This window comes from Vibrio sp. Vb339 (assembly GCF_902751245.1).
GTDB classification, from domain to species: domain Bacteria; phylum Pseudomonadota; class Gammaproteobacteria; order Enterobacterales; family Vibrionaceae; genus Vibrio; species Vibrio coralliirubri.
Window position 1 is genome coordinate 1 of the sequence record NZ_CADDIS010000004.1, and the last position, 114,935, is coordinate 114,935.

A 114,935-nucleotide genomic window follows, 5' to 3' on the forward strand; every position below is an offset into this window, starting at 1 on the left:
CTATAAGCGTCCTAAAGGGTTGTCGTAGACTACGACGTTGATAGGCAGGGTGTGTAAGTGCTGCGAGGCATTGAGCTAACCTGTACTAATTGCCCGTGAGGCTTAACCATACAACACCCAAGGGGTTTTGTGGACTCAAAGACAGACCTTGAATGAGTTTGAAGAGACTTTTAAATACAGTTTTCCAGATTATTTTGCCTTCAGTTTTTAAAAAACTGAAAGTAAAAGCAAAATTTGCTTGGCGACCATAGCATTGTGGACCCACCTGATTCCATGCCGAACTCAGAAGTGAAACACAATAGCGCCGATGGTAGTGTGGGGCTTCCCCATGTGAGAGTAGGACATCGCCAGGCTTTAAATTTTTAGAGTCGTTTATAAACGGTTCTGAATTGCTGATATAGCTCAGCCCGGTAGAGCGCACCCTTGGTAAGGGTGAGGTCCCCAGTTCGAGTCTGGGTATCAGCACCACTATTTAGTTGATTTGATTCATCAAGTTAACAACAGAATTTGTTTGACGACCATAGCATTGTGGACCCACCTGATTCCATGCCGAACTCAGAAGTGAAACACAATAGCGCCGATGGTAGTGTGGGGCTTCCCCATGTGAGAGTAGGACATCGTCAGGCTCAAATTGCTTTAAGCTGAATAGACACTGCGGAGTGGTAGTTCAGTTGGTTAGAATACCGGCCTGTCACGCCGGGGGTCGCGGGTTCGAGTCCCGTCCACTCCGCCACTTATTAGAAAGCCTAGTCTTATGACTAGGCTTTCGTCATTTCTGGGTATCGATAATTTGGTCTCCGATCAACGAGTCCCGGTCGCCTGAGATCCCAGTTGCTCAGCTACTATAAGAAGCCTCGCTAGAAGTAGTGGGGCTTTGTTACATCTAAATCATAGTGTTTCGCACGTCAGTCGAATAACTTACACAAAAGATTTTCCCGTAGCCCACAGCTCTTAGCCTAGGTGTTCCCCAAACCAACTCATGATTAGGGCTACATCATTTCTGATTCCAGCTGTGAGGTGACTCGAGCATGATTTCAAGCGTATATAGCTTTAATTTAGCATTCAGATACTCGAGCCATACGCGCTGTAAGTTAGATTTATGAGACAGAACTGACTCAACATATCCCCTTCTCAACACCTGAAACTAATACAGGCCCTACAACCCATCTTGTTGCTCTGTACTTGTAGGTTGCTTCTCTATTTAGCGAGTGTTCTTCAAGTATCAGCTAACAGCCCTTCGCCTAGGAAACCTGACTTCTGTCCGGTCTGTGAATCTAGAGGATAGTTCTGATGTGTAATTAGGGCTCTATCATGGAGGCTTCTCTTAAGAACGCTAGAGCCCCTAATGAGTCGACTTAATAGCTATTGTTATGCATTTAGCTTAAACCACTCTCGATGGTATTGAGCGCCTCGTTCTAAGTATTTCAAAGGGTGAAAGTAGGCTATATTCAGCTTAAAGGTGAGCGTCGCTAAGTGTGTTCCCAAGTGGTGCCAGAGGGGTATATAAGCTAAGAAATAGAGCATCCCTCGTATTCGTGAAGTGACGTTTATCACCCTGCGGATTTAGATTCTTTGGTTCTAGGTGCTGTTATATTAGGGGTTACCAGCCCCTCTTTGATTCTGATGTTAGTTGTTTGACCGCTTTGCTCTGAGCATATTGATTTCTTGCTGGTTAGTTCAAGCTATGTTTTAGTTATTGCGACTAAGATGAAGCTAGAAGATCACTACTCTTTGCTTAGTAAGAGTAGAAAATCCCCGAAATCATCGGCGTATAGTTTGGTGATTATTTTCAGAATTAGATAAAGCCTTAAACCTAATGGATCTAACTATGAAATTGAGTTTTAACTTTGAAGATGCGAGCCAGATCTTTGTGGGATCTTTTGCTTTGGCCGTGCCGATTTCTTTTTCTGAAGAGGCTTGGAAGTTAGGGGAGACTTTACCTACCGCTAATCTATTGCTGCTATTTTTGCTGTCTGCGGTGTTCTTAGGCTTTTATACGTATGAGAGTGTCTTTCAAAAAGATGTTGTTGCTCGGTTGCCGGTGTTTATTTTCAGAATAGTGATTGCTTATGTTATGACGGCATTGGTCGTTGCTTTGGTACTGACTTGCCTGGACAAATTACCTCTATTGAGTGATCCCGTCGTATCGATCAAAAGAGTGATTGTTATTTCAATGCCAGCCTCTATGGGCGCTATTGTAGTGGATAGTTTTGACAAAGAGTGACCTGTTGTCAATTTGGATTGAAGTGTCTTACAGAGCTTTTCTAGCGCTTATTTGATTCGTTATTTAGCTTTCTCACCTCCAAACTTAGCATTGATTTTTTCAACCGATCTCCTCATCAATAAAATGAGTAGCAACGTACTGTGACTTACTTTTACGTGAATGTGTCGTTTGTTGTTGGGAGATTTTGAAGAGCATTAAGTAGCAAAGATTTGTAGCTTTGGAAGGATATAAAAACGGTTGGTTTCTGAATTGAATATGGTATTTGAAAGGTGAGGGTAGTTGTATTAATAAGTTAGGATCTTTAGATGCAAAAAAGCCGCATCAATGATGCGGCTTCTTTTAATTGGCTCCCCTTGCAAGACTTGAACTTGCGACATACGGATTAACAGTCCGCCGTTCTACCAACTGAACTAAAGGGGAATTGATTGTTTAGTCTCTAATCAAGAGAATGGTGCCGACTACCGGAATCGAACTGGTGACCTACTGATTACAAGTCAGTTGCTCTACCTACTGAGCTAAGTCGGCATCATGAATCAAAAAGCTTATGCTTGATGATTAACTTGGCTCCCCTTGCAAGACTTGAACTTGCGACATACGGATTAACAGTCCGCCGTTCTACCAACTGAACTAAAGGGGAATTATTCTTAAAGCTTTAAAGAAATGGTGCCGACTACCGGAGTCGAACTGGTGACCTACTGATTACAAGTCAGTTGCTCTACCTACTGAGCTAAGTCGGCACATAATATTTCTTTGTGCTTTACTGTTGTTGTCTAAGACACCAACAAATAAATTGTGGTGCCCGGAGGCGGAATCGAACCACCGACACGAGGATTTTCAATCCTCTGCTCTACCGACTGAGCTATCCGGGCGACGAGGTGTATTAAACGTGTTTTCGCGTTCTGGGTCAACATTAAATTGCAAAAAAAGTATCGTTTGATGTTTTTCTATACTTAGTGGGTTGTTTTTGCTCGTTTGGGGTGAAAAACCTAGGTCTAGCATGCCCTAAAAGATAGTAAAACTACGGTTAACTACACTGAATGGGCGCCGAAATAAAAAAAGCACGTATGAAAACGTGCTTTTTTATTTAAAAATTTTCTAGAGAGTTTAGTGTTTTACTTCAAACCTATTAACCCAAGCTTCTAATTCGTTCGAAAGAGAGGCAAGAGTTTGGGTGCTGTTATGACTTTCTGTTACGACATTGCTCAGTTGGTTACCGCTCTCTTCGATCATATTGATACGCTTCGATATATCATCGCTCACCTGAGTCTGTTCAGCGGCCGCTGTTGCGATTTGATGACTCATTGATGAAATGGACTCTAATGCGACAACAATCTGTTGTAGTGCTTCAGAGGCGTTTTGAGACTCTGTTACGGTGCTTTCACTAGTCGCGGCACAAACTTCCATGGTTTGAATTGCGTTGCGAGATCCTTCTTGAAGGTTATTAATCATTAATTGGATCTCTTTGGTGCTCGATTGTGTTCGGCCTGCAAGGTTACGAACCTCATCTGCTACAACAGCAAATCCACGACCTTGTTCGCCAGCTCGAGCTGCTTCAATGGCTGCATTTAGTGCCAACAGGTTAGTTTGCTCCGCTATATCACCAATCACATCCAATACTTTTGCAATGTTGTTTACATCGTTATCTAGGTTAGCGACAGCTTCGCTGGCTGTGCCTAGTTGGCCTGCTAGGCCTTGAATGTTATCTACTGTGTTGTGAATGAGTTGTTGGGTATGCTGGCTCTGTTTGTCGGCCTCATCTGTGTTGCGCGCGGTATCGCTAGCTGAATCAGCTACGTTATTGGCTGAAGAGGCCATCTCGGTCATTGCTGTCGCGATCATCTCTGTTGATTGCTGTTGGGTCTCTGTCAGTTGAGCAATTGACCCAGCGCGATCTTCTACGCGCTGCAGCTCGCCTCTTAATGCCAGCATTGAAGCGTCAAGGTTTGATACTAGCTCAGCCAATGACTTACTCATTTGTTGCACTGCGTGATAGATACTGCCGTCAGTTGCCTGAGTTTCGAAAGAGGTTTGAATTCGACCTTGTGCTACGGCTTGTACTGCTTCTCGTACGTCTTTAGGTTCGCCGCCAAGAAGCGCTAGCATGCGTTTAATGGATACAATTAGGCTCGATAGAATAAGACCAGCAATCACCACACAAAGGAATAGCTGCCATTGAGCGGTAGACCAAAAACGAGCGTTAACTTCATTGAACCCGATACCGGTGCCGACAACCCAGCCCCAATGTGGCGTTTTCTCTGCAATAGACAGTTTTTCTTCAATCGTTCCATCTGGCAGTTTTTGTGTCCAGGTGTACTCAATGATCTGGCCAGTACGATTACCAAGTACTCTTTGGATCAGCTGGCCAACACTATTACCGTCGCCATCTTTAAAGTCGTTAAAGCTGGTTCCGTGTAGTTGAGGATCTAATGGTGTCGCGACAAACGTCATGTTCTCATCGGCTACGTAAACATATTCATTATCTTTATAGATGTTGTTGCGTAGAAGGCGAGTAGCCAGTTGCTTAGCTTGCTCTTCTTCTAGTGTGCCATCAATCGCCATCTTCTCCACTTCAGTAAGGATGCTGTATGCACTCTTAAATAGCTCTGTCACGCGAGCCTTGTTGTCCATGTTGCTAGCGACTCTCAATGTCCATAAACCAGTAGCCGTTAGTGCTAGCAGGGCGATCAAGATGATGCCCGATAATAAGTAAGCTTGCGTTTTTAGTTTCATATTTCCCCGCGCAGCGATTCAATAATTAGTATTAGGTATAATTTATCGAATCTTAATCTAAGTGGTGTATGACAGATATTAGAAAGACATCAAAACATGATAGAGATTAAATTTTCGAAGAAAAAAAAGTAATAGAACTTAATTCTGTTTATTTTAATGTGAAGATTAGTGGGTCATGAACTTTGGGAGGGGGCAGTCTTTTGGAGTGGTGAACTTTATAGAACTTAGAATCTGTTGCTGTAATAAGAGTACTAAAGGAGATAACTCATTTATCGAGACTGATGAAGGGTTAGTGTTGAGGTGGTGTGTCTATTGAATAGAATTTGCTTTGTTCAAACGAAAAAAAGCCAAGTCTTTCGACTTGGCTTTCTTGAATGTGGCTCCCCTTGCAAGACTTGAACTTGCGACATACGGATTAACAGTCCGCCGTTCTACCAACTGAACTAAAGGGGAATTATTTGTGTCAACATCAGGTCTATAAAGACCATTATTTGTTAAGCACCAAATAATGGTGCCTCGAGGCGGAATCGAACCACCGACACGCGGATTTTCAATCCGCTGCTCTACCGACTGAGCTATCGAGGCAAAAGAATGGTGCCGACTACCGGAGTCGAACTGGTGACCTACTGATTACAAGTCAGTTGCTCTACCTACTGAGCTAAGTCGGCACACTAAATTCTTTGCTTAAAGAGTTAAACTCTTCAATTAAAACCTCATATAAAATGAAGTCCTTTAAAAATGGCTCCCCTTGCAAGACTTGAACTTGCGACATACGGATTAACAGTCCGCCGTTCTACCAACTGAACTAAAGGGGAATTACTTGTCTCAACATCAGGTCTATAAAGACCATTATTTGTTAAGTACCAAATAATGGTGCCTCGAGGCGGAATCGAACCACCGACACGCGGATTTTCAATCCGCTGCTCTACCGACTGAGCTATCGAGGCAAAAGAATGGTGCCGACTACCGGAGTCGAACTGGTGACCTACTGATTACAAGTCAGTTGCTCTACCTACTGAGCTAAGTCGGCACACTAAATTCTTTATGCTTTTGTTCGTGTTGCTACTCCCTGTTAAAGAGTGTTGACACCAACAAATCAAATTGTGGTGCCCGGAGGCGGAATCGAACCACCGACACGAGGATTTTCAATCCTCTGCTCTACCGACTGAGCTATCCGGGCAACGGAGCGCTATTAAACGGATTTTCTTCATAACCGTCAACACCTTTTTTGAAAATAATTAAAAAAAACGTTCGTTAGTTGTTTTTTTATTCAAAAGTGAGGCTTACGTTTTACCTTGGTTAAAATCTTTCTTGAATTTTGTTACTTTTTCTAAGTATCGGCGCGACTCTTTGTTTGGGTGCTTTTTAGTAAGTGCCCAGTACGCTTGGCTAGGTTGCAGCGAGTTTAGGTCTCGCATTGCTCGTTTTCTGTCCTTGCTGAAGGTGTTGAGTACGCCACCCGTGCCACCGTTGTATGCTGAAATCATGCTGTACTCGAGCGTTGTCGGGTGTTTTACATCTTTCAAATAACGATTTTTGAGTATGTAAAAGTATGCAGTGCCAGCATCAATGTTGTTTTCTGGATTGAATAAATACTCAGGACTTGGCTCTCCAGGCTTGTTCTTTACTAACTTAAACACATCTCGACCAGCAGTTTTTGGCACCACCTGCATCAGACCGTATGCATTCGCCCAACTCACCGCGTAGGGGTTGAAACTACTCTCTGTTTTGATAATCGCGTAGATCAAGTCTTCAGGGATGTCGTAACGCTGAGATGCTCGTCGAACGATATCGGCGTATTGATAACTACGCTGACTGGCGTGATCGGCCACCATTGGGATTTCAACGTAATACGCTTTTTTAAAGTCGACTTCTTTGGTTTTTAGGTTATTGGCGATCAGGTAATCCGCGAACTGGTTAGCACGCCAAGTCCATTGAATCGGCTTTTTCTCTTGGTCTACAACTTGATTGTAGAGGAAAGGCTTGCCTTCTAACTTGATGCTTTTGGAAGAAAATAGGTCGACATGCGCCGGATCATCTGGCGTCAAAAGCGTCGTCATGATCGCATTTTTGAGGTGTTTTTTAGGTTCAGTCGAGGAAACGGTTTCTACCGTTATGAGGCCTTCGCTAAAGTTTACTTCGGAACGGCTCAGGTAATTATCTATGTATTTCACATAGTTACTCTTACCTGCCATTTTTACTTCACTACTGCCCCAGCGTTTTTGGATATTGCCAGAAAAGCTATTAATCAAAGCATCTAATGCTCCGGTGTCTTTTTCAAACTGACCAGGTAGCTCCGCTAAGTTGCTTACAAATCGGTTGGTCGGTTCGTAATTAACATCATAAATGCTTTCGACAAATTCACGGCTGCAACCAGTTAATAACATGGCTGTTAGGAAGTAACTTAGCTTTTTCATAGTTCCTCATACAAAAATGACATCGCAGCGTTAACTATGATGTCATTAAAAATTGCTTAAATAAATGTCTTATTCGCTTGGTGGAGTATAGCCATCAATTACGACATCTTTACCTTCGAAAAGGAAGTTAACCATCTCAGTTTCAAGAAGTTTACGATGCTCAGGATCCATCATGTTTAACTTCTTTTCATTGATAAGCATAGTTTGCTTACTTTGCCATTGTCCCCAAGCTTCTTTAGACACGTTGTCAAAGATACGCTTACCTAAGTCACCTGGGTAAAGTTGAAAATCTAGGCCTTCAGCATCTTTTTGAAGGCGAGCACAAAATACAGTGCGGCTCATAGTGGTTCCTCTTATCGCGTTCGTTGATTCAAACTTCGTCGTTCAGTTCAAAGGGTAGGCTCTCAATAAGCTGCTTTACAGGAGCGGCTAGGCCAATTTCTTCCGGTTTTGATAAGTTATACCAGAGACCTTTAGTCCCTTCCATTATCAAATCTGGTTGTTTATCTAATTTCACTAATACTGGCGTGATATCTAAGTGGTAGTGACTGAAAGTGTGTCTAAACGCAATCATGGTCTTGATCGAATTGGTTTGAGTGTCTTTGATCGAGCGAAGATCTAGTTGATGTTCTATCTCTGCGTTTTCATTTTGAGGGAAACAAAACAATCCGCCCCAGATACCAGATTGAGGGCGCTGTTCGAGCCACACTTGGTTGTTGTGGTACAGAATCACAAACCATGTTTCTTTTACTGGCTTTTCTTTTTTAGGCTTTTTGCCTGGGAAGTCGAGCTGTCTATCGAGCTTCTTGGCCCCACACATGCTTTCAATCGGGCACAAGGTGCACTTAGGCTTGCTACGGGTACAAACCATCGCACCCATGTCCATCATTGCTTGGTTGTACTTATCGACATCTTTCTTCGGAGTATGTGCTTCGGCGTGTTCCCAAAGCTGGTTTTCGACTTTCTTTTGCCCCGGCCAACCTTCAACGGCAAAACTTCTCGCAAGCGTTCGTTTTACATTGCCATCAAGAATCGCATGAGGAAGCTTATGAACTGAAGACAGCACTGCTGCTGCAGTCGAGCGACCAATCCCCGGTAGCGCGTTCATCTCTTCGATAGAAAGCGGAAATTCACCACCATATTGTTCAGCAACGATCTTGGCTGCTTTATGTAGATTGCGAGCTCGTGCGTAATAACCAAGCCCTGTCCATAAGTGGAGTACCTCATCTTGTTCGGCGTTCGCTAGGTCGATAACCGTAGGAAAGCGTTCCAAGAAGCGCTGGTAGTATGGAATCACCGTAGCAACCTGAGTCTGCTGAAGCATGATTTCAGATAGCCAAACGGTGTAGGCGGTTTTGTTTTGTTGCCAAGGCAATTCTTTACGCCCGTAGGCGTCATACCACTTTAATATGGCGGTTGCGAAAGGAGTCACGACATGCTCTATGCTTTGCTATTATTAGAAGCGAAATTGCACCACACTTAACGTTGGATGTAAAACAGACAAATTGTGTGGGAATTTATCCACGGAAAGACTTGCACCGGAGGCAATTCTTTGGATAATCCCCGCTTTGATTAATCAATGTGCAGGCAAAAATCAATGAGTGAAGTGACCACTAACGAATATACTGAAGACGGCAAACTGGTTCGTAAGATCCGTAGTTTTGTTCGCCGCGAAGGCCGCTTAACAAAAGGCCAAGAGAACGCGATGAATGAATGTTGGCCAACAATGGGTATCGACTACAACCCAGAGCTTCTTAACTGGAAAGAAGTATTTGGCAACGATAACCCTGTTGTACTAGAGATTGGCTTCGGTATGGGTGCATCACTGGTTGAAATGGCAAAGAACGCACCTGAGAAAAACTTCTTAGGTATTGAAGTTCATAGCCCGGGTGTGGGTGCGTGTTTAGGTACAGCTCGCGATGCTGGCGTAACTAACCTGCGTGTAATGTGTCACGATGCTGTAGAAGTATTTGAACACATGATTCCAGATAGCAGCCTGCATACTCTGCAACTGTTCTTCCCTGACCCATGGCACAAAGCTCGTCACCATAAACGTCGTATCGTTAAGGCTGAGTTTGCAGAGATGGTTCGCGGCAAGCTTCAACTTGATACTGGTATTTTCCACATGGCAACAGACTGGGAAAACTACGCAGAACATATGATTGAAGTGATGAACGTAGCTCCAGGCTTCGAAAACATCGCTGAAGATGGTGATTACATCCCTCGTCCGGATGAGCGCCCGCTAACTAAGTTTGAAGCTCGTGGTCACCGTTTAGGTCATGGTGTTTGGGACATTAAGTTCAAGCGTACTAAGTAACTTCGAATCAAATTAAGTGAAGGGTAATCCGACTTAGGGTTTAACCCCTACACTTTATGGGATTGATTAAAGCCAACATTATTGTAATGTTGGCTTTTTTGTCCTTAGGCTTTTATTTCAGTAAAGGCTTAAGGATAGAAAGTAATACCAATCACAGTAAGTAAGTGATCAGAAAGAGCGTAGGAAAAAGGCTTGAGAGCAAGGCAGCATTTTTCGATAAGTAGTTACTCTACAATCAAAAATTCTAACGCAGTTATCGAGTATTTTAACAAGCTAGAGTGAGCAGTTATTTACTACGATTGGTATATGTTACACCCCTACAAAAATAACAATATAGAAGTAAGCACACATGAAACCAACTCAAGCTATTTTGGCCGAGATCTTAGACGAAGTTCGTCCTTTAATTGGACAGGGAAAGGTTGCTGATTATATCCCTGCATTGGCTCGCGTATCGAACCAGAAACTGGCGATTGCGGTATACACAAACGAAGGTGAGGTGATTCAAGCCGGCGATGCTGAAGAAGCCTTTTCTGTGCAATCCATCTCTAAAGCCTTGAGCCTGACGTTAGCTATGGTGTTATACAAGCCTGAAGAAATTTGGCAACGCGTAGGCAAAGAACCTTCTGGCCAAGCCTTTAACTCGATGATTCAGCTTGAGATGGAGCAGGGGATCCCCCGAAACCCGTTTATCAACGCGGGTGCTATTGTCGTAGCAGACCTATTACAAAGTCGCCTGTCAGCGCCGAGACATCGCTTGTTAGAGTTTGTGCGCCAGTTGTCGGGCGACACTCATATCGTGTATGACAAGATAGTAGCGGCTTCAGAAATGATGCACAGCGATCGTAATGCGGCTATCGCGTACTTGATGCGTTCATTTGGTAACTTTGAAAATGATGTTATCCCTGTCCTGAATAACTACTTTCATGCCTGTGCGCTTAAAATGACGTGTGTTGATTTGGCCAAAACCTTTAGTTATTTAGCAAACAAAGGTGTCTCGGTTCAAACCAAGAAGGAAATCATCACGCCAGTCCAAACCAAGCAGTTGAATGCTTTGCTTGCGACGTGTGGTTTGTACGATGGGGCAGGTGAGTTTGCCTACCGTGTTGGTATGCCAGGAAAATCGGGCGTCGGTGGCGGTATTATTGCCATCGTTCCGGGTGAGATGACAATCGCTGTGTGGTCCCCAGAGTTAGATCCTTCTGGTAACTCTTTAGCAGGTACTAAAGCACTAGAGCTGCTTTCGGAGCGTATCGGTCGTTCTATTTTCTAAGAGAAAGATGCGAGATTCGAGCACGGACGTTGTCCTATAGAACGCTTCGCTCCGAGAGAGGGCTATAAAACAAAAAGGGTTGACCCTAAAGCCAACCCTTACGCAATGCTTCTCGAATCTCTAACTATTCGTCTTCTTCTGCCATAAAGGCTTCCAGCAAATCGTTGAGGAACAGTTTTCCTTTTTCAGTGATCTGCCAATGAGTGTCGGTTTCATTCAAGTAGCCTAGCTCTTTTGCCCATTCAATCGTTTCTTGAATCGAGCCAAAACCAAGCCCAGTCGTATCGATGAAGTCTTGCTTTGGACATGCTTCCATTAACCTAAAGCGGTTCATGAAGAACTCAAAAGGGCGGTCTTCATTCGGCACTTCAAATTCATCGGATAGATAAGGCTTTACCATGTTCTGGTATGCCGCTAGGTAGCCTCTAGGATGCTTAACCTTAGTGGTGCGAACAATGCGTCCATCTGCAAAGCTCAGCTTGCCATGAGAGCCACAGCCAATACCTAGATAGTCACCAAAGCGCCAGTAGTTGAGGTTATGTTGGCACTGATATCCCGGCTTGCTATAGCCTGAAATTTCATATTGTACATACCCTGCGTCCGCGAGCTTTTTATGGCCTAGGTCGAAGATATCCCAAAGGTCATCATCATCAGGCAGCTGTGGCGTTTTGTAATAGAACATGGTGTTAGGTTCTATTGTTAGCTGATACCAAGACAAATGTGGAGGGTCGAGCTCGATCGCTTTGTCTAAATCAGCCAACGCTTGATCAATACTCTGATCAGGTAAGCCGTGCATTAAGTCTAGATTGAAGCTATTCAATCCAATCTTATGCGCTAAATGAGCTGCGTTGACCGCTTCATCTTGACCATGAATACGCCCAAGTCTTTCCAGTTTCTCTTGCTCAAAACTTTGCACACCCACCGAGATTCGAGTAATACCTGCCTTTTGGTAACCGGCAAAACGCTCAGCTTCGATAGTCCCCGGGTTGGCTTCCATGGTGATTTCTATTTCAGGTTTGAACGGGATGCGCTGTTCAATGCCTTGCAACAATCGGCCAATTCCTTCAGGAGAAAACAGGCTTGGGGTACCGCCACCAATAAAGATCGAATGCAGTGGGCGAGGTGCGCCATTGAGCTGATATTTTTCGATATCTGTATCGAGATCCTCAAGCAGTGCATCGATGTACTCTTTTTCAGGGATCTCGGCTTTCAGAGCGTGAGAGTTAAAATCACAATACGGACACTTTTGTACACACCATGGGATGTGTACATAGAGGCTAAGTGCGGGTGGTATTAGCGCTGCGTCGTGCATTACAGAGCTTGCTCCTTGAGAGTCTTGAATAGTGACGCAAGCGCTTTACCACGGTGTGATAGTTGCTTCTTACGCGAAGATTCAAGCTCTGCTGATGCGCAGTTATCTTCTGGGACAAAGAATACAGGATCGTAGCCAAAGCCATTCTCGCCATGTTCTTCAGTAAGGATGCGACCTTCCCATTTGCCGTGACACACCAATGGTGTTGGATCGTTTTCGTGACGCATTAGCACCAACACACAGTGGAAACGTGCAGTACGCTTTTCAGTTTCGACACCTTGCATCGCGTTTAGCAATTTTTCGATGTTCTGCTTATCGGTTGCCCCTTCACCTGAGTAACGCGCTGAGTAGATGCCCGGAGCACCATTTAAGTAATCAACTTCTAAACCTGAGTCGTCAGCAATGACTGGCAGCCCTGTTTCTTTCGCTGCATGGCGAGCTTTGATGATGGCATTTTCAATGAAAGTCGTTCCTGTTTCAGCGACTTCTGAAACGTTAAATTCACTTTGCGCGACAACGTCAAAACCAAACTCAGACAGAATATCTGCCATCTCGCGAACTTTACCTTGGTTGCCTGTTGCTAAAACAATCTTACTCATGGGAATGTAGCTCTAAATAAGTGAATAAATGAAAAGTAAGGTTTGAGCTTACTCTTCTATATAGAATTTCTGTGTGAAACGCAGTGGACCAGTGCCTTTTAGGCCTGCGTTCACATCGATGTCGAAGGTGATGTTTTCTTCGTGAGTTACGGGGAACTCAGCAAGGTAATAAATCGCATCGCCTTCTTTGATTTCTCGAAACTTCAAAGTACGGGTGTTTCCAACGAGGTTCTTCGCTGTTCCGGTAATTTTAGCTGTTGTCGCAGGCTTGCCTAGAGAAGCCTTGTCTAACACGCTGATGTTGAGGATTGCTGAGTATCCATTTCGCTTAAGTTTGTACTGCTTAGCGACTTGCGCAGTTAAGAACGTGGAATTAAAAGCCGAGTAATGAACCTCGACATCCTTAATGTTCTTAAATTGTCCTGCTGAGCTTGGTAAGGCAACAAGAGCGGTGAGTAGTGCTGTTATCCATAAACGCATAATGACTCCAATAAATAGCAAAAAGCCATCATAGGATGGCTTTGACTTCAGTTGGTATTTGGCTTGGCGAGCATATTCGAACTTGCTTGTGCCTACCGAGCTCTCCCTTTTCTATCTTAATTTGCCCTTTTGCGACCTTAAACTGTTTCGCAAGGTATTTCGCTAAATGGGCATTAGCTTTGCCATCAACCGGTGGTGCAGTAATGGCAATTTTCAGTTCCTCACCGTGCAAGCCGACAATTTTGTCTCGGCTTGCTTTGGGTTGGATATAGAGCCTAAGAAGAATATCGTCTTCCTCGGCCCAAGCCGCTTTTGGCATCGTCAAAGTACCTGATGTTCGTACTTGAATTATAGCTGATACCAAATAGGACCAATCATGTCGCCCATTAGGAAGTTCGCAAATTGCAGAACAATGAACAGAACCAGTACGCTTAGATCGAAACCACCCATGTCCGGAAGGATACGGCGGATAGGCACTAGCATTGGTTCAGTCAGTTGATGGAATACGTACTCGATTGGACTACGACCTTGGCTTACCCAGCTTAGGATTGCACGGATAAGTAGAACCCAGAAGATCAAGCCACCAGCCGCTTTGAGCAGAGACAGTGCACCAAAGATAAGGAAGCTAATATCGAAAACGGCAGCGCCGCCAGAAATAATCAGGTTTAGAGCAACGAACTTAAGTACACACAGCACGTAAGCAAAAACAACCGTCGCCAGATCAAGGCTGCCGATTGATGGGATAACTCGGCGTAGCGGGGCAACAACTGGTTGTGTCGCTTTTACGATGAATTGTGAGAATGGATTGTAGAAATCTGCACGTGATGCTTGTAGCCAGATACGCAAGATCACAACCATGATGTAAAGATCAAAAACGGTCGAGATCAGAAAGCTCATCGAGTTCATATTGTTTCCTTTTTCGGATTTACTTGCCGCTTAGATATAACCTGAGCGGCAAAATGCTTAAAACAGTTTTTCCATCTCTTCAGCTCTAGCAACCGCTGCTTGCATGGCTTTTGCTACGATGTCTGATAGTTGATGTTCGTTAAACGTGCGTAGTGCTTCTGCGGTCGTGCCGCCTTTTGATGTCACTTGTTCACGCAGTGTTGATAATTCAGTATCTTGGTTTGCTACCACCATCTCTGCCGCGCCTAATGCAGACTGCTGCACTAGCTTGCGAGCGGTTTCTTGGTCAAAACCTTGGTTGATTGCTTCAGCTTGCATCGCTTCCATAAACAGGAAGAAGTAAGCCGGAGCACTGCCCGCCGCCGCAATGATGTTGTTGATTCCAGACTCTTGCTCAACCCAGCTTACTTCACCAACAGCTTGCATCAGCTGAGAAGCAAAGTCTTTATCACCTTGGATGACAGTTGCATCGGCATAAAGACCACTCATCCCTTTACCAAGCAGTGATGGCGTGTTTGGCATCACACGAACAAGGTTCAGTTGGCAGTTTAACATCTCATTGAGTCGATTCGCATTAATACCCGCGGCAATTGAGATAACCAGTTTGTTGCTGAAGTCGATGCTTTGTAAGGGTTTACATACATCGGCCATCATTTGTGGTTTCACCGATAATACAACAACGTCTGCTTGCTCAGCTGCGGCAATATTATCGCTGGTGGTATTGATGCCGTATTCTTGTTCTAACGGCAGCCTTCTGGTTTCTGAAGGTGCTGTCGCAGTAATCTTTTGCGCTGGGTAACCACTCGCAACTAAGCCCGCTACAATTGAGCGAACCATGTTTCCCGCCCCAATAAAGGCGATGTTCTTATGTTCCATATATAAAATCCTGAGCGTGTCGCTGCGCGGATAAGGCGAAGCGGTATCAATACTTGTACTTGTCGTTACTTACTACGGCTATTTCGCGTAATCACGAGCGCCGAAAATAGCCGTTCCAATACGAACCATTGTGCTACCAGCCTCAACTGCTGCATCCATATCACCACTCATCCCCATCGAAAGGGTATCAATGTCTGAATACTTCGCTGCTAACTTGTTTTTAAGCTCTGCCAGTTGAGAAAATGCATTAAGCTGAGATTGATAGTCAGATACGTTTGCAGGAATCGACATCAATCCTCTTAAGGTGAGGTTGGGTAGCGATGAAATCAACTCCGCGAGTGCAAAAACTGTCTCTTCTGAGGTTCCAGACTTGGACTCTTCACCACTGGTGTTTACCTGAATCAACACTTGCAAAGGTGGAAGTTCGCTTGGTCGTTGATCATTAAGCCTTTGTGCGATCTTATCGCGATCGACGGAATGCACCCATTGGAAGCTTTCTGCGATTGGGCGGGTTTTATTGGATTGAATTGGACCAATAAAATGCCACTCTAAATTTAGGTTAGAATGTTGTTCTGAAAAGTGTTTTACTTTATCTACACCTTCTTGAACATAGTTTTCACCAAAGGCAACTTGTCCTCCGAGTGCGGCTTCTAGAATCGCATCAATAGGTTTAGTTTTGCTGACGGCTAAAAGTTGCACGGACTCTGGAGCTCGTCCGCACTTTTGCTCAGCACTACGAATCTGTGAGGTGATTTGTTCGATATTTTGTTGAATACTACTCATAGCTGACTTTACTTAAGGGAAAATAAATGGATATCACTGAGTTACTAGATTTTAGTGTAAAGCATAACGCGTCAGATCTACATCTTTCTGCGGGTGTATCTCCAATGGTACGTATAGATGGTGAAGTAAGGAAGCTTGGAATCCCAGCTTTGAGTCATGCTGATGTGCATCGTTTGGTTTTTGAGATCATGAGCGATTCACAACGCGGTGAGTTTGAAGAAAAATTGGAAGTCGACTTCTCTTTTGAATTACCCAATGTTGGTCGCTTCCGTGTTAATGCGTTTAACCAAGCCCGTGGCTGCTCAGCGGTCTTTCGAACTATCCCTGTCGAAATCCCAACGTTAGAGCAGTTAGGCGCACCTGAAATCTTCGAAAGGATTGCTAACTACGAAAAAGGGTTAGTGCTCGTCACTGGTCCAACTGGCTCTGGTAAATCAACGACTCTTGCGGCGATGGTTGATTACGTAAATCGCAACCACAATAAGCATATTCTGACGATTGAAGACCCGATTGAATTCGTTCACACCAATAATAAATGCCTAGTCAACCAGCGTGAAGTTCACCGTGATACTCACAGTTTTAAAGCGGCACTGCGCAGTGCGCTACGTGAAGACCCAGACGTGATTCTGGTTGGTGAGCTTCGTGACCAAGAGACGATTAGCTTAGCGTTAACGGCTGCAGAAACGGGTCATTTAGTGTTTGGTACTCTGCACACCAGTTCTGCGGCAAAAACTATCGACCGTATTATCGATGTGTTCCCAGGTAGCGATAAAGATATGGTTCGTTCGATGTTGTCTGAATCACTGCGCTCGGTGATAGCCCAGAAGCTGCTAAAGCGTGTTGGTGGTGGTCGTGTGGCGTGTCATGAAATCATGATGGCAACACCTGCGATCAGAAACTTGATTCGTGAAGACAAGGTTGCGCAGATGTACTCGATTATTCAAACGGGCGCAGCGCACGGCATGCAGACCATGGAACAAAATGCGAAGCAGCTGATGGCGCAGGGCTTGGTTGATTCGGAAGAGGTCGAGAAAAAGATCGAAATTGAAACCTCAATGTTTTAATTAAGGTGTACATAATGGAATTGAATCAAATCCTTGAGGGAATGCTTTCTCAAAAGGCATCGGATCTTTATATCACGGTCGATGCGCCAATCCTGTTTCGTGTGGATGGCGAATTACGCCCCCAAGGAGAGAAGCTGAATGCGGCTCAGGTTGCTCAATTACTTGATGCGATGATGGAACAAGACCGACGTGATGAATATCAGCAAACGCGTGAGGCTAATTTTGCGATTGTGCGAGACTTTGGTCGTTTTCGTGTCAGTGCATTCTTTCAGCGAGAGCTACCTGGAGCGGTCATTCGACGTATCGAGACTAACATCCCAACCTTTGAGCAATTAAAACTTCCTGATGTACTACAGGACCTTTCAATTGCTAAGCGCGGACTTGTGCTGGTGGTTGGTGCGACTGGCTCTGGTAAATCAACCTCGATGGCCGCGATGACCGGCTATCGCAACACCAATCGCTCGGGACATATCTTGACGGTTGAAGATCCGATTGAGTTCGTCCACGAACATAAAAAGTGCATCGTAACGCAACGTGAGGTTGGACTCGACACCGAGAGCTATGAAGCTGCGCTTAAGAACTCGCTACGCCAAGCACCAGATATGATTCTGATTGGTGAAATCCGTAGCCGTGAGACCATGGAATACGCGATGACTTTTGCTGAAACTGGTCACTTGTGTATGGCAACCTTGCACGCCAATAACGCTAACCAAGCGTTAGAACGTATTCTCCACTTGGTGCCTAAAGAGCAGAAAGAGCAGTTCTTGTTTGACCTATCGATGAATCTACGTGGTGTCGTCGCTCAGCAACTCATTCGCGATAAGAATGGCAGCGGGCGTCATGGTGTATTCGAGATTCTGCTGAATAGCCCTCGTGTGTCTGACTTGATTCGTCGTGGTGAACTACACGAACTGAAAGCAACCATGGCAAAATCGAAAGAAATTGGTATGCAGACTTTTGACCAAGCTTTGTATGATTTAGTGATAGCAGGCAAGATCAGTGAAGAGGATGCGTTCCACAGTGCGGATTCTGCTAATGACTTACGCTTAATGCTCAAAACCAGACGTGGTGATGACGATTACGGAACTGGGGCGTTGGCTGGTGTTAAAATTGATATGAACTAGACTAGTGCTCGGTATTAGACGTTAATAAAAAACCCGCTCTAAAGCGGGTTTTTTGAGCACAATAAATCAGTGATTGCCAAAGCTGTTGTTGTCGTTCGAGTAGCCACGCTCTTTCTCTAATTTAATTTTAGTTGGGTATTGTTCGCCAGTATAACCCGCTGAACCACCCATTGAACTGCATGCTGAAATGGTTAGAGCGGCGAAGATTGCTAGAAAAATTTTCATGTGAACTCCCACTTACCTAATAATGAATTGCTTCGACATTACGTCGTAATATCATTATAGGATCACAAAGGAGTTTAATCTTTGAGCTCTTAATTTTCGTCAAGAATATTGTGCTTCAAACCAGCTCTCTAAAATGACGACCGCAGACTGGTTATCAACATTGCCTTTGCTTAGCGCTTTATAGCCGCCCATTTCAAAAAGGTCGGCCCTTGCTTCTGTGGTCGATAGTCTTTCATCATGTAGCTCAACATCGACACCAAAACGTCCTTTAAGACGGTTAGCGAACTTCTTCGCTCTTGGTGTGATGGTTGCTAAGTCTTTACCATGAAGGTCGGTAGGAAGGCCGACTACAATCAGGTTCGGCTGCCACTCCTTAATTTGTTTTTCGATATCGTCCCAATTTGGGATGCCATCTTTGGCTTTAAAAGCTTTTAGAGGGCTCGCGGTGCCTGTGATTTCTTGTCCTATCGCACTGCCGATACTTTTTGTACCGTAGTCAAAGGCCATAATTGTTCGTGACATGGGGTTTCCAAATTTATCTGTGTTTGAGAGCGTCTGTATATTTTATTTAGCTGATTTGAGCTAAGCATGACCAGCGTCTGCTGAAAGCTGAGCTGCATTAATGCCTAACATCTGCACGGCGACTTTCCAGCGGTCAGAAATCGGTGTATCGAAGATGACCTTCGGATCGGCTTCAACGGTTAACCATGAGTTCTCGGTCAGTTCGGTTTCCAGTTGTCCTGGTTCCCATCCTGCATACCCAAGTGCGACTAAATAATTCATCGGCTCATCTTCTGTGCCCAATACCATCAAGATATCTTTTGAAGTTGTCACCGAGATTTGATCTGTCATGTTGATGCTGGATTGATAGCTGCCTTTAGGTTTGTGCAAAATAAACCCACGGTCTTCTGCGACCGGTCCACCGTTTAATACTGGCTTATCAAGACTTGCTTGGTTGGATTTCGGCTGCTCAGAATCAACCTCAACTTGTTTAAGCATGCTGCCGACAGTGACATCGATAGGGGCGTTGATCATTAAGCCCATCGCACCTTCGTCGTTGTGCTCACAAAGGTAAATTACCGAATTTTGAAAGTAGGGGTCTTTCATTCCGGGCATAGCAACCAGAAAGTGGTTCGTTAAATTCATAGAGCCTCCTGCCAGTGTGTTCCCAGTAAAGGAAAAAGAGCGGCGTGAAGCCGCTCATTGATTCTGTGCCGTTTGCGAATAGCTAAGGCTTTCTTTAGTTTAGGCTATTTAGCGTTAACGCGACGCTCGATTGCGTCCATTAATTTACCTGTTACCGAAATATCAAAAGCAGCTTCAATTTCACGGATACAAGTGGGGCTAGTCACGTTGATTTCTGTCAGCTTGTCACCGATAACATCAAGTCCGACAAAGATTAAGCCTTTTTCTTTTAGTGAAGGAGCTACTGCACGTGCGATAGCCCAATCTGTTTCACTTAACGGACGAGCCTCACCCGTACCGCCGGCTGCTAGGTTGCCGCGTGTTTCCCCTTTAGCGGGAATACGAGCTAGGCAGTAAGGCATTGGCTCACCGTCAACGACAAGAATACGCTTATCACCATTGCTGATGTCAGGAACAAAAGTCTGTGCCATTGCGTAGTTTTGACCGTGGTTCGTCAGCGTTTCAATGATCACCGATACGTTTGGATCGCCTTCCTTCACGCGGAAGATTGACGCACCACCCATACCATCAAGTGGTTTAAGGATCACATCACCGTGCTTCTCGCGAAATTCTTTAATCTTTTCCGCTTTACGAGTCACGATGGTTGTCGGTGTTAGCTCTGGGAACCAAGCTGTGAACAACTTCTCGTTACAATCACGTAGGCTTTGTGGTTTGTTTACGATCAGGGCGCCGTTCTCTTCAGCACGCTCAAGAATGTAAGTCGCGTAAATGTACTCAGTGTCAAATGGAGGATCTTTACGCATTAATACTGCATCTAAATCAGATAGCGCGATTGTCTGTTCTGACTTGAATTCGTACCAACCGTTTGGATCTTCTTTTAATTCTACAACCTTAGTGTCAGCAATGGCTGCGCCTTGATCTAAGTGTAGATCATCCATTTCCATGTAATGGATTTCGTAACCACGACGTTGAGCTTCAAGCATCATGGCAAAGCTAGAGTCTTTTTTGATGTTAATGGATGAAATTGGATCCATTACGATGCCAAGTTTGATCATTTTTTTCTCCTAGCCTAGATCGCCAAAACGGACTTGTAAGGCAGTAATTGCGGTTAGAGCTGCTGTCTCAGTACGAAGTACACGTGGGCCGAGTAGCGTCTCTTCAAATTTGTATTGTTCTGTCATGCCGATTTCTTCAGCTGACAAGCCACCTTCAGGACCAATCAATAGGCGCACCTTGCTGATAGGTTCTGGAAGGGTGTTAATTGAGTACTTTGCACGAGGGTGTAGGTTTAGTTTTAGTGCTTCGCTTGGTTCGCTGCACCACTCTTCAAGCTGCATAATTGGGCGAATGACTGGAACCGTATTGCGGCCACACTGTTCACACGCCGCGATAGCAATCTTTTGCCACTGTGCGAGTTTTTTCTCGAAGCGTTTTGTATCAAGCTTAACGCCACAGCGCTCTGAAATTAGAGGGGTAATGGTGTTCACACCAAGCTCAACCGATTTCTGAATCGTGAACTCCATTTTGTCGCCACGTGAAATCACTTGGCCTAAATGTAAGTCTAACGGAGATTCGCTGCTGCGCTCGATGCGTTCAGAAACATTAACGGTGACATTTTTCTTTGATACTTCGGCTATCGTCGCAGGGAATTCAGCGCCACTGCCATCAAATAGAAGAACATCTTGGCCTTCTTTCATGCGAAGGACACGACCAACATGACCCGCGGCATCTTCGCCTAAAGCGAGTGAACCTAACTGATTAATGCGTTCTGGGTGATGGATACGAGGGATTCTCATGCTGGTAAACCTATAAATATGTTCATTTGGGTGTTTTGTCTCTGCCTAACATGGATGCTTTTAGTTGAAAAAACAAGGGTAGAGCAAGAGTTTCAGGGGCAATTCTGAAACTCTTGTTTGAGATAGTAAGGAATGTTGATTGTGCGAGCGAGCTTATTTACAAGCAGGGTAAACAAATGGGTTGTGATTACCTTGGATGGCATAGATTCGCTCATCACGAGTACATTCCCACTTGTCGACAGGAAATTGCTTGTTCCACGCCATCATCAGGTTGGTTTGTTGTTTAGATAGCTTGAAACCATATTCTTGGCTCATGTAAAGATAGGTACGCGCGATAGAGCCTTTTGCTCTGTCTGGCGGCATAACTTTACGCTGCTTGAAGTTGACCTGCATTTCACACTGGCCATAGCTCACGCCATCCATGCCATTCCACTGACTGAAATTGTAGTTGGAGCGATCACCGTTTACTTCACCAATGGCAGGTGTCAGGTTGTGAAGATCGGCTTCCATGGACTTGAATACTTTGTCATTACGAGTGCAATTCTTGCGCCCGCCATCTTGCCAGCACTGACGCTGGTGGCCAAATTGCCAAGCTGGAACCACGTGTTCCCACTCAATTCGACTCGCCCGCTTTTGTTGTTTTCGGACTTGATAACCACAGCCATCAAGGTCAGGAATGCCTTTCTTTTTGTCCTTCCATGTAATGTCACAGCCACAATAAAATGAAGTCGGGTGGTCGAGATAAATCTTCACCGCTTCTCTTTTTGCTTTGGAAAATGAGCTCGGTGGTGCGGCGAGAACGCTTTGGGTTACCAGTAGGCCAAATACTATTGTTAAGTAAAAAGACACAGGTAGGCCAAATGCTTTGAAGGTGAGTTTTTGCATAGAAAAAGACTGATAAAAGTATGATAAACATCAGTCTAGCACTCAAATGTTAGATCTCTCTATTAGATTTGTTCTACCTAGTAAATCAACCTGTCACTAGCTTAGTTGAGTTCCCGTGAAAGCTAAGGTTTGCTGGCACAATTGGCAGCGGTAGGTCGATTGATTCCGAAGTACTTTGTTGTGTCGTCTGATTGATAATGGATAAGTGGTGCACTCACATCGATATTCAAAGGTTTTCCCTTGAACTGACGCGATTTCAAAGCTGTGAGTTGTTCTTGCTGTCACGTTGAATACTTTTTCCATCACGTATTTCCACTCGTTTCCGTGAGGCCTAACACGTCCGAAAACCTGATGCGTGATCAGGTGTGCGAGTTCATGCGGCACAACCTCGTTGATGAATGCGTCTTCATTTTCAGAGAATAGTACGTGGTTGAGCTTAATTTCGTTGAGCTGAAGGTAGGCCTTTCCTGCCGCTTTACCTCTTAACTTGAAGGTGATAATTGGGTGTGGAAATTCACGAGAGAAATGTTGATTTGCGATAGCTAGGCACTCGGCCAATTTCTTATTTGCTCGATGTTGTTGCGGGGTGTAAGACAAACGTTGTTAACTCCAAATAAAAGGCCTCAGCGTTTAAGCTAAGGCCTCATCATAACATTGCTCGTTAATATGGCGATTATTTATAGATGGTGATTCTTCTTAATTATCTCGTGATAAGCATGCCATGTACCATAGCCAAGCAGCGGCATGGTGACGATCATACCAATGCCGTAGGTAGCAAACCCCACCAGAATACCGGCACAAATAATACTCGCCCATACCACCATCGCAGGGATGTTCGATTTAACGGCATTAAAGCTAGTGAAAATCGCACTCATCACATCAACGCGTCTCTCCATCATCAGTGGAATTGAAAATGCTGAGATGCTAAATATAAGGCTTGCGATAACAAAACCAATCACAGAGCCTGTGATTAAGAAGGGCGCAAATTCAGCCAGTGGTGCGCCTTGCACCGAAGGGTAGAGTGCGTGCAATAACGCAGCGATACGCATCCAGAATATCATCGCAACCATCAATACTATCGCAAAGGCCCACTGGTGTGTGGAGTTGCGAGTGATGGCTTTCATCGAGTGCAGTAGGCTTGCGTTGTGTCCTTTTTCTCTTTCCCAAGCCGCGTCATACAAGCCCAGAGCAAGAAACGGCCCTATTAGCATATACACGATCAGGCTTGGCATCACGACCAAGTGTGTTCCTTGCCATTGGACAAGTTGAACAATGGCGATTGCCGCTCCCATAAAGCACAAACCGTAGAATGCGCTGATTAATGGCATTCTTACTAAGTCATGCAGAGCAAGCGACAACCAATGAAAGGGTGCGGAAATACTGATTTGGTTGCAAGGAATGGTGCGAGCGTAATCCTTATCGCTGACCTTGTGTTTTTTATCGTTCAGTTCGGATGGGTGCGCGGTACGAGGCATAGATCCCCCTAGTTAAATAACGTCCTAGTTATAATTCCATAAGGCTCATCGGTGTGGCTTGTGTGAGAGTTATGGTGTTGAGCTAAATTGCTCTTTGTCATCCCAGTTTTTGTTCTAGCGTGCATTTAACGAGCGTTATCAGACTGAATTAATTTAAGTTAAATGTGAGCTTGATCGCTTAGGAGTTACCTTAACTATTGTCAGTAGTGTTAGAAAACACAAATTATCAGTGGTTTTTTATACTAAGTGGTTAACGGTAAAGAAGGGTATTAGAGAAGGGGATGGCGAGTGAAAGTTCGGTAAGTACATAAAAATAAAGCCCTTACTAAGAAGTAAGGGCTTTAAAGAAACGAATCGCAGTGGCTAAATTATTTTAGGCCAGCGAAGTCCGCAAGGATTGCTGCTTTGTCAGTCGCTTCCCAAGGGAACTCTTCACGACCGAAGTGGCCGTATGCAGCAGTCTGCTTGTAGATAGGCTGAAGAAGGTTCAGCATCTCTTGAAGACCGTATGGACGTAGGTCGAAGTTTTGACGAACTGCTTCGATGATGATTTCGTGAGCTACTTTTTCAGTACCAAACGTTTCAACCATGATAGATGTTGGATCAGCAACACCGATAGCGTAAGACAGTTGAATCTCACAACGGTCAGCCATGCCAGCAGCAACGATGTTTTTCGCAACGTAACGAGCCGCGTAAGCTGCAGAACGGTCAACTTTTGATGGATCTTTACCTGAGAATGCGCCGCCACCGTGACGAGCTGCGCCGCCGTAGGTATCAACGATGATCTTACGACCTGTTAGACCACAGTCACCCATTGGGCCACCGATTACGAAACGGCCTGTTGGGTTGATGAAGAAGTTAGTGTCTTTGTTGATCCACTCAGCAGGAAGTACTGGCTTGATGATCTCTTCCATTACTGCTTCACGTAGGTCAGGTGTTGTTACTGAATCGCAGTGTTGAGTCGAAAGAACAACAGCGTCGATACCAACGATCTTACCTTGGTCGTATTGGAACGTAACTTGAGATTTCGCATCTGGGCGAAGGAAGTCAAGTTTACCGCTCTTACGTACTTCAGCTTGCTTCTTAACAAGAAGGTGAGAGTAAGTAATTGGAGCTGGCATTAGGATAGGAGTTTCGTTAGTCGCGTAACCAAACATGATGCCTTGGTCGCCTGCGCCTTGCTCTTTAGGGTCTTCTTTATCAACACCTTGGTTGATGTCTGGAGACTGCTTACCAATTGTGTTTAGAACAGCACAAGAGTCAGCGTCAAAGCCCATATCAGAATGAACGTAACCAATTTCACGTACTGTTTCACGAGTGATTTCTTCGATATCAACCCATGCAGACGTTGTTACTTCACCGCCAACCATAACCATGCCGGTTTTAACGTAAGTCTCACAAGCAACACGTGCTTTTGGATCTTGTTCCAAGATGGCATCAAGAACAGCATCAGAGATTTGGTCTGCAATTTTATCTGGATGGCCTTCTGAAACAGATTCAGAAGTGAATAGGTGCTTAGCCATGAGAGCTCCACTTTTAGTTTTTGGTGTAAATAGTTTATGGCGTCGCAAGCTAGGAAGCGCCGCCATTAAATACAGTATATTTTGTAGGTGTTTCTACATCTAGACGGCTATTCTAAATTCCAGCGGTCGAATTACAAGCTCTTTTTTATGATATGTCATAACTAATCGTTTGCGTATTGATTGGGATAAGCCACTGCCAAGTGATGTAAATGTTCGAAAATTGCGAAAAATGACCGTTAAAATGCCAGTAAAACGTTTGCAGTCGCAATAGTCGTTTGAGAGAATACCCGCGCTAATAAAAATGAAAACTTTAGCAATTATCTCTTTTTAAATCGCTTATGTACTCAGGAGCAGACATGCCTTCTCGTAAAGATCTAGCCAATGCAATCCGCGCACTTAGCATGGACGGTGTTCAACAAGCAAATTCAGGCCACCCAGGCGCACCTATGGGTATGGCTGACATCGCTGAAGTTCTTTGGCGTGGCCACTTGAACCACAACCCAGCAAACCCAGAGTGGGCTGACCGCGACCGTTTTATCTTGTCTAACGGCCATGGTTCAATGTTGATTTACTCTCTGCTTCACCTTGCAGGTTACGAGCTTTCAATTGAAGACCTGAAAAACTTCCGTCAACTGCACTCTAAGACTCCAGGTCACCCAGAGTACGGTTACGCTCCTGGTATCGAGACAACGACTGGTCCTCTAGGTCAAGGCATCACGAACGCTGTTGGTATGGCAATGGCTGAGAAAGCGCTTGCTGCTCAGTTCAACAAAGAAGGCCACGACATCGTAGACCACTACACTTATGCATTCATGGGTGATGGCTGTCTGATGGAAGGTATCTCTCACGAAGCATGTTCGCTAGCAGGTACGCTTGGTCTTGGTAAGCTGGTTGCTTTCTGGGATGACAACGGTATCTCTATCGATGGTGAAGTTGAAGGTTGGTTCTCTGACGATACACCTAAGCGTTTTGAAGCTTACGGCTGGCATGTAATCCCAGCGGTAGATGGTCACGACTCTGACGCTATCAACGCAGCAATTGAAGCGGCTAAAGCGGACCCTCGCCCTACACTTATCTGTACTAAAACTATCATCGGTTTTGGTTCTCCAAACAAAGCAGGTACGCACGACTGTCACGGTGCTCCACTAGGTGCTGATGAAATCACAGCAACTAAAGCGGCACTGGGTTGGGAACACGGTCCTTTTGAAATCCCTGCGGATATTGCAGCTGAGTGGAATGCAAAAGAAGCAGGCGCAGCGAAAGAAGCAGCGTGGAATGCTAAGTTTGACGCATACGCAGCGGCTTACCCTGAGCTAGCAGCAGAATTCAAACGTCGTACTAACGGCGAACTTCCAGCTGAGTGGGAAGAGAAAGCAAACGCAATCATTGCTGATCTTCAAGCTAACCCAGCAAACATCGCATCACGTAAAGCATCTCAAAACGCACTAGAAGCGTTTGGTCAAATGCTTCCAGAATTCATGGGCGGCTCTGCTGACCTTGCGCCTTCTAACCTAACTATGTGGTCTGGTTCTAAGTCTCTTGAAGCAACTGACTTCTCTGGTAACTACATCCACTACGGTGTACGTGAATTCGGTATGACGGCTATCATGAACGGTATCGCTCTGCACGGTGGTTTCGTACCATACGGCGCAACGTTCCTAATGTTCATGGAATACGCTCGTAATGCAATGCGTATGGCTGCTCTGATGAAAGTTCAGAACATCCAAGTTTACACGCATGACTCTATCGGCCTAGGCGAAGATGGTCCTACTCACCAACCGGTTGAGCAGATCGCTTCTCTACGTCTGACTCCAAACATGAGCACATGGCGCCCATGTGACCAAGTTGAATCAGCAGTTGCTTGGAAACTGGCTATTGAGCGTAAAGATGGTCCTTCATCTTTAATCTTCTCTCGTCAAAACCTTGCACAACAAGATCGTGACGCTGAGCAAGTAGCTAACATCGCTAAGGGTGGTTACATCCTGAAAGATTGTGCTGGTAAGCCAGAGCTAATCATCATTGCAACGGGTTCTGAAGTTGAGCTTGCAGTTGAAGCTGCTGCACAACTAACCGCTGAAGGTAAAGCAGTACGCGTAGTATCTATGCCTGCAACTGACGCGTTCGACAAGCAAGATGCTGAATACCGTGAGTCTGTACTTCCATCTGATGTAACTGCACGTATCGCAGTAGAAGCTGGCATCGCTGACTTCTGGTACAAGTACGTTGGTTTCGGTGGCAAGATTATCGGTATGACAACGTTCGGCGAATCTGCACCAGCAGGCGAACTATTCAAGATGTTCGGTTTCACTACTGAAAACGTAGTAAACACAGCGAAAGAGCTTCTTGCTTAATCATTGATTGCTAGCTTAGTGCTAACAATGAAATGAATAAAAAAACCGAGCACTGAGCTCGGTTTTTTGTCTCTGGGATTTGTTTCTCCTAGACTCATCTCTATAAGCAACAGATCAATCTGTCATGAACAAGCTGAGTTATTCAAGTAATGCCTTTTGGGTAGGATTCAGTTATCATCTGTTGCACGAAATTTTGGTTAGATGTACGGAACTATGCTAAAAGTCGCGATAAATGGATTTGGACGAATAGGGCGTAATGTATTGCGCGCTGTCTATGAAAGTGGCAAAAGCCAACAAATCAAAGTAGTAGCTGTCAATGAGCTTGCTCAGCCTGACGCTATGGCTCACCTATTGCAGTACGACACCAGTCACGGCCGCTTCGGTAAGAAAATCTCTAACGATCAAGAGCATATCTATGTCCATCATGGCATTGGTGCTGAAGACAAGGGTGAGTTTGATACCATTCGTATCTTACATCTTGCTGATATTGATCTGTTGCCTTGGCGTGACCTTGAGGTGGATATTGTTCTCGACTGTACCGGTGTTTATGGTTGCCGAGATGACGGCCTCGCGCACATTGCTGCAGGGGCAAAAAAGGTACTGTTTTCTCATCCAGGTGCCAATGACCTCGATAACACCATTATCTATGGTGTGAATCACGATACCATCGAAGCGGACCACCGAATCGTTTCCAATGGTTCATGCACCACCAACTGTATTGTCCCTATCATTAAGGTTCTTGATGACGCCTTTGGCATTGAGTCCGGTACGATTACGACTATTCACTCTTCAATGAATGATCAACAAGTTATCGATGCGTATCACAGCGACTTGCGTCGTACTCGAGCAGCAAGCCAATCGATCATTCCTGTCGATACCAAGTTGCATAAAGGTATTGAAAGAATCTTCCCGAAATTTTCCAACAAATTTGAAGCTATATCTGTGCGTGTGCCGACGGTAAACGTAACAGCGATGGATTTAAGTGTCACAATTAATGCAAATGTGAAAGTTAATGACGTAAATCAAACCATTGTTAATGCATCCCAGTGTACATTACACAATATAGTTGACTATACTGAAGCGCCGCTCGTTTCCATCGACTTTAATCACGATCCCCATAGCGCAATCGTTGATGGTTCACAAACGCGAGTGAGCAACGGCCACTTAGTTAAAATGCTAGTGTGGTGTGATAATGAATGGGGCTTTGCGAACCGAATGCTGGATACGGTTCTTGCAATGCAAGCTTCTGAAGGCAAGAAGTAAGACCTAGAAGCAAATGTGCGGATTATTTATTTTTTAGCTTGAAATAAATACTAAGAGTCCACATATTATTAGTAGTGAAAGAATTACCAGTTGAATAATTTATAGGCTTAGCAGGGTTGCTGAGTTTCCAAAACTTTATATTTATTTAAATTTGAGAGGACAAATCATGTCTGTGATCAAGATGACTGACCTGGAACTTGCAGGTAAACGCGTATTTATCCGTGCTGACCTAAACGTACCAGTAAAAGACGGTAAAGTAACTTCAGATGCACGTATCCTTGCATCTCTACCAACTATCAAACTTTGCCTAGAAGCTGGCGCAAAGGTAATGGTTACTTCTCACCTTGGTCGTCCTACTGAAGGCGAATACAACGAAGAGTTCTCTCTAGCCCCTGTAGTTAACTACCTAAACGACGCACTAGACTGCGAAGTTAAACTAGCTAAAGATTACGTAAACGGCCTAGAGCTAAACGCTGGTGAACTTGTTGTTCTTGAAAACGTTCGCTTTAACAAAGGCGAGAAGAAGAACGAAGAAGCACTTTCTAAGCAATACGCTGCACTATGTGACATCTTCGTAATGGATGCATTCGGTACAGCTCACCGTGCTCAAGCTTCTACACACGGCGTTGGTACTTACGCTCCTGTAGCTTGTGCTGGCCCTCTTCTAGCTGCTGAGCTTGAAGCGCTTGGTAAAGCAATGGACAACCCAGCTCGCCCACTAGTGGCTATCGTTGGTGGTTCTAAGGTTTCTACTAAACTAACCGTTCTAGAATCTCTTTCTAAAATTGCTGACCAGCTTGTTGTTGGTGGTGGTATCGCGAACACATTCATCGCTGCTGAAGGTCACAACGTAGGTAAGTCTCTATACGAAGCTGACCTAGTTGAAACGGCTCAAAAGCTAATGAAAGAGTGTGCTATCCCAGTAGCAACTGACGTTGCATGTGCTAAAGCATTCGACGAAAACGCAGAAGCTGAAATCAAGCACGTTTCTGAAGTTCAAGACGACGACATGATCTTCGACCTTGGTCCAGATTCAACTGCGGCACTAGCTGAAATCATCGGCAACGCGAAAACTATCCTTTGGAACGGCCCTGTAGGCGTATTCGAATTTAAGAACTTCGAAGCGGGTACAGCGGGTATCTCTAAAGCAATCGCTGAGTCTGCAGGTTTCTCTGTAGCAGGTGGCGGTGACACGCTAGCAGCTATCGACAAGTTCGGTATCAAAGCTGACGTTTCTTACATCTCTACTGGCGGTGGCGCTTTCCTTGAATTCGTTGAAGGTAAAGTACTTCCTGCAGTAGCAATGCTTGAAGAGCGTGCTAAAGCATAATTGATTTAGAAAGGCGAGATGTGAATCTCGCCTTTTAACGTTTGCTGCATATCACACTTTTTTGCTAGAATGGCATAAGTTGTGAGCAAACGATTGCAAGTTTTTAAACTTAAGTTTTTTAATCTTAAAACGATAGAATAAATAGGACTATTTCCATGTCTAAGATCTTCGATTTTGTAAAACCTGGTGTGATTTCTGGCGATGACGTACAGAAAGTATTTGAAGTAGCAAAAGAAAACAAATTTGCTCTTCCTGCTGTAAACGTTGTTGGTACTGACTCTGTAAACGCAGTACTAGAAGCAGCTGCTAAAGTTAAAGCTCCAGTAGTTGTTCAGTTCTCTAACGGCGGCGCTGCATTCTTCGCAGGTAAAGGCGTTAAACTTGAAGGTCAAGGCGCACAAGTTCTTGGCGCTGTAGCTGGTGCAAAATACGTACACGCTGTAGCTGAAGCTTACGGTGTTCCAGTTATCCTGCACACTGACCACGCTGCTAAGAAACTTCTTCCATGGATCGACGGTCTACTAGACGCTGGTGAAGAGTTCTTCGCACAAACTGGTAAGCCTCTATTCTCTTCTCACATGCTAGACCTTTCTGAAGAGTCTCTAGAAGAGAACATCGAAACATGTGCTAAGTACCTAGAGCGCATGGCTAAAATGAACATGACAATCGAGATCGAACTTGGTTGTACTGGTGGTGAAGAAGACGGCGTTGATAACTCTGATATGGACGCATCTGAGCTTTACACTTCTCCAGAAGACGTAGCATACGCTTACGAGAAACTAATGGCTGTTAGCCCACGTTTCACTATCGCTGCATCTTTCGGTAACGTACACGGTGTTTACCAAGCTGGTAACGTTGTACTTACTCCAACTATCCTACGTGATTCTCAAGCATACTGTGCAGAGAAGTTCGGTATCGCACCTAACGCTCTAAACTTCGTATTCCACGGTGGTTCTGGTTCTTCTGAAGCAGAAATCCAAGAGTCTATCGGCTACGGTGTTATCAAAATGAACATCGATACTGATACACAGTGGGCAACTTGGGACGGTATCCGTCAGTACTCTGCTGACAACTTCGATTTCCTACAAGGTCAAATCGGCAACCCAACTGGCGAAGCTGCTCCAAACAAGAAGTACTACGATCCACGCGTATGGCTACGTGCTGGTCAAGCTTCAATGGTTGCTCGTCTAGAGAAAGCATTTGCTGACCTTAACGCTGTAGACGTACTATAATTCTTTGAATTAAGTACTCTTTAAGTTTTAAAAACCCGCTCATCGAGCGGGTTTTTTTATGTCTGATAAAAACTTGTATTAAATATGTGAAAAACCTAGCCTACGGTGAATAAATTTCGTAGTCTTTTAGTTATCGGTATTTGTGTTTATCGGTAAGTTTTAATAATTCAAAAGCTTACATAAATATGACTTTGCAATCTGTCAAAGATAGGATATCGTGCCGAAAAACTGAACTTGGTTCAGTTTATAAAAAGGACTTGGCTTTAATTTACTTTTAACACAATGACTTAACGGTAATTAAACTGTTTATTATATAGCAGAGTAAATTAGGCTTAAGGCAGTTTAGCCCATAGCATATTATATAGAGGATGCACATTATGGCTGATAGTTCGACAGCGATTGAGACTCCACTTGTGGATGGTTTGTCTCAAGCAGAGCAGTGGTTAACAAATAATTCAGATTTATTTATCCAATATGGCGTAAATATCATTTCAGCACTGATAATTCTATTTATTGGTAACCTTATTGTTAAAGCAGTAGCGAATAGCGTGTCTAAGGTTCTTCAGAAGAAGAAAATGGACCGAGCTGTTGTGGAATTTATTCACGGCTTAGTTCGCTACCTATTGTTTGTTATTGTTTTAATTGCTGCACTTGGTCGTTTAGGTGTTCAAACGGCATCTGTAGTTGCTGTTATTGGTGCGGCTGGTTTAGCCGTTGGTCTTGCACTACAAGGCTCACTCTCTAACTTTGCTGCTGGTGTACTTATCGTTGCATTCCGTCCATTCAAGTCTGGTGACTATGTGGAAATTGGTGGTGTAGCAGGTTCAGTTGATTCAATTCAGATCTTCCAAACGGTTCTAACAACGCCAGACAACAAAATGGTTGTGGTACCAAACGGTAGTGTTATTGGTAGTCCAATCACAAACTATTCTCGTCATGCGACGCGCCGTATTGATCTAATGATTGGTGTTTCTTACAACGCTGATCTTCAAAAGACAAAAGCGCTACTGACTAAGATCTGTGAATCTGATGAGCGTGTCCTGAAAGAGCCTGGTGTTCAAGTTGGTGTTCACACGCTAGCGGACTCTTCAGTAAACTTTGTTGTTCGCCCATGGGTTAACACAGCAGAGTACTGGGATGTGTATTTTGACCTTATGCAAGCAATCAAAGAAGGCTTGGATAACGAAGGTATCGAAATTCCATTCCCGCAAATGGATGTACACATGAATAAAGTAGAAGCTTAATTTTTAGTTAGTTTTTATAGCTATAAGCTTTTATAAGGAAAGGCGGATAACTTAGGTTATCCGCCTTTTTTGTTGGTTTCATGAAGCAAAATAGATTTACCAATATTGCTCAATCAGTCCATTGGTAAGCACAGCAGCAATTGCGAACATCATAGTCGCGACTGCGATATCAATGCCTTTCTTAACATTCGGTTTAGATAGCGTTGGGCCTAGCTTTGCTGCGCCCAGTGACAAAGAGTAAAACCAAACAAATGAAGCCAAGATGGTTCCCATAGCAAAAGCAATTCTGTCGTTACCTTCAAATTGCCCACCAATGGATCCAAGAATTACCACGGTATCTAAATAGAGGTGTGGGTTTAATACTGTTACTGCCAATGCTCCCAAAATAACAGTGCGCTTACCACGCGCCAATATCTCACCTTTCGATTCATCACTGGTGCGCACTTTGAATGCACTGCGTAGTGATAGCAAACCATACACAGTCAGAAAAGCGATGCCACCTAATGTCACTGAGGTAAGCAGTAATTCATTTTGCGACAATATTGCTCCGCCGCCAAAAATACCCAATGAGATAAACAGAGTATCGAGCAGGCTACAAATCGTTGCTGTCGTTAAATGATGATTGCGTTTTATCCCTTGATTTAGGACGTACGCATTTTGAGCGCCAATAGGGATAATCATACTCGCCCCTAGACCAAAACCTTGTAATAAAACCCAAAAACTCATTTTAACCTCCACTTATTTAACGATATTTACGTGCTATATGGCGAAGATACTCCGACCCTTTAAATAAGTATAATTAATGATTTTAATCCATTATTAGAGTTGCTAATGTGTTGGTGGGTTAGCTTAAAAAGGAAGCAAATTGATGCGTGGATTGGATTATAAATGGATAGAAGCATTGGATGCCGTAGTAAAACAACGTAGCTTCGAAAGGGCTGCTGAGCAGTTATATATCTCCCAGTCGGCGGTATCTCAGCGCATCAAACAGTTGGAAAAGTGGTTGGCTCAGCCTGCCTTAGTGAGAGAAAGCCCACCTAGGCCAACGCCTGCGGGTAAAAAATTACTGGGCTTATATCGCCGTGTTCGTTTGTTAGAGCACGAGCTTGTGCCTGAGTTAATGAATGAAGAGGGCTCTCAGCCACTATCGATATCTATAGCCACCAACGCTGATAGTTTGGCGACATGGCTGCTACCAGCTTTGTCGGATGTGATGAAGTCTCGCCAAGTGGAACTGAACCTCGCGATTCATGGTGAGTCGAGAACCATCGAAAAGATTAAAAGTGGCGAGGTGGCCGGTGCAATCAGTTTGGAGTCTCAAGCGATTCCTGGCTGCAGTGCCGACTATCTCGGTAGGATGGATTATGTGTGTGTGGCTAGCCCTGACTTTCATCAGCGTTACTTCGCAGAGGGCGTAAACTACGCCACCTTAAGCAAAGCGCCTGCGGTTTCCTATGATCAATACGATGATCTGCATAAGAAGTTTCTGCATGATCATTTTAACGTCCCGAGAGACAGTGTGATCAACCATACGGTCGGCAGTTCAGAAGCGTTTGTGCGCTTGGCATTATCGGGTGTCGCCTATTGCTTGATTCCTCGATTACAGATTATCGATGAGCTAGAGTCTGGTGCTCTGATTGATATTACCCCTGGCTTTCTGCTCTCTTATCGCATCTATTGGCACCATTGGCAGCTTGAGAGTGGGGTATTAAAAGAGGTATCCCAAGCGATATTAAGTTTTGCTCACAATCACTTACCTCAGTAAACTGTTGGTTTTTTCAGCGTCAAAGTTCTGTTAGAAGTGCGTGCTCTGGATTGGCTAAACGATAAATTGCTCTATGATGAAAGTACATTTGTTTAGCATAGGTCATACCTAATGAAGCTTGTACCAAAGATGTTAGCAACGTCTCTTACTGCGGCGTTGAGTGCTGTGAGTTTTCCATCATTGGCTGACTCTCCATCCTTTCCTCATATTTCAACGACAGGCTATGGTGAAGTGATCGCGACACCTGATATGGCGACATTCTCTGTGAGAGTCGTGGAATCGACGATGACTGCTGAACAGGCTAAAAATACGGTTGATAAAGTCGTGACAGGCTTTCTAAATAAGCTGCATCAAGCAGGAGTTGATGAGGCGAGTGTTCATAGCTCGAATCTGTATCTATCTCCTCAATATCATTACCCGAAAGATGGCAAACCGGAACTGGTTGGCTACCGCGCCTCACGTAATGTGACCGTTCAGGTCAATGAACTCGCTAATCTGAACGAGTACATGGATATTGCTATCGGGCAGGGCATTAATCAGATCGACAACATCCAGCTGCAAGTTCGTGACCAAGCTAAGTATCAAGAACAAGCGCGCTTAGAAGCCATTAAAGATGCGACATCAAAAGCTAAATCATTGGCGAGTGGTTTTGAGCGCGAGTTAGGTGATGTATGGCGCGTGGATTACAACGCCCAATCTTCTCAGCCAGTACTCATGCGTTCAATGGCAATGGATGCAAGAACAGAATCGAACTCTTATGAAGACTCAACGATCACCATTCGTGATCGCGTGAATGTGATCTACCAGATCGAAGAGTAATGACAGTGCTATAGAAGGTTTTGGATCATGATGATCTAATTACCTACGATAGGCCAAATACTAAAAAGGCTCTCATTATGAGAGCCTTTTTTATGCATTTTGAGTGCGATGATTAGTGAAGAAGACGAGCACGGATTGTGCCTTCAATCTCTTTCAGTTTAAGCAGCGCTTCTTCAGAGCGATCGGCTTCTACATCGATAACGACATAACCCATATCAGCCGCAGTCTGTAGGTACTGACCCGCGATGTTGATCCCTTCTTCAGCGAAGATGGTGTTGATCTGAGTTAGGATGCCTGGACGGTTTTCGTGAATGTGTAATAAACGAGACGTGCCAGTATGCAGTGGTAGTGATACCTCTGGGAAGTTAACACTTGATAGCGTAGAGCCGTTATCAGAGTATTTCGCTAGCTTACCAGCCACTTCAACACCAATGTTCTCTTGTGCTTCTTGAGTTGAACCACCCACGTGAGGCGTTAGGATCACGTTATCGAACTGCATTAATGGAGACTCAAACGGGTCTGCATTGGTTTTTGGTTCTGTTGGGAAAACATCAATAGCCGCACCTGCAAGGTGACCAGATTCCAGAGCGCCACACAGAGCAGGAATATCGACTACCGTGCCACGAGCTGCGTTGATAAAGATAGAACCAGGCTTCATGCGCTCGAACTCTTCTTTACCCATCATGTCTTTTGTTTCGTTGGTTTCAGGTACATGCAAAGAGATTACGTCACACTTGTTCAGTAATTCCGTCATGGTATGAACTTGCGTTGCGTTACCCAGAGACAGTTTGTTTTCAATGTCGTAGAAGTAAACACGCATGCCAAGGTTTTCAGCAATAATACCCAGCTGAGTACCGATGTGACCGTAGCCAATAATACCTAAACGTTTACCACGAGCTTCGTAAGAGTTGTCGGCACTCTTCTTCCAGATGCCACGGTGTGCAAGAGCGTTCTTTTCTGGAATGCCACGTAGTAGCAATAGAACCTGACCAAGAACGAGCTCAGCAACGCTTCGAGTGTTTGAGAACGGTGCGTTGAACACAGGGATACCGCGTTTTGCTGCTGCTTGAAGGTTGACTTGGTTAGTACCAATACAGAAACAACCGACGGCAACCAGCTTTTCAGCTGCATCAATAACTTCTTGGGAGATGTTAGTGCGAGAACGAATACCAATGAAGTGGGCATCTTTAACTGCTTCAAGAAGTTCATCTTCCGGTAGCGAGCCTTTGTGGTACTCAATGTTTGTGTAACCAGCGGCTTGCAGTACTTCTACAGAAGAAGGGTGAAGACCTTCTAGAAGTAGAATTTTTATTTTTTCTTTTTCCAGTGAAACTTTGGCCATTGTTCTCGTCCTTAAAGTGGAAAGGTTGGGCAAATGCGGCGCACGTGCTACAAAATGGCTGAAAGGGGAACAAATTCACCACTTTGTTAGGAGACAAACGTTTTCCCTGTGCGTCTTCTGAACAATAAAGTAACAAAAAAAAAATGTTTTGGGTAAGAAAATTACGGAATAAGACATAATTTTACAGCAATAAAGCAAAAAAAACGGCGCCCTAGGGCACCGTATGTAATGAAGTAACAGAAAAACTCAATCTTCTATTATTTATTCTTCGATTTTTGCACCTTCAGGCGTGCCGGTGATAACCACATCGGCACCACGGTGAGCGAACAGACCAACCGTCACAACACCAGCGATACCATTGATGATATCTTCTAGTTGTTTCGGGTTTTCGATCGCCATGCCGTACACATCTAGGATCACGTTGCCGTTATCGGTTGTGCAGCCTTCGCGGTAAACTGGGTCACCACCAAGCTTAACCAGCTCACGTGCCACGTATGAACGTGCCATTGGGATTACCTCAACAGGCAGTGGGAATTTACCCAGCACATCAACTGCTTTAGTGCCGTCAACAATACACACAAACTTGTCAGAGATAGCTGCTACGATTTTTTCACGAGTCAAAGCAGCGCCGCCGCCTTTGATCATATCGCGTGAAGCGTTAATCTCGTCTGCGCCATCAACATAGATGTCTAGTTTGAATACGTCGTTGCACTCAAATACTTTGATTTCTAGTGCTTCTAGTTTTTCAGTAGAGGCTACAGAGCTTGAAACCGCACCTTTGATTTTGTCTTTCATTGTGCCAAGTGCGTCGATGAAGTGATTTACTGTAGAGCCAGTACCTACACCTACAATGCTGCCTTCTTCAACATATTGAAGTGCTGCCCAGCCCGCTGCTTTTTTCATTTCATCTTGAGTCATGCCATTCTCCTGAATAAGGTCTTGCGCTTTGAATTAATCGTTCGCGTATTGAAGTTAACGTTTATATATCGAGGTTAACGTTTGCGGCGCGATTATAGCGCTTTAATGGTTGTTTTCCCATTGCCAAGTTTTACTCGGAGTCACGATTTTAGGTAACGGAATGTCCCACTCTTCAATCGGTAGGGTACCAACATGTTGGCAATCATGAGCCAAACCAATAGGAGTTGCGCCTTCGCCCGTCTCGAACCACTTCGCTAAGGTGCGATCGTAATATCCGCCGCCCATACCTAAACGATGGCCATGAGAGTCAAATCCGACAAGGGGCGTAAGAATAAGGTCGAGTTGCTGACAAGGTTTAACCAGCATCTGATTGAGCTGAGGTTCGACAATACCGTACTTATTCAAGACCGTCGGTGTGGTTGGTGAGTAGTGCAGAAACAGCAGGTGCCCGGCAGAGAAGGGGTGCAATACTGGTAAATAAGTTTGCTTACCTTGCGCCCATAACCATTCGATTAAAGGCTGGGTATCGAGTTCGCCATCGATAGAGATATAGAGGGCAATATGTTGGGCAGACTGAATCTCATCAAGTTGCATGCATTGCTTAACTAAGTCGATACCTGATTGAGTTTGTTGTTCGCCAGATAAGGCATTGCGCTTGATACGGATCTGTTTGCGAAATTCGCTGCGTGTGAGCGTCTTCATAAGAAGGGATACCCCAAAGTGCCGTTGAGAATAGATGGCCCTTGAACCAGCGAGTTCAAGGCGGATCAGCAATGATTACCGTAGGCTTCTCGGTCGGGCCGAGCATGCTCAATAGCACTCAAGTACTAACCCTTAGGGATTGCTTATCGGCTCGGGGACGTGAATCCTCTGACAAACACTCCAGGGTAAATTTTGTGTACGCTATTGCTGTCCGTGCTTAACTTTACTGAGGACATCTGAAAGTGATGTCGTGAGCTGTTCCATTCGCTCGGTCAGTGCGTTTTGTTCATCATTTGCTTCAAACTTCTTGGTTTGTAATTCGTAGCAAATATTCAGAGCTGCGATAGTCAGCAGCTTCACTTCATTGGTTACCTTAGTACGTTCAGCCATCTCTTTCAATCGATTATCAAGATCGGCCGCCGCTGCAATCAATGACTCTTCTTGCCCTGGTGGACAATTCACTCGAGTCAGTTTTCCTAATATTTCAACGTCTACCGCTTGATTACTCATGATGGATGAACTCTTTAACGCGCTATTTTAAGGCTGTTGCCCTTCGCCATTTTTTGAGAAAGAAAAAGTGCAAGTACCGATGAGGAAGCAATCTCCTCTGAGGGAGAAACTATAGGTAAACCGCTATTAAGATTCAAGCTTTTCAGAGTGACTGTTTGTAAATGAGAGCTTGAGCACACAGTAATTCAGCAAATTGAACAATTGGTAGTCAGTCATCCTTCAATTGCTGGGGATCGATGCTTACCAGAATTGGGGTGAAGTGGTACGATTATACTATCGATATAAAGAATAACTGAGCGAGCTATCTGATGAGCGAAACTACTTTACCTGACTACCTAACGGTTGCGACTGAACTTCAATCGGCAAGTCTAGCCGTAACCCCTGCTGAGATGCACGGTTTATTAACGGGTATGTTAAGCGGAGGCTTAAGCCTTGCAGATAAAAGCTGGCAACCACTGATCTTCGATTACACCAATGAAGGCATGGGTTGGCCAGATCGCGCATTAACGCTAGCGGAAGCGACACTGAAAGTAACGACCAGTGAAATCACAGGTTCAGGCATGGAACTGTCTATGTTGCTGCCTGACGAAGACGCAAGCGCAAGCCTGTTTGACTTGGCTGACGGTGTGTCTGATTGGATTAACCATTTCATTTCTGGCTTAGGCTTGGTTGGCGCTCAATTGAACAAAGCGTCTGACAGCACCAAAGAAGCATTAGCTGATCTTGAAGAGATGGCAAAGCTTGGCATTGACGAAGAAGATGATATGGAAGAGCAAGCGCAGCTTCTAGAACACGTTATTGAGCACGTAAAAGCGTGTGCACTAACGATTCATGCTGAATTTGGTGCTCGCCCATCTGAAGATGCGGCGCCTACCATTCATTAATTCGTTGGCCGGTTTGAGGTTATGATGGCTCAGTATGATGTTGTAATTGCTGGTGGCGCAATGGCAGGGGCAACCTTAGCCCTTGCTTTGAATCACCTAAGCCAAGGCTCACTGTCGATTGCGGTAGTGGAGCCTTATCAGGTTGATCATCAAGCTCACCCAGGGTTTGATTCTCGTTCGATCGCTTTGTCCTATGGCACGGTGCAGATCCTGGATTCTTTGCAGTTGTGGCAATCTATCGCTCCGGTCGCGACCCCGATTAAAGATATCCATGTTTCGGATCGCGGGCATGCCGGAATGACAGACATCTACAGTGAAGAGCTTGCTGTAGATGCGCTTGGCTACGTGGTCGAGTTAGCAGATGTGGGTCGAATCTATCAACAGAAACTTGAATCAGAAGCGGCCATTACCATGCTTTGTCCTGAGTCTGTCAGTAAAGTTGAACGTGAAGATGCGTTGACGACGATTGAACTGACAAGTGGGCAAACAGTAACCACCAAGTTATTGGTTGCTGCTGACGGTGCAATCTCAACCTGTTGCCAACAGCTCAATATCTCATTGAGTGAGCACGACTTTGAGCAAGTCGCTGTGATTGCCAATATCGTTTCGAGTGAGCCCCACCAAGGTCGCGCATTTGAGCGTTTTACTCATCATGGGCCAGTTGCTCTATTACCGATGAGTGACAACCGTTTATCGCTGGTTTGGTGTTTAACACCAGAGCAAGCACAAAAAGTGATGACGCTAAACGACAATGAATTTCTTGATCAGCTGCAGAATGACTTTGGCTGGCGACTTGGCCGATTAGAGAAAGTCGGCAAGCGTGCGAGCTACCCTCTGATTCTTCGTCACCGACAGCAAAATATATCTCATCGATTTGCCATTGTTGGTAATGCTGCTCAAACGCTTCACCCAATTGCGGGGCAAGGCTTTAACCTAGGTATCCGAGATGTGGCTTCCTTGGCAGAAGAGTTGTGTACCCAGTTAGATGATGTGGGTCGTTACCGTGGTCTTGTTAACTTTAGAAAGCGTAGAGAACAAGACAGAGACGCAACGATTACGTTGACTTCAAGCCTAGTTCACCTGTTCTCAAACGATTATATGACCGCTCGTATTGGGCGTAATCTTGGGTTAGCCGTAATAGATAACCTTCCACCACTTAAAGGTCCACTTTTGCGTCATACGCTTGGCCTAGTAGAAAGATAAGGTAATAAATAATGATGCAAAGTGTTGATATCGCGATTGTTGGTGGTGGCATGGTTGGCCTAGCGCTTGCTGCTGCCCTGAAAGATAGTGACCTAAGAATTGCTGTCATTGAAGGCAGGGCTCCCAGCGAAGGGCTGAGTGAGCTGCCTGATGTACGTGTATCCGCGTTGAGTCGTTCTAGTGAAGTGATTCTTCGTAACTTAGGCGCATGGCAAGGTATCGAACAAAGACGCGCTGCACCTTATCAAGCGATGGAAGTGTGGGAGCAAGACAGCTTTGCTCGTATTGAGTTTGACTCGACACGCTTGGCTCAGCCTAACCTTGGCCATATCGTTGAAAACCGTGTGATTCAATTAGCGCTGCTTGATCAGGTTAAGAAGCAGGACAACGTCAGCCTGTATATGCCCGCAACGTGCAAAACGATGGCGATTGGTGAAAGCGAAGCATGGTTAACGCTAGATAATGGTCAAGCATTGACAGCTAAGTTAGTTGTTGGAGCAGACGGCGCAAACTCTTGGGTTCGTAAGCAGCAAGATATCCCATTAACACATTGGGATTACGGACACAGTGCGATTGTCGCGAACATCAAAACCACAGAGCCGCACCACAGCGTTGCTCGTCAAATATTCACGCCTCAAGGTCCATTGGCATTCCTACCAATGCAACCAAGCAACATGAGCTCGATTGTTTGGTCTACCGAACCAAACCGTGCCGAGAAGCTGGTATCCATGTCGGATGCTGATTTTAATAAGCAGCTAACGGCAGAGTTCGACTCAAAGCTTGGATTGTGCGAAGTGGTTGGTGACCGTTTTGCCTTCCCACTGCGCATGCGTTATGCCCGTGACTTTGCGGTAGAGCGTGTGGCTTTGGTTGGTGATGCTGCTCATACCATTCACCCATTAGCAGGGCAGGGCGTGAACCTTGGCTTATTAGACGCAGCAAGCTTAGCGCAAGAGCTGTTAAAGCTATGGGCTGCGGGTGAGGACATTGGTACTAAGCGTAATCTTCGGGGTTACGAGCGCTGGAGAAAAGCAGAGGCGGCGAAAATGATTGCTTCAATGCAGGGCTTTAAAGATCTGTTTGAAGGCGATAACCCAGCTAAGAAGCTAATTCGTGGTATCGGTATGAAGTTAGCAGGCCAATTACCGGGTGCGAAAGATGAGATCATGAAGCGCGCTCTGGGTTTGTCAGGCAATCTTCCTGACTTAGCTAAGCGTCCAGTGACTCATCGATAGTGAAATAGTGTTCTGGTGATTTATCGAATCATCATTGATACGAAAATTGGTACGAAAAAGGGTTGGCATAATGCCAACCCTTTTTGTTTATAATTCTGTAGACAGTCAGGTCATGCGTACGCGCAGCGCAGTTTCATGATTTCACTATTTATTTCTTTCACTGTTTGAAAGTGACGTTTTTCTGCTCGGTCTGGTAGCACTAGCTTACCGTTATCAAACTCAAATTTTCCTACGCCGTAAATGTAGATTCGTCCTTTGAAAAGTCGACTTACATGTTTAGCAATCATACTCGGTGTATAGCGCTTAAACAGTCTCATTCTTAATTATCCTTATATTTACCTAGCCTGCATATTATAGAAAAACTCCGAGATAATAATTGTGATAAGCATGGAGTAATATGCAGTAGAGTTGACGTTAATTAGATATTTGTGCTGTTCTAAGCACTTTCTTCAGTAAATATCTATTTTTACGTGAGCTCCTCCCCAAAATAATACTGAGTAGTGAACTGCCGTGAACTTTCCTGTTCGGTATTAAGCAGTGATAATGTTACAAGTATAAGAATAGGCGGGATTTTTTGGTTTGTGTAATCAAATTGTAAATTTTGGACAAAAAAAAGCCCGTCTAAAACGGGCGAATAGTCACAGATGCATTACACAAAAGTGGATACTGATGTTACTCAGTGGATTCACTTGCACTGATTTGCTTAATAGCTAGTCAGTAAATTTACAATAACGCAAATTTAACTTTGTGACTACTTATGCTTTTATTTTGAGTAACTATTTATTAATGGCGTGTTCTTCTTATGACGAAGTTCACACTAAAAATGTACTCAATGAAATATTCAAATGAAGTTTGCGAAGCATGATCTGATCGAAACGATCATCGACTGATGTCCGCGACGGTCGGTGCACATAGCGCCATAAGATCATTGAGATCCAACGCAACGCCAGCCATTCGATCACCCGAGCTAATGGTTACGGTCGAGTTGTTTTGAATGGAAGGATCAAAAATGATCGGCATGTGTCTCTTGAGAGCGAGCGGACCAACACAACCCACTTTAAATCCGGTGATTGTTTCAACATCAGCGAGCGACACGCAGGTCATTCGACGGCAATTCAGTACCGAGCGTACTTTCTTGGGGTCGACAGAGCGATCGCCAGCAGTACAGGCTAACGCATACTGGTTGCCCATATCCTTGAGCAGGATACACTTCACCATTTGAGAGGCGTCGATGCCTCGCTCTTGTGCGGTTTCTTCAATGCTGGTGGTTGGCTTGCTTTGCATCAGCAGGCGATAGTTCACCTGCTGTTGATCCAGCCATTGTGTAATCAGTGTTTCCACGTGGTTACTCGTCGTCAAGGCTGTACGGCAGTGGCAGGATATTCCATGTTTGCTCAGGCTGCGCGGTCAGTCGAAGCTGAACATCGTCATCAAGGTTGTTTGGCAGTACCATCAAACCAATCGCTCGGTTATCAGCAAATTGATAGACGTTTAATAGTCGGCCTGCGCCACGCCAGTTCTCACCCACGCTACGCTCTAGTTCAATTGGGTTCTCTAGAGACAATACTTCTGCTGTCGTTCCTGAAACAATACGCATTTCACGCTTGTTCATGCCACGGTACTTGGCACGAGCTACCGTTTCTTGACCTGTGTAGCAGCCTTTTGAAAAGCTGATACCGCCAATCGCTTGCAGGTTAAGCGCTTGAGGGATGTGCTCGTTTTGCTCTGCTTTCGATAGGTTAGGCTGAGCATCAAGAATTTCATAATATTGCCAAAGTGCTTCTGATACTTTTTCTGCTGAGCTACTCGACGTTAGGGTCGCAGCAACTTCTTCCGTAATAAGCAGCGCCCAACGATTGCCAAAGACTTTAACCGCTGTGCCACCAGAGATAGCACGCACGTTACCTTGGCTTTCTGAAATTGAATCAATGTATTGATCCGCAGACGCGCCCATCACACCGATAACAACATTTGTCGTTTGCTCGATATCAACCTTAGAGAACACGGCGTATTTTTTGATTTCGACCAGCTCTACTTCAATCGCAGATTTAGGCTGCATGAGCGCGTAACCGCCATTGTGATGAAACAGGCGGAAGATGCTCCATACCTTTCCTTTTGCATCACAGTGCGCGCCTAACGTGGATTCATCATTAGGAAGAGTCACCACGTCGCACGTTACTTGACCTTGCAGGTACGACTTTTTGTCATCGCCTATCATGGTGATTGCACTCCAGTCTGACACGTGTGTCATCATCAGGTCTGGAAGCGATTCATTTTGTGTATGAGCGAGTGGCTGAAATGTGTTTTTCCAATCCATTTTATCTTTCCTAAGAATTTTATTTGGCTCTATGTTAATCCGGTTCTGTTTCTTTGTCAGCTTAGGTTTTTTTGTGAGCTGAGATAGGGACTGTGACTCACATAGTAGTTGCAGGGCGTATGACTTGTTACACTCCGAGAAAGAAAAATTATAGGTGAGGATAGCCAATGTACACTGCAGAGCAGAAAGCACGAATTAAATGGGGTTGCCGTCGCGGCATGTTAGAACTTGATGTAGTCATCATGCCATTTTTTGAAGAGTGTTTTGATTCATTGCAAGAGCAGGAACAGCGCGAGTTTGTTTCTCTACTAGAGTGTGATGACCCAGATTTGTTTACTTGGGTGATGGGACACGGACGCAGTGAAAACCTAGGTCATGCATCAATGGTTGATAAAATTGTCGCACACAACCTCAGCAAGGTTCGTTAAGCTCCAGCTTAACCCTTCATATTCCGCATTATTCGCAAAAGGCACTGTTTTCGGGTGCCTTTTGTTTTTCATCGTCCTATCTTCTATTCCACTTGCCGCTAGCCTTTATTGTTTAGCACTGCTGATCCATCTGTTTAAAACTAACCATCTGATTTTGAATAGTGCTCATGGTCGTTTTGATTATAAAGAAGATGGTGAGATCCGATTGAATGACCGACGTTATATTCTAAAGTCCGTGGATAAGATCTGGGCGCAGTTCTTTGTTAAATTGCAGTTTGAGTGTGGGTACTCGGTATTGCTTTGGCGCGACAGCTGTTGCGAGAATGAATATCGTCACTTTCTGGCAAACTTACAACGAGCGTGTTAGGTCAGCCAAAGTATTAGATAAAAGAAAGTATTAGACAAAAGAAAAGGGAGCACTCGGCTCCCTTTCGTTTAATTACTTTTCGCTGACGACTAATTAGCTAAGCACGCTTAACCCATAATTATGATTGGCGCTTTTCTGGCGTCAGAATCGTTGGGCCGCTGTCTTCTGCAAGTTCTGGATAGTCCAACGTGTAGTGTAGGCCGCGGCTCTCTTTACGTTGCATTGCACAGCGAACCATTAGCTCAGCCACTTGTAGCAAGTTACGCAGTTCTAATAGGTTATTCGAAACTTTGAAGTAGCTGTAGTACTCATGAGTCTCTTGCTGCAACATCTGAATACGGCGCAGTGCACGTTCAAGGCGCTTATCCGTTCGAACAATGCCCATGTAATCCCACATGAATAGACGTAGCTCGTGCCAGTTGTGCTGAATGATAACTTCTTCATCACTGTTGGTTACTTGGCTTTCATCCCATGCAGGCAGTTCAGCACACAATTGAGATTGGTCGATGTTCTCAACGATATCTTTTGCTGCTGCCCATGCGTAAACCACACACTCAAGCAGTGAGTTAGAAGCCATACGGTTTGCACCGTGTAAGCCGGTATAGCTCACTTCGCCAATCGCATACAAGTTAGTCAGGTCGGTTTGACCTTGCTTATTAACCATGACACCACCACAAGTGTAGTGAGCGGCAGGTACGATAGGGATTGGCTCTTTGGTCATATCGATGCCCAAGTCCATCAAGCGAGTATGGATCATTGGGAAGTGCGTTGTGATGAATTCTTCAGGCTTGTGGCTGATATCAACATACATGCAGTCGGCACCCAAGCGCTTCATTTCGAAGTCAATTGCCCGAGCAACCACATCACGTGGAGCCAGCTCACCGCGCTCATCGAAGTCCTTCATAAAGCGAGAACCATCTGGACGACGCAAGTAAGCACCTTCACCACGCAGTGCTTCCGTTAGCAGGAAGTTACGAGCTTCTGGGTGGAATAAGCAAGTTGGGTGGAACTGATTGAACTCAAGATTTGCCACACGACAACCTGCACGCCAAGCGATAGCAATACCATCACCTGAGGAGACATCTGGGTTAGAGGTGTATTGGTAAACCTTTGAAGCGCCGCCTGTTGCTAATACAACAAATTTAGCGCGCACGGTTTCAACGTGTTCTTGGTTACGGTTCCAAATGTAGGCACCGATCACCTTGTCTTTTGAACCACCAATCTTATCTTCAGTGATCAAATCCAGCGCATTGTGGCGCTCGAAGATCTCGATGTTTGGGTGGTTGTTGACGTTATCTTGTAGTGAGGTTTGCATCGCCATGCCAGTTGCATCGGCAGCGTGCAGAATTCTGCGGTGACTGTGGCCACCCTCACGAGTGAGGTGATATTTTGGTTGGCCTTCGGTGCTGTTTTCATCTTTATCAAATGGAACACCACCATCAATCAGCCATTGCACACACTCTTTCGCATTTTCAGCAATGAATTGAACTGTATCTTCTTCGCATAACCCAGCCCCAGCAATTTGAGTATCCTCTACATGAGACTCAATACTGTCCGACTCATCGAACACCGCGGCGATACCACCTTGTGCGTAATACGTCGATCCTTCGCTGCGTGGTCCTTTGCTTAATACAATTACTTTTGCATGTTCTGCTACGCGTAAGGCTAATGACAAGCCTGCCGCACCACTTCCTACCACTAATACATCACACTGATGTTCACGGTTTGCGTTCATAAAACTTATTAAATCCCGGGCTATAGTCGAGTTGTCCACTCTCAATTGACTTTGTCTTGTTTTAGGAGTTTGGGTAAGACTGTTATAATCTCTCCAGAGTCATCCTTAAACGCTATGCAAAATCAATATATAGACAGCTATCTAGAAATATTTAATTGCTCAATACCATTGCTTTTGCTCAAGTTTCCCCAAATTGATAGGGATAGCTATTTTTATTACATCACATTGTGAAACAATAATGGCAAATAATTTTAAGAAAGTTGGAACTTTCGGTATTTGGCTTAGTCACAATAGTGCTCTTGTAGACGGTGGTGTCAATACTACATTTCGCATAATTAGTACCCATATCTGCGAAGGTAAGGGTTATAACAATAGGAGTACCCGCTCGAATGAACGAGCAGCTAACCGATCAAGTGTTGATTGAGCGAGTTCAGAGTGGAGATAAGCAGGCATTTAACTTACTAGTGGTTAAGTATCAAAACAAAGTTTGTAATCTTATCTCTCGATACGTGAATAATTCCGGTGATGTACCTGATGTAGCACAAGAAGCTTTTATTAAAGCTTACCGCGCGATACCTAACTTTCGTGGCGAGAGTGCCTTCTATACATGGTTGTACCGAATTGCCGTGAACACCGCTAAAAATCATATCGTTGCCCAAAGCCGTAGGCCGCCAGCAACCGATGTAGATGCAGAAGATGCAGAATATTACGAAACAGGCAGCGCGTTAAAAGAAATATCGAACCCTGAGAACTTAACGCTGTCAAAAGAATTGAAACAAGTCGTTTTTGGAGCGATTGAAGCGTTACCAGAAGACTTAAAAACTGCAATGACGTTGCGTGAGCTCGAAGGTTTGAGCTACGAAGAGATTGCAGAAGTAATGGATTGCCCTGTAGGAACCGTACGTTCGCGTATTTTCCGAGCTCGTGAAGCAGTGGAAAAGAAAATCAAACCTCTTTTGCAACGCTAGAACTTGTAATAATTATGGTGAAAATAATGGCTGATAAAGAAAAGCTTTCGGCACTCATGGATGGTGAAACGATCGATAAAGCTCTCATTGTAGATCTTGAATCTGATCAAGAAAGCATGGATACCTGGCAGAGTTACCATTTAATTGGTGATGTTATGCGTGGGGATGCGCCAGAAACTCAAGATTGGAACATTGCTAACAATGTGGCAGCAGCGCTTGAAGCTGAGCCTGCACATAGTGCAATGCCGAACCTGCACCAAGTGAATGTTGAACCTACTGTTGCTCCAATTGAAGAGCAGCCTAAACCTCAGCAAGCGAAGCGTCAGCTTCCGGCTTGGTTACAACAGTTTGGACAAGTTGCCGTAGCAGCGTGTGTTTCATTGGCGGTTGTATTAGGTGTTCAACAATATGGTGGCAGCGACCCTGCAGCTCCAGAGCAGTTGCCTGTACTCCAGACGATTCCATTTGCGGGTTCTGCGGAACCAGTAAGTTTAACGCGTGACTCTGTTGAGAAGCCGGCATCGGAAGCTAACTTGCAAGAGCAGCGTAAACGCGTTCATGCAATGCTAGAAGATTATGAGCTTCAGCTAAGACTAAACAGTGATGCATCGCCAATGCAAGATGCACATCTAGAATCGGACATTGAATGAAGAAAATCCTGGTCAGTGCACTGACACTGTTCAGCTTGATGTCTCCAACAGCCTTTGCAGAGGAAACCACTGCAAAGGCCTTGTTGCATCAAATGAACGAGGCCAGTCAGCATCTAAATTACGAACTCTCCTACATATTGATAAAGAAGAGCAGTATTGAACCTCTTGTTTATCGCCATGCAGTTAACGACGACCAACAACTTGCACACCTTGTTTACCTAAGCGGCCCTGTTCGTGAAGTCATTCGACGTGGCAATGAAGTTAGCTACATCGAACCGGGTACAGAGCCATTTACGATTCAGTCTGGCAGTATGGTTGCACCTGTTATTCCGATGATTAATAGAGATATCGAATCACTGAATCAGTACTACGACTTCGTAAAAGTTGGGCGCTCTCGTGAAGCGGGCAGCACCACTCAAGTGCTGCGCGTCGTGCCGAAAGATGGCCTTCGCTACTCTTACGTGGTTTGGGTCGACGAAAAAACGAGTCTTCCTTTGCGTGCCGACCTTTTGGACCGTGATGGCGAAGTGCTTGAACAGTACCGTACTATCTCTTACGTGGTGAACGATAAGATTGCTGAAGCTATGGGGGGCTTGAACCAAGCTCAATTGCCGAAAGTTTTATCCTTGCCGGAAGGCTTAGTGAGTGATACTAACTGGCAAGCGTCGTGGATTCCTGAAGGGTTTAAGTCAAAAGAGCTTAGCCGCTATCAAATGGCAGCGACCGATAAAATGGTTGAAAGCCAGCTTTTCAGTGATGGACTGTTTAGTTTTTCGGTTTATATCGCTGAAAAAGACGAGCACTCATTGAAAGGGCAGCTGGTACGTCAAGGGCGTAGAACCTTGCACAGCTTAGTGATTGGCGACAAAGAGATCTCAGTGGTTGGTGACATTCCGCCAGCAACTGCAAAACGTATCGCTCAGTCAGTTACATTCAATAAATCGGTACAAGCGCAATGATGACCGCGTTGGCGACCGTTAGCTCGGTTGAACAAAAAGGTAAGCAATACTTTGTTCAACTGAGCTGCGAACAACAAACCAGTTGTAGTAGCTGTTCTTCTCAAAAAAGCTGTGGCACCGGTATTGTGACCAAGGCTGTTGGCAATAAATCTTTGTTTTGGCAGCTTAAAACCAAAAGCTTAGTCAAAGCAGGACAAATCGTAGAAATTGGCTTTCCAGAAAAAAGCCTACTTCAATCGGCAGCCATTGTTTATCTCATCCCACTTTTCATGTTGATGATTGGTGCTGGTTTTGGACAGCTCTTGTTACAACCCTTACTCCAAGGGGGCGAGGGCATTGTTATCTTAAGTGCAGCACTGTTTACTGCTGGTGGAATTGCCTTAGCGAAGCGGTTAGCCAAACCCATGGAAGACAAATCCAAGCAAGAAGTCGTCTTGATTCGAATCCTAGGTGAGTCTCTCGTCTAATTTATGATGCTTCTTGCCCTTAAATTGGGTAGAATCTGCCAACTTGATTGAAATGCCGCCACCAATGCTGACTGTAGATTGGACGCGTCGCGGCTTTCTTATTATCCCTATTCAAAGAGTTTAGTCACACCAAGCCTATGAAGCACATTCGTAATTTTTCGATTATCGCCCACATCGACCACGGTAAGTCGACCCTTTCTGACCGCTTAATCCAAGTTTGTGGAGGATTAAGTGAACGTGAGATGGCAGCTCAAGTCCTCGATTCTATGGATATAGAACGCGAGCGTGGTATTACAATTAAAGCGCAGAGTGTGACTTTAGATTACAAAGCTAAAGATGGTGAAACTTACCAACTTAACTTTATCGACACTCCTGGACACGTAGACTTCTCTTACGAAGTATCTCGTTCTCTAGCTGCTTGTGAAGGCGCACTACTTGTAGTGGATGCTGGCCAAGGTGTTGAAGCACAAACTCTAGCAAACTGTTACACAGCAATCGAAATGGAACTGGAAGTAGTACCAATCTTGAATAAGATTGACTTACCTGCAGCTGAACCAGAACGTGTTGCTGAAGAAATCGAAGAGATCGTTGGCATCGATGCGATGGAAGCGACTCGCTGTTCTGCGAAAACAGGTTTGGGTGTTGATGATGTTCTAGAAAACATCGTGACGGCAATCCCGCCACCGGAAGGTGATCCTGAAGCGCCTCTACAAGCGTTGATCATTGACTCTTGGTTCGATAACTACCTTGGCGTAGTTTCTTTGGTTCGTATCAAAAACGGTAAGCTGAAGAAGAACGATAAGATCAAAGTAATGTCGACAGACCAAGTATGGGGTGTTGACCGTCTAGGTATCTTCACGCCTAAGCAAATCGATACTACAGAGCTAAATACTGGCGAAGTAGGTTGGGTTGTTTGTGGTATTAAAGACATCCTAGGTGCACCAGTTGGTGATACGTTGACGCTTGCAAAAGGCGGCAGCACTGAACGTCTACCTGGTTTCCAAAAAGTGAAGCCTCAGGTATACGCAGGTCTATTCCCTGTATCATCTGATGACTACGAAAACTTCCGTGACGCGTTAGGCAAATTAAGCCTGAACGATGCATCACTGTTCTTTGAACCAGAAAGTTCAGCAGCACTTGGTTTTGGTTTCCGTTGTGGCTTCTTAGGAATGCTTCACATGGAGATCATCCAAGAGCGTCTAGAGCGTGAATACGACCTAGACCTAATCACAACTGCTCCAACAGTAGTGTATGAAGTTGTAAAAACAGATAAAACGGTTCTTTACGTTGATAGCCCGGCTAAACTGCCAGCGGTTAATGACCTAGAAGAAATTCGTGAGCCAATTGCACGCTGTAATATTCTGGTACCTTCGGATTACCTAGGTAACGTAATCACACTGTGTGTTGAGAAGCGTGGCGTACAAGTAGACATGGTTTACCACGGTAACCAAGTTGCTGTGACATACGATCTTCCTATGGCAGAAGTAGTTCTAGACTTCTTTGACCGTCTGAAATCAACGTCTCGTGGTTACGCATCATTGGATTACAACTTCCAACGTTACGAGCCATCAAACATGGTACGTGTAGACGTATTGTTGAATGGCGAAACGGTTGATGCATTGGCTATCATCACGCACAAAGACATTGCTCAGTCTCGTGGTCGTCTACTGGTTGAGAAGATGAAAGAATTCATCCCTCGTCAGATGTTCGATATCGCGATTCAAGCCGCGATTGGTAACCACATTATTGCCCGTTCTACAGTGAAACAACTGCGTAAGAACGTAATCGCAAAATGTTACGGTGGTGATATCAGTCGTAAGAAGAAACTTCTTAAGAAACAAAAAGAAGGTAAGAAGCGTATGAAGCAGATCGGTAACGTTGAACTGCCTCAAGAAGCTTTCCTTGCAATCCTTCACGTTGGAAAAGATTAACTTTATCCAGCGATAAACGAATAATTGAAAGTGGAAGAGTAGCTCGCTATTCTTTCACTTTCGTTATTTTTAAAGAAATGAAATTTAAGGGATATCAATGGCTAATACATTTTCGCTTATCTTAGTGATCGTAACTCTAGTGACTGGCATTGTATGGGCGTTGGAAAAGTTTGTGTGGGCGAAGAAGCGCCAACAAAAACTGGCTGACGTTGAAGCACAATCGAATGGCCTAGACGCTGAAACCAGCGCAAAAGTTACGGCTCAGCCTTGGTGGGTTGAGAACAGTGTTTCCATTTTCCCGGTAATTGCATTTGTTTTGGTTCTGCGTTCATTTATTTATGAACCGTTTCAAATCCCTTCTGGCTCGATGATGCCAACGCTTTTGGTTGGTGACTTCATCTTGGTAGAGAAGTACGCGTACGGTCTAAAAGACCCAGTATGGCGCACTCAACTGGTAGAAACGGGCAAGCCAGAGCGTGGTGATTCAATCGTATTTAAGTACCCACCTCAGCCTAACATCGACTACATCAAGCGTGTTGTTGGTATGCCAGGTGACACAATTCGCTACAGCAGTCGTAAAGAGATCTGCATTCAAGCGAAGGGTACAAGTAGCTGTGAACCAGTGAAGCTAAGTAACGTTGAAGAGAGCCAATTTGTTCAAGATGGTGTGCCTCTGATTCAGCTGAATGAACAGCTTGGAGACGTAGAGCATCAAATTTTAGTTAACCCATTACGCCGCGACCGTGTGCAAGCATATCAACCTCGCAATGGTGTTAACGAGTGGGTCGTTCCAGAAGGCCAGTACTTTGTGATGGGTGATAACCGTGACAACAGTGCCGATAGCCGTTACTGGGGCTTTGTCCCTGAAGCAAACCTTGTTGGTAAGGCCGTTGCTATTTGGATCAGTTTCGAGTTCGAACGTGGTTCAGACAGTGTACTTCCAACCTGGATTCCTACTGGTGTGCGTTTTAATCGCATCGGTGGGATTCATTAATCGATCAATTAACACATCGAGAGAGCATGAATTCTCCAATTGATAAACTAGAGAGAAAGATTGGCTATCAGTTTAATGATGCCGATCTTATCCACTTGGCGCTGACTCACCGCAGCGCCGCTGGTAAACATAACGAACGTCTTGAGTTTCTGGGCGATTCAATTTTAAGTTTTGTTATCGCTGATGATCTTTACCACCGTTTTCCTAAGGTAAACGAAGGTGATATGAGCCGCATGCGTGCAACATTAGTACGTGGTCATACATTGGCAGAACTAGGTCGTGAATTCGAACTAGGAGATTACTTAAAATTAGGTCCAGGTGAGTTGAAGAGTGGCGGTTTCCGTCGTGATTCTATTCTAGCGGATGCTGTTGAAGCGATCATCGGCGCTGTCTATTTAGATAGTGATACCGAGACGGTTCGCGGCATTATTTTAAGCTGGTACCAATCTCGCCTAGAAGCAATTCAGCCTGGAGTATCTCAAAAAGATCCGAAAACTCGCCTACAAGAGTTTTTGCAAGGTCGAAGAAATCCTCTACCTGTCTACACAGTGACTAATATTAAAGGTGAAGCACACAACCAAGAATTTACGGTTGAGTGTGAAGTGGCAGGTGTGGATAAACCTGTTATCGGTAAAGGCACTAGCCGCCGCAAGGCAGAACAAGCGGCTGCTGAAACAGCATTAGAGCAACTAAGCAATGTCTGATAACAACCAAGATTTCGATATCGATGCATTCTTTTCATCTGATAGCAAACAAACAGGCCTACCGGAAAACCAACACTGTGGCTTCATCGCTATTGTCGGTCGCCCAAATGTAGGTAAGTCGACGCTTCTGAACCATATTCTGGGTCAGAAGATCTCTATTACATCACGTAAACCACAGACGACACGTCACCGTATTATGGGCGTGGAAACTGAGGGTGATTACCAAGCGATTTTTGTTGATACTCCTGGACTTCATATTGAAGAAAAGCGTGCAATCAACCGCTTGATGAACCGTGCGGCGAACAGCTCACTGAGTGATGTGAACCTAGTATTCTTCCTTGTCGATGGTACTCACTGGACTGACGACGATGAGATGGTTCTGAACAAACTGAAGAAGACTGACTTCCCAGTTGTACTTTGCATCAACAAAGTCGATAACGTTCAAGACCGTACTAACGTGATGCAGCACATGATGGAAGTCTCTAAGAAGATGGACTTCATTGACGTTGTGCCAATTTCAGCGAAGCAAGGTAAAAACATTGATGTACTGCGTAAGCACGTACGTGAACATTTACCTAAAGCGACACACCACTTCCCTGAAGAATACGTGACTGATCGCTCGCAACGTTTTATGGCCTCTGAAATTATCCGTGAAAAGCTGATGCGCTTTACGGGTGACGAGCTACCTTACTCAGTAACGGTTGAAATCGAACGTTTCGATTACAACCCAGATAACGACGGCTTCCACATCAATGCACTGATTCTTGTTGAGCGTACAGGTCAGAAGAAAATGGTGATTGGTAAAGCGGGCGAGAAGATCAAAACGATTGGTCGTGAAGCGCGTATCGATATGGAAGAGCTATTCGGCCGTAAGGTTTACCTAGAGACTTGGGTCAAGGTTAAATCTGGCTGGGCTGATGATGAGCGTGCACTTCGCTCGTTAGGTTACATCGACGATCTATAATATATTGAACGTCACTTTCTGAGATTAAGAAAGTTGAACTGAAGATAAATCCAAGAGAGAGTGCGAACTCTCTCTTTTTGTATCTGTAATAAGGGTAAGTGATTGAGCGAAGGGTTACAGCGATGCTTTGTGTTGCACCGTCGACCATACAGTGAGTCGAGCCTGATCTTGGACGTCTTCAGCGAAGAGTTCGGTCGGGTGACGTTGATGTCTAAAGGCGCTCGCAGCAAGCGTTCCAATTTGAAAGGTGCATTACAACCTTTTACGCCGCTACTACTTAAGTGGTCTGGTAATGGTTCGATGAAAACCTTACGCCAAGCTGAACCCATCAGCTTGGGGCTTCCTCTCGCCGGTATTAATCTGTATTCAGGCATGTACGTGAACGAGCTTATCGGTCGGGTATTGATGGCGGAAGTACCGATGCCTGCACTTTTTCACGACTATCTTCATGCTTTAACAGAGCTGGCGCATAATGATAATCCTGAGCCAGCACTGCGTCGCTTTGAGCTGGCTCTATTATCCGCTATGGGTTATGGCGTCGACTTTTTACACTGCGCGGGCACTGGCGAAGCGATCGATCTGGGCATGACTTATCGCTATCGAGAGCAGAAAGGTTTCATCGCTTCGGTGCGTCGAGACAACCTGACTTTTATGGGCGATGAACTTATCGCAATCAGTGAACGTAGGTTTATCACTAAAGAGCAGTTAAAAGCGGCAAAACGCTTTACACGCATAGCCTTAAAGCCGTATCTTGGCGGCAAACCATTAAAAAGTAGAGAGCTATTTATGCCAACAATAGCCCTCTCTAGAGCACGGAGTATTGGAAAATGAGCTCAATCCTTTTAGGCGTTAATATCGACCATATTGCAACACTACGTAATGCACGTGGTACTAAATACCCAGATCCAGTACACGCAGCTGAAATTGCTGAACGTGCGGGTGCTGACGGCATTACTGTTCACCTGCGTGAAGACCGTCGTCATATCGTTGACCGCGATGTACGTATTCTGGCTGAAACACTTCAAACTCGTATGAATTTGGAGATGGCAGTAACGGATGAGATGGTTCAAATTGCCCTCGATACTAATCCTGAGTTTGTTTGTCTGGTTCCAGAGAAGCGTGAAGAGCTGACCACTGAAGGTGGCTTGGACGTGGTTGGTCAACTTGAAAAGATCAAAGCGGCGACGGAAAAACTGTCTGCTGCTGGCATTAAGGTGTCTCTGTTTATCGATGCTGACCGTGAGCAAATCGACGCAGCAAAAGCGTGTGGCGCACCGTTCATTGAACTGCACACTGGTCATTACGCCGATGCTAAAACAGAAGAAGACCAACAAGACGAGCTGAAAAAGATTGCTGCAGGCGCAAGCTACGCGGACGATCTTGGTATCACAGTCAATGCGGGTCATGGTCTGACTTACCACAACGTCGCACCGATTGCGGCTCTTCCTGAGATCTACGAGCTGAACATCGGTCACTCGATCATGGGACGAGCAGTGTTTGATGGTTTGAATAAAGCCGTTGCAGACATGAAAGCCGTGATGGAAACAGCACGCAACAACGCTTAATTTTTTAAACCGTAAGCGTTAAGTCGTAAGCGACGAATTAGTAGAATTAATAGATAGAAGTTTAGTAGTAGGGTAAGCATGGCTGTTGTTGGGTTAGGTACAGATATCGCAGAAATTGAACGTGTTGAAAAGGCATTGTCACGAAGTGGTGACGCTTTTGCTCAGCGTATTTTGACCGATTCTGAATTTGAAGTATTCCAGCAGCTGAAGCAAAAAGGGCGTTACCTTGCAAAACGTTTTGCAGCCAAAGAAGCGGCATCTAAGGCGTTAGGCACGGGGATCGCGCTGGGTGTGACCTTTCACGACTTTGAGATTTCAAACGATGAGCACGGCAAGCCAGTCCTGAGCCTGCATAAAAAAGCGCGTGAAATCGCAGAGGCGAATGGCACAACATCGATTCATCTGACTATCTCGGATGAGCGTCACTACGCTGTGGCAACGGTGTTACTCGAATCGTAAACAGATTATCGCTACTTTATGTCTAGTGCTCTTGGCACTAGACAGAAAAAAGCAGAGCTCATGAGCTCTGCTTTTTTATTAGCGGGTAAACCCTCTAACGAATACTGGTGAGTAACAAGTGCCCGCTAGGTCTTCGCCGGTTTCAAGTAATGAATCGCGGTTGCTTGAACCTTATCTAATTCATCCTGAAGCTCGAAAAGCTCCGGTTCAATGTCTTCAACAGAAGTGCCTGAACGCAGCTCCTTCTCTATCGTCGCACATACCGATTTTAGTCTTGGTACGCCGCTGTACGAGCTGCTGCCATGCATCTTGTGGATGATGTGTATCAGCTCTTCAATTGGGTAGTCACTGTCTTCTATCGCTTTGTCTGCCGCCTCATACACCTCTGGAATAAAGTCTACGAGCATTTGCAGCATATCGCGTGCGAGGTCTTCTTTATTAGCAGCTTGTTTCATCGCAGCTTGCCAATCAATGATGATGTTTGTGTGCACGCTGGCTTCAGTTTCTGACACTGGACCGCTGTCGACTTCAGCAGAGACCGCTGGGTGGTCTGGATCTATTTTTTCGATGTGCTCAACCTCAGAGGTCGAGCTCCAATGAATCAGAACCTGCTGTAAAACATGCTCTTCAATAGGTTTGGTTAGGTAGTCATCCATGCCCGCTTCAAGCAGTCGGTCACGTTCGCCAATCATTGCATGCGCGGTAACGGCAATCACAGGCGTATTTGCATTGTTCGCCAGCTTCTTGATGTTCTGACAAGCGGTCACACCGTCCATCTGTGGCATTTGAATATCCATGAAGACGATATCAAATGGCGTCTCTGTCGCTTTGTCTATCGCCTGCTGACCACTGGTACAACTGATGACGGTTTCTACACGCTCTTTGAGCAGCGCGGTGATCAGTTTTAGGTTGGCTGGGTTGTCGTCGACCGCCAATACCGTAAGCGGAAGCTTCTCTTCTGAATGTGTTTCAATTGCTGGTGCAATCAAGGTTGGTGCCTGATTCGATACCAGAGTTTGCAGTAACTTCTTACGAGAAAGAGGCTTAGTGATGCACTGAACATCGACCTCTTTCATTAGTTGCTCACCCAACGCTAGCTCGGTACTTGGTGTCCCAATTATCACGTTTTGAGCAATCTTCTTCGCACCAATAGCCCAACCACTCACGGTATCAAATTGATATTCTTGGTTAGCGGCTAGGTTAAGCAGAACGTAGTCATAGGAGGTGGTCTCGTCTGGCATCACCGAACGATAGGTTACCACTAAGCCTTCTTGGGTTAGGATTTGCTGAGTAATCGAGGCCGCTTGCATGTTTGGCTCGATAAGCAGCAGTTGTTTGTCTTGCAGACACTGCGTCTCAATCAGCTCAGTCATCGGCATATCAGTCGTTGATAGTCTCAAGGTAAACCAGAAGGTGGAACCTTGGTGCAGGCGACTGGTTAGGCTGATCTCTCCGCCCATTTGGCTGACCAGTTTTTGGGTGATAACCAGACCTAAGCCTGTACCACCATAACGACGAGAGATACTTGCATCGGCTTGGCTGAAGGCTTGGAAAAGCTGAGCTTGTTGACGTTCAGAAATACCAATACCCGTATCGCGAACCATGAATTGCAGCTCGATGTTGTCTTCGCTTTGTGAGCGAAGCTCAACGCTGATATCAATGTTGCCGCGCTCGGTAAACTTGATTGAGTTACCAACAAGGTTGGTTAGGATCTGCTGAATACGCAGTGGATCGCCCACTACGCCTGGCGGTACTTTAGGGTCGATCTTCAGTGTCAGCTCTAGGCCTTTCTCATGAGCGTTGGTTGCTTGAAGGTTTACTACCTCTTCAAGGCTGGCTTGGAATTCAAATGGAATGTTCTCTAGGGCTAATTTACCGGCTTCAAGTTTCGAGAAGTCCAAGATATCGTTGATGATGCTAAGTAGGTTATTTGCCGAACGTTCAATGGTTTGTAGGTAATCGGTTTGACTGTTCGATAGGTGGGTCTTGAGCATCTGACGAGTAAAGCCAATCACACCGTTCAATGGAGTTCTCAGTTCGTGAGACATATTCGCCAAGAACTCAGATTTAACACGAGCCGCTTCTTGCGCGCGTTTCTTCGCGATGTCTAACTCAACGTTTTGAATCTCTAGTTGCTCAAGGGTTTCACGCAAGTCTGATGTAGCTTGGTCGATACTGTGCTGCATCTCGACGTGATATTCTGATAGCGATACCGCCATCGCGTTGATACCGTTTTTCAGCGAATCTAGCTCACCATGCATCTTACCTTCGATACGTACATCTAGATGACCACGACGAATTCGGTCGACCATGTTTTTCATGTGCGTGATCGGTTGAGTCACATCGTGCATTAAGCGGAACGCAAACACGCCCGATAAACCAAGCCCGAGAATCAATACCAAGAAGGCAGAGAACACTTCTTGATATTGCTGTAATCGAAGTGAAGATAGATCTAACTCAATCGCAATATAGCCGATCGCTTGATTAGCTTGAGACTGACCGTTGGCTGAGTTGATGTACTGGCCTTCGGCGATGATAGGTGTCCGCAGGATCAGCGTATTATCGAGCAGGTTCGATGAGCTTAAATGCGGGATCGGTTTATCTTTGGGATAGGTTAGGCTTTCAAAATCGGGGTGGAAGTTTGAGGTTACAAACAACTCATGGCGTTCATCAAACACCGCGATACTGCGCACCAGCTTAGAATTCTTTCGATGCGCATAGCTAATAAGCTGACGAACAGACTCTCGACTTTCGAGCTTCATGCCTGATTCACTCGCAATCGCAAGTGGTTCAATGATGCTAGTACCAGTGTTAACCACCTGACCCTCAAGGTCTTGATAGCGGTTAAATGAGAAAAATGCACTCAATAGCAACCCAATAATCAGGGTTGGAGCTAGAGTTAAGGTAATTACACGGGCTCTTAAGCCATATCTGGTCATGTTCTTTAATTACATCGAGGTCTGGATATGGGAAAATAACGCACACAATGGCGGTTAAGTGAACGGTAAGCTTAATCAAAGCCGTGACGTTCGACAATGATTCCAAGACATAATAGTGAGTCCTGGATACCAATTACTTATTAAAAGATACATTAGGCACAAGCAATGGCACGTTTTTTCCAACCAAAAAAGAAAACTCAACTCGAGACCAAGCATCAATCGGTTTTGGTTGAACGAATGGATCACAATGGCGCTGGCATCGCTTATCAAAAGAATAAACCGGTTTTCATTGATGGCGCATTGCCTGGTGAGCAGGTGGTTATTCAACTGACTGAGAGCAAAAGTAAGTTTTCGCGAGCTAAGCTCATCAAGTTATTGAAGCCGAGCGAGCAGCGTTTGAAGCCGTTTTGTAAGCACTTTAATCAGTGTGGTGGCTGTCACCTCCAACACCTTGGTTACTCTTCTCAGGTTGAGCATAAATCGCAATCTCTGACCCACCTGATGAGCCAATACCAAACGGCTAACACTGAAGTTGCACAACCTATTGTCGGTGATGAAACCGGTTATCGACGTCGCGCACGTATCAGCCTATTTGTTGATAAAAAGACACAGCAGCTTCAGTTTGGTTTCCGTAAGAAGCAGAGTAAGCAGATTGAAAATATCACCGACTGTGCCGTGCTTGATCCTCGCCTCAATGTATTGCTGCCAAAACTGAAAAATTTACTGAACACTTTCAACAACCTTACGTCTTTAGGACACGTTGAATTGGTGTTGGGCGATACTGGCCCTGTAATGGTGCTACGTCACCTTAAGCCTTTGGTTGAAAAAGATGAGCAAGCGCTGATTGCGTTAGCAAAAGAAGAAGGCGCTACGCTGTACTCGATGCCTGAAACCGATAAGTTGGTTCGCTTAGTCGGCGATGCGCCAGCCTATAACGAAACTGGCGTGACGTTACCGTTTGAGCCAAACCACTTTATCCAAGTCAATCAGAAAGTGAATCAGCAGATGGTGGCTCAAGCGATTGAGTGGCTAGAGCCTCAAGCGGATGAGCGAGTACTAGACCTGTTTTGTGGTCTCGGTAACTTCAGTCTGCCTATCGCGCAACAATCGGCGTTTGTGGTTGGTGTAGAAGGCGTTGATGAAATGGTTCAGCAAGCCACATCTAATGCAGCGTTAAACCAGTTAAGTAATACGGAATTTTACCAAGCTAACCTTGAAGAAGACTTATCTTCACAGCCTTGGGCAAAAGAGAAATTCGATAAAGTATTGCTTGACCCGGCACGTGCGGGAGCGAGTGGGATCGTTGATCAAATTTCAGCGTTAGGAGCGAAGCGTGTGGTTTATGTTTCGTGTAATCCTGCTACTCTAGCTAGAGATTCTGAGAGCTTAGAAAAACAAGGCTATCAATTAGCCAAACTGGGTATGTTGGACATGTTCCCACACACCAGTCATCTAGAATCGATGGCTCTCTTTATCAAGGCTTAGAGGCCCTTAAACAAGGCTTCAAATGAATCACAAAGGCGCAGGGAAGCCTGCGCTGATATCAATATGGTCGAACTAACTTGGAACCAGTTAGTCATATTGAATTGGGTATAAAACATAATAACTAGGAAGGCATGATGGTTGCGGTACGAAGCGCACATTTAAACCCAAGCGAACAGTTTGAGCTAGAAAGTTGGATTGCGTCATTGAATCAAGACGCAAAAACCTCGAATAAACTGATCAAAGTTTATCGTCACTGTGAAGATCTATTAAAAGATCACGAGCAAGCATCGCTCTTGCTTTGGCGTGGCCGCGAGATGATCGAAATCTTGGTTACGTTGTCCATGGACCGTGCCACTTTAATTGCAGCGCAACTTTTCCCCGTCGTCTCAAGCGGCGTTTTTGAGCGCGAAGCGTTTGAAGAAAGCTACGGTAAAGAAACCGTAAAGTTGATCGATGGCGTTGAAGAAATGGCGGCCTTAGGCCAGTTAAACGTGACTCTTGAAGGCAGTGCTGCCTCGGGTCAAGTTGATAACGTTCGCCGCATGCTACTGGCGATGGTCGACGACTTCCGCTGCGTAGTCATCAAACTCGCTGAACGAATCTGTAACCTTATTGAGGTGAAAAAAGCGCCTGATGCTGTGCGTCGTGCGGCAGCAAAAGAGTGTTCTAACATCTACGCTCCGCTCGCTAACCGTTTAGGTATTGGTCAGCTTAAGTGGGAAATCGAAGATTACGCATTCCGCTACCAACAGCCAGACACCTACAAGCAGATTGCTAAACAGTTGTCTGAGCGTCGCATCGTACGTGAACAATACATTAAAGATTTCGTTGACGACTTAACGGCTGAAATGAACCGTTCAAGCATCAATGCTGAAGTCAGCGGCCGACCAAAACACATCTACAGCATCTGGCGTAAGATGCAGAAGAAAGGCTTGGACTTTGATGAGCTTTTTGACGTGCGTGCAGTACGTATCATCGCCGACCAGCTCCAAGACTGCTATGCCGGCCTAGGTGTGGTTCATACCAAATACAAACATCTACCAAGTGAATTTGATGACTACGTGGCGAACCCTAAGCCAAATGGTTACCAGTCGATCCACACCGTGGTTTTAGGCCCTGAAGGCAAGACCATTGAAATTCAGATCCGTACCAAGCAAATGCACGAAGACTCTGAGTTGGGTGTAGCTGCGCACTGGAAGTACAAAGAAGGTGCTTCAAGCGGACGCAGTGGTTACGACGAGAAAATCACTTGGTTGCGTAAACTTATCGATTGGCAAGAAGAGATGTCGGATTCTGGCGAGATGCTGGATGAAGTTCGTAGCCAAGTATTCGATGATCGCGTATATGCCTTTACACCGCGCGGTGATGTGGTCGATTTACCTATGGGTGCAACCCCACTGGACTTCGCTTACCACATCCACTCGATGGTTGGACACCGCTGTATCGGTGCCAAAGTAGCAGGTCGTATCGTACCGTTTACCCATAAATTATCGATGGGTGATCAGGTTGAAATCATTACTCAGAAAGAACCGAACCCATCACGTGATTGGCTAAACCCAACCACAGGCTTCGTTCATTCAGGTCGTGCTCGCGCGAAGATTAACGCTTGGTTCCGTGCACAAAGCCGAGAGAAGAACCTCGAAGCGGGTCGAGACATCCTTGAGGCAGAACTAGCGAAAGTGGGTGCAACTCTAAAAGATGCCGACCAATACGCTCTGAGACGCTTTAACGTCAACACGCCAGATGAGCTTTATGCTGGTATTGGCAGTGGCGACTTACGTATTAACCAAGTGGTTAATCACATCAATGCGTTGGTGAATAAGCCTACGGCAGAAGAAGAAGACAAGAAAGCGCTAGAGAAACTGCTTGAGTCGGAAAACAAGCCAGCACAACAAAGTCGTCCGAAGAAAGATGCGGTAGTGGTTGAGGGCGTTGATAACCTAATGACGCACCTAGCGCGTTGCTGTCAGCCAATCCCAGGTGATGTGATTAAAGGGTACATCACTCAAGGTCGTGGTATCTCAGTGCACCGTGCTGACTGTGAACAGCTAGGCGAGCTTAGTATGCACGCGCCAGAACGTATCATTGATACTGTTTGGGGCAATGGCTTTGTCGGTTCATATATCCTAACGCTGCGTGTTGAAGCGCTAGAGCGTAATGGCTTGTTGAAAGACATCACCTCACTGTTCTCGAACGAAAAGATCAGCGTGACTACAATGAAGAGCCGTATTGACTACAAGCGTCAGTTATCGGTAATGGATTTCGATTTGGAAGTGACTAATATTGAAATTCTGAGTCGAGTGACAAGCCGAGTTGAACAAATCAAAGATGTTATGAGTGTCAAACGCTTAGGCTAGTTTTTACGTCGTACTTGGCTTTCTAACTTCGTTAGTTTCACTTATTTCACTCCATCACATAGGCAAGCTATGCTCAGGAGCCTCATAAGTTTACTGCCTTGTTAGAAGAACTAATTACTTAGTAAAAGAAGATAGCTGTCATTCCCTACAGTGAGGGACGAACGTGATAGGGAATCTCGCCAAGCGATTTGAGATCCCCAACTCGCTCATTCTTCGTTCTTGAGGATGACGGAAAGAATAGAAAGGTGAGTGGTTTTGGCTGCTCGCCTTTTTTAGTTTTAGAAGACGTTATAAATTTAAAAAATCAAAGACAGTGAATAGGAAGAAAACAATGAATCACCCGATTGAACAACTTGAACAGATCATGACTAAGCTGCGCGATCCAGAAGGTGGCTGTCCTTGGGATTTGAAACAAAATTTTGAAACAATTGTGCCGCATACTATCGAAGAAACCTACGAGGTAGTGGACGCGATTCACAACAAAGATTGGCCGAACCTACAAGAAGAGTTGGGTGACCTGCTATTTCAGGTGATTTTCTACAGCCAGCTCGCGAAAGAGCAGGGACTGTTTGAGTTCTCTGATGTGGTCGATGGCATCAATGAGAAGCTGACGCGTCGCCATCCGCATGTGTTTTCTGATACAGAGTTTGCGAGCGATGAAGAAATTAATGCCAACTGGGAAGCTGAAAAAGCCAAAGAAAAAGCTCAGGCAGGCAAAACTCAAGAAAGTATTCTAGACTCAATACCAAACTCTCTACCTGCGCTTTCACGTGCTACAAAGATTCAAAAACAGGTAGCGAAATATGGCTTTGATTGGGACTCAATTGGCCCAGTGGCTAATAAGGTTTTAGAGGAAGTCGATGAGGTGCTGGAAGAGGCACTTCAAGTGACGCCAAATGAAGACTTGGTTGAAGAAGAGTTGGGAGACTTGCTGTTTGCGACGGTCAATTTGGTGCGACATTTGGGTAAAAATCCAGAGTCAGCGCTCAATAAAGCCAATCTGAAGTTCTCACGTCGCTTTAAAGGGGTGGAACAAAAAGTTCGTCAGCAAGATAAAATTTTGACCGATTTTTCACTACAACAGCTTGATTCCATGTGGGATGAAGTCAAGGTGGCGGAGAAAAGATAACCAAAGCTTTTATCATGAATTGATTTGAAGCAAAAAATAAAAAATAGCAGTGTGATAGATTTCACGTTGTGGCGATAAGGGGCTTCTGGTATATTTTCATCCCGTCCAGAAGTAGTCCATTTCCCTCATTCAACCAATTTCAGGTTAAACATGACGACAAATTACATTTTTGTTACTGGCGGGGTTGTATCCTCTCTAGGTAAAGGTATTGCTGCAGCATCTCTTGCGGCTATTTTAGAAGCTCGTGGTCTTAAAGTGACTATGATGAAGCTTGACCCTTACATCAACGTTGATCCAGGCACTATGAGCCCGACTCAGCACGGTGAAGTGTTCGTTACGGAAGATGGCGCTGAAACAGACCTTGACCTTGGTCACTATGAGCGATTCATTCGCACCAAGATGACTAAGCGTAACAACTTCACTGCAGGTCGTGTTTACTCAGACGTACTCGCTAAAGAGCGTCGCGGTGATTACCTAGGTGCAACTATTCAGGTTATCCCACACATCACTAACTCTATCAAAGAGCGTGTAATTTCTGGCGCAGCTGGCCACGATATCGCGATCGTTGAAGTTGGTGGTACGGTTGGTGATATCGAATCTCTACCATTCATGGAAGCGATTCGTCAGCTAGCAGTAGAACTTGGCCGTGAACGCGCAATGTTCATGCACCTTACTCTAGTGCCATACCTAGCAGCTGCAGGCGAAGTGAAAACTAAGCCAACGCAACACTCTGTAAAAGAGTTACTGTCTATTGGGATTCAGCCAGACATCCTAGTTTGTCGTTCAGACCGCAACATTCCTTCGAACGAGCGTAAGAAAATTGCTCTGTTCTGTAATGTGCAAGAAAATGCAGTTATTTCTATGCGCGATGTTGACTCTATCTACAAGATCCCTCAGCTTATTAAAGCTCAAGGCACTGATGAACTTGTATGTAAGCGTTTCGGCATCACTGCTCCAGAAGCAGACCTGTCTGAATGGGAACAAGTAATTTACGAAGAAGCTAACCCAACGGGTGAAGTGACGATTGGTATGGTTGGTAAGTACATTGAACTACCAGACGCATACAAATCAGTAAATGAAGCGCTAAAACACGCGGGCTTGAAAAATCGCCTAAGCGTTAATATTAAATACGTAGATTCACAAGACGTTGAGTCTCGTGGCGTAGAAGTTTTAGAAGGCCTAGATGCAATCCTAGTTCCTGGTGGCTTTGGTGACCGTGGTGTTGAAGGTAAGATTCTTGCTGCTCAATACGCTCGTGAAAACAAAGTACCGTACTTAGGTATCTGTCTAGGTATGCAAGTAGCGCTTATCGAGTACGCTCGTAACGTTGCGAAAATGGAAGGGGCACACTCTTCTGAATTCTGTACTGAAACTAAGTACCCAGTTGTTGGTCTTATCACTGAGTGGACTGATGGCGAAGGTAAAGTTGAAGAACGTACAGAAACATCTGACCTTGGCGGCACAATGCGTCTTGGTTCACAGCTTTGTCACCTAGCGAAAGGGACGAAAGCTTACGAATTATACGGTAGCGCGACGATCCATGAACGTCACCGTCACCGTTACGAAGTGAATAACAATCTTCGTCCACAAATCGAAAAAGCGGGCCTAAAAGTATCGGGTCTATCTGCGGACAAGAAACTGGTTGAAGTTATTGAGAACCCGAACCACCCATGGTTCGTTGCTGCTCAATTCCACCCAGAGTTCACTTCAACACCTCGCGATGGTCACCCATTGTTTGCAGGTTTCGTTAAAGCGGCTGGCGAGTTCCAGCGCGGCGAGTTAGAGAAGTAAAAAGGAATACAGGTAGCTGCGTAAGTTGTGCTGCTACCTTTAAATTTGACATTTATATATTCAACGAGAAGGAAACATTCAATGTCTAAGATCGTTAAAGTTCTAGGTCGTGAAATCATCGATTCACGTGGTAACCCAACTGTAGAAGCTGAAGTACACCTAGAAGGCGGTTTCGTAGGTATGGCTGCTGCTCCATCTGGCGCATCTACTGGTTCTCGCGAAGCTCTTGAGCTACGTGACGGCGACAAATCACGTTTCCTAGGTAAAGGTGTTCTTAAAGCTATTGAAGCTGTAAACGGCCCAATCGCTGAAGCTCTAGTTGGTTCTGACGCTAAAGCACAAGCTGACGTTGACCAAATCATGCTTGACCTAGACGGTACTGATAACAAGTCTAAGTTCGGCGCGAACGCTATCCTAGCTGTATCTCTAGCTAACGCAAAAGCTGCTGCTGCTGCGAAAGGCATGCCTCTATACGAGCACATCGCTGAGCTAAACGGTACTGCTGGTCAGTTCTCTATGCCTCTACCAATGATGAACATCATCAACGGTGGTGAGCACGCAGATAACAACGTTGACATCCAAGAGTTCATGATCCAACCAGTTGGCGCTAAAACTCTTAAAGAAGGTCTACGTATCGGCGCTGAAGTATTCCACAACCTAGCTAAAGTTCTTAAGTCTAAAGGCTACAGCACTGCAGTTGGTGATGAAGGTGGTTTCGCTCCTAACCTTAAGTCTAACGCTGAAGCTCTAGAAGTTATCGCAGAAGCTGTTGCAGCTGCTGGTTACGAACTAGGTAAAGACGTTACTCTTGCTATGGACTGTGCAGCATCTGAGTTCTTCGACAAAGAAGCTGGCATCTACAACATGAAGGGCGAAGGTAAAACTTTCACTTCTGAAGAGTTCAACCACTACCTAGCTGAGCTAGCGAACAACTTCCCAATCGTTTCTATCGAAGACGGTCTTGACGAGTCAGATTGGGATGGCTTCAAGCACCAAACTGAACTTCTAGGCGACAAGCTTCAAATCGTTGGTGACGATCTGTTCGTTACAAACACTAAGATTCTTGCTGAAGGTATCGAGAAAGGCGTAGCTAACTCTATCCTTATCAAGTTCAACCAAATCGGTTCTCTAACAGAGACTCTAGCTGCTATCAAGATGGCTAAAGACGCTGGCTACACTGCAGTAATCTCTCACCGTTCTGGCGAAACTGAAGATGCAACTATCGCTGATCTAGCGGTAGGTACAGCTGCAGGTCAAATCAAAACTGGTTCTATGAGCCGTTCTGACCGTGTTGCTAAGTACAACCAACTTATCCGTATCGAAGAAGCTCTAGGTTCTAAAGCTCCTTACAACGGTCTTAAAGAAGTTAAAGGTCAATAATTCCTAGCGAATTGTTAATCTAAGCTTTTTAAATGCCTCGCTTATGCGGGGCATTTTTTTGTCTGTAGGAAAGTGAGGTATGGAGGCTCTAGGTTCTAAAGCTCCTCCTTATTACAACGAAAGCGGCCTTAAAGAAGTTAAAGGTCAATAATTCCTAGCGAATTGTTAATCTAAGCTTTTTAAATGCCTCGCTTATGCGGGGCATTTTTTTGTCTGTAGGAAAGTGAGGTATAGAGGCTCTAGGTTCTAAAGCTCCTCCTTTTTAACAACGAAAGCGGTCCTAAAGAAGTTAAAGGTCAATAATTCACTCTGAATTATTAACTTAAAGCTTTTGAAAACGCTCTACTTCGGTAGGGCGTTTTTTTGCCTAAAATTCGTCATGTAGTGGTCTAATGATCCCGGACACCAAATTAGGTGGTAAAGTCTCCACCATAAATGAGGTGTTCAATGACAAAACGACAACGACGTACATTTTCAGCTGAGTTCAAACTAGATGCTGCAAGTTTGGTTCTTGATCAAGGGTACTCCATACCTGAAGCAGCTAACTCTATGGGCGTAGGTGAAACAGCTTTACGGCGATGGGTCGACCAACTCAAAGTTGAGCGAGGTGGGATGACTCCAACGACTAAAGCCCTCACGCCTGAGCAAAAGAAAATCCAAGAGTTAGAAGCCCGGATTAACCGGCTAGAACGAGAAAAATCCATATTAAAAAAGGCCACCGCTCTCTTAATGTCGGACGAACTCGAACGTTCTCGTTAATAGACAAGTTGAGGGAGCATGAGTCGGTCAAAATGCTTTGCGAGCTGTTCAACGTAGCTTCGTCTTGTTATTACAAGTTTAAGCAACGCAAGCCGGATGCCAATCGTATTCGTCTAGCTAGCCAAATTAAAGAACTCTTCAACATGAGTCGAGGCTCTGCTGGCAGTCGTACTCTTGTCTCGATGCTGAGCGCAGAAGGCATAAAAGCCGGACGATTTAAGGTTCGCCAGATAATGCGTGAAGCTGATTTAATGAGTAAACAGCCAGGTTCGCATCGATATAGACATGCAAAAGTAGAGAGGTTAGACATTCCAAATCTACTGAAGCGTGAGTTTTCTGTGAGTACTCCGAATCGTGTTTGGTGTGGCGATATTACTTATATTTGGTCAGGTTCGAAGTGGACCTATTTAGCGGTAGTGCTTGACCTATTTAGCCGACGCGTTGTGGGGTGGTCTTTATCCGATAAGCCCGATACCGAATTAGTCTCTAAAGCTTTGGACATGGCCTGGGAGCAACGAGGATGTCCGAAGAACGTAATGTTCCATTCAGATCAAGGTTGCCAATATAGCAGCCGCAACTATCGCCAAAGACTTTGGCGATATCGTATAACTCAAAGCATGAGCCGTCGTGGTAATTGTTGGGACAACGCTCCCATGGAGCGGCTATTTAGAAGCTTGAAAACCGAGTGGATACCAGCAACAGGTTACCTGACACAAGCTCAAGCTAAGAAAGACATCAGCCATTACCTGATGAGTTACTACAATCGGCAACGGCCTCATCAAACAAATGATGGGCTGTCGCCAGTGAATGCCGAAAATCGGCTTAAGTCAGTGTCCGGAATTTGTTGACCACTACAAACAAAAATGGGGCAGAGACGAGTCAGTACAATAGTGCCGACAAAGATCGTCACGGTTTTCACCCTGAATAGAGTTTACTAAGCTCGACCAAAAGCTTTTAAGAAGTTTTTGGGGTGTTGGTGAAATCTTACATGCTCGGGGTGATTAACCCTCCTCTTTCCCTTAAAGGGCGGCGCAATATACCCCCAATTTGAACATCTTGAGAAATATATTACATAATCAATCTGTGTATTCTGCCATTGGTCAGTAACAACGGTGTTTTCATCAAAGCACTCTACCGATTTCACTTGAATTCGATAGAACTTATTCCCATCAGAAACCAGTACATCAGTCTTCATTCCATGATCGATCATCGGCATAAAGACTTCCCAGCCGTCTTGTAATAGCCAACTAGCCAATAATGTTTCGTAGGAGATACTTTTGTAGTATTTCTTTGCTTCAGAGGAAGTATGGAGTGTTTTTACAGGCATAGTAATATCCTAATTACATGCTGAGTGTCTTTTTAGCACAAGACAGCCAGCGAAGCCTCCCTTTGGGGAGCGCTTCAATTAGGATTCACAATGGCTCTATTGAGGTCTCATCAACTAGCAATGGGAGCTGCCCCTAGTCTTCTACCGTTTGGTTACCTTGACTACTAATACTAGCGTTCACGTATCGTGAGTGAATCAGTCGTGTTCATATAAAGATAAACAAAGTTCATAATTTCGTCAATTATAATACTGGTGAAAAGGCGTCATTAGACAGACAAATTAAAAGATCCCAACTATCTTTATAACAGTCAGAAAGTTGGGATTCCTACCATGTTAAAAACACTCATTACTTGGGTTAGGAAGTGGATTGTAAAAGCTACTCCCCATCCAAAAGAGCCTGCGGTACAGCCAATCAAAACTAATATTGAAACCCTGCATGCTCAGGCACCTAAAACATTGTCCGAAGAATATCTCGATGAAAAAGATAAAGTGAGACACCGACTGGAACGCTGGGCTTTGCATCAAGACCAAATCAATAGTCGCATCCTTAATGCTTATTTAACCCTAGAGCGTAAAGGCCACTCTCCTATAACTATCACGATGCTTCAGAACCAACTTCTAGACATGAAAACTTTCCTACCCAACTTCAATCAAATGAAAAGTATCGCCCCACACAATCATGCGAAAGTATTTGATGTTAAGGGTGAAAGTGTGCGCATTTGGAGTGTTGTTGAAGTTCATGTACGAGAGTATGAAAACAAGATCTTTCACTAGAAAACAGGACAGGTTAAAAAGGTTCAAGTATGAAAACTCCGACTACGGTAGCCAACCTAGAAAAACTCGGGCGCGTGCGCCTATCTCCTTCCTTTTTTATGAGGGACTTTCTTCACTCTGAAATAGCACAAATTGAGCAGCTAACCAATGTTCCGGATTATCCTGACATAGCTCTTGAATCGGGTAGAAACCTTTGCCAGAAGATACTAGAACCAATAAGTAATAAATTTGGCAGAATCAGTATTCGTTCTGGCTATCGTTCACCACTAGTTAATAACGTAGGAAATGAAAAGAAGTATAATTGCGCATCAAATGATAAAAACTATGGTGGTCATATTTGGGATTACAAGGATAAAGATGGCCTATTAGGGGCTACAGCTTGTATCGTAGTGAATTCTTTTATTCCTTATTATGACGAAACAGGCCACTGGCAAGCACTGGCGTGGTGGATTCATGACAATATTCCTGATTACTCTGACATCTGCTTTTTTCCTACTTTTGCCGCATTCAATATCACCTGGCGCGAATCCGAACCACGCAAAGTAATACGCAGCTATATTCCTGAAGGCAAAGGGGTTCTAACAAAGCCTTCTTATGACAATCACCACGGCTCCCACCATCAGGAATACGCAGCATTCATTCACAGCCTTGTGCCAAACTAACCCCACAAGACAAAAAAACCACCAAGTCTAAACTTGGTGGTTTTGATTGCTAACTGCTTGTTCAGCAGGAAGGTTGCTTTCTTCCTGGCCTATTCTTAGCTGCCTATTCGGCAGGACACGCGTCATTACATGCGACAGTGTTATACCGTTATTTCTTAGCTGCCTATGCGGCAGGACACTGTTAACTATAGTCGCTAAGCTGTTAATTCCACGGGTTTTACATCGCAAATCCATAAAATACCCTTTTTCTTCTTACGTCTGTAACTCCTTGTTTTTACTTCTCCGAAAAAGAGCTTTCATAAAAGGGTCAAAAACGTAGGTCAGGTACCGTGCCTTTTCTTTCTTGATTGGTGGCTAAACCATAGCTATTAAAGTTTGCTGCAACGCGCTCTCTAACAAACTCCTTTTGTACAAACAAAATATAACTTTCCCCTGATGAACCGCTGGAGATTGGGATTCGATGAAAACTATCGATGATTCGCTCTTCATTAGTAGCTGGTAATGATTGTCCATCACCAGAGAAATCGGCTCTCGCCATGCTACGTTTGATTCGACGTTTCTTGGAGCCCAGAAAACTTTTCCCAATCGTTTGATTACGGGTAAACCTCACCTCAACCGCAATGTCAGGCACCTCACATACACTGGAGATCTCAAATAAACCTTCATTTACCATCACAGAGAAATAGGGCTGAAAAGCGAGTCCAATCATCATCTCTTTATCTTCAGCAACAAAGGCAATGGTTTGGCCGACTGTCGATTCATTCCAATCAGGAAAGCTCACGCCAATCCTATTCATCGCTTGTCGGTTATTGACCATAAACAAGTGCATTTGGGATATACACCGTCCTGCCAATAATTCGTGGTCGGCTTGTGCAGGCATGTAACGTATTAAGAAATAGTAACGCTTAGTCATATCTATCCCTTACTTCGCTTTGGAACAATTGAATAGGCCGCCTTTGATCAAGACAGACATGATGAAATGCACATCATTTGGGATGGCTTGAGAAGCTGTCATACTTTCAATCCAGTTCTCTGTATGTCTGAGCAGTTGATAGAAGTCATTTCCATGGGACACGTGTCGCCTTGCTATAACGTATTCTCGATCTGCCCCATATTCGTTCACTCTTAATGGTTTATCTGCGTTTTCATGCCACCAATCGTCAATCGATTGCAACGCTGCACCAACTTTTTGACCATGAAATGCAACAGTTTCCTTTCCGTCCAATAGTTCGACAGTAGCTAACTGCTTAGTAGGAACACCATCTTCTCGGCTATCCAAAAACTCTTGACTTGGGTAAACCTCATCTCCCCAACCAACTCCAATTTTAGCTTTGACATCCATATAGAAATATTCGGTTGGGTCAGACAGGGCTCGCATCAAATAGGCTGTGAGCTTTTCTAGGCATTCTGCTGAAGCCTCATCCCAATGACCATACCAAGAAAGCTTTGTTGCGTTTTCTACAATCAAGGCTTCTGAATCACTGATGGTCACTTCTATCGACAGCTTTCGACACTCCCTGTTTCTCCAAAGCCAACGGCCAAGCAGTATATTCTTCGCGTATCGATGAGCTAACTCATGATAGCCATTGAGCTCTTTATAAGTATTAGCCAGTAACGAAAGCTTACTGCGCACTTCATCATCACTACAGATATCTGGGGTTAGAGAATTGGCTCGAATTCGAAGCGGGAATGCACAGTAGATATCATCAACCCCAGGTTTTACATAACACTCTTCGATGAACTGAGGATTGGAATGAGCTAAATCTTGTGGAGCAACATTCTTTTTTACAAACTTGCTCCCTTTATATGCTTCTGCATAACCACCTTTTGGTGCTCGCAGCCTAGTTCTATCAATTTCAAGGGGACACATCTCACCACTTTTCGAAAGATGGTAGAAATATGCTTTGCCAGCGGAAAGAGAGCGTACGTAGTTCAGCTGAGTACAAAGTTCCATAAACGATTAATCCCTATAGTTTTTTATAAGAATAGTTTCGCTACTGCATTCTATCGACCAAAAGGCATGGTTTAAAAAGTGATCTCTTCCACTAAAACGTACTTCTATCGGGTTTACTCGCTGAGCAAGCCCTATCGCATTCTCTGCATAAGCGTGACAACTGGTGATTGAGTTGCCCCGTTTAGTTGGTTGTTCTAACAAATGGTAGCCAATAGAAACTGGCAAATTATCAGCGTCTTTAGTAATAAAACGCTCTAGCTCATCAAAATCACTCGGCTGGTTCTCACTTGGATATAACCATCGTCCGTATGCTGGCAACCCTTTTATGACATGGAAAAGCTCGCTCCTACTGGTAAACGTCCTTAGCCACTCAATCTGCGTCGATAGCTGTGGTTGGTATAATGCCCCTCCGGCAAAAGCTACGGGAAGTGCCGTTTTAAGCGCGGACTTAAAATCTGAAATTCGGCTGTCACTGTGGACTCTGATAACTAAGTCTATTTCTAGGTCCGCCAATCGTTCACTACGAATAGTTGGTCGCTTCGCGTTAGAAACCGTTCGTGCTTTGGCGACTGAGTTGGGCTCGGTAAGCTTCGCTGTCGGTTGAATGTTCTCGCTTCGAATATAAAAAGAAAAACTCGAAAACTCAAATGGGGAATCACAATTAACTAGCTTATTAAACTCTCTTTGATAATGATGCATGAACCCCCAAATAGCCGTCAAAGAAGGAGCACCGCATAGATATGGGCTACTCATTGCGACCGCATCTTGCACTCTCATTGATGACAAATAGATATACTGCTCACCCGTTACCTTATCTTCATTGCCATTTGGTTTACTAAGTTGTTCAAGTACCCATACGATTTGGGCTTTGGCGACCTGCATAAGCTTAGGATGGTAAGCAAACTTTGCGGCATACTTATTATTCTGAAACGTGAGATGCAAGTGACGGTTAAACTCACTAGCTAAGGAGCCTAGATCCGATTCAGGTAGCGCCAATAAGGCTTGAGCCAAAGTGTCATCATGTTCCAATTGCTGTTGATTAGGGTCAGCATCAACAATATCTCTTAACTCAATTAATGGAAGCATCCACAAGGCTATCTGCTTTCGCAATATCTTACTTCTAACCTTACGAGCGCTCTCTCTTTGCTTCTGTGTTTTTGATGGTTCTGATCCAATTAAGTGATTTAACACCTGACAAATTTTGGCGTTAGTTACCTGATAGTCATCAAAGTAGCGGCCACTCTTTTTGCGACTTTCAGTTAACGTCCCACCCTGCGCTGGTTTGACGTCTAGCGGGTAGTTTAGGACTTTCATATGCCCACCTAAACTGCCACACAGATTCCCGATACTTGCCGAGTTTGGCAGCGATGAAGACACAAAGCTGAGCTTACTTTCTCGACTTCTCGATCTCACTTCTAACTCTCTTTGGATGGCATGACTGACCACTGGGGTCACCGAAACATAATCATCCCCCCATGGAAACCGCAGTTGCTTGCTGTAAGTGCTGACACTGTCAGGAAAACTATTTTCAGGAAGTTGTTCTTCAATTGTATGTTTTAAGCGAGCAAGTGAATTAGCACCTAAACCAAATTCTTTGAGCAGCTCAACCCAAACAGGGGTTTCTTGCTGAACAAGTGAAAGAAGACTCACGGACTGTGATTGCCAGCGGAAAGGATTCAATAACCACAATGTATGGCGATACACCGCGGAGTTATGCCCCCACCCCAAGCTTTGCTCTAATACTGAGCTTGAGATAAGCGCCTCGGTTGTAGCAAGAGGTTGTGCAATTATCCGCTGATCTTTAACTCGGCAGTCTGGAAACTTGAGATTATGAGTGTGGAACCATTTGATCTCATCAAGGGATGCCTCTAGGTTCTCTGCGGCTTTTAAATGCCTTTTAGCACGGGCAACATCCAACCAATCAGAGCATCTATCGGCTTGATGGCTTGAACTGAGATTAAGCAAGATCGTTAACGCTTCTTTTTCACACCCTTCAACACAGACATCTTCCGTATAGGGCATGAACATCTTTTTTAGCGTAGCCTGCTTTACTATTTCGTCTTCGATTGCCAATAAGTCACTTAATTTCGTCATAATTACCACTCAGGTAGATACACGCTTAAACCATCACTTTCAGAGCTCATTCGCGTCAACTTTGTTTCGATGACACTTCTCAGAGTAAACGCTGATTCGTGACTCGCTATCTTTGTATGCATTCGCGGCCTGACAGCGGCTTTAATCTCACCAAACTCATACAACCGATACACTTCATCGGTGGTGCAAGAAAGCAATGTAGAAGCTTCTAAGGGGCTGAGTAGTACATCACCGATATTTCCTTTGGCGCTTGAGGGCACTGTTGCCATTAGCTTTGTAAAGTAAGCTAATACCTGTGCAAGCACGATATTGTGACTCAACTGCCGACTGGGTAACTGACGGCAATCTTTAAGCAGAGCACCAAAAGCTTCATTGAAAAACATCTTCTTCCAATCTTTTACTCGGACGAGCTCTGTCTTCTCTTTCAAAACATCGAAGTCTTGCCACAATGACGTTGGCCAAGAGCCGCAGTATTCGATGAATGACTCAAAACAGAGACCATCGATATCACCATAGCGATTTACATACCAAAGTAAGAAACCATAGCGCTCAGATAACGTCATTTCTGCCTTCAGCAATCCCAAGGGTTTTGAATCATTTCCTGACAACCATCGGGCAACCAAGGTCTCAGCCTCTGGAGCGTCATCTACTGGCGAGTTTCGGAGTTCATAACCGCATTCACATTGGCCAATACTCTCGGTACTTTGGTATTCAAGTCTCGATTTACACTCAGGGCAGTGATGAACCAGTTTACAGCCATGGTGTTCACAAGCTTGGTGAGAGATAAATTGCCACTGCTGGCGAATGTAGGGTGCTTCATTAACACACAGAGGGCAAATAGGCGTGAAGCGCTTACGAAGAAAAGCATAAGGATAGTCAGAACCGAATCTATGAACAGCTTTGTATCGCGGAGAGAATTGAGCTTTTGAATGTGATAACGCTAGACGCAGTACACCAAAGTTGTTGAGCTTTAATTGGTTCTCAAGGTGGATAAGCACTCGCACTCGCATTTGGCTTGTGGTTTGAGCGTGGTAAATATTGACTCGTTCGAGCTCTAAGGGGAAAGCACCAGCAATCGCCTCATGCTGATCCATGGTGTCGAACCAGATATCTTCGGCAAAATGAGAGAATCGCTCGTAACCTTGCTCTTGCGATAAACGCAACAAGAAACTTTCGAGCGATTCGTCAGGGTAAAGTTGAATGTCCGTTTTCACATGCCACCACTAAAACTTAGAATTTCTAAGTTTTAGTATTACCGTTAATCCGAATAATTCAAATTCTATGGAGCCAAATTGTGACTAGAAATCAATTCCAGGCTTACCGCCTTGGCATTTAGGGCACTTTCTTTAAAATACATCTGTCCTATTGGCTCCATAAACAACACCGCACCCAGCTTCAAGACATTCGAGTTTGTAAGATACTTGGCAATGATCATTACCATCTATCCCTCTAGTACCGTGATTCTTTTGGTTATTGCGATTTATATAACCAATCTGAGTTGTTTTTGTTGTGCCACTTTTAAACATATACAGCCTTAGGTCAGCGACTTATAAGACGAAAAACCAATTAAGCGTGCGCTAGTTCCTTGATTTCTAAGTCCTAGCCTAATACAAATTTTCTTGTATATTTCAGGAGGGAAGCCTCCCTTGAAGTCCCACTCATCAGAAGCATTTTTCATACGTGCTACCCCTGAAATACTGGGGTATTTTTTACCTAAATTATTGTCCACTATGTACTTCGATAACTGCTTACTAGTTCTAAAATTTAATGGACGCATCTCTGTAATCAATTCTTCCATTTCTCTTACTTCATCGTCTTTCGGCCTAGATTTGGTCAGTATTAGCTCTGCATTAAATTCTCGTGGTTTGCGGGGATTCTTATCTTTATTTACAACTGCATCTCGATTTTCAGCAACGGCCTGTTTGATATGGACTGTAGCTAACTTGCTTACTTTCGGGTTATACAATCTGCCGTCTTTGTACAACTTAAATAAAAATCCGATTTGCGCCTCAAACTTATCAGAGGTTTGAGAGTGCGTGAAGACATAACAACCATTAGGTTTAAGCTCAACTTGATCGTAGAGTAAACCTCTCACACTTACGGTAATTTTTTTGTCGCTCAGCTCTTCTAACAAACCATTCAATTCGCTCATTAATTCAATCTCAATTACTTTGAATTACCACTAGACCATCCTGTTTAACCCTTTCGATAAGATTAAAAATATTACCTACACCCCACTGGTTAGAAATGGCAATTAACTCACCAGAGGGTAGCTCAATAAGGTCTTGCTCTGATGAATGGAATCGCTTCATAAGGTTTTCAGGAATTTCATCAATTCGTTTAGCAATGCGACGGCGGATAGAATTATCAAATACCGCTAGCAAAGCCTCTAGAGACACGGGTTGTTTTTGCTCAATCCAATCAGTCATCAGTACTAAGGCTAAGTTTCTTTTATTATATAACTGACCTCTGTACTCAAACTTCGAATAGTCTTTAGTCCCTACTTGTGCCTTACGTTGTTCAGAGCGCTTTTCTCTGAACCTAACCTGATACTCTTCGACTTCTGGTACGGGAATAATTTGCTCGGCGTTAATTAGAACATCGTCTTTGTAACGATACGGCGCTAAGCGAACACAGCTAATGTCGATGCCTTTGTCACGTAGCCATAGTACCGAGGTAGTCAGCTCTTTATCGAAATCAGCGGATGTTAGAACAATTCGAACATCGTTACCAAAGTCGTCAAGGCTGCCTTCATCTAAATCGACAAAATCAAGAATTTCTTGTCTTGCAACGATATCGAGACCTTCTTTCTCGATATATTGCTCGAAGTAGTCACACGCTTTTTCAAACGTCATGGTAGAGATCATGGCTGCGTAACGAAGGGCTTGAAGTTCCATATGAGCGCCTACATCATCACGCTTTAGTTCAATGACCACCAAGTTTGCGTTTCTGTCGATGGCTAACAGATCAATACGGCGGCGACTGTCTTCCCAGTCGGAGAACTCTTCAGAAATCACCAAGCAATCGGGCGCAATGGCATCAATGCAACCTTTGAGAGCTTCTTGTAAATCTTGACGCTCTTGCAAGCCTTCAGTTGCAAATGTTGTTGCTCTTAAAGCGGTGAGATTTTTATTAGCAATGTTATATAAGCTCATAAGTAAATCCTATTAAGCACTCTCTGTAAGTTTTTCGCCCTGAACTTTTGGTAGTTCTAAGTTACTCAACTCGAAAGTGTTTCCTACAGACTGGTGATTTGAGTAAAACAATCTTCTTTTATTTTCACCGCGACCATCCGCAGACCATTGCTTTTGTTTTTCAAATTTCAGTGTAAGGAGAATCCCAATCGTACCTTGATCTAGCTCCAGCTCGTTATGAGATCTTGTGTCACTCCAAAGAGCCACCATCGAACTTGGAGAGTGCTTGCCACCATCAGTTGACCTTTGCGTCATACCATATGGAGAAATAGATAAAACACTACAGCCTGGCTCATCAACTAAACCTGCTGAATATCTTCCAGGCCAACGTCCTTTCATTTGGGGACCATCAAGTAAAAGAGCAACGACAAGATCAGGACCTAAAGATCGTAAAACTGGGGCAATAGGATCTTGCCTAGCCAAATCTTCACAAATCAACGGGCATATATGAATGTAATCATCTCGGTAAGAAATTAGTTTTCTTTCCCCAGTTGAGCAGTTCTCCCACCACTTTACTTTGTCGGTACTCAGTACATGCCCTAAACCGTAGGTGTTTAACTGTGTCTCATCAAGAGCCCACCGGTGGTGTTTCTTCTGGTTTTCACCAACATACCTGTCAACAAATCGGTTCTCATAAAGTAGGTCCAAGCTATTCTCACCATAAGTTCCTCTACAATCACCTTCACCAAAAATACCAAATATGATAACTGGTGGTGTAGTGCCCTTTGCTGAAAAGTGTGCTCTCAAATCTTCCAATAGATTACTTTTATCATTGGAATTCACGGCGCATTCAGGAATGACAACAAGATCGGGGGACTGCTCCTCACAAGACTCTATTGCATATATAACCATCTGACATGTTATTGCGTGGTGATTCACGTATGCGAAGAAGCCAAACTCTTCATCCATTTGTAAAGTTGGTTTATCGTCCTGCTGGAAAAACTCATCTTTAACCTCTAATGGCCAAGGAAGAATTAACACATTGTATTGATTAGACTCACTCGATTGTGTTGAATTTCCCACTAGTGCTGCAACTTCAACCCCTGGTTTAATGTATGCTAAATCATGGCTTAAGCTATTTAGCGAAATTCCGGCTTGGGGGGTATGGCTTTTAAACTGGATTACACCGTTACTTTTATCACATTGAGATAAGCTAGAAATAATTGAGCGCTCTTTTCTCGCAATCAATGCCTCTGCGTATCTACTGATCAAAGCATTAGGGGCTTGATATATTTCATTTTGTATTCGATACGAACACTCATCACTTGCGACATACAGTTCAAAAAGTAACTTTAAATATTCAGGGTTCTTTAGTAATTCTCCAATCTGAACATTTGCTTTACTTCGACTAAATAAAGCATGCAAAAGCCCATAGAACCTCGGACTGACTTCAATTTCATTATGAGTTTGAGCACTAAGTAATGCCCTAGACCAGTTTCTTGCATGGTTGCCTGTTTTTAGCTGCGTTAAGTAATCGACTTCATTCTCAATGGATACTATTTTCTGATACATATCATGCGTATCTAATATCCGAGCTATGAGATGAAACGTATTCATCGGCCATAACAAATACTGTAATAATTGATTGTCGGTATCTTCCAAATCTAAAGTAAAGAAGCTTCCTTCCGATCGCTGTTTTACCCGAGCAAAATCTGTAGCTCGACCTGGATAATCATCACCTAGAAACATATTTCTTAGTAACGTTGCTAATTGCATACTTACACCGCCTGCTCAATAATAGCGTCAGTGAGATGAAATTGAGTAGATTGAGATTCTTTCAAGCGAGCTTTAAGCTGGTCACAAATTGCCACTAATTCCGTAATCTTAGCCGTTATGCGGTTCTGCTCGTTTTTAGGAGGTATACACATAAAGAAATTTTTAATACTTAATTGCGTAATACTTGCCTGATTTGCAGTACCTTGCGCCTCATTAACCAAGTAATCTTTAAAGAAATTGGAGTTTAAATAGCTATAACTAAACATTGGGTTAAGCTCTTTCCAGACTCTAATCCTGACCGCATTTTGATTCAACAGGGACTGATCAAACTTCTCGTTGATCACAAATGTTCGCCCTACAGCAGATAGTGGTGCAGAAAACCAACTACCAACAGTAGTCATAACTATGTCGCCCTTGAAGAGACTAAATTGTTCATACTCGTCTAAAGTTTCTGCTGAAATATATACTGAGTTTCTAGTACTATTTTCAGTCAAGTTTTGAATCTTGGTAATCATTAGTCCTTCACTAAGATAATCTTTGGACTTAAATGCGTATCCTTTCTGAAACTCAGCCAAATCCCCCAAACGACACCACTCCCACCCACTAGGTAACTCAAATGGCTTTTCATCATCAGCAATCGGCGGTAGTGCTTTCTGCTTTTTGATTTTCTTATCTTTGATTAACTGTGCTTTTTCTTCTGCAATACGCTCAAGCAGATTAGTAGCAGGTTCATCATTTGGGTCTTGTGGGACAAGCTTACCCATTACAGCCAGTTGGAGGATGGTTTGTTTTAGCTGGTCGATGCTCGCTTCTGCCGTGAACAGGGTATCGAAGTGCTCGCTGATTCGAGCCCAGTTTTGCATTAACTCTTCAGCGTTTGCAGAGTTGGTTAGCGTGTCTAACAGCGTTGTCACCAATACCTGATGTGCCGTAATACTGGCTTCAGTTTGTTGTTCCAGTTGGTCGCAGAGTGTCATAAGTTCATCGACTTTGGCGACGATGCGGTGTTGTTCGTTTAAAGGAGCAATAGGAACTACCCAGTTAGATATGGCATCCATACCAATATTGGATTGATTCGCAGTTCCTGTAGATTTGCAATAGATCGTATCTAGTAGGGTATTTGATTTAACGGCTACATTTATAAACTTTGGAAAACAAAACACCGATGACAAGGAACAAAGCCTTTGATTTAAATACAGCTTTCTTCCATTCAAGTGGGTCTCACTTACAACCAAAGAATAAAGGTAATCTCTTTTACCTTTCGTACCTGTCATTGTTAAAAGAACATCACTTTCACTTAATTGATACTCGCTAGTCATCTCTGCATAATCTTGTTCAATAAATACCGTTTTCTGGTCTAACAGAAACTCGTCAGGACGAACATTACCCATTCTTATAACTTGATGGATTCCTGAATCTACAAATTCTTTACTTTTGTATGCAAAACCACCTTTCAATGTGGCGACATTTCCAAGCTTAGTCCACTGCCAACCCAACGGTAATTCGAACAGTTTTTCCTCATCAGATATCTTAGGCAAGAGTTTCGATTTCTTAATCTTCTTCTCTTTCACCAATTGCGCTTTTTCAGCCGCAATTCGCTCAAGCAGTGCCGAAGCAGGCTCATCAGTTGGGTCTTGTGGCACTAACTTACCGCGCACTGCCAATTCTAAGATCAGCTCACGCAATTTCTTTACGCCATAAAGCTCGCGCTTTTTGCTGCTGCCACGACCAGAGGCGGATTTGGTTTTAACGGTTGACGTCCAAATGTCGATATTGTCGGTGATCAACTGATTCATAGAGATCTGTTCTACACTCATTATTCAACACCGCCCACAGATGATTTCAGTGCATCGCCAAGAATGCATTTCAGCTTGTTACGTAGTTCCGAAATTTCTTGTTGTTGCTGTGCATAGTTTGCTAATAACTCTTGTGGGTTGTGGCTGAGCACCTCACCTTGATATGGGTTTTTAATATCTAGGTTGAAGTTGCGCTCAATGATGTCGGCGATTGGCACTTTCCAAGCGTGATTGTTCTCTACACGGCTTGCAAAACCGTCTTCTTCATTGCCCCACCAATCAATCTCTTGTTGGAACTCTTCAAACTTCATTGGTTTGGTCTTGCTGTAGTTCTTCACGCCTTCTGGGTATGGGTGCTCGTAGAACCATACGTCTTTGGTTGGCTTACCTTTGGTGAAGAACAGAATGTTAGTTTTGATGCCTGTGTATGGGTTAAACACGCCATTAGGTAAACGCACAATGGTGTGCAGGTTACATTCTTCGGTCAGCATCTTTTTGATTTTGGTTTTAACGCCTTCACCAAACAATGTGCCATCTGGCAGTACTACGCCTGCACGACCGCCATTTTGCATTTCTGAACCTTCGTCTAACACTTCTATGATCAGCTGTAGGAACAAATCAGCCGTTTCACGAGTTTGCATTTCGGCTGGGAAGTTCTTTTCAATGCCGTCTTCTTCTGTGCCACCAAACGGTGGGTTGGTTGCAATCACGTTAATGTTACTGTCCCAGCTTGAAAGCGGTTTGTTCAGTGTATTGCCGTGTTTGATTTGCACAGGTACTTCAATGCCGTGCAGCATCATGTTGGTGATACACAGTAGGTGTGGCAGTTGTTTCTTTTCAACACCGTGGATCTGCTTTTGCAGTGTTTGGTGATCCGCTGCAGTCTTCACGTAGTTGTCTTTCACATGGTCAAACGAACACGCTAGGAAGCCGCCCGTACCCGTTGCTGGGTCCATAATCGCTTCGCCCAGTTTTGGGTCTAAACGATTAACGATGAAGCGTGTAACGGCACGAGGCGTATAGAATTCACCCGCGTTGCCTGCGCTTTGTAGATCTTTTAAGATTTGCTCGTAGATATCACCAAATAGGTGGCGCTCTGAAGAGTCGGTAAAATCAATTTCATTCAGCTTGTTGATCACTTGGCGCAGTAACGTACCGTTTTTCATGTAATTAAACGCATCGCTAAAGGCTTCTTTCACCACAAAGCCTCGCGGGTTTAGATCAACAGGTGCAGTTAAGTTTTTCAGTTTGTAGAACAAGTCATCGTTTACGAACTCAAGCAGCGCTTCACCGGTAATGCCTTCGGCATCTTGCGCCCAATTACGCCATAGATATTGTTCTGGGATTGGTGATTTGTAGTCGTCCAGTTCTAATTCTAACTCTTCTTCTTGAGCGTCAAATACTTTAAGAAAAAGTAACCAAGACATTTGACCAAGGCGCTGTGCATCACCGTCGACACCCGCATCTTTACGCATGATGTCTTGAATGGATTTGATAACTGAACTGATAGACATGTTTTTCTACTTTTAAACAACTGAAATTTGTGGCGAATTATAGCAGAACTAGGTCAAAAAAAATGAAGTTAGTTCTATGAAACCATAGATATAAGATGCATTAATCTATAGCCTGAACTTATAAAATCATAATCATAAATACAGTTGGCTAAATAATGAAAATAGAATGCCCTCGTTGCCAGAAGGACAATGAGATTGAATTTGCAGAAAACATATCGTGTTCAGAGTGTGAGAAGAGTTTTAAAGGGTTTAAGTTCAGTAAGCGAAAGCTCGTTTCTGCTAGCTCCGCTTTACTGGTTGGAGCCCTAGGGGGTTACGCTGTTGAAAGTGGGTTAGACAAAGAAAGGTATCCTCTCGAAGTGGAATACGCGATTGTCGATACTTGCGTGAATTCTAGCAAAAACATGGTGTCCGTAAGTTGGTATGAAAGTAAACGGGAAACTTGTTTATGCGCATTAGAAAAAACAGAAAATGATGTGGCATATTCAGACTACAAATCAGATCAAGCTATATTTCTTCGCACATTCAAGCAACACGCCAACAGATGCTCGTAAAAAGAGAGGCAGCATTATGCTACCCCTCCTTTAATTATTAACGCTTAGGTGTGTTTCCGCGACCACCGCCCGATGGTTTGCCCGTCGTGCTTGGGTAATTTGGATTCGGCTTAACGCCACCTTTAGGTGTACTTGAAGCTGGTTTATTCATAATGAACTCCTATTTCCCTTGTTTTTGGTTGTGAGCAGCTGCGCGTTGAGCTCGGCCAGCAAAGTCGCCTTTAGGAACTTGCCCGCCGTTTTGTTTTGCGGCATTACCTTGAATGCGAGCAGCGGCTTCTGGTGTCATTGGTGCTTTTGATTTAGTCATGATTTTATCCTTAAAAATATCGTTATTAATGTGTCTTCGCTAAGACCAGGTAATATTAACTAAGGGGTTGGGGAACTATGGGGACAACTACAAAACAAAAGCAAAAACAGATTCAAAATACTTTAGACGCATTAGGTTGGAGCCATCATCGGTTTGCTGATGTACTCTATGAAGAGCTCAATGATAACGACGATTTTAAAGAAACAGACAAAGAGAATATCCGTAAGCTTGGTCAAAACATCAAAAAGCAGCTAAAGCGTGATTCGACGCCCGAAGAGCGCCTTAATAAGTATTTACAAGTACTGTTTGAACACCCTGACTACCAAGCCCTCAACTTAGGCAATATTTTACCTAGATATATTGATCACAACTGCATAAGCGGAATGTTAGCCGATCAGCTTGCACTACTCTCATCTGAACTGGATCTTTCCGATGAAGACAAAAAAGGCCGCTAAATTAGCGGCCTTAAAGGTTTCCGTATCTACACGGTGTGAATATTGTTAAGCAGATTGGTAGATAGCAGCTTCCAGTTCATTAACCGCTTCTAAATATTGCGGTTTGCCACCAAAGCCTTTCTTAATGATTTCTAACGGTCTGCCCATTTCATCGAAAGGTTTCACTTTAAGAACGTGGATGTTTTCGATCTCCTGCACACCTTCATCGGCATACTTATCAAGGAGGTTGTTCAGTACCTGCTGCGCTGTATCACCATATTTAGTGAAGTAGTTACGCTTCTTCACGTTATCGGCACGTTCTTTACGAGTTAAAGCGGGTTGGTCATAAACGACATGGCAAATCATATCGAATGGGTCCATGTCTTTACCCACTTCGTCTTCTAGTGCTTCCCATAGAATACCTGCTTCGGCTAGCTCATCGATAATGGCTTGCTTGCGGTCAGATTCGTTCCAACGCTTGGTGAACTCATCTAAAGAGGAGAACTGTTTCACCATGGTTTTTCGGGTGTAGTCTTTAAATGACTCGGTCACAAGCTTACCGTCTGAATCGTAATATTGGACACGTTCAGCGAGCGCTTTTACTGGAACTCCATTCACATGGAATTTGCGAACTCGATTCTCATCATCCCAATCGTCTGCACCGCCTGTATTTTCAGGGGAGTTTCCAAAATCTTCACCATAGGTAGCCTCTGGTTCTTGAATTGAATCAGGGTCAATGTCTTCGTCACCGAATGGGTTATCAGCATCAACATCATCAACGCCGTCGATGATGTCATCTAAATCTTCTTCATCTTCGAACTGCTCTGGCGTAGTGACCTTCACGCGCTCTGGTGTTCCGTCGAAGCGTTCATCAGCGAACAGCTCTGTCGCTTTTTTGAAATCCAAGATAGTGAACCAAAGCTTGCCATAGCGATCATCAATACGAGTACCACGACCAATGATTTGCTTAAACTTGGTCATCGATTGAATACCTTGATCAAGCACCACTAGCTTACAGGTTTTTGCATCAACTCCCGTCGTCATTAGCTCTGAAGTCGTGGCAATAACAGGGTACTTTTTCTTAGGATTGATGAAATTGTCTAGCTGATCTTTGCCAATGTCGTCATCACCCGTGATCTTCATTACGTATTTATCGTTCTTCTTAACTTGCTCAGGGTTCAAGTTTACCAATGCACGGCGCATGCGATCTGCATGATCGATGTCGTTACAGAACACGATGGTTTTTGCCATTGGGTCGGTACGTTTCAGATAGTTGGTGATGGTTTGTGCGACAAGCTCTGTACGCTCATCAATAACCATTGTGCGATCAAAATCTTTTTGGTTGTAGATTCGATCTTCAATCACTTCGCCATTTTTGTCAGTTTGCCCTTTGGTTGGTCGCCAACCTTGGACATCCACATCAATGTCGACACGAACGACCTTATAAGGGGCTAAGAAGCCATCCTCAATACCTTCTTTAAGAGAGTAGGTATAAATTGGGTCGCCAAAGTACTCGATGTTAGAAACTTCATCAGTCTCTTTTGGTGTTGCCGTTAAACCAACTTGAGTCGCACTGCTAAAGTATTCAAGAATTTCACGCCAAGCGCTGTCTTCTGAAGCACTACCACGGTGGCACTCGTCAATGATGATTAAGTCAAAGAAGTTAGGGTCTACTTGCTTGTAGGCTTTTTGTTCTTCTTCTGGTCCCGTAAGCGCTTGATAAAGGGCTAGATGAACCTCAAAGGCAGGGTCGACTTTGCGACCTGTAATCTTTGTCATCGCCGTGCCGAATGGCTGAAAATCATTAGTTTTAGTTTGATCGACAAGAATATTTCTATCCGCTAGGAACAGAATTCGCTTTTTAGCTTTGGCTTTCCAAAGTCGCCAGATAATTTGAAATGCGGTGTAGGTTTTACCTGTACCCGTCGCCATGACTAGTAAAGCTCTGTCTTGGCCAGCAGCAACGGCCTCTACTGTTTTGTTGATAGCTTGAAGCTGGTAGTAACGCGGTGATTTACCGCTGCCATCATCATGGTAATCTTGGGTGATAATTGGCAGGTGTTCTTCTTTATACCCTTTCCAAGCACAGTACTTTTTCCACAACTGCTGAGGGGTTGGGAAATCCTCTAAACGAATTTCCGTTTCAAGTTGAGTTGGGTTGGTTAAGTCTCGGAAAATAAAACCATCACCATTCGAGGCAAAAACGAATGGCACCTCTAGCAGGCCTGCGTATACCATGCCTTGTTGCATGCCTTTGCCAACTTCATGCTTATTGGCTTTTGCCTCAATCACTGCAAGCGGCATACTAGGCTTATGATAAAGAACGATATCAGCTGATTTTACTTTCTGACGAGCAGCAGCTTGGCCACGAACGATCACCTTACCATCTCGCAGTTTCACCTCTTGGCGAATCTGAGTCATATCATCCCACCCTGCCTCTTTAATCGCAGGAAGTATGAATTTGGTAATGATGTCGGTTTCAGATAACTTAGCTTTATTAATGCTGCTGACCATTCGGATTACTCGTAGAGAGACTCAATAGCTAATCAGTATATCGTAAAGCCAATATAAATCCGAGTGCGCATTATTCACGGTGTGATTAAGTGAATGTTGCGATAACTCTTTGTTTAAAATCACCTAAACGTAACTCATCATAACGCTCGAAATCGGAGTGAAAAGCACTTTGAACCCCATCGATTTTTGACCAATTTAGTTGCGTTGAGGGCTCCTCAGATACCATAATCTTATCGTTCAACAAACCTGTCGGAGTAAAACTCTGCGCCTTATCTGATTCATCAGTCTGTTCATTCGATTTAATAAATAGACACGACTCTGGAATGTCCTGCTCTATTCTTTCAGCAAACCCAATCAAACTTTCTTCGGCAAAGGTATACAACCACGCTTCTTGATTGGGTGAATCATTGATTCTTAAAATTCGCCCGAGCACTTGCCTAAAGTAAAGCTCCGTTTTTACCGAACTCATATGACAGCAAACCTGCAGCCTTGGAATATCCGTTCCTTCACTTATCATCCCAACACTGACTATCCACTGAACCGTTGAGTGACGAAAAGACTCAATTTCGTGTAACGGATTATCTTGATGATAAGTCACTATGCATGCTGATTGATTAAAGTGCTCAACAAGTCGCTTTTGAATGTCTTTGGCGTGCTTAATAGAAGCGGCAACTACTAAGCCTCCGGCACTTGGGGACTTTTGCCTTAACTGCGCTAGCTTTTGGCACCCACTATTTAATATGTAATTCATAGCGTCTTCGTTGTGAATGACGCTTTGATAAGAGACATCGGATTGTTTAAGGCAATCAAGAATAGAAGCGAAGTGTTGATTGTCACTGCCAGCTTTAACGCTTAGGTGTTCATTATCGATTAAAACGATTTTAGGGCGGCGGCATACCTTATCTTCAACGGCCTGTTGCAAGCCGTATTGATAATCGCAAACAACCTTGCCATCAGGGTCGGAATACTCAGCCATGACAATCGGTAGTCGATCAGAACGCCAAGGAGTGCCCGACAGCGCTAATGTGTAACGGGCAAAACCTTGGATCTTACTGACAATTTCTAACCCCCATGAATTTGAGCGCCCCTCATCATCAAACGAACAATGGTGGATCTCATCAAATACGACTAAGACTCGATATTTACTGACTGTGTTCCAGAAGTTCTCATCTAAAAAACGGATGGATTGATAGGTGTAAGAGCCCCCAAGAGAACCCAAACCTCCATTAAAGGAACATTCGAGCTTCCATGAAAAGGTCTTTTGCATCCCTTCAGCAACAGTCAGAGAGGGCGAGAAGCACAGCACTAGGTCAATCATGCCTTGTTCAAATAACCGACCCGCGACCTCGGCGGCCATAACGGTTTTACCCGCTCCAGGAGTCGCTTGGCAGAAGAAGTGTGAATGCTTGTTTGACGTAAATTTCTCGATAGCTAGAGATGCGCACTCGGCTTGCCATGCTCTTAACATTGTGGAGCCTTGCTTTGGGCGACTTGCATCCAGTTGGTTAGTGCATTAATTCGGCCTAATAGCTTGGCTGAGCGTTCTCTTGCCGCATTAAATAGCGGCTGCATATCTTGCTTGTTGTTTGGGAAACGCGTTAACAACGATTGGTATTCCTCAATCTCGCCTAGAGTAATCGCCAACTCGCCTTCATGCTGCTTCTTCTCTTGCTCTAGTGCATTTAGAGAGCACTCTGGAGTTTGAACAGCTATTGAATCGACCTTAGCTTTCTTATTTCTAGCCACTCTAGGCTCAATTGTGAGCGCTTTGAATTCGTTAGTTTGATGGTAGCGTTTGTCTCTACGAGCCCCAATGACAGAAAGCCAGCCTTTCTCCTCAAATGATAGAAGTTGCTTATAAACATACTTCCGCGCATCGCCCTTGCTCGGGAAGGCTGAAGCACTGTTTAGCAAAGCATCTCTAGCTTCTGTGACGGAGAAATTATCCATCCCTTTTTCAATCAATAGGTTAAACATGTGAGGGTTAATTCTGGTTACTTTCTTCATGTGACTCTTACAGGCAATAAAAACTTAGGATTGCTAAGTATACAAAAATCAGTAAAACTTAGACAATCTAAGTTATCTAAAGGTTGAAAAGAAATGTGTAAGTGCAAAAAGACAATCCCATCCCTGCGAGGCTCAAAGCTGCGCGTAAAAAAGCCAAGATCACCCAAAAAGATTTAGGGGTGAAAATTGGTATGGAGCAAAGTTCTGCTAGCGGTCGTATGAATCATTACGAGAAAGGCAGGCATGTACCTGATATTGGTACGCTTGAGCGCATGGCTGAAGAGTTAGACGTGCCGCTAAACTACTTTTTCTGTAGGAGCGAATTGAGCGCTGAGTTAGCGTGTGCCATTGACAAGATGAGTGATGAAGAGAAGGCGGCGTTGCTGGAGAATCTGAGCAAATAACAATGTGCGTATTACTGAGCTTTTAAAGGTGTTTTACTCAACAACATATCAACCGGTAATAAATCAGTAAATGATCGACCTATTAATCGGTCTTCTTTAAATTGAGCACCTTTGTTGTACGAAGTTTCTGTTTTCAGTTCTACTAGCTTGAGTTCTGTTAACTTACACTCGAAAGGATTCTGTTTCGCATAAGGGTATTTAGTATCAAAACAAGCCGATAATAATGGCTTCTCAATCGTATCCTTTGAAGATTGCAATGCATTAAGTAACGCATCTGCAAGAAAGTGCTTCAGCACACGGCATTCTCCACGACAGACTGAAAATAAAGGCAATAGAATTTCATCCCCAGTTAAGTTAGGGCGTTTTTCAAACCCCATCCTGCCTGCAAGTCCGGCAACAAAGCTTGCAAAATGCCGTTTCCCTTCTGCATCAGGTATATAACCTTTTTTATCGACTTCGCTCAGCTTAGAAAGGTGAAAATAACTTAAGTGTCGCTTCCAGCCTAAACGAGAATTCCATTGGTCTTCTTCAGCGAGCATAGTCGCATAGGGCATACCCACCAATACAAATGAAACTTGCGCTTCCTCACTTATCATCTTAAAAGTATTCGCTATTGTTTGTCGTTCATTAGCATCTTTGAATTCCATCAGCTCCTGAACCTCATTAACGATCACAAGCTTCACTTTTTTTTCAATTAAACTTTTGATGACTCCTTGTTCTAACGCTCCTTCTTTGTAAGGTCTCCTACGGCGGCTAGAGGCTCGACTATCTAAATCAATTAATAATCTTTCTAACGTATTTTGCTCACGAACTTTACTTGGGATGCGAGTTTTTAATACTGGCATTTCAGCCCAGCGGCTACCCTTAGCAGCGAACCTTGCAACATAATTATCTATCATCGCCGTCTTGCCAACACCTGTATCTCCCGTTAGCAATAGTGACTCTTGTTCCCCTCCAAGAGAGCTGTTCAATACCATTCGATCAAAGACGTTATAAATTTCCGTCAGCTGAGGGTATTCTAAGAAACACTCTCTAAAAGATGTATATTGCTCTATTTGAAGCTCACTAAGTATGTTCACTAATACCCCTCTATATCGCTGAGGTCATCACTAGCAGTACCCATATCTATTACTTCTTTTGGTACTTCACTGATAGGTTTAGGTGACGTAATGACAATGGTGCTAGGCCCTTCGCTACCAACACCTCTTTGCTTTGCTATTTTTGAAGCATGAGTTGTTTTAGGAAGCGCCGATTTTTTGGACTTAGAACGACTCATACGTTCTATTGCTTCATCCATAGCTCTGTCCAAATACAATGACGCATCGGCTAGTGATTCGTCTTGCTCTCCCAAACGAACTTTCAACCTTCTTAAACTGTTAATTCGTTGATGTTCATATAAAGATCGGCCTTTTGTATAACCCGTATGATCGACTGCTGGGACTTTGATGTATTTTTTCTCTTCCTCAAGATAAACGTAAATCGAGCTGATATCGTTTGGGTCTGTCTTGGTTTTCACATAAGCGCTTTTTCTTGCACGACTAGAATACTGCTTACCGTACTCTTCCAACTCATCAGACTGGTATTTAAGAGAATGCAATTCAATAGCGCCTCTTCTTATAGTCCGATGGTTTACAACTCCAAGCTCAATCTTTAATTGCTCTGCTTCAGGGCCGTCACAAAAGATTATCGTTCCTTGCGACTCTGTCCATTTCTGGTAAGGAACTCTCTTATACCTCGTGTCAGCTTTTTTATGATAAACGTCAATAAGCCACTTATGTAACAGCTCGAGAAAATCAGACACATTAATGACAGCGTCTCGCTTCGGGTTATAGTCTTTTAACTGAGTAGGGTTGGTGAAGGTTTTTCCTGGGAAACGACTAAATAGTTTCTTGTAGAAGGTATCAAAAGACTTTTCAACACCAGCTTTTCGCCACGGTTTACCACGTTGATTATATTGAATATCTGTTACTAATGGCTTTAATGCTGACTCTAGGCTATCACTCCAAAACTCCGCACCGTTATCCACAATCAAATTTGTAATTTTTCCGTAGCAAGGCCATTCAGATTTAATGCTTGGGTACTTTTCTTTAACCCAATCCTTCTTAAGAACTGAATTAAGAAAAGCTGCTCGTACTGTCTCGTAACTAGGGTCTCTATAATTGACAGAAAGACCAACAATGCAAGTGGAGTATCTATCATAAAGTATTGTTAAGTGTGGTCTGCCAAGAGGAAGCTCCAAATCATCATCAAGTAAAATCACAGGAGCTGTAGTGTGATCTATTTCTACATATTCCATTGGCCGCGTTGCCGGAATGATTGACCCAACAGTCTTAAACTTATTATCAGCATATCGTTTTCCATAACGAGCTAAAGCAACTTCATAGGGAGGTAGTGCATTTACACGATTGTAAAATGTCCGTTGGGAGATTGGCGCTATTTTAACTTGCGTTAGTTGTCGGTTTTCTTCAATAACTCGATATTTGTAGTACTCATAGGCAGTATTGACTGATACTCGCTCTTTGGTCAGAAACTTGGTTTGAATCGCTTCTGTAACTAAATCAGATGAATCATTTTTTAGTTTTCTGTTTCCTTTTTTGCTATGCCCAGGAACAAGAGACGCTACATCTCTACCTGACTCGTAATAGAGCTTTTTCCAATCAGCTATCGTTCTGGATGACGGGACCGAAGTTTTCTTCAATAGGGCATACTCTTCCAAGAACTTATCTAGGTTTTTGGGCGTCCAACCTCCTTTTACGCGCCTTTCCAAATAACGAATTAGATCCAAACGAAACAATGCCGTCTCTTTGTTTGGCAAGTCACCAAATGCCAATTCAAGACTTTCGTCTTCTGCTAAAAATTCTGTCGAAAGCGTTTTATCATCAGCTACATCATTGTCGAAGCTATTAAATTCATCACTAAAACCAAAGAGATCATAATCACTCATTGGCTAGCACCAAACAGAATTTTCTAAATCAAATTTTTTCTGATTAAAATCTGTTTGTATTTCACCTGAAGATAGCCAGCACAAAGCTGCTGTTAGTGTTTCATCTGGAGAGATTTTAAGTTGGTGTGAAAGATGATGAAGGGTCACGCTTCTATTAGCTTGAACAAACTGAAGCACATGTTTTTGAATATCAGTGATTGTACGAATCCCTGAATAGCCATGGAGTAATTTAAGGTTACTAAGTAGAAAACCAGTTCGAATCTGCTTCTCGGTCACTAAGATGAGCTTTTTTCCATACTCAGCTTGAGCGACAAGCTGCTTTTCTTTAAACCTTGCTCGAAAATCTGGTTTAAGGATCTGACTTGAATGCTTTACTTCAATCAGAGAAGGCGTATCTATGCTATCGAAAAGCTGAAAGTCTGGTGTGTAGCGGCAGTAGCGCCCATTGAAGTAGTACTCAAACCCATGTGGCTGAGATTCATATCTGACTATTTGAGGATTGTATTCAGCATGAAAACAAAAGTCATACTCAAGCATGGACATTGTTCGAACAACTGAGTCATTTTTCAAACTCATGAATTTACAAATGTTGTGAACAGCTGATGATTTTTTGGTTTGGTCGTACATAGCAAAAGCACTTTTGTTGTAAACCTACAACAAAAAATAGACCATGAAGACTTAGGGTGCAAATAAGAAAAGAAGCCTGCAATTTATGCGAACATATATTGCAGGCTTCATAAGGGGTGGGAACCCAGCCACATCCCGGCACACAAGTCACTCGCTGCGGCTGCTCCCTTCCAGGCCTGACCGAGTTCACGAGCTATTGTTGCGGGAGGACCAGGCCCCCATAGATTCGTTTTCTAAGAGGCTTGCCTCAAAGAGTGATTGGATTATTAAGCATCACAGCAACCATTGCAAGCCCTTCCACCCTATTTTTGAACAATTGCGGTCTAAGTGCTTATCCTTTATTCAAACCACTAGAAAATCGCAGGTAAATTCACCATTTACCTGCATTTGGAAGGTTTGAATTGCTGGAGTACTAGATATCGATGTCTTCGTTATCTTCTGTGCGAATGATATAGTCTGTCATCCACGCGGTACCTAATAGACACAACCACACCACAAAGACTGGGCTTGGTACTTCGATGCTTGGAGTAATCACCAGAGCCGCAAAACCGACCGTTGGCAGTGTCCAACACAGTAGTTTATTCCAGCGGAAGGTTTTCAAGCGCGTCAGCGTTTCCATCGATGCCATGATGCCCGTTATACACAAGGCCACCAAAGCAGCATATGGTAAATCGGCTATCCATAATGGAAGTATTAAGCCTAATGACCACCAGCTGTGTCGGCTGGCAGGCTTAAGGTGATTTGCCGCCCACCAAATCACGATGATTGATAAGGTTTGAAGTGTGGTAACCCATGGGACGCCTTCAAGCTTGCCTGCTGATTGCGTGACCATGATCCCGACCTGCAAAGTCGTCACAATCAAGCCGGAAATAATCACGACCGACAAACTACTGCGTCTTGAGAAGACCACCATCAATAGCGGGAACAGTACCCACGCACTGACAGACAGCGTGATGGGCTGCAAAGGAAGGGTTAGACCATAAGTGGTCATGGAAACAAGCAAAGCTAATCCTGCTATGCCTCCCTGCGGTAAAATCCATAAAGCAGGAATTACCATTGCAAGCACTGGGATATCTCCCTCACTTAAACTGATTGCTCTCGCGCAAACAACCGCTAATAATGTGGTGATCAAGAACTGAAACGTTGTAAATACCATAGCCCTCTCCTTCTACCGATCCGTGGTACCATACCAATCGTAGTAATTAACTGGTCACTCTAGCTTGTTAAAAAACTCGATAACCTCGTTAGATTTTTTGATTGTAGAATAACTACTTATCAAAACTTCTTATCAAAAAGAGCGGCCTTGCTCTCAAGCTTTTTCCCTGCGCTATTTTTGAACACTTACTTACTGTGATTGGTATTTATGAACTAGGAACATTTAGTATGGACCAATTTTTGAGCCAAATCTTTGCTGTGATTCACCAAATTCCATATGGAAAAGTAACAACTTATGGAGACATAGCACGTTTTTCAGGATTTCCGGGCTATGCGCGCCATGTTGGTAAAGCGCTGGGTAACCTGCCAGAAGGTAGCAAACTGCCTTGGTATCGAGTGATAAACAGCAAGGGTGAAATATCTTTAAAGGGTGATTCGTTCGACCGACAAAAGCAGCATTTGGTTAAAGAAGGGGTTGAGGTGAGTGATGCAGGAAAAGTTAAACTCAGAATTTACAAATGGCAGCCCTAGAGCTGCCACTAATCGTCAATTCAACTGGCTAAGTTAAGCCAATCAAGATGCCTTAACAGTGGCATCGACTTCTGATTAACGAACACCAACCAAACGTAGGTCTGCTTGCTGTGTATTTTCTACATCAGTAATTACTGACTTAATCGTGTCCGTTGTGAAACGCAGTTTGCCGTCAACATGAATCGATGCGCGTATGTTGTAACGGTGGTTAGCTTTAATTTTGTCGTTGTCGTAGCTTAGCTCGAATGCGAACGGTACTTGCTTACCGTCTGTGGTGAACTCTTGAGTTGCGATAACCGTCGATGGTGCGTCAGCCAGTGAGATATCTTCTAGCGTAACGGTAACTACTGCATTCTCTGGCAATGCAATTCTTTCACGGTAGCTTACTGTTCCTGAAATCACTTGAGTGTTCTCTGCAACCACTTCTTGAGAAGCGTTCGTTTCTGATGTTGCTTGGCAACCAACAAGTAGGCCAAACGATACTAAAGACGTAATAAGAATTAGAGCCTTTTTCATATTCAATTTCTCTCAACATGTTTGCCGGACTCGGCAAATCTACTGACCAATTATAAGAGAGCTTTCATATTCTGTCTTGAAACCCTATGATTTATTGACAGATATCTGACTAAGCTAAATGATTAACACCATAATCTGACACCCATTTTACGAAGAGGAATGCTGGCGATGAGTCAACCTTTACAAGAATTACTAAGTTTACTTCAGCTTGAAAAACTGGAAGAAGGTTTATTCCGTGGGCAAAGTGAGAACCTAGGCCTACCACAGGTATACGGCGGTCAGGTATTGGGACAAGCGCTTTCTGCTGCTCGTTATACCGTTCAAGACGACCGTAGCGTTCACTCGTTTCACAGTTATTTTCTGTTTCCCGGCGATCCTGAAAAGCCAATCATTTACGATGTTGAGAACCTACGAGATGGACGCAGCTTTAGCACACGTCGTGTAAAAGCGATTCAAAATGGCCGCCCTATTTTCTATCTCACCGCTTCTTATCATGGCGATGCGCCAGGTTTTGAACACCAGATTTCAATGCCTGATATTCCTGGACCAGAGAACTTCGCCTCAGAAACTGAGTTAGCGAGCCACATCGCGGAATTCTTACCAGAGAAACTACGCAAAACCTTCTGTGGCGAAAAGCCGATTGAGATGCGCCCGGTGACGGTGGTAAATCCACTGAAACCTAAGAAGACGGAAGCGAAACAATACCTTTGGGTCAGAGCGAATGGCGCGATGCCAGACAACCAATTGATTCACCAATACCTGCTTGCTTACGCATCGGACTGGGGATTCTTGGTTACGGCGCTTCACCCTCATGAAGTCTCTATCATGACGCCAAATTTTCAAGTGGCGACGATTGACCATTCAATCTGGTTCCATCGCCCATTCAAGATGGATGAATGGCTGCTTTATGCGATTGAAAGCCCAACGGCAGCGAACACTCGCGGCCTAGTGCGCGGCGAGATCTTTAACCAGAAAGGTGAGCTCGTAGCGACGGCAGTACAAGAAGGTGTGATGCGTTTTACTAAGTAGCGCTCAAATAAATAGCGGATAAACGCTTCTTACAAGCCCCAAATACGAGCAAACAAAAAGAGGCTAGGTTCAATACCTAGCCTCTTTCTTTAATGACGCTTAAGACAACCCGTCACATAAAAATCAATAAAACCTACTCAACTTCTAATGTTGGCTCAAACTCGCTCTGTACTCGTGTTTTGATGCCATCACCTGCGTCACGCAGTAGATTAAATGGCGATAACACTACGCCTTTCACCGCGCCCTCTGCGGCTCCCTGAGCGAGCTCTTTACTCTTATCCGCTAACAAGTTAGCTTGCGCCAAAATACCTGGGACTTCCGCTCGTAGCATTTCAGATTCAGTGACGATGACAGGAATAGTCTGTTCGCGATAAGATTTACTTTCAGCGAGCATTGGTGGCATTACATCTACGCGGTATCTCTTTAATTCCGTTAATGTAGGAGGAATAACATCAGTTCTTACCTGCTCGACTTCCGTTCGAACATTTTTGACTTCATCTAAAATCGCAGGGATTTTGTTGTCGACCGAGGCTACGGTTTGATTCACGTCATCGATCGTCTTTCTAACTTCTTCGACAGTGTTTAACACCTGAGGAGCAAGATCGCTGACATGTTCTGCAAGCGCTAATAGCTCTTCTACTTTGAGCCCTTTGGTGAGGCCCGATATGTCTTCGATAACTTGCGGATAAGTATCAACGATTTCACCGACTTTATTGGTAAACGAGTAGATGGTGTAACCCAAGTAAAAAATGGCGACCGCCAATACTAGCTGGATAGCGGTAGATACTTTTGCAAACATGAATAATCCTTTTCTTTATCGCAGAGGCGAGATCTAAACTGAGAAGATATCTAAACTAAAGCGATAGTTAATCTATTACTAGGCGCAGCTTAAAGCGGCAATGCTGTCGTGTACTTCAATGGTTCCATCGCAAACGTCGAGGTCACATTAGAAATACCATCAATGCTATTCACCAAGCGCTTATAAAAATCATCAAAGCACTTCATGTCTTTAACCTGAACCTTCATCATATAATCATATTCGCCAGCCATACGATAGAACTCCATCACTTCTGGAAATTCCGACACAGTATTCACAAAACGACCATACCACTCATGAGAATGATCACTGGTTTTCACTAATACGAACGCAGTAAAGGAAAGATCCAGCTTTTCTGGGTTCAGCAGTGCAACTCTTTTCTCAATAATTCCGTTCTCTTCAAGGCGCTTAAGCCTTTTCCAACAAGGCGTTGTAGTGAGATTGACTGCTTCAGAAATATCGTTCAATGACAGGGTACTGTCTTCTTGCAGTAACCCTAATATTTTTTTATCTACGGCATCTATCACAGTTTCACCAAATTGCATTTAAAGAGAATAATTTTCTACAATTTAAGCAAAACAAAGCAAATATGGCAAAGTTTTTCTCTCGAATTATAGATAAATTAGAACCATACCAATTACAAAGAATTCCTACACTCGATCAGGAGAACGCTTATGTGCACTGACCATCAATGGATTAACAACGCGATTCGTAAAATTGAAGCGGACTACCAACGCTCAGCGGATACGCACCTTATCAAGCTCGATCTACCAAGTATCGAAGGCATTGATGTTTACCTTAAAGATGAAAGTACACACCCTACAGGCTCTTTAAAGCACCGTTTAGCGCGTTCTCTGTTCTTATACGCTATCTGTAACGGTTGGGTTGGCCCAGAAACAACAATCATTGAATCTTCATCGGGCAGCACTGCCGTATCTGAGGCGTATTTCGCTCGCCTACTTGGCCTGCCGTTTATTGCGGTAATGCCAAAATGCACAGCGAAGAAGAAGATTGAGCAAATTGAATTCTACGGCGGCCAAGCGCATCTTGTTGACCGCTCAGATGAAATTTACGATGAGTCTCGTCGTTTAGCAGAAGAACTGAACGGTCACTACATGGACCAATTTACTTACGCTGAGCGCGCAACCGACTGGCGTGGTAACAACAACATCGCGAACTCGATTTTCAATCAAATGCAGATGGAAGATCACCCAGTTCCAGCTTGGGTAGTAATGAGCCCAGGTACTGGCGGTACTTCAGCGACGATTGGCCGCTTCATTCGCTACCAACAGCATGAAACTAAGCTTTGTGTTGTCGACCCTGAGAACTCTGTATTCCACGAATACTTCCAAACCGGCAATGCGAACGTGAAAGGCAGTACATTCAGCAAGATTGAAGGCATTGGTCGCCCACGAGCAGAGCCAAGCTTCATTCCTGGCGTGGTTGACGAAATGCGTAAAATTCCAGATGCAGCAAGCATCGCAACGACACATTGGTTATCTGAAATTCTTGGCCGCAAGGTTGGCGCATCAACCGGCACTAACATGTACGGTGTGCTTCAGCTAGCCAGTGAAATGAAAGCACGTGGAGAAAAAGGTTCTATCGTGACTTTACTGTGTGACAGCGGTGAGCGTTACCTAGACACTTACTTCAATGACGAGTGGGTAAATCTCAATATCGGTGACCTACAACCTTATGCTGCGAAACTAGAAGCTTTCTCGCAAACAGGTGAGCTGGCTTAAGTTCATTAACTAACAAGTTTACAATAACAAAAAGGACGAAGTTAACTTCGTCCTTTTTCTTTATAACAAGCCCCTATTAAGACACTTATTAATCGCTATCACTGTGTTATTTTTGTCACTACAGACAAAGACGCATTATCACTATAAGTATCTACAAACAAAAACCCTTCCAGTTTAACTTTACCTTTTGTGTTAAACAGAGTTTCAAACGCATTATCAATATATTTATCTAATGAACAACATGACACTAGAAAGTTATCTGTTTGCACTAAAAAACTACACCCCGGATAAGACATATCATCGACAGGTTGAATATTCTTTTTAGTAAGGCTACTTTTCACAATAAAACCAGTCACGCCAAATTGATTCATATTAATATCCTGAAAGCTTGATTATTAATCGTAAATATTTAGAAATAATAGGCGAACAATAAAGTTCACTTTAACAATGGATGATTATGAGCTCACTTCAAACGCTTCTGATAACGCCTCTACAGAGGTTTCAGAGACAAACTCACCATCAACAAAGTACTTAACGTTTGCACCTTCCTTCACGCCGGTTACCGTTGAAGAAGTGCCGTCAACATAAGTCACTTCCATCTCAATAGTATTTTCGTCAATGGTTCTTATGTGACTGTCTTCAATGTTGTGGTACGTCAGAGGATCAATCGGTGCATCACGCAGTGAAGGATCAAGATCGCTATTAATATCAATCATTGTCTCGACTTTACTATCAAAGATATGCGGAGTACCGTCGAAAGGGTTTGACCCCGTCCAGAACTCGATTGAGTTAACAACGAAGTAATCTGCCAATGTTGTAAAGCCATAAACGGGTACCAATAAGAAGTTAACACCGCCACGTGCATAGCGGTTATCAACAACCTTTATGTTGAATTCCATTAACTTTTTTGTCGTGAAATTGCTACCGACACAACCGCTAAGAATTGGGGCAAGTAACAGGATACCCGCAAGCTTGATCGAACTCTTTTTACTGAAGATTTTCATTTCATCTACCTACGACTTAGAAATAGTAACCGAATTCAATACCAACAGAGGTATCGTCAAATTCATACATAGTTACGGATGCATTCACATCAACATTGCCGTTAGTCCAACCCAGAGCATTTTCAAACACAGTGTCGACATCAGAATCCAAGAAGTAAGTAAAATCACCGCGGTAATACATGTTACCAAATGGCACCAAAACGCCCGCTTCTAGGTCAAAGCCGTCGCTCACATCACCAGTTGAATAGTTGGCACCCACGTTCCATGCACCAAAGCCAGCATCAGCGACGTAGTTACCACCGACGGTAAGATTGTCGTAGTCTCCAGAGATATTCCACTCACCATCAATAACAATGTTATTTGAAATATTGTATTGGCCAGATAGTGTAATGACATCTTCTCTATCATAATGGTCATTTAATTTATCATTACCAAAGTCAATATCAAGAGTATCGTAGCTTAAACCGATGCTAGCTTTATCATTAATACCGTAGGTAGCTTCAACGCCTATTATATTCACGTCATATCGTTCAAACTCTTGTGTATCGTATCCAGCTTTAATACTACTCTGAACATTTCTGATATCTTGATTGTGATAATTATTTTCAGCTTGTACCTCTTGTTCTACATTTTCTGAATTCGTTGTATCGTTCGCAGATACTACACTAGAAAAAGAAATAACAAATAAAGAAGATAATGTTAAAAGTTGTGTTTTCATGATATTCCAATGGTTAAATTTCAATGCCGAAATGGCAGTGTTAAAATTAGGCTATTAAATTAGCCGTTGTTTTTAGGTAATAAAAAGCCACACCATAATTTTAAAAACATGGCTTTTTATTAATGTGAATTAATTAGATGTTAATTATCGATATAAATCGTAAGGCGATAAATTATTTTTCTACCGCACCGCCGAGAGTTTTACCCAATCGAAAGTTGATGACCTTATGAGAAATTGCATTGTCTTGATAATGGAGTTCAGACATGTCGACAATATTATTGTAAGCAACCGTCACTTGACCGTTTTCTTCAGTCACTAATACTTTTTGGCCAAAAGCATCCAATCCAATACTTGGGAAATCGGTCATTGCTTTTGCGCCTGGCGCTGGCCCACCAAAAACGAGCAGGGTCGCATTAGGTAGTGACTCCCCAATCGCTTCTGCTCTAGCCTTAAAATCCCAGTTCATAAACCAAACCGTGTCACCTTGAGCAAGAACATCTCGTTTAATATTGTTCAGTGTCGTTTCAAAATCATACTCTGATACTAATGTTTCAATGCCGTAGTTCTTTGTTAATCCTTCGCTCTGAACTGGTGCAATGTTATCTAGCCCATTCGTTAGCGATGCCGTTTTTTCTGCGTACTGCTCAAGGGCCTCGTTATCCATTATTCCGTGTCGCTTTTGAATAAACTGAGCATCGGTATAAATTACTTTTTGCTCGCCATTTTCAACATAATTCAAAACACGAAATGGCAAGTCGAGCCCTACTTGCAAGCTGTCTTTGAGCAACTGGGTATTCAACTTATCGTCGGTATAAAAGTCCACTCGACTTGGTGCTAAATATTCATTTGCCTGTCCAGCTAATCGAGAATGGTCGATAGTTAACACTTTATCTAACCCGTTATCTTCAGCGTTTTTATCAACAATGAGCACACTCTCATCAACGGCATTTAGTTGAGATTGATGAGCGTTCTGATCAACGGTCGTTTCGCAACCTAGAATGGGCAGAACACACAAAGCAATTAAAGACAGTTTTTTCATAGATAACCTCTTTAAAGTTTGAAAATGATTGAAGACAAAACGAAACAATCAAATCTATTGAATATTATGATCGGAAACAAAGTCTTCAAGAACTGAGTGGGCGCGCTTTAGGTCACCATCATTCAAATGGACTAAGTACCCATACAGCGCTTTTTCATGCTCTATCATATAAGTCATTTCTTTTTCATAACCGACTGGGCTGGATGCTTGAATATCCTTAAGCTGATGAACAAATCGTTCTGCGCTGCCCTCTAAATATTTCGCCCCTAAATATGGCATCACTTTCAAAGACAACGTCACTGTCTTAGCGAAAAACTTATCTTTACAATGAATAGTGCTATCAACACCGTATTGTTTGCGAACAGGGTTCATCACAACGGTATTGTGTTGCTCCATTTTACTGAGCAAGTCCAAGCTGTTTGCTGTCATACTGCCTGGCGGGTTGTGTTTGAGTTCAGAAAATACCTGTTTACCTAAGTTTCGAAATACCAACTCATACTTAAGTCCCTTCGCAAACTCTCTGTACTCAGCTTTCTCAATTCTCGTCATCATATTTTCTCCACTTATAGCAACGAACGATGGCAAAGTTAGCACCATTATCATGAGGAACTTGCCCCACCTTAATTGGCTGTTATAGCAAATCATCAACAGGGGTCTCGCCTAGCCAGATATTCCTTAAAGCAACACTCTGTTTTGAAGATGCTTTAGCCTGATACACAACGTCATTGTTATATTGAATCTGCATCGTTTCCCCTCTGTAGATAATGGCAATCACATCGCCTTTAATCAGCGGTATGGATAGGCTATCCACTAGTTTTTGGATATTTGAGTCTTTCATATTGATGCCTGGGTTTGACTCTTCCAGCGCCTCAATCGTGGCTGTTGTGACTTTTCCTTGTGTTAACTTCTCAGGCGTAAACGTCAATAGAAGTGCGCTATCACCTTCTTTGCTTTTCAAGTGTCTAATATCGTAATAGTCGACAAACCATAATGTGCGAGTATTTTCTGCGACCATTCGATAATCATCGTATGCCCACGATTCAAATTGCGCGTGCGAAGACTCGGCTTTTAGCTCGTGACTGAACGCTTCCCCGGCCATCACAAGAGTCATCAACAAAAATGTTACTTTGTATCTCATTGGTATCTCTTCCTACATTCAGGTTTAAACATCGCAGGTACTCGCTCATGCCGAAATCGGGCTAAGACGCTAGCTTCATCATGTCGAGAGAATCTAATCTCTCCACCTTTCTTGAGCTCGGAAATGTCAAATGAACCAAAATGCTGTTTGCAATATTCGATGCTTGAATTGGTCGATATTTTTTCATTCTGCCTATCATCATCGGCTTAAGTACCTTAAGAGCACCTTGAAGTAACTTTTCGTCAGCTCTCTTCTCCTGTCGATCCCCCGCCAACGGGCCCGGGTGTAGGAAAGTCGTTTTCTCAAAATCAAGTAATTCAACGTCATTTTCCATCTCCCCTTTGCAGCGAAGGTAATGTGAGCGAGCTTTACTATCAGCTCCAAGACATGACACGACGATTAAGTGCTTCACTCCAAGATCTTTCATGTTTGCTGCGGTCGACACGACTAGGTCAACATCAATTGCACGAAGTTTATCTTTGGTACCCGATTTTTTAATCGTGCTACCTAAAGCGATGATCCCAACGTCCGGAAGATCTGAATCTAAATGGATTGCAGGAACACTTAGATTACTGTCAATTATCTGCTTCAATTTCTGATGCTGCGTATTGAGTTCACGTCGAGACAGTGCGTAAACAGTACTGATATTCTGACTGCTTAATAAAGTACTCAGCGTTTCTCGTCCAACTAAGCCACTCGAACCAGCAATAATGATTGATCTATTCATATGAAATTCACCGTTTAAAGTTATGTCGTCTCGACGTTGTATACATAATAAACGCAACAAACCGACCGGTCTAGTCAGAATATTGTCAACTTTGTCAAAATTAGACTGATCGGTTTACATATTCGAAGGTGAAACGCATTGGGATCTGGAATATAGATCTGATTAGTGAGGGGTTAAAACGCGTACGCTCGACAAGTTTTGGGGAGACCGTTACTGATACTCCAAGAACCGGTAAGAGCCGATTTAAGTATCAGTATAGATATAGATGACTTGATCATTGAATGAGTCGTTGAAGTGTTTGGTACTTAAAACCGAGCGAGAGCTCAATGAGGATATCTAGGGGAACAAGCTTTCAAATCGCCAATGGCGACGAAACAAAATGAGCACTATAGGTGTTAGGAGTTAGACTGCGTTTTACTCACTGCAAGTTGTGTAAATTAATCTATTTATTGCTGAATATTCTCAAGAACAGACTCGGGAATAATATTCTCTATCGCCACATACTGACCAACATCTAGGAATGCGAAACAGCTATAAGCCAAGCTACTCCAGCCTAAAATAGACAATGTCAGCATGCCAAATGTTTTCACGCCACTTTGATTCAATCGTTTCGAAACAAAGGTATAACTCGGAATTCCGACTAAGACAGGAGCCAAAATAGCCATCGAAAGTTGGCCGTATTGATTCCATTTTTTCATGAATTTTCTGAGTTTTGGTTTAAAGACAGCGCCTTTTTGTTTCTTAAATAAAGTTGAATAGACGGGAGCAATTTTCCAACCTGCATACGCAGCAATCATCGCTGGGATTAAATTAAACAACAGCATTTCTGGGTAGGAGTAAGATAGAAACGCGGCAATAGCAGGCCCTGAATAGGTTTTCCAAAGGCTTAACAACGCCATCGATAAACCAATAGCCAAGTATGTTTCAAATGCTAATGTCATGCTTTGATCTCCTCTCTCCGGTTTTCTGCTTCAATGATCTGATTGTCTAATTTGAAGTGTTGAATGAATAATACACAACACGGACCGACCGGTCTAGTTGTAATTTTATTATCCTATGAGGACCTAGAAATCTGAGGGGTACATACTCAAACCAGTGAATGAGTATTGGCGTCAATCTCGCAGCCGTGTAGACTCTAATTAAGGATAATCATTAACTTGAAAAGGAAAGAGTTTTGGCTGAATTCAAATACAAGCAACTAACTCAAGAAGAACAAGACAAGCTAGATGCCGCTTCATTTCGTCGCCTATTATCTCATCTAGACAACAATAAAGACGTGCAAAACATCGACCTAATGATTTTGGCTGGCTTTTGCCGAAATTGCTTTAGCAAATGGTATGCAGCAGAAGCTGAATTGATGGGAGTCGATTTAGATTTAGACGATGCACGTGAACGTGTTTATGGCATGACTTACGATGAATGGAAAGCTAACCATCAACCGAAAGCGACGCCTGAACAATTGGCCGCGTTTGAAGCTCGCCAAGCGAAAAAGAGTTAAGAAATTGGACACCAAATAAGAGTTCGTATCCTGAGCGAAGTTTTATTTTCGATTGAACGCATTCCTGCTTTCAATCATCAATATTTAGCAAACAAAAAGCCCAGTAACTGCCTCCAATAGTTGGACACCAGTTACTGGGCTTTCTTTATCAAGCTTTAAACTTAAGGGCTATACAACTTTCTATAGTCTAGCCCTTAGTTTTACCAACTAACCGTGAGAGGTTCTTCCCACGTTGTCATGGCTAAGCTCTTTATTAAGCTCCGCTTCCACGTGACCCGGAGAGCGTGTTGAGCCAGAAATCAGTCGGTACATCGCAGGGATAACGAACAGAGTAACCAATGTCGCGAAGCCCATACCGAAGAAGATAACCGTACCCACTGCCACTCGGCTTTCATAGCCTGCGCCCGTTGAAGTAATCAATGGAATTGCACCGGCTAGTGTTGTGAATGCCGTCATCATGATTGGACGTAAGCGTCGAGCCGAAGCATCAATGATCGCCTTTTCAAACTCGATACCACGGTCACGAAGTTGGTTAGCAAACTCAACGATCAAGATACCGTTTTTAGTTACCATACCTATCAACATGATCATACCAATCTGGCTGTAGACGTTGAGCCCTTGACTCATCAGCACCAAGCCTAAGAAGCCACCGAAGATACCCATAGGTACGGTGAACATCACCACCAGCGGGTTAATGAAGCTTTCAAACTGCGCGGCCAGTACCAAGTATGCGACCAGCATCGCTAGCGCAAATACCACTAGGATACTTGATTGGTTCTCTTTGAAGTCTTTTGACTCGCCAGAGTAGCTCACTGAAATATCACCGGGTAGCTGTTCAATCGCTTGTTCATCAAGGAAATCGAGCGCGTCACCCAGCGTGTAACCTTCCATTAGGTTCGCTTTAATGGTCACCGATTTCTGCTTGTTGTAGTGCGACAAACGAATCGATGATGCCACCTCTTCAATGTGCGTCAGCGTATCGAGTGTAACTAGCTCACCAGACTGAGTGCGCATGTAGATTTGGCTTAAATCGTTCGCGTTGTTGAAGCTGTTTTCATCACCACGCAGATACACGTCGTACTCTTCACCACGATCAACGAAGGTCGTTTCACTACGTCCACCAAGCATGATTTCTAACGTATCTGAAATATCTGAAACGCTAACACCTAGCTCTGCTGCACGCTGCTTATCTACGGTTACCAATAGCTCTGGTGTTTTCTCAGAGTAATCGATGTCCGCGCCTTCCATCATTGGAGAATCTTCAGCCGCTTGCTTTAAGAGCTCTGCCCACTTCTGAAGTTCAGAGTAATCAGAACCGCCAAGTACGAATTGAACAGGCTCACTTGAACCACCTTTGAAGCCCGGCATGAACGGGAATACACGCACATCTGGAATGCCATTCAACGATTTACGAACTTCGTTCAACGCTTCTTGTGCGGTAACGTCACGCTCATCCCAATCTTCTAGGATCATGATTACAAAGCCCGTTTGGTCGCCCGCATTACCACCAAACGCTGGTGATTGAATACTGAATGACTTCAAGAAGCCTTGACCAAGCAATGGCATTAAACGCTCTTCAACGATGTCCATGTTGGCAGACATACGGTTGTAACTGGTTGCATCGGCACCACGAACAAACGCAAAGATAACACCACGGTCTTCTTGTGGCGTCAGTTGCGACGGCACTTGTTGCATCAAGCCATAACTACCGCCCATACACGCGATAATGATGATTGGAGCCGCCCAACGCCAGTTTAGAGCACGGCGCAATACCGATCGGTATCCAGATTCAAGTTTGCCAAATACGCGCTCGACAAACAGGTTGAAACGGTTTGGTTTAACGTTCGCTTTTAGGATTTTACTGCTTAACACTGGCGTTAACGTTAATGCGACTAGCGACGAGAAGATCACCGACATAGCAAGCAATACAGAGAACTCGGTAAACAAGAGGCCAACCATGCCGTCCATGAACGAGATTGGTAGAAATACCATTACCAATACAAGCGTTGTTGCGATTACCGCAAAGCCTACTTCACGAGTGCCTTTATACGCAGCAAGCAGCGGTGACTCACCACGTTCAATGTGGTGGAAAATGTTCTCAACCACCACGATCGCATCATCTACCACCAAACCAATCGACAGGATAAGTGCCATCAGGGTAATCAGGTTGATAGAGAAACCGAAGTAGTACGCGGCAATAAACGACGAAATCAGAGATACAGGTACGGTTACCGCTGGAATAAGTGTTGCTCGTGCTTGACCAATAAAGATATAAAGCACAAGGATAACCAAGCCACCCGTGATAAAGAGTGTGCTGTATACCTCTGAGATTGAGCGGTCGATAAAGACTGTTGAGTCATAATCGACAGCTAAACGAGTACCATCTGGCAAGAACTTTTGAATTGCTTCGACTTCTTTATGGACTAAGTCAGCCACCTCAAGTGGGTTCGCATCTGACTGAGGCACGATACCCATACTTACGTTAACAACGCCGTCACTCTTAAAGGTCGAGTTCTCGTTTTCCGCGCCAATGTAAACATCCGCTACGTCTTTTAAGTAGATAGGTGTGTTATCAGAGGCACGTTTAACGACTAGGTATTCGAAATCTTCCGCTTCAGTGTAAGAACGAGCAGTACGAACCGACATCACAATCGCATCGTTACGTACTTCACCACCTGGGCTTTCAATGTTCTCATTATTCAGAGCAGAAGTGATGTCCGAGGTAGTCACGCCACGACCCGCCATCTGAGCTGGTTTCAGCTTCACATACATTACTTTGTACAAGCCACCTGAGATATCCACTGAGCTCACGCCCGAGATCAAACTAAAGCGGTCAATCAACACACGTTCGGTGTAGTCGGTTAACTGCGTTCGGTCCATCTCTGTCGAACTTAAGTTGATGTAGACAGAGGCTTCACCACTACCATTGTTCTTATAAACAATGGGGTCGTCGGCTTCATCGGGCAATGAACGCTGCGCACGAGCTACAGCGTCACGAACATCACTCACACCGGTATTGAGGTCGTAACCGAGCTCAAAAGTAATCGTGATACGAGACATACCGTTACGCGTTGTGGATTCGATCTCATCGATACCACTAATACCGGATAACTGGTCTTCAAGGTTGGAAGTTATTTGGCTTTCAATGATGGTGGCAGACGCACCCTCATAGCGAGTACTGATCGATACCACCGGGCTTTCAATATCTGGCATCTCACGAACTGCGAGCTTATTGAAAGAGACAATACCAAACACAACCAATAGTAGGCTCAATACGACGGCCGCTACTGGTCTCTTTACAGAAACATCAGATAACAACATTAGTTAGCGCCTTCTTGTACTTTTTTATCGCTTGCTGCATCAGCCGGGCGATTAACAGTAAGCTCTTGAACCGAGACACCGTCACGCATATTCACGATACCTTGCACCACGATCTTCTGGCCAATCTCGATGCCTTTGTCGATCACGACTTCGTTATCAATACGAGCGCCAAGGAATACTTCTGTACGAGTTGCTTTGTTATCTTCGTCAATAACATAAACGAAGCGCTTTGTACCTGAATACTCAAGCGCTTGAACTGGAATGATTGGCGCTTCTACTGGTGGGAAGTCCATATCCGCCGCCACTAACATACCTGGCTTTAGATAATCATTATTGTTGTCGAAGTGAATTCGAACTCGAAGGTTCAAGGTTTCAGCGTTAATACGAGAATCAATGCCTACTACAGTGCCAGTGAACTGAGTGGCGCCCCATGCGCTAGTACGAGCCGTTACTTTCATACCTTTAGACAGTTTAGAAAGGTAGCGCTCCGGGATCTGCAGATCTAATTGCATTACCGATAGGTCGTCTAGGGTCACGAGTTCAGTACCTGCTGTCACCATTTTACCGCGGCTAAAGTCGATAAAACCAACAGTGCCCGAGAATGGCGCGCTGATGTGAAGATCTTTCAAGTTGGCATTTGCAGCAGCTAAACGAGCATTGGCGATCTCTACGTTCGTTTTCTGAGCGTCAATTTCAGTTTGCGTGATCGCGTTACGTTTCACTAGGCGTTGAAATTCCGCTAGCTTACGTTGCTCGTCTTTTAGATAAGCTTGCGCTTCTGCAACCGCCGCTTTCGCTTTGTCGTCATCAAGCTGAACCAACATCTGCCCTTTAGTGACATCTTGATTAGCTTTAATGTTGATAGAGTCCACTCTGCCAGCCACTTCAGAAGTGATCATTACCGATTGCTCGGCTTCTAACTTACCGACCAACGAAAGAGATTGGCTAACTTGGTGAATATCAACCTGCTCAGTAACAACAGTGACAGTGCTAGGGCCCATACGTTTAGCAAGTACGGCTGGAGACGCCATAAGAATAGACAAGCTAAGCAGGGTTAAAACAGATTTATGCTTCATAATAATGGTCTGCAAGTAAGATTTATTATCTATAAATGAAATTAACCGTATTCTATCAACTAATGAATACTGTAACGTCAAGAAGTGTAAATCTAGATTAAATTCCGTTTACGTTTCATCATGTTTTAGACACATTGAACACAATACAGAAAGCCAGTCACCTCAAGGTGTTATCTATCAGTACGTAAACCTTAGTACAGATGTTCACTTCACGAGCAATATGCGTACTTTTCGCCATCTTTGCCCAAAAAGGCAGCATTTAACACAAAACCATAAGAAAAACCCTTTACAGGTTTAGCGTGTTTGCTATGATGCGCTCCGCACTTGAGAGATGCGTTGGGAAAAACATCTCTTTAGCCTATCCATTATGAGTTAGGAAAAAACACCCTGGAGGGGTTCCCGAGTGGCCAAAGGGAGCAGACTGTAAATCTGCCGGCTCCGCCTTCGATGGTTCGAATCCGTCTCCCTCCACCATATTTCTTCTTATCTCTTTTATAGAGTTAAGAGAACAACCTGATTGATGGGCTTATGGGAAAACATCAATTTAGGCTTACTTTGTGAAAAGTAAGACACACCCTGGAGGGGTTCCCGAGTGGCCAAAGGGAGCAGACTGTAAATCTGCCGGCACTGCCTTCGATGGTTCGAATCCGTCTCCCTCCACCATATTCTTCTTACCTCTTTTAAGAGTTAAGAGAACAACCTGATTGATGGGCTTATGGGAAAACATCAATTTAGGCTTACTTTGTGAAAAGTAAGACACACCCTGGAGGGGTTCCCGAGTGGCCAAAGGGAGCAGACTGTAAATCTGCCGGCACTGCCTTCGATGGTTCGAATCCGTCTCCCTCCACCATATTCTTCTTACCTCTTTCGAGAGTTAAGAGAACAACCTAGTTGATGGGCTTATGGGAAAACATCAATTTAGGCTTACTTTGTGAAAAGTAAGACACACCCTGGAGGGGTTCCCGAGTGGCCAAAGGGAGCAGACTGTAAATCTGCCGGCACTGCCTTCGATGGTTCGAATCCGTCTCCCTCCACCATATTCTTCTTACCTCTTTTAAGAGTTAAGAGAACAACCTAGTTGATGGGCTTATGGGAAAACATCAATTTAGGCTTACTTTGTGAAAAGTAAGACACACCCTGGAGGGGTTCCCGAGTGGCCAAAGGGAGCAGACTGTAAATCTGCCGGCACTGCCTTCGATGGTTCGAATCCGTCTCCCTCCACCATATTCTTCTTACCTCTTTTAAGAGTTAAGAGAACAACCTGATTGATGGGCTTATGGGAAAACATCAATTTAGGCTTACTTTGTGAAGAGTAAGACACACCCTGGAGGGGTTCCCGAGTGGCCAAAGGGAGCAGACTGTAAATCTGCCGGCACTGCCTTCGATGGTTCGAATCCGTCTCCCTCCACCATATTCTCCTTAATTGGAAAATCGAAAAGCCAACTCATTGAGTTGGCTTTTTTCGTTTCTGAGCTTTATCTCTTGCTAAACGTGTCTTCTAAAACAACCCTCAACTTCCTAAACACTAACCCGCCACTACAAATAACTAATCGAGCTAAATCATTCAAACATCAGTGATCCCATACTTCAGCATGACGCTCACAAACCAGATAAGCAGCACAGCCTAAACAATTGGTCGATACATGTTCTTCGCATTCGTTCGCCATTCTCTGTTTCTGCTGCAAAGTAATCTCAGGCTCCAATACGGGTTCAAAGAACTTGGTCATTACTCCTCACATCCAAATAGAATCAATTAGTTAGCTTTAGGTTAATCCAACCTTTGGATAAGTTACATCTCTTAATATTTGTCGTGATGACACACTTCCGCTACTCATGTTCTTTGTCTGTTCCGCACGTTTTCGTCATATTGGCATAGTTCCTTGAATCTGAACCCCTTTCCCCCCCTCCCCAAAAAAACAAGCTCAAAGCCAATTTCCCTGCAGCAACTTACAAAGGCCTATCAATAGACACAAAAAAGCCCCTGCTGATTTCTCAGCAGGGGCTTTCTATTATTTGGTGTCATTCCGAATAACTACATCCTATTGATGTTGAGTTAAATCCTGGAATTAACCTTGAATACCAACAATTAACCAAGGTGCATTGTTAGTTGTTAGGTCACGCTCTAGGTGCCAGATATCAGTGATATCTTCTTCAACGCCATCAGCAGTGTCACGGTAACGACCGCTAAACTGAAGGCTTAGCTGTGCTTTGCTACCATCGTGGTCTGCGCGAACGATTTCAGCATCAACGTACATTACGTCAGTGTGCTGATCACCGTCTAGCTTATTACGCTCAGCTTTTAGGTCTTCAAATAGGCTTGGAGATACGTATTCTTCAATCGTGTTTAGTTCGTTGTGATTCCATGCACCTTGCAGTGTACGGTAGTGCTCACGAGAACCGTTGATGAATGCCGCTTGATCAAAGCCCGGTGGGTAGTTATGTGGAACATCGCTTTGTGCACCAAAACCGAAACCACCAGCAGCGCCTTGTGATTGAGGTTGTGCTTGCTCGAAGTTATGAACATTTGGCTGTTGCTTAGGTTGTTCAAACTTGTTCTGACCCATGCCGCCGAATGCTGGCTGTTGGCCACGTGCATTCTGCTGATTCATTGAGCCCTGCTTCGCGCCCAACATTCCGCGTAGGAATTTAAACGCTAGGAAAGCAATCAGACCCATAATCAGAATATCCATGAACTGGATACCTTCAAATGCGCCACCAAAGAATGCAGCTAAAAGACCACCAGCAAGTAAACCACCTAGCAGACCGCCCATAAGGCCTTTCTTGCTAGAGTTAGCGGCTGTGTTCTTACCCGTTTGATCTTGACGGATCGAATTCGTGTTTTGTTGTTTTGGTGCTGGAGCCGTTTTAAAGCTTTTGCCAAATGACTTACCACCACCAAACTTTTTCGCTTCCGCGATTGGCGTCACCGCGACTGTTACCAACAGGATCGCGACTAGTGAGAAAAATCGTTTCATTATTATCCTTTATAGGTTTTTTATCTTTCGACACCTTAATCATACTCGTTAACAAAGAACAATGAAATATTCACCGTGTTTACACATGTATCATAATATTGCGGCTATTAATTGATTACTAAACTAGCGAGGGGATTGACGGCACTCAGGGGCAGCATTAAAATATTGAACGATGTTCATTTAATAGAAAGTACCCATGGCAAGACGAAACGATCATACTCGCGAACAATTAGTGCAATTAACCTTAAAAACGGTAACCGACTTCTTAGAAGAGCACTCTTATCACGAGCTAAGTCTACGTAAAATCGCCAATATGATTGGTTACGTTCCAAGTACCTTAGTAAATGTATTTGGTAACTACAACCTACTGCTTTTGCATGTGGTCGCTCAAACATTAGATGAACTAGCGTCAGAATCCGCTGCAGCTGTTGAACAATCGAGCAACCCTCAACAAGCTCTATTCAACCTTGCCTACTGCTACCACGATTTTGCACAGAGACACCCTCACCGTTGGCAGCTTATCTTTGAGCACAACATGAACGGTGAAAACCTTCCTGAATGGCAATCGAACCGCATCGATAGAATGACAGGCATGCTAGAACAGTTGCTAGTAGCGATTGCTCCTGAACATACGAAAAGCGAAGTCGTTAAAGCCAGCCGTGTATTATGGTCTGGAGTACACGGAATTACTCTACTTAGCGTTGATGATAAATTTTTCGCCTCTGAGCCCATTAATGGTAAAGAGCTGATCAATAACCTAGTCTCAAACTACTTAACCAACTGGTAATCATCCAAGGAAAGACAATGAACAACAGCAGCCAATCTTCGCTGTTAACGCAAAAAAGGTTCCTACCCTACTTTATTACCCAATTTCTAGGAGCCTTTAACGACAACATATTCAAAAATGTCCTGTTACTGTTTGTTGCTTTCGCAAGCGTAGACACGCTGCCTATTTCCAGCAATCTATTCATTAATTTGGCCGCTGGCCTTTTTATTCTGCCCTTCTTCCTATTTTCAGCTTTGGCTGGTGTACTGGCCGACAAATACGAAAAATCGTGGTTTATCCGTAAAGTTAAGCTCCTTGAAGTGGTGATCATGTCGCTGGGTGCGATCGGATTTATCTACGAAAGCTACGGAATATTACTTCTGCTTCTGTTCCTTATGGGAACGCAGAGTGCTTTCTTTGGCCCGGTGAAATACGCCCTGCTTCCACAACAATTAGAAACAAAAGAACTGGTATCTGGTAATGCTCTTGTTGAGACAGGTACATTCTTAGCGATCCTGATTGGTACTCTAGGCGCAGGCATCATTGCGTCTGAAGAAGGCGCGAAGCTCATCGCTGCGGTGTGTATTGTTTCGTTCGCCGTGCTTGGCTATGTATCAAGCTGCTTTATCCCACAAGCACCAAGCAATGCACCAGATCTTAAAGTAAAGTGGCAACCTGTAAAACTGACCCGCGCGACACTGGCGATTGCCAAAAAAGACCGCCCGACATTTCAAGCTCTGATGTCTATCAGCTGGTTCTGGTTCCTTGGTGCGGCTTACCTAACTCAGTTTCCCAACTTCACTAAACTGCATCTAAACGGCACTGAAAGCTCCGTTGCCTTTTTACTGGCACTGTTCTCAGTAGGCATTGCAATCGGCTCTTTGGCTTGCGATAAGTTATCTAATCACCGAATTGAAATCGGCATCGTGCCAATGGGCAGCTTAGGTATCTCGATCTTCGGTCTTTTGATGGCGATATCCATTCCGGAGTCTTTGCCTGACTTTAGTTCTTTCCATCAATTCGTAACCTACTCAGAGCTGTGGCCACTGTTTGCTTACCTTTTGCTTCTGGGTATCTCTGGCGGTATCTTTATTGTTCCTCTGTATTCACTGATGCAGTTACGTGCCAAGCCCGATGAACGTGCCCAAGTGATTGCCGGGCTCAATATTTATAACTCACTGTTCATGGTGGGAAGTGCGGTTCTAGGTATTGTTTGCCTTAGTGTTCTAGAGCTTTCAATTCCACAGCTGTTTATCTTGCTCGCAGTGGGCAACACTTTGGTAATGCTGTACCTGTTTTATCAGGTGCCTATCTACGCTTTCCGCTTCTTTACGTGGGTGGTCACTCACACCATGTACCGAGTTAAACATAAGAACTTACATCACCTGCCAGAAAAAGGCGGTGCGTTGATTGTCTGCAACCATGTGAGTTATATGGATGCACTGCTGCTGAGTGCGGTTTGCCCTCGCTTGATCCGTTTTGTTATGGAAGAGGATTACACCAAGTTACCGCCAATTCGACGCTTTTTGAAAAGAGCTGGGGTGATTCCAATCTCCGCGACCAACCGCAACTCGATTCGAAACGCTTTCAAAGAAGTAGAGCGAGCCCTGCATGAAGGTCACATCGTGTGTATTTTCCCAGAAGGAAAGCTCACCTCTGATGGCGAAGTGGCTGAGTTCATGCGTGGTATGGAGCTGATCATCAAACGTTCCCCTGTCCCAGTGATTCCTATGGCTCTTAAAGGATTATGGGGTAGCTAC

108 protein-coding genes, 20 tRNA genes, 3 rRNA genes and 2 other RNA genes (1 of these 133 running past the window's edge) are annotated in these 114,935 nt (G+C 44.1%); 56 read left to right on the forward strand and 77 right to left on the reverse strand.

The annotated features are described in order from the left end of the window. The 6 genes from HRQ85_RS17870 to HRQ85_RS17895 all read left to right on the forward strand — a co-directional run. A 23S ribosomal RNA gene (locus tag HRQ85_RS17870) occupies positions 1-110 on the forward strand; the annotation flags it as partial. Between the two features lie 127 nt (positions 111-237). Then, a 5S ribosomal RNA gene (rrf, locus tag HRQ85_RS17875) occupies positions 238-353 on the forward strand. Positions 354-391: 38 nt separating this feature from the next. Next, positions 392-468: transfer RNA gene (locus HRQ85_RS17880), tRNA-Thr, on the forward strand. Positions 469-510: 42 nt separating this feature from the next. Beyond that, positions 511-626 (forward strand): 5S ribosomal RNA (gene rrf, locus HRQ85_RS17885). 30 nt (positions 627-656) lie between these two features. Continuing rightward, positions 657-733: transfer RNA gene (locus tag HRQ85_RS17890), tRNA-Asp, on the forward strand. Between the two features lie 1,095 nt (positions 734-1,828). Beyond that, positions 1,829-2,224, forward strand: coding sequence for a DUF2391 family protein (locus HRQ85_RS17895; RefSeq protein ID WP_017060180.1), 396 nt, complete (start codon positions 1,829-1,831; stop codon positions 2,222-2,224). Positions 2,225-2,568: 344 nt separating this feature from the next. Here the strand turns inward: HRQ85_RS17895 and HRQ85_RS17900 are convergent. The 16 genes from HRQ85_RS17900 to mutY all read right to left on the reverse strand — a co-directional run bounded on the left by HRQ85_RS17900 (position 2,569) and on the right by mutY (position 8,803). After that, positions 2,569-2,644, reverse strand: a tRNA-Asn gene (locus HRQ85_RS17900). A 29-nt stretch (positions 2,645-2,673) separates the two neighbouring features. After that, positions 2,674-2,749: transfer RNA gene (locus HRQ85_RS17905), tRNA-Thr, on the reverse strand. 36 nt (positions 2,750-2,785) lie between these two features. Next, positions 2,786-2,861: transfer RNA gene (locus HRQ85_RS17910), tRNA-Asn, on the reverse strand. Positions 2,862-2,885: 24 nt separating this feature from the next. Further along, a tRNA-Thr gene (locus HRQ85_RS17915) sits at positions 2,886-2,961 on the reverse strand. Positions 2,962-3,017: 56 nt separating this feature from the next. Next, a tRNA-Phe gene (locus tag HRQ85_RS17920) sits at positions 3,018-3,093 on the reverse strand. Between the two features lie 235 nt (positions 3,094-3,328). Then, a complete protein-coding gene (locus tag HRQ85_RS17925) occupies positions 3,329-4,954 on the reverse strand; it encodes a methyl-accepting chemotaxis protein (RefSeq protein WP_172380292.1) in 1,626 nt (541 codons plus the stop codon). Between the two features lie 377 nt (positions 4,955-5,331). Further along, positions 5,332-5,407: transfer RNA gene (locus HRQ85_RS17930), tRNA-Asn, on the reverse strand. A gap of 56 nt (positions 5,408-5,463) precedes the next feature. After that, a tRNA-Phe gene (locus HRQ85_RS17935) sits at positions 5,464-5,539 on the reverse strand. A 7-nt stretch (positions 5,540-5,546) separates the two neighbouring features. Further along, positions 5,547-5,622, reverse strand: a tRNA-Thr gene (locus HRQ85_RS17940). A 71-nt stretch (positions 5,623-5,693) separates the two neighbouring features. Continuing rightward, a tRNA-Asn gene (locus HRQ85_RS17945) sits at positions 5,694-5,769 on the reverse strand. Positions 5,770-5,825: 56 nt separating this feature from the next. After that, positions 5,826-5,901, reverse strand: a tRNA-Phe gene (locus HRQ85_RS17950). Between the two features lie 7 nt (positions 5,902-5,908). Continuing rightward, a tRNA-Thr gene (locus tag HRQ85_RS17955) sits at positions 5,909-5,984 on the reverse strand. A gap of 74 nt (positions 5,985-6,058) precedes the next feature. Continuing rightward, positions 6,059-6,134 (reverse strand) — tRNA-Phe (locus HRQ85_RS17960). 103 nt (positions 6,135-6,237) lie between these two features. Further along, complete coding sequence (gene mltC / locus HRQ85_RS17965; RefSeq protein ID WP_048605852.1) at positions 6,238-7,371, reverse strand: membrane-bound lytic murein transglycosylase MltC; 1,134 nt, start codon at positions 7,369-7,371, stop codon at positions 6,238-6,240. Between the two features lie 69 nt (positions 7,372-7,440). Continuing rightward, positions 7,441-7,713, reverse strand: coding sequence for an oxidative damage protection protein (locus HRQ85_RS17970; protein ID WP_010435637.1), 273 nt, complete (start codon positions 7,711-7,713; stop codon positions 7,441-7,443). Between the two features lie 28 nt (positions 7,714-7,741). Beyond that, complete coding sequence (mutY, locus tag HRQ85_RS17975; RefSeq protein WP_172380293.1) at positions 7,742-8,803, reverse strand: A/G-specific adenine glycosylase; 1,062 nt, start codon at positions 8,801-8,803, stop codon at positions 7,742-7,744. A 165-nt stretch (positions 8,804-8,968) separates the two neighbouring features. Between mutY and trmB the strand changes: the two genes are divergently transcribed. Beyond that, a complete protein-coding gene (gene trmB, locus HRQ85_RS17980; protein ID WP_004735468.1) occupies positions 8,969-9,688 on the forward strand; it encodes a tRNA (guanosine(46)-N7)-methyltransferase TrmB in 720 nt (239 codons plus the stop codon). Between the two features lie 349 nt (positions 9,689-10,037). Further along, positions 10,038-10,958 carry a glutaminase B gene (gene glsB, locus HRQ85_RS17985; RefSeq protein WP_172380294.1) on the forward strand — a complete coding sequence of 307 codons (921 nt, stop codon included), beginning with the start codon at positions 10,038-10,040 and terminating at the stop codon, positions 10,956-10,958. 124 nt (positions 10,959-11,082) lie between these two features. Here glsB and hemW read toward each other — a convergent pair whose 3' ends face one another. The 7 genes from hemW to HRQ85_RS18020 all read right to left on the reverse strand — a co-directional run bounded on the left by hemW (position 11,083) and on the right by HRQ85_RS18020 (position 15,914). Next, positions 11,083-12,270, reverse strand: coding sequence for a radical SAM family heme chaperone HemW (gene hemW / locus HRQ85_RS17990; RefSeq protein WP_172380295.1), 1,188 nt, complete (start codon positions 12,268-12,270; stop codon positions 11,083-11,085). Further along, the gene (locus tag HRQ85_RS17995) at positions 12,270-12,869 is read right to left on the reverse strand and encodes an XTP/dITP diphosphatase (RefSeq protein WP_172380296.1); all 600 of its coding nucleotides are present in this window, start codon (positions 12,867-12,869) and stop codon (positions 12,270-12,272) included. The genes hemW and HRQ85_RS17995 overlap by 1 nt, the downstream gene beginning before the upstream one ends. A 48-nt stretch (positions 12,870-12,917) precedes the next feature. Next, on the reverse strand, positions 12,918-13,349 hold the full coding sequence (locus HRQ85_RS18000; protein ID WP_048605845.1) for a DUF4426 domain-containing protein: 432 nt from the start codon (positions 13,347-13,349) through the stop codon (positions 12,918-12,920). A gap of 28 nt (positions 13,350-13,377) precedes the next feature. Continuing rightward, the gene (gene yggU / locus HRQ85_RS18005; protein WP_050621014.1) at positions 13,378-13,668 is read right to left on the reverse strand and encodes a DUF167 family protein YggU; all 291 of its coding nucleotides are present in this window, start codon (positions 13,666-13,668) and stop codon (positions 13,378-13,380) included. A gap of 29 nt (positions 13,669-13,697) precedes the next feature. Then, complete coding sequence (locus HRQ85_RS18010; protein ID WP_017067798.1) at positions 13,698-14,255, reverse strand: YggT family protein; 558 nt, start codon at positions 14,253-14,255, stop codon at positions 13,698-13,700. A gap of 57 nt (positions 14,256-14,312) precedes the next feature. Continuing rightward, the gene (proC, locus tag HRQ85_RS18015; RefSeq protein ID WP_172380297.1) at positions 14,313-15,131 is read right to left on the reverse strand and encodes a pyrroline-5-carboxylate reductase; all 819 of its coding nucleotides are present in this window, start codon (positions 15,129-15,131) and stop codon (positions 14,313-14,315) included. 78 nt (positions 15,132-15,209) lie between these two features. Further along, positions 15,210-15,914 (reverse strand): YggS family pyridoxal phosphate-dependent enzyme, encoded by a 705-nt coding sequence (locus tag HRQ85_RS18020; RefSeq protein ID WP_059021997.1) that lies wholly within the window; start codon positions 15,912-15,914, stop codon positions 15,210-15,212. A 26-nt stretch (positions 15,915-15,940) separates the two neighbouring features. Between HRQ85_RS18020 and HRQ85_RS18025 the strand changes: the two genes are divergently transcribed. Together HRQ85_RS18025 and HRQ85_RS18030 are read left to right on the forward strand one after the other, a co-directional pair. Then, positions 15,941-16,978, forward strand: a complete 1,038-nt coding sequence (locus HRQ85_RS18025) for a type IV pilus twitching motility protein PilT (RefSeq protein ID WP_050621012.1) — start codon at positions 15,941-15,943, stop codon at positions 16,976-16,978. A gap of 14 nt (positions 16,979-16,992) precedes the next feature. Next, positions 16,993-18,102 (forward strand): PilT/PilU family type 4a pilus ATPase, encoded by a 1,110-nt coding sequence (locus tag HRQ85_RS18030; RefSeq protein ID WP_172380298.1) that lies wholly within the window; start codon positions 16,993-16,995, stop codon positions 18,100-18,102. 66 nt (positions 18,103-18,168) lie between these two features. Here the strand turns inward: HRQ85_RS18030 and HRQ85_RS18035 are convergent, their stop codons facing one another. The 9 genes from HRQ85_RS18035 to metK all read right to left on the reverse strand — a co-directional run bounded on the left by HRQ85_RS18035 (position 18,169) and on the right by metK (position 25,152). Next, on the reverse strand, positions 18,169-18,327 hold the full coding sequence (locus HRQ85_RS18035) for a hypothetical protein (RefSeq protein WP_162926813.1): 159 nt from the start codon (positions 18,325-18,327) through the stop codon (positions 18,169-18,171). A gap of 99 nt (positions 18,328-18,426) precedes the next feature. Beyond that, positions 18,427-18,849 (reverse strand): Holliday junction resolvase RuvX, encoded by a 423-nt coding sequence (gene ruvX, locus HRQ85_RS18040; RefSeq protein WP_017062240.1) that lies wholly within the window; start codon positions 18,847-18,849, stop codon positions 18,427-18,429. A 60-nt stretch (positions 18,850-18,909) separates the two neighbouring features. Beyond that, the gene (locus HRQ85_RS18045; RefSeq protein WP_048611435.1) at positions 18,910-19,473 is read right to left on the reverse strand and encodes a YqgE/AlgH family protein; all 564 of its coding nucleotides are present in this window, start codon (positions 19,471-19,473) and stop codon (positions 18,910-18,912) included. Between the two features lie 104 nt (positions 19,474-19,577). Then, the gene (gene gshB / locus HRQ85_RS18050; RefSeq protein WP_172380299.1) at positions 19,578-20,528 is read right to left on the reverse strand and encodes a glutathione synthase; all 951 of its coding nucleotides are present in this window, start codon (positions 20,526-20,528) and stop codon (positions 19,578-19,580) included. 9 nt (positions 20,529-20,537) lie between these two features. After that, complete coding sequence (gene rsmE, locus HRQ85_RS18055) at positions 20,538-21,269, reverse strand: 16S rRNA (uracil(1498)-N(3))-methyltransferase (RefSeq protein ID WP_172380300.1); 732 nt, start codon at positions 21,267-21,269, stop codon at positions 20,538-20,540. A gap of 153 nt (positions 21,270-21,422) precedes the next feature. Continuing rightward, positions 21,423-22,154 (reverse strand): endonuclease, encoded by a 732-nt coding sequence (locus HRQ85_RS18060; protein ID WP_017062237.1) that lies wholly within the window; start codon positions 22,152-22,154, stop codon positions 21,423-21,425. Between the two features lie 96 nt (positions 22,155-22,250). Next, positions 22,251-22,751 (reverse strand): SprT family zinc-dependent metalloprotease, encoded by a 501-nt coding sequence (locus HRQ85_RS18065; RefSeq protein ID WP_172380301.1) that lies wholly within the window; start codon positions 22,749-22,751, stop codon positions 22,251-22,253. A gap of 80 nt (positions 22,752-22,831) precedes the next feature. Further along, positions 22,832-23,629: a DUF2189 domain-containing protein gene (locus tag HRQ85_RS18070; protein ID WP_017069586.1), complete on the reverse strand. Its 798-nt coding sequence runs from the start codon at positions 23,627-23,629 to the stop codon at positions 22,832-22,834. Between the two features lie 368 nt (positions 23,630-23,997). Then, on the reverse strand, positions 23,998-25,152 hold the full coding sequence (metK, locus tag HRQ85_RS18075) for a methionine adenosyltransferase (protein WP_017062234.1): 1,155 nt from the start codon (positions 25,150-25,152) through the stop codon (positions 23,998-24,000). Between the two features lie 356 nt (positions 25,153-25,508). On the opposite strand from metK, the gene tkt reads away from it, so the two are divergent. The 5 genes from tkt to mscS all read left to right on the forward strand — a co-directional run bounded on the left by tkt (position 25,509) and on the right by mscS (position 32,572). Continuing rightward, positions 25,509-27,503, forward strand: a complete 1,995-nt coding sequence (gene tkt / locus HRQ85_RS18080) for a transketolase (RefSeq protein ID WP_172380302.1) — start codon at positions 25,509-25,511, stop codon at positions 27,501-27,503. Positions 27,504-27,716: 213 nt separating this feature from the next. After that, complete coding sequence (gene epd / locus HRQ85_RS18085) at positions 27,717-28,766, forward strand: erythrose-4-phosphate dehydrogenase (RefSeq protein WP_048611458.1); 1,050 nt, start codon at positions 27,717-27,719, stop codon at positions 28,764-28,766. A gap of 166 nt (positions 28,767-28,932) precedes the next feature. Further along, positions 28,933-30,096 (forward strand): phosphoglycerate kinase, encoded by a 1,164-nt coding sequence (locus tag HRQ85_RS18090; protein WP_017059064.1) that lies wholly within the window; start codon positions 28,933-28,935, stop codon positions 30,094-30,096. 155 nt (positions 30,097-30,251) lie between these two features. Continuing rightward, a complete protein-coding gene (fbaA, locus tag HRQ85_RS18095) occupies positions 30,252-31,328 on the forward strand; it encodes a class II fructose-bisphosphate aldolase (RefSeq protein ID WP_010435694.1) in 1,077 nt (358 codons plus the stop codon). Between the two features lie 377 nt (positions 31,329-31,705). After that, entirely contained in the window at positions 31,706-32,572 is an 867-nt protein-coding gene (gene mscS, locus HRQ85_RS18100; protein WP_050644134.1) for a small-conductance mechanosensitive channel MscS, read from the forward strand. A gap of 96 nt (positions 32,573-32,668) precedes the next feature. Here mscS and HRQ85_RS18105 read toward each other — a convergent pair whose 3' ends face one another. Beyond that, a complete protein-coding gene (locus tag HRQ85_RS18105; RefSeq protein ID WP_059022005.1) occupies positions 32,669-33,298 on the reverse strand; it encodes a LysE/ArgO family amino acid transporter in 630 nt (209 codons plus the stop codon). A 142-nt stretch (positions 33,299-33,440) separates the two neighbouring features. Here HRQ85_RS18105 and HRQ85_RS18110 point away from each other — a divergent pair, with 142 nt between their 5' ends. Beyond that, complete coding sequence (locus HRQ85_RS18110; RefSeq protein ID WP_048605826.1) at positions 33,441-34,337, forward strand: LysR family transcriptional regulator ArgP; 897 nt, start codon at positions 33,441-33,443, stop codon at positions 34,335-34,337. Between the two features lie 111 nt (positions 34,338-34,448). Further along, positions 34,449-35,156: an oxidative stress defense protein gene (locus tag HRQ85_RS18115; protein ID WP_172380303.1), complete on the forward strand. Its 708-nt coding sequence runs from the start codon at positions 34,449-34,451 to the stop codon at positions 35,154-35,156. Positions 35,157-35,268: 112 nt separating this feature from the next. Here HRQ85_RS18115 and serA read toward each other — a convergent pair whose 3' ends face one another. The 5 genes from serA to zapA all read right to left on the reverse strand — a co-directional run bounded on the left by serA (position 35,269) and on the right by zapA (position 38,628). Then, the gene (gene serA / locus HRQ85_RS18120; protein ID WP_017059058.1) at positions 35,269-36,498 is read right to left on the reverse strand and encodes a phosphoglycerate dehydrogenase; all 1,230 of its coding nucleotides are present in this window, start codon (positions 36,496-36,498) and stop codon (positions 35,269-35,271) included. Positions 36,499-36,759: 261 nt separating this feature from the next. Then, the gene (gene rpiA, locus HRQ85_RS18125; protein WP_048605825.1) at positions 36,760-37,416 is read right to left on the reverse strand and encodes a ribose-5-phosphate isomerase RpiA; all 657 of its coding nucleotides are present in this window, start codon (positions 37,414-37,416) and stop codon (positions 36,760-36,762) included. 102 nt (positions 37,417-37,518) lie between these two features. Next, positions 37,519-38,118 (reverse strand): 5-formyltetrahydrofolate cyclo-ligase, encoded by a 600-nt coding sequence (locus HRQ85_RS18130; protein ID WP_050644135.1) that lies wholly within the window; start codon positions 38,116-38,118, stop codon positions 37,519-37,521. Positions 38,119-38,124: 6 nt separating this feature from the next. After that, positions 38,125-38,308: non-coding RNA, 6S RNA (gene ssrS / locus HRQ85_RS18135), on the reverse strand. Positions 38,309-38,319: 11 nt separating this feature from the next. After that, a complete protein-coding gene (zapA, locus tag HRQ85_RS18140; RefSeq protein ID WP_004735366.1) occupies positions 38,320-38,628 on the reverse strand; it encodes a cell division protein ZapA in 309 nt (102 codons plus the stop codon). A gap of 308 nt (positions 38,629-38,936) precedes the next feature. On the opposite strand from zapA, the gene HRQ85_RS18145 reads away from it, so the two are divergent. Genes HRQ85_RS18145 through HRQ85_RS18155 form a run of 3 tightly spaced genes read left to right on the forward strand, consistent with a single transcriptional unit; the run spans position 38,937 to position 41,950 of the window. Beyond that, positions 38,937-39,512, forward strand: a complete 576-nt coding sequence (locus HRQ85_RS18145) for a YecA/YgfB family protein (RefSeq protein WP_050052683.1) — start codon at positions 38,937-38,939, stop codon at positions 39,510-39,512. A gap of 24 nt (positions 39,513-39,536) precedes the next feature. Further along, entirely contained in the window at positions 39,537-40,715 is a 1,179-nt protein-coding gene (gene ubiH, locus HRQ85_RS18150; RefSeq protein ID WP_172380401.1) for a 2-octaprenyl-6-methoxyphenyl hydroxylase, read from the forward strand. A gap of 11 nt (positions 40,716-40,726) precedes the next feature. Then, entirely contained in the window at positions 40,727-41,950 is a 1,224-nt protein-coding gene (locus HRQ85_RS18155) for an FAD-dependent 2-octaprenylphenol hydroxylase (RefSeq protein ID WP_172380304.1), read from the forward strand. 110 nt (positions 41,951-42,060) lie between these two features. Here HRQ85_RS18155 and HRQ85_RS18160 read toward each other — a convergent pair whose 3' ends face one another. From HRQ85_RS18160 to ygfZ, 3 genes are all read right to left on the reverse strand, one after another. Continuing rightward, positions 42,061-42,267: a DUF1107 domain-containing protein gene (locus HRQ85_RS18160; RefSeq protein ID WP_009847660.1), complete on the reverse strand. Its 207-nt coding sequence runs from the start codon at positions 42,265-42,267 to the stop codon at positions 42,061-42,063. 562 nt (positions 42,268-42,829) lie between these two features. Further along, positions 42,830-43,291: an aminoacyl-tRNA deacylase gene (locus tag HRQ85_RS18165; RefSeq protein ID WP_050646172.1), complete on the reverse strand. Its 462-nt coding sequence runs from the start codon at positions 43,289-43,291 to the stop codon at positions 42,830-42,832. Between the two features lie 4 nt (positions 43,292-43,295). Next, complete coding sequence (gene ygfZ, locus HRQ85_RS18170; protein WP_172380305.1) at positions 43,296-44,267, reverse strand: tRNA-modifying protein YgfZ; 972 nt, start codon at positions 44,265-44,267, stop codon at positions 43,296-43,298. A gap of 167 nt (positions 44,268-44,434) precedes the next feature. On the opposite strand from ygfZ, the gene HRQ85_RS18175 reads away from it, so the two are divergent. Next, positions 44,435-44,695, forward strand: coding sequence for an FAD assembly factor SdhE (locus HRQ85_RS18175; protein WP_004735374.1), 261 nt, complete (start codon positions 44,435-44,437; stop codon positions 44,693-44,695). Then, positions 44,643-45,062 carry a protein YgfX gene (locus HRQ85_RS26460; protein WP_307862880.1) on the forward strand — a complete coding sequence of 140 codons (420 nt, stop codon included), beginning with the start codon at positions 44,643-44,645 and terminating at the stop codon, positions 45,060-45,062. Before HRQ85_RS18175 ends, HRQ85_RS26460 begins: the two co-directional genes overlap by 53 nt. Before the next feature lie 118 nt (positions 45,063-45,180). Here the strand turns inward: HRQ85_RS26460 and nadB are convergent, their stop codons facing one another. Further along, a complete protein-coding gene (nadB, locus tag HRQ85_RS18180) occupies positions 45,181-46,797 on the reverse strand; it encodes an L-aspartate oxidase (protein ID WP_019826282.1) in 1,617 nt (538 codons plus the stop codon). 389 nt (positions 46,798-47,186) lie between these two features. Between nadB and rpoE the strand changes: the two genes are divergently transcribed. The 11 genes from rpoE (at position 47,187) to acpS (ending at position 56,458) form a co-directional block, all read left to right on the forward strand. Then, complete coding sequence (gene rpoE / locus HRQ85_RS18185) at positions 47,187-47,765, forward strand: RNA polymerase sigma factor RpoE (protein WP_008223963.1); 579 nt, start codon at positions 47,187-47,189, stop codon at positions 47,763-47,765. Between the two features lie 26 nt (positions 47,766-47,791). After that, positions 47,792-48,415 carry an RseA family anti-sigma factor gene (locus HRQ85_RS18190; protein WP_048659401.1) on the forward strand — a complete coding sequence of 208 codons (624 nt, stop codon included), beginning with the start codon at positions 47,792-47,794 and terminating at the stop codon, positions 48,413-48,415. Beyond that, positions 48,412-49,374, forward strand: coding sequence for a sigma-E factor regulatory protein RseB (rseB, locus tag HRQ85_RS18195; protein WP_172380306.1), 963 nt, complete (start codon positions 48,412-48,414; stop codon positions 49,372-49,374). The genes HRQ85_RS18190 and rseB overlap by 4 nt, the downstream gene beginning before the upstream one ends. Further along, on the forward strand, positions 49,371-49,841 hold the full coding sequence (locus tag HRQ85_RS18200) for a SoxR reducing system RseC family protein (protein ID WP_048605807.1): 471 nt from the start codon (positions 49,371-49,373) through the stop codon (positions 49,839-49,841). The genes rseB and HRQ85_RS18200 overlap by 4 nt, the downstream gene beginning before the upstream one ends. 137 nt (positions 49,842-49,978) lie before the next feature. After that, the gene (gene lepA, locus HRQ85_RS18205) at positions 49,979-51,772 is read left to right on the forward strand and encodes a translation elongation factor 4 (protein WP_017059045.1); all 1,794 of its coding nucleotides are present in this window, start codon (positions 49,979-49,981) and stop codon (positions 51,770-51,772) included. Positions 51,773-51,869: 97 nt separating this feature from the next. After that, positions 51,870-52,766, forward strand: coding sequence for a signal peptidase I (lepB, locus tag HRQ85_RS18210; RefSeq protein WP_086711995.1), 897 nt, complete (start codon positions 51,870-51,872; stop codon positions 52,764-52,766). 26 nt (positions 52,767-52,792) lie between these two features. Further along, on the forward strand, positions 52,793-53,470 hold the full coding sequence (rnc, locus tag HRQ85_RS18215; protein WP_017629579.1) for a ribonuclease III: 678 nt from the start codon (positions 52,793-52,795) through the stop codon (positions 53,468-53,470). Next, positions 53,463-54,434 carry a GTPase Era gene (gene era / locus HRQ85_RS18220; protein ID WP_017629580.1) on the forward strand — a complete coding sequence of 324 codons (972 nt, stop codon included), beginning with the start codon at positions 53,463-53,465 and terminating at the stop codon, positions 54,432-54,434. Before rnc ends, era begins: the two co-directional genes overlap by 8 nt. 102 nt (positions 54,435-54,536) lie before the next feature. Further along, positions 54,537-55,265 (forward strand): DNA repair protein RecO, encoded by a 729-nt coding sequence (gene recO, locus HRQ85_RS18225; RefSeq protein WP_172380307.1) that lies wholly within the window; start codon positions 54,537-54,539, stop codon positions 55,263-55,265. Beyond that, the gene (gene pdxJ / locus HRQ85_RS18230) at positions 55,262-55,999 is read left to right on the forward strand and encodes a pyridoxine 5'-phosphate synthase (RefSeq protein WP_048605801.1); all 738 of its coding nucleotides are present in this window, start codon (positions 55,262-55,264) and stop codon (positions 55,997-55,999) included. Before recO ends, pdxJ begins: the two co-directional genes overlap by 4 nt. Positions 56,000-56,077: 78 nt before the next feature. Further along, complete coding sequence (gene acpS, locus HRQ85_RS18235; protein ID WP_017059039.1) at positions 56,078-56,458, forward strand: holo-ACP synthase; 381 nt, start codon at positions 56,078-56,080, stop codon at positions 56,456-56,458. A 125-nt stretch (positions 56,459-56,583) separates the two neighbouring features. On the opposite strand, the gene barA is transcribed toward acpS, so the two are convergent. After that, entirely contained in the window at positions 56,584-59,397 is a 2,814-nt protein-coding gene (barA, locus tag HRQ85_RS18240; RefSeq protein ID WP_172380308.1) for a two-component sensor histidine kinase BarA, read from the reverse strand. A 165-nt stretch (positions 59,398-59,562) separates the two neighbouring features. Here barA and rlmD point away from each other — a divergent pair, with 165 nt between their 5' ends. The 6 genes from rlmD (at position 59,563) to HRQ85_RS18270 (ending at position 69,146) form a co-directional block, all read left to right on the forward strand. Next, complete coding sequence (rlmD, locus tag HRQ85_RS18245) at positions 59,563-60,882, forward strand: 23S rRNA (uracil(1939)-C(5))-methyltransferase RlmD (protein ID WP_172380309.1); 1,320 nt, start codon at positions 59,563-59,565, stop codon at positions 60,880-60,882. A 134-nt stretch (positions 60,883-61,016) separates the two neighbouring features. Next, a complete protein-coding gene (gene relA, locus HRQ85_RS18250; RefSeq protein ID WP_172380402.1) occupies positions 61,017-63,239 on the forward strand; it encodes a GTP diphosphokinase in 2,223 nt (740 codons plus the stop codon). Between the two features lie 331 nt (positions 63,240-63,570). Beyond that, positions 63,571-64,368 carry a nucleoside triphosphate pyrophosphohydrolase gene (gene mazG / locus HRQ85_RS18255; protein WP_048611394.1) on the forward strand — a complete coding sequence of 266 codons (798 nt, stop codon included), beginning with the start codon at positions 63,571-63,573 and terminating at the stop codon, positions 64,366-64,368. Positions 64,369-64,518: 150 nt separating this feature from the next. Next, positions 64,519-66,159 carry a CTP synthase gene (locus HRQ85_RS18260; RefSeq protein WP_017063214.1) on the forward strand — a complete coding sequence of 547 codons (1,641 nt, stop codon included), beginning with the start codon at positions 64,519-64,521 and terminating at the stop codon, positions 66,157-66,159. Between the two features lie 81 nt (positions 66,160-66,240). Then, complete coding sequence (eno, locus tag HRQ85_RS18265; RefSeq protein WP_050711946.1) at positions 66,241-67,539, forward strand: phosphopyruvate hydratase; 1,299 nt, start codon at positions 66,241-66,243, stop codon at positions 67,537-67,539. A 447-nt stretch (positions 67,540-67,986) separates the two neighbouring features. After that, a protein-coding gene (locus HRQ85_RS18270; RefSeq protein WP_172380310.1) for an IS3 family transposase occupies positions 67,987-69,146 on the forward strand; the annotation gives its coding sequence in 2 pieces (ribosomal slippage) (positions 67,987-68,245 and positions 68,245-69,146; 1,161 coding nt in all). An 86-nt stretch (positions 69,147-69,232) separates the two neighbouring features. On the opposite strand, the gene HRQ85_RS18275 is transcribed toward HRQ85_RS18270, so the two are convergent. After that, entirely contained in the window at positions 69,233-69,625 is a 393-nt protein-coding gene (locus HRQ85_RS18275; RefSeq protein ID WP_046225081.1) for a hypothetical protein, read from the reverse strand. 330 nt (positions 69,626-69,955) lie between these two features. On the opposite strand from HRQ85_RS18275, the gene HRQ85_RS18280 reads away from it, so the two are divergent. Together HRQ85_RS18280 and HRQ85_RS18285 are read left to right on the forward strand one after the other, a co-directional pair. Beyond that, the gene (locus tag HRQ85_RS18280; protein WP_172380311.1) at positions 69,956-70,399 is read left to right on the forward strand and encodes a hypothetical protein; all 444 of its coding nucleotides are present in this window, start codon (positions 69,956-69,958) and stop codon (positions 70,397-70,399) included. Positions 70,400-70,428: 29 nt separating this feature from the next. Then, positions 70,429-71,061: a peptidase M15 gene (locus tag HRQ85_RS18285; RefSeq protein ID WP_172380312.1), complete on the forward strand. Its 633-nt coding sequence runs from the start codon at positions 70,429-70,431 to the stop codon at positions 71,059-71,061. Between the two features lie 307 nt (positions 71,062-71,368). On the opposite strand, the gene cas6f is transcribed toward HRQ85_RS18285, so the two are convergent. The 9 genes from cas6f to HRQ85_RS18330 all read right to left on the reverse strand — a co-directional run bounded on the left by cas6f (position 71,369) and on the right by HRQ85_RS18330 (position 83,329). Further along, positions 71,369-71,974 (reverse strand): type I-F CRISPR-associated endoribonuclease Cas6/Csy4, encoded by a 606-nt coding sequence (cas6f, locus tag HRQ85_RS18290; protein ID WP_172380313.1) that lies wholly within the window; start codon positions 71,972-71,974, stop codon positions 71,369-71,371. Positions 71,975-71,983: 9 nt separating this feature from the next. Then, a complete protein-coding gene (csy3, locus tag HRQ85_RS18295; protein WP_102502378.1) occupies positions 71,984-73,015 on the reverse strand; it encodes a type I-F CRISPR-associated protein Csy3 in 1,032 nt (343 codons plus the stop codon). A gap of 6 nt (positions 73,016-73,021) precedes the next feature. After that, entirely contained in the window at positions 73,022-75,109 is a 2,088-nt protein-coding gene (locus HRQ85_RS18300; protein ID WP_172380314.1) for a type I-F CRISPR-associated protein Csy2, read from the reverse strand. A gap of 2 nt (positions 75,110-75,111) precedes the next feature. Further along, entirely contained in the window at positions 75,112-76,323 is a 1,212-nt protein-coding gene (locus tag HRQ85_RS18305) for a TniQ family protein (RefSeq protein WP_172380315.1), read from the reverse strand. A 320-nt stretch (positions 76,324-76,643) separates the two neighbouring features. Next, entirely contained in the window at positions 76,644-77,261 is a 618-nt protein-coding gene (locus HRQ85_RS26125; protein WP_216655517.1) for a hypothetical protein, read from the reverse strand. A 10-nt stretch (positions 77,262-77,271) separates the two neighbouring features. Beyond that, positions 77,272-78,264, reverse strand: coding sequence for a hypothetical protein (locus tag HRQ85_RS18315; protein ID WP_172380316.1), 993 nt, complete (start codon positions 78,262-78,264; stop codon positions 77,272-77,274). A 12-nt stretch (positions 78,265-78,276) separates the two neighbouring features. Next, the gene (locus HRQ85_RS18320) at positions 78,277-80,019 is read right to left on the reverse strand and encodes a hypothetical protein (protein WP_172380317.1); all 1,743 of its coding nucleotides are present in this window, start codon (positions 80,017-80,019) and stop codon (positions 78,277-78,279) included. 2 nt (positions 80,020-80,021) lie between these two features. Further along, positions 80,022-81,836 (reverse strand): restriction endonuclease subunit S, encoded by a 1,815-nt coding sequence (locus HRQ85_RS18325; protein WP_241904158.1) that lies wholly within the window; start codon positions 81,834-81,836, stop codon positions 80,022-80,024. Beyond that, positions 81,836-83,329, reverse strand: a complete 1,494-nt coding sequence (locus tag HRQ85_RS18330; RefSeq protein ID WP_102459479.1) for an N-6 DNA methylase — start codon at positions 83,327-83,329, stop codon at positions 81,836-81,838. The genes HRQ85_RS18325 and HRQ85_RS18330 overlap by 1 nt, the downstream gene beginning before the upstream one ends. Before the next feature lie 155 nt (positions 83,330-83,484). Between HRQ85_RS18330 and HRQ85_RS26465 the strand changes: the two genes are divergently transcribed. After that, positions 83,485-83,883: a hypothetical protein gene (locus HRQ85_RS26465; RefSeq protein ID WP_008220703.1), complete on the forward strand. Its 399-nt coding sequence runs from the start codon at positions 83,485-83,487 to the stop codon at positions 83,881-83,883. 160 nt (positions 83,884-84,043) lie between these two features. Here HRQ85_RS26465 and HRQ85_RS18335 read toward each other — a convergent pair whose 3' ends face one another. Continuing rightward, positions 84,044-84,193: a hypothetical protein gene (locus tag HRQ85_RS18335; RefSeq protein WP_008220701.1), complete on the reverse strand. Its 150-nt coding sequence runs from the start codon at positions 84,191-84,193 to the stop codon at positions 84,044-84,046. A 77-nt stretch (positions 84,194-84,270) separates the two neighbouring features. On the opposite strand from HRQ85_RS18335, the gene HRQ85_RS18340 reads away from it, so the two are divergent. Continuing rightward, entirely contained in the window at positions 84,271-84,648 is a 378-nt protein-coding gene (locus tag HRQ85_RS18340; protein WP_046225068.1) for a hypothetical protein, read from the forward strand. 45 nt (positions 84,649-84,693) lie between these two features. Here the strand turns inward: HRQ85_RS18340 and hsdR are convergent, their stop codons facing one another. The 3 genes from hsdR to HRQ85_RS18355 all read right to left on the reverse strand — a co-directional run bounded on the left by hsdR (position 84,694) and on the right by HRQ85_RS18355 (position 89,148). Next, positions 84,694-87,141 (reverse strand): EcoAI/FtnUII family type I restriction enzme subunit R, encoded by a 2,448-nt coding sequence (hsdR, locus tag HRQ85_RS18345; protein WP_172380318.1) that lies wholly within the window; start codon positions 87,139-87,141, stop codon positions 84,694-84,696. Positions 87,142-87,226: 85 nt separating this feature from the next. Further along, positions 87,227-88,609 (reverse strand): DEAD/DEAH box helicase, encoded by a 1,383-nt coding sequence (locus HRQ85_RS18350; RefSeq protein ID WP_172380319.1) that lies wholly within the window; start codon positions 88,607-88,609, stop codon positions 87,227-87,229. Then, positions 88,603-89,148: a hypothetical protein gene (locus HRQ85_RS18355; protein WP_172380320.1), complete on the reverse strand. Its 546-nt coding sequence runs from the start codon at positions 89,146-89,148 to the stop codon at positions 88,603-88,605. Before HRQ85_RS18355 ends, HRQ85_RS18350 begins: the two co-directional genes overlap by 7 nt. Before the next feature lie 101 nt (positions 89,149-89,249). Between HRQ85_RS18355 and HRQ85_RS18360 the strand changes: the two genes are divergently transcribed. Further along, positions 89,250-89,552, forward strand: a complete 303-nt coding sequence (locus HRQ85_RS18360; RefSeq protein ID WP_102491820.1) for a helix-turn-helix domain-containing protein — start codon at positions 89,250-89,252, stop codon at positions 89,550-89,552. Positions 89,553-89,563: 11 nt separating this feature from the next. Here the strand turns inward: HRQ85_RS18360 and HRQ85_RS18365 are convergent, their stop codons facing one another. The 5 genes from HRQ85_RS18365 to HRQ85_RS18385 all read right to left on the reverse strand — a co-directional run bounded on the left by HRQ85_RS18365 (position 89,564) and on the right by HRQ85_RS18385 (position 94,279). Beyond that, positions 89,564-90,631: a TniB family NTP-binding protein gene (locus tag HRQ85_RS18365; RefSeq protein ID WP_172380321.1), complete on the reverse strand. Its 1,068-nt coding sequence runs from the start codon at positions 90,629-90,631 to the stop codon at positions 89,564-89,566. Further along, a complete protein-coding gene (locus tag HRQ85_RS18370; RefSeq protein ID WP_172380322.1) occupies positions 90,631-92,496 on the reverse strand; it encodes a Mu transposase C-terminal domain-containing protein in 1,866 nt (621 codons plus the stop codon). The genes HRQ85_RS18365 and HRQ85_RS18370 overlap by 1 nt, the downstream gene beginning before the upstream one ends. 3 nt (positions 92,497-92,499) lie before the next feature. Beyond that, positions 92,500-93,123, reverse strand: coding sequence for a TnsA endonuclease N-terminal domain-containing protein (locus tag HRQ85_RS18375; RefSeq protein ID WP_008220689.1), 624 nt, complete (start codon positions 93,121-93,123; stop codon positions 92,500-92,502). A gap of 119 nt (positions 93,124-93,242) precedes the next feature. Then, an RNA gene (gene ffs / locus HRQ85_RS18380) (signal recognition particle sRNA small type) lies at positions 93,243-93,339 on the reverse strand. A 196-nt stretch (positions 93,340-93,535) separates the two neighbouring features. Then, the gene (locus HRQ85_RS18385; protein ID WP_017058953.1) at positions 93,536-94,279 is read right to left on the reverse strand and encodes a hypothetical protein; all 744 of its coding nucleotides are present in this window, start codon (positions 94,277-94,279) and stop codon (positions 93,536-93,538) included. A gap of 227 nt (positions 94,280-94,506) precedes the next feature. Here HRQ85_RS18385 and HRQ85_RS18390 point away from each other — a divergent pair, with 227 nt between their 5' ends. Beyond that, positions 94,507-94,809: an MGMT family protein gene (locus HRQ85_RS18390; protein WP_017098798.1), complete on the forward strand. Its 303-nt coding sequence runs from the start codon at positions 94,507-94,509 to the stop codon at positions 94,807-94,809. A 75-nt stretch (positions 94,810-94,884) separates the two neighbouring features. Here HRQ85_RS18390 and HRQ85_RS18395 read toward each other — a convergent pair whose 3' ends face one another. Beyond that, on the reverse strand, positions 94,885-95,325 hold the full coding sequence (locus HRQ85_RS18395) for a YbaY family lipoprotein (RefSeq protein WP_172380323.1): 441 nt from the start codon (positions 95,323-95,325) through the stop codon (positions 94,885-94,887). 168 nt (positions 95,326-95,493) lie between these two features. Here HRQ85_RS18395 and tesB point away from each other — a divergent pair, with 168 nt between their 5' ends. Next, positions 95,494-96,354 carry an acyl-CoA thioesterase II gene (tesB, locus tag HRQ85_RS18400; protein ID WP_029224039.1) on the forward strand — a complete coding sequence of 287 codons (861 nt, stop codon included), beginning with the start codon at positions 95,494-95,496 and terminating at the stop codon, positions 96,352-96,354. 133 nt (positions 96,355-96,487) lie between these two features. Here the strand turns inward: tesB and HRQ85_RS18405 are convergent, their stop codons facing one another. Further along, positions 96,488-97,153: a hypothetical protein gene (locus HRQ85_RS18405; RefSeq protein WP_065584123.1), complete on the reverse strand. Its 666-nt coding sequence runs from the start codon at positions 97,151-97,153 to the stop codon at positions 96,488-96,490. 89 nt (positions 97,154-97,242) lie between these two features. Beyond that, positions 97,243-97,716 carry an Lrp/AsnC family transcriptional regulator gene (locus tag HRQ85_RS18410; protein ID WP_050650332.1) on the reverse strand — a complete coding sequence of 158 codons (474 nt, stop codon included), beginning with the start codon at positions 97,714-97,716 and terminating at the stop codon, positions 97,243-97,245. A gap of 129 nt (positions 97,717-97,845) precedes the next feature. On the opposite strand from HRQ85_RS18410, the gene HRQ85_RS18415 reads away from it, so the two are divergent. After that, positions 97,846-98,913, forward strand: coding sequence for a PLP-dependent cysteine synthase family protein (locus HRQ85_RS18415; RefSeq protein WP_172380324.1), 1,068 nt, complete (start codon positions 97,846-97,848; stop codon positions 98,911-98,913). 98 nt (positions 98,914-99,011) lie between these two features. Here HRQ85_RS18415 and HRQ85_RS18420 read toward each other — a convergent pair whose 3' ends face one another. From HRQ85_RS18420 to HRQ85_RS18455, 8 genes are all read right to left on the reverse strand, one after another. Beyond that, positions 99,012-99,284 (reverse strand): hypothetical protein, encoded by a 273-nt coding sequence (locus tag HRQ85_RS18420; RefSeq protein ID WP_048616802.1) that lies wholly within the window; start codon positions 99,282-99,284, stop codon positions 99,012-99,014. Between the two features lie 84 nt (positions 99,285-99,368). Then, entirely contained in the window at positions 99,369-99,917 is a 549-nt protein-coding gene (locus HRQ85_RS18425) for a DUF3332 family protein (protein ID WP_048609267.1), read from the reverse strand. A 16-nt stretch (positions 99,918-99,933) separates the two neighbouring features. Then, the gene (locus HRQ85_RS18430) at positions 99,934-100,635 is read right to left on the reverse strand and encodes a hypothetical protein (protein WP_172380325.1); all 702 of its coding nucleotides are present in this window, start codon (positions 100,633-100,635) and stop codon (positions 99,934-99,936) included. Positions 100,636-100,807: 172 nt separating this feature from the next. After that, positions 100,808-101,674 carry a DUF302 domain-containing protein gene (locus HRQ85_RS18435; RefSeq protein WP_172380326.1) on the reverse strand — a complete coding sequence of 289 codons (867 nt, stop codon included), beginning with the start codon at positions 101,672-101,674 and terminating at the stop codon, positions 100,808-100,810. 54 nt (positions 101,675-101,728) lie between these two features. Then, positions 101,729-102,226, reverse strand: a complete 498-nt coding sequence (locus HRQ85_RS18440) for a hypothetical protein (RefSeq protein ID WP_253918871.1) — start codon at positions 102,224-102,226, stop codon at positions 101,729-101,731. Between the two features lie 79 nt (positions 102,227-102,305). After that, positions 102,306-102,812, reverse strand: a complete 507-nt coding sequence (locus tag HRQ85_RS18445; protein ID WP_048616812.1) for a chalcone isomerase family protein — start codon at positions 102,810-102,812, stop codon at positions 102,306-102,308. Positions 102,813-102,873: 61 nt separating this feature from the next. Continuing rightward, positions 102,874-103,539 (reverse strand): NAD(P)H-binding protein, encoded by a 666-nt coding sequence (locus tag HRQ85_RS18450; RefSeq protein ID WP_048609262.1) that lies wholly within the window; start codon positions 103,537-103,539, stop codon positions 102,874-102,876. Between the two features lie 446 nt (positions 103,540-103,985). Further along, entirely contained in the window at positions 103,986-104,480 is a 495-nt protein-coding gene (locus HRQ85_RS18455) for a hypothetical protein (RefSeq protein ID WP_048614791.1), read from the reverse strand. 233 nt (positions 104,481-104,713) lie between these two features. Here HRQ85_RS18455 and HRQ85_RS18460 point away from each other — a divergent pair, with 233 nt between their 5' ends. Further along, positions 104,714-105,037 carry a DUF1244 domain-containing protein gene (locus HRQ85_RS18460; protein WP_017094028.1) on the forward strand — a complete coding sequence of 108 codons (324 nt, stop codon included), beginning with the start codon at positions 104,714-104,716 and terminating at the stop codon, positions 105,035-105,037. Positions 105,038-105,244: 207 nt separating this feature from the next. Here HRQ85_RS18460 and vexH read toward each other — a convergent pair whose 3' ends face one another. Beyond that, positions 105,245-108,358: a vibriobactin export RND transporter permease subunit VexH gene (gene vexH / locus HRQ85_RS18465; RefSeq protein ID WP_050644645.1), complete on the reverse strand. Its 3,114-nt coding sequence runs from the start codon at positions 108,356-108,358 to the stop codon at positions 105,245-105,247. Continuing rightward, positions 108,358-109,434 carry an efflux RND transporter periplasmic adaptor subunit gene (locus HRQ85_RS18470; protein ID WP_172380328.1) on the reverse strand — a complete coding sequence of 359 codons (1,077 nt, stop codon included), beginning with the start codon at positions 109,432-109,434 and terminating at the stop codon, positions 108,358-108,360. The genes vexH and HRQ85_RS18470 overlap by 1 nt, the downstream gene beginning before the upstream one ends. 389 nt (positions 109,435-109,823) lie before the next feature. On the opposite strand from HRQ85_RS18470, the gene HRQ85_RS18475 reads away from it, so the two are divergent. The 6 genes from HRQ85_RS18475 to HRQ85_RS18500 all read left to right on the forward strand — a co-directional run bounded on the left by HRQ85_RS18475 (position 109,824) and on the right by HRQ85_RS18500 (position 110,845). Continuing rightward, a tRNA-Tyr gene (locus tag HRQ85_RS18475) sits at positions 109,824-109,908 on the forward strand. 104 nt (positions 109,909-110,012) lie between these two features. Beyond that, positions 110,013-110,097, forward strand: a tRNA-Tyr gene (locus tag HRQ85_RS18480). Positions 110,098-110,199: 102 nt separating this feature from the next. Further along, positions 110,200-110,284, forward strand: a tRNA-Tyr gene (locus HRQ85_RS18485). Between the two features lie 102 nt (positions 110,285-110,386). Continuing rightward, a tRNA-Tyr gene (locus tag HRQ85_RS18490) sits at positions 110,387-110,471 on the forward strand. A gap of 102 nt (positions 110,472-110,573) precedes the next feature. Next, positions 110,574-110,658: transfer RNA gene (locus HRQ85_RS18495), tRNA-Tyr, on the forward strand. Positions 110,659-110,760: 102 nt separating this feature from the next. After that, positions 110,761-110,845 (forward strand) — tRNA-Tyr (locus HRQ85_RS18500). Between the two features lie 160 nt (positions 110,846-111,005). On the opposite strand, the gene HRQ85_RS18505 is transcribed toward HRQ85_RS18500, so the two are convergent. Then, positions 111,006-111,161 (reverse strand): hypothetical protein, encoded by a 156-nt coding sequence (locus HRQ85_RS18505; protein ID WP_162926809.1) that lies wholly within the window; start codon positions 111,159-111,161, stop codon positions 111,006-111,008. 339 nt (positions 111,162-111,500) lie between these two features. After that, complete coding sequence (locus tag HRQ85_RS18510; protein ID WP_004736112.1) at positions 111,501-112,409, reverse strand: Tim44 domain-containing protein; 909 nt, start codon at positions 112,407-112,409, stop codon at positions 111,501-111,503. Between the two features lie 196 nt (positions 112,410-112,605). Here HRQ85_RS18510 and HRQ85_RS18515 point away from each other — a divergent pair, with 196 nt between their 5' ends. Beyond that, entirely contained in the window at positions 112,606-113,196 is a 591-nt protein-coding gene (locus HRQ85_RS18515) for a TetR/AcrR family transcriptional regulator (protein ID WP_172380329.1), read from the forward strand. A gap of 17 nt (positions 113,197-113,213) precedes the next feature. After that, positions 113,214-114,935, forward strand: the 5' portion of a protein-coding gene (locus HRQ85_RS18520) for an MFS transporter (protein WP_050635226.1). It continues 153 nt past the right edge of the window; only the first 1,722 of its 1,875 coding nucleotides appear in the window; it begins with the start codon at positions 113,214-113,216; the stop codon falls past the right edge of the window.

Excerpts from the sequence above, each read along its gene's own strand:
- relA (WP_172380402.1), top strand. The coding sequence starts at position 61,017 with ATGGTTGCGGTACGAAGCGCACATTTAAACCCAAGCGAACAGTTTGAG.
- HRQ85_RS18280 (WP_172380311.1), top strand. The coding sequence starts at position 69,956 with ATGTTAAAAACACTCATTACTTGGGTTAGGAAGTGGATTGTAAAAGCT.
- HRQ85_RS18405 (WP_065584123.1), bottom strand. The coding sequence starts at position 97,153 with ATGTTTGCAAAAGTATCTACCGCTATCCAGCTAGTATTGGCGGTCGCC.
- HRQ85_RS18340 (WP_046225068.1), top strand. The coding sequence starts at position 84,271 with ATGGGGACAACTACAAAACAAAAGCAAAAACAGATTCAAAATACTTTA.
- fbaA (WP_010435694.1), top strand. The coding sequence starts at position 30,252 with ATGTCTAAGATCTTCGATTTTGTAAAACCTGGTGTGATTTCTGGCGAT.
- HRQ85_RS18025 (WP_050621012.1), top strand. The coding sequence starts at position 15,941 with ATGGATATCACTGAGTTACTAGATTTTAGTGTAAAGCATAACGCGTCA.
- HRQ85_RS18390 (WP_017098798.1), top strand. The coding sequence starts at position 94,507 with ATGGACCAATTTTTGAGCCAAATCTTTGCTGTGATTCACCAAATTCCA.
- vexH (WP_050644645.1), bottom strand. The coding sequence starts at position 108,358 with ATGTTGTTATCTGATGTTTCTGTAAAGAGACCAGTAGCGGCCGTCGTA.
- HRQ85_RS18420 (WP_048616802.1), bottom strand. The coding sequence starts at position 99,284 with ATGAATCAATTTGGCGTGACTGGTTTTATTGTGAAAAGTAGCCTTACT.
- HRQ85_RS18515 (WP_172380329.1), top strand. The coding sequence starts at position 112,606 with ATGGCAAGACGAAACGATCATACTCGCGAACAATTAGTGCAATTAACC.
- HRQ85_RS18370 (WP_172380322.1), bottom strand. The coding sequence starts at position 92,496 with ATGAGTGATTATGATCTCTTTGGTTTTAGTGATGAATTTAATAGCTTC.
- HRQ85_RS18000 (WP_048605845.1), bottom strand. The coding sequence starts at position 13,349 with ATGCGTTTATGGATAACAGCACTACTCACCGCTCTTGTTGCCTTACCA.
- tkt (WP_172380302.1), top strand. The coding sequence starts at position 25,509 with ATGCCTTCTCGTAAAGATCTAGCCAATGCAATCCGCGCACTTAGCATG.
- HRQ85_RS18395 (WP_172380323.1), bottom strand. The coding sequence starts at position 95,325 with ATGAAAAAGGCTCTAATTCTTATTACGTCTTTAGTATCGTTTGGCCTA.
- ubiH (WP_172380401.1), top strand. The coding sequence starts at position 39,537 with ATGGCTCAGTATGATGTTGTAATTGCTGGTGGCGCAATGGCAGGGGCA.
- HRQ85_RS26460 (WP_307862880.1), top strand. The coding sequence starts at position 44,643 with ATGCATCAATGGTTGATAAAATTGTCGCACACAACCTCAGCAAGGTTC.
- HRQ85_RS18450 (WP_048609262.1), bottom strand. The coding sequence starts at position 103,539 with ATGAATAGATCAATCATTATTGCTGGTTCGAGTGGCTTAGTTGGACGA.
- serA (WP_017059058.1), bottom strand. The coding sequence starts at position 36,498 with ATGGCCAAAGTTTCACTGGAAAAAGAAAAAATAAAAATTCTACTTCTA.
- HRQ85_RS18455 (WP_048614791.1), bottom strand. The coding sequence starts at position 104,480 with ATGACATTAGCATTTGAAACATACTTGGCTATTGGTTTATCGATGGCG.
- HRQ85_RS26465 (WP_008220703.1), top strand. The coding sequence starts at position 83,485 with ATGAAAATAGAATGCCCTCGTTGCCAGAAGGACAATGAGATTGAATTT.
- yggU (WP_050621014.1), bottom strand. The coding sequence starts at position 13,668 with ATGCCAAAAGCGGCTTGGGCCGAGGAAGACGATATTCTTCTTAGGCTC.
- HRQ85_RS18470 (WP_172380328.1), bottom strand. The coding sequence starts at position 109,434 with ATGAAGCATAAATCTGTTTTAACCCTGCTTAGCTTGTCTATTCTTATG.
- HRQ85_RS18160 (WP_009847660.1), bottom strand. The coding sequence starts at position 42,267 with ATGAGACTGTTTAAGCGCTATACACCGAGTATGATTGCTAAACATGTA.
- HRQ85_RS18035 (WP_162926813.1), bottom strand. The coding sequence starts at position 18,327 with ATGAAAATTTTTCTAGCAATCTTCGCCGCTCTAACCATTTCAGCATGC.
- HRQ85_RS18175 (WP_004735374.1), top strand. The coding sequence starts at position 44,435 with ATGTACACTGCAGAGCAGAAAGCACGAATTAAATGGGGTTGCCGTCGC.
- HRQ85_RS17925 (WP_172380292.1), bottom strand. The coding sequence starts at position 4,954 with ATGAAACTAAAAACGCAAGCTTACTTATTATCGGGCATCATCTTGATC.
- trmB (WP_004735468.1), top strand. The coding sequence starts at position 8,969 with ATGAGTGAAGTGACCACTAACGAATATACTGAAGACGGCAAACTGGTT.
- rnc (WP_017629579.1), top strand. The coding sequence starts at position 52,793 with ATGAATTCTCCAATTGATAAACTAGAGAGAAAGATTGGCTATCAGTTT.
- HRQ85_RS18320 (WP_172380317.1), bottom strand. The coding sequence starts at position 80,019 with ATGCAATTAGCAACGTTACTAAGAAATATGTTTCTAGGTGATGATTAT.
- rpiA (WP_048605825.1), bottom strand. The coding sequence starts at position 37,416 with ATGACTCAAGATGAAATGAAAAAAGCAGCGGGCTGGGCAGCACTTCAA.
- epd (WP_048611458.1), top strand. The coding sequence starts at position 27,717 with ATGCTAAAAGTCGCGATAAATGGATTTGGACGAATAGGGCGTAATGTA.
- era (WP_017629580.1), top strand. The coding sequence starts at position 53,463 with ATGTCTGATAACAACCAAGATTTCGATATCGATGCATTCTTTTCATCT.
- HRQ85_RS18030 (WP_172380298.1), top strand. The coding sequence starts at position 16,993 with ATGGAATTGAATCAAATCCTTGAGGGAATGCTTTCTCAAAAGGCATCG.
- HRQ85_RS18435 (WP_172380326.1), bottom strand. The coding sequence starts at position 101,674 with ATGAAAAAACTGTCTTTAATTGCTTTGTGTGTTCTGCCCATTCTAGGT.
- gshB (WP_172380299.1), bottom strand. The coding sequence starts at position 20,528 with ATGATCAAACTTGGCATCGTAATGGATCCAATTTCATCCATTAACATC.
- HRQ85_RS18060 (WP_017062237.1), bottom strand. The coding sequence starts at position 22,154 with ATGCAAAAACTCACCTTCAAAGCATTTGGCCTACCTGTGTCTTTTTAC.
- HRQ85_RS18110 (WP_048605826.1), top strand. The coding sequence starts at position 33,441 with ATGCGTGGATTGGATTATAAATGGATAGAAGCATTGGATGCCGTAGTA.
- HRQ85_RS18300 (WP_172380314.1), bottom strand. The coding sequence starts at position 75,109 with ATGACGAAATTAAGTGACTTATTGGCAATCGAAGACGAAATAGTAAAG.
- HRQ85_RS18505 (WP_162926809.1), bottom strand. The coding sequence starts at position 111,161 with ATGACCAAGTTCTTTGAACCCGTATTGGAGCCTGAGATTACTTTGCAG.
- HRQ85_RS18440 (WP_253918871.1), bottom strand. The coding sequence starts at position 102,226 with ATGATGACGAGAATTGAGAAAGCTGAGTACAGAGAGTTTGCGAAGGGA.
- HRQ85_RS18045 (WP_048611435.1), bottom strand. The coding sequence starts at position 19,473 with ATGAATTTAACGAACCACTTTCTGGTTGCTATGCCCGGAATGAAAGAC.
- HRQ85_RS18510 (WP_004736112.1), bottom strand. The coding sequence starts at position 112,409 with ATGAAACGATTTTTCTCACTAGTCGCGATCCTGTTGGTAACAGTCGCG.
- HRQ85_RS18315 (WP_172380316.1), bottom strand. The coding sequence starts at position 78,264 with ATGAGCTTATATAACATTGCTAATAAAAATCTCACCGCTTTAAGAGCA.
- HRQ85_RS18260 (WP_017063214.1), top strand. The coding sequence starts at position 64,519 with ATGACGACAAATTACATTTTTGTTACTGGCGGGGTTGTATCCTCTCTA.
- HRQ85_RS18355 (WP_172380320.1), bottom strand. The coding sequence starts at position 89,148 with ATGAAGAAAGTAACCAGAATTAACCCTCACATGTTTAACCTATTGATT.
- HRQ85_RS18145 (WP_050052683.1), top strand. The coding sequence starts at position 38,937 with ATGAGCGAAACTACTTTACCTGACTACCTAACGGTTGCGACTGAACTT.
- HRQ85_RS18330 (WP_102459479.1), bottom strand. The coding sequence starts at position 83,329 with ATGTCTATCAGTTCAGTTATCAAATCCATTCAAGACATCATGCGTAAA.
- mscS (WP_050644134.1), top strand. The coding sequence starts at position 31,706 with ATGGCTGATAGTTCGACAGCGATTGAGACTCCACTTGTGGATGGTTTG.
- HRQ85_RS17970 (WP_010435637.1), bottom strand. The coding sequence starts at position 7,713 with ATGAGCCGCACTGTATTTTGTGCTCGCCTTCAAAAAGATGCTGAAGGC.
- HRQ85_RS18090 (WP_017059064.1), top strand. The coding sequence starts at position 28,933 with ATGTCTGTGATCAAGATGACTGACCTGGAACTTGCAGGTAAACGCGTA.
- HRQ85_RS18275 (WP_046225081.1), bottom strand. The coding sequence starts at position 69,625 with ATGCCTGTAAAAACACTCCATACTTCCTCTGAAGCAAAGAAATACTAC.
- ygfZ (WP_172380305.1), bottom strand. The coding sequence starts at position 44,267 with ATGGATTGGAAAAACACATTTCAGCCACTCGCTCATACACAAAATGAA.
- barA (WP_172380308.1), bottom strand. The coding sequence starts at position 59,397 with ATGACCAGATATGGCTTAAGAGCCCGTGTAATTACCTTAACTCTAGCT.
- rseB (WP_172380306.1), top strand. The coding sequence starts at position 48,412 with ATGAAGAAAATCCTGGTCAGTGCACTGACACTGTTCAGCTTGATGTCT.
- HRQ85_RS18410 (WP_050650332.1), bottom strand. The coding sequence starts at position 97,716 with ATGCAATTTGGTGAAACTGTGATAGATGCCGTAGATAAAAAAATATTA.
- HRQ85_RS18445 (WP_048616812.1), bottom strand. The coding sequence starts at position 102,812 with ATGAGATACAAAGTAACATTTTTGTTGATGACTCTTGTGATGGCCGGG.
- tesB (WP_029224039.1), top strand. The coding sequence starts at position 95,494 with ATGAGTCAACCTTTACAAGAATTACTAAGTTTACTTCAGCTTGAAAAA.
- HRQ85_RS18375 (WP_008220689.1), bottom strand. The coding sequence starts at position 93,123 with ATGTACGACCAAACCAAAAAATCATCAGCTGTTCACAACATTTGTAAA.
- HRQ85_RS18430 (WP_172380325.1), bottom strand. The coding sequence starts at position 100,635 with ATGAAAACACAACTTTTAACATTATCTTCTTTATTTGTTATTTCTTTT.
- HRQ85_RS18020 (WP_059021997.1), bottom strand. The coding sequence starts at position 15,914 with ATGAGTAGTATTCAACAAAATATCGAACAAATCACCTCACAGATTCGT.
- HRQ85_RS18190 (WP_048659401.1), top strand. The coding sequence starts at position 47,792 with ATGGCTGATAAAGAAAAGCTTTCGGCACTCATGGATGGTGAAACGATC.
- HRQ85_RS17895 (WP_017060180.1), top strand. The coding sequence starts at position 1,829 with ATGAAATTGAGTTTTAACTTTGAAGATGCGAGCCAGATCTTTGTGGGA.
- rsmE (WP_172380300.1), bottom strand. The coding sequence starts at position 21,269 with ATGAGAATCCCTCGTATCCATCACCCAGAACGCATTAATCAGTTAGGT.
- ruvX (WP_017062240.1), bottom strand. The coding sequence starts at position 18,849 with ATGTCACGAACAATTATGGCCTTTGACTACGGTACAAAAAGTATCGGC.
- nadB (WP_019826282.1), bottom strand. The coding sequence starts at position 46,797 with ATGAACGCAAACCGTGAACATCAGTGTGATGTATTAGTGGTAGGAAGT.
- HRQ85_RS18155 (WP_172380304.1), top strand. The coding sequence starts at position 40,727 with ATGATGCAAAGTGTTGATATCGCGATTGTTGGTGGTGGCATGGTTGGC.
- eno (WP_050711946.1), top strand. The coding sequence starts at position 66,241 with ATGTCTAAGATCGTTAAAGTTCTAGGTCGTGAAATCATCGATTCACGT.
- HRQ85_RS18335 (WP_008220701.1), bottom strand. The coding sequence starts at position 84,193 with ATGACTAAATCAAAAGCACCAATGACACCAGAAGCCGCTGCTCGCATT.
- HRQ85_RS18115 (WP_172380303.1), top strand. The coding sequence starts at position 34,449 with ATGAAGCTTGTACCAAAGATGTTAGCAACGTCTCTTACTGCGGCGTTG.
- HRQ85_RS18070 (WP_017069586.1), bottom strand. The coding sequence starts at position 23,629 with ATGCCTCGTACCGCGCACCCATCCGAACTGAACGATAAAAAACACAAG.
- csy3 (WP_102502378.1), bottom strand. The coding sequence starts at position 73,015 with ATGGAACTTTGTACTCAGCTGAACTACGTACGCTCTCTTTCCGCTGGC.
- mltC (WP_048605852.1), bottom strand. The coding sequence starts at position 7,371 with ATGAAAAAGCTAAGTTACTTCCTAACAGCCATGTTATTAACTGGTTGC.
- acpS (WP_017059039.1), top strand. The coding sequence starts at position 56,078 with ATGGCTGTTGTTGGGTTAGGTACAGATATCGCAGAAATTGAACGTGTT.
- lepB (WP_086711995.1), top strand. The coding sequence starts at position 51,870 with ATGGCTAATACATTTTCGCTTATCTTAGTGATCGTAACTCTAGTGACT.
- HRQ85_RS18425 (WP_048609267.1), bottom strand. The coding sequence starts at position 99,917 with ATGAAAATCTTCAGTAAAAAGAGTTCGATCAAGCTTGCGGGTATCCTG.
- HRQ85_RS17995 (WP_172380296.1), bottom strand. The coding sequence starts at position 12,869 with ATGAGTAAGATTGTTTTAGCAACAGGCAACCAAGGTAAAGTTCGCGAG.
- HRQ85_RS18415 (WP_172380324.1), top strand. The coding sequence starts at position 97,846 with ATGTGCACTGACCATCAATGGATTAACAACGCGATTCGTAAAATTGAA.
- HRQ85_RS18200 (WP_048605807.1), top strand. The coding sequence starts at position 49,371 with ATGATGACCGCGTTGGCGACCGTTAGCTCGGTTGAACAAAAAGGTAAG.
- lepA (WP_017059045.1), top strand. The coding sequence starts at position 49,979 with ATGAAGCACATTCGTAATTTTTCGATTATCGCCCACATCGACCACGGT.
- mazG (WP_048611394.1), top strand. The coding sequence starts at position 63,571 with ATGAATCACCCGATTGAACAACTTGAACAGATCATGACTAAGCTGCGC.
- proC (WP_172380297.1), bottom strand. The coding sequence starts at position 15,131 with ATGGAACATAAGAACATCGCCTTTATTGGGGCGGGAAACATGGTTCGC.
- zapA (WP_004735366.1), bottom strand. The coding sequence starts at position 38,628 with ATGAGTAATCAAGCGGTAGACGTTGAAATATTAGGAAAACTGACTCGA.
- HRQ85_RS18130 (WP_050644135.1), bottom strand. The coding sequence starts at position 38,118 with ATGAAGACGCTCACACGCAGCGAATTTCGCAAACAGATCCGTATCAAG.
- hsdR (WP_172380318.1), bottom strand. The coding sequence starts at position 87,141 with ATGGTCAGCAGCATTAATAAAGCTAAGTTATCTGAAACCGACATCATT.
- glsB (WP_172380294.1), top strand. The coding sequence starts at position 10,038 with ATGAAACCAACTCAAGCTATTTTGGCCGAGATCTTAGACGAAGTTCGT.
- rlmD (WP_172380309.1), top strand. The coding sequence starts at position 59,563 with ATGGCACGTTTTTTCCAACCAAAAAAGAAAACTCAACTCGAGACCAAG.
- HRQ85_RS18105 (WP_059022005.1), bottom strand. The coding sequence starts at position 33,298 with ATGAGTTTTTGGGTTTTATTACAAGGTTTTGGTCTAGGGGCGAGTATG.
- hemW (WP_172380295.1), bottom strand. The coding sequence starts at position 12,270 with ATGCACGACGCAGCGCTAATACCACCCGCACTTAGCCTCTATGTACAC.
- HRQ85_RS18285 (WP_172380312.1), top strand. The coding sequence starts at position 70,429 with ATGAAAACTCCGACTACGGTAGCCAACCTAGAAAAACTCGGGCGCGTG.
- rpoE (WP_008223963.1), top strand. The coding sequence starts at position 47,187 with ATGAACGAGCAGCTAACCGATCAAGTGTTGATTGAGCGAGTTCAGAGT.
- HRQ85_RS26125 (WP_216655517.1), bottom strand. The coding sequence starts at position 77,261 with ATGAGCGAATTGAATGGTTTGTTAGAAGAGCTGAGCGACAAAAAAATT.
- HRQ85_RS18385 (WP_017058953.1), bottom strand. The coding sequence starts at position 94,279 with ATGGTATTTACAACGTTTCAGTTCTTGATCACCACATTATTAGCGGTT.
- cas6f (WP_172380313.1), bottom strand. The coding sequence starts at position 71,974 with ATGACTAAGCGTTACTATTTCTTAATACGTTACATGCCTGCACAAGCC.
- HRQ85_RS18325 (WP_241904158.1), bottom strand. The coding sequence starts at position 81,836 with ATGAGTGTAGAACAGATCTCTATGAATCAGTTGATCACCGACAATATC.
- pdxJ (WP_048605801.1), top strand. The coding sequence starts at position 55,262 with ATGAGCTCAATCCTTTTAGGCGTTAATATCGACCATATTGCAACACTA.
- HRQ85_RS18350 (WP_172380319.1), bottom strand. The coding sequence starts at position 88,609 with ATGTTAAGAGCATGGCAAGCCGAGTGCGCATCTCTAGCTATCGAGAAA.
- HRQ85_RS18010 (WP_017067798.1), bottom strand. The coding sequence starts at position 14,255 with ATGAACTCGATGAGCTTTCTGATCTCGACCGTTTTTGATCTTTACATC.
- metK (WP_017062234.1), bottom strand. The coding sequence starts at position 25,152 with ATGGCTAAGCACCTATTCACTTCTGAATCTGTTTCAGAAGGCCATCCA.